Source organism: Helicobacter labacensis, assembly GCF_003660285.1.
GTDB classification, from domain to species: domain Bacteria; phylum Campylobacterota; class Campylobacteria; order Campylobacterales; family Helicobacteraceae; genus Helicobacter; species Helicobacter labacensis.
On sequence record NZ_QXQQ01000003.1, the window covers coordinates 1 to 115,343 of the forward strand.

The following is a 115,343-nucleotide window of genomic DNA, read 5'->3' on the forward strand; positions in this document are numbered from 1 at the left end:
GGCTGGGGGGTGTTGGGGGCTGGGGGGGTTTTGGTGGTGGTGGTATGATGATATAGAGGTGCTTGTCCGTGTGGTTGATCTTATAACTCCCCCCTGGATAGAGCACGACTATCTTAGCCAAGCCTGCTTTACTGCGTGCAATACTAATAGAAGTCTGGTTATCAAAATGGTAATGTTTGGGCGGGAGTTTGAAATGCGCCCTAATGTCTAGCACGCTCTCAAACTTGCCCACATGGGTTTGTTTGATATGGTGTTTGCCAAGGGGTTGATCAAAGCTCAAACGCACGCTACTTGTGCCAAAGGGCACAACCTGCGTGATACTCAAGGCATGCGCGTAAATCCCAATGAGCAGACAAATGACAAAGCGCACCCATTTAGCCCTTGATGAGTTCTTGCACCAGCTCGTGCACGCTTAAAATGCGCTCGATTCTATACCCATTAGCCCCGGTGAAATAAAGCCCCTCTTCTTTATTGCCTAGATAACTGCGCCCCAGCCCATCGGCGATACAATAACCCACTTTCTTGGCTTCTTCGCCACGGTTGCAGGGCGCGACACAATTACTCACACAGGCGATCTTAGGGGCATTGCCCTCTTTAATGCGTTTGAGCACCCCCGTATTGATCGCGCGCGCGGGGTAACCCACCGGGGATTTGATGAGCAAGATGTCCTCTTTTTGCAAAGAGGGTAAAATCTGCGCATACACCTTAGCATCGCATTCTTTGGTGCCTAGAAAGCGTGTTGCCATCTGCACCCCACTAGCCCCCAAAGAGAGCATGGTGTCTATGTCCTTGCGATCCCAAATCCCCCCAGCTGCAATAATGGGAATATTGCCCCATTCTTTGGAGGCTTCTACAATGCCCGGGACCAAGTTTTCTAGCTGGAACTCTTCTTTAAAGCAATCCTCATATTTAAAGCCCTGATGCCCCCCGCTCAAAGGTCCTTCTACGATGATCGCATCGGGCACGCGTTTATAGCGCGCGCTCCAGCGTTTGCAGATGATGTGTAAGGCTTTAATAGAGGAGATAATGGGCACCAGTGCCACATTGGGGAAATCTTTAGTGAATTCGGGCATGTTGGTGGGCAAGCCCGCTCCAGTGATGATCACATTCGCCCCTGCCTCACAGGCATCGCGCACCACCCGCCCGTATTCATTGATCGCATGCAAGATATTCGCGCCCAAAGGGTTAGAACCACAGATTTTACGGGCGTTTTTAAAGATTTCATTGAGGGCTTGTTTGGAGTAGAAATTCAAGGCTTCAAAGGGCTTTTTAGCGACCATCTTTTCTACAAAGCGCATATTCTTATAATAGCCCGTGCCTACCGCTGAGATCACGCCCAAAATGCCCTCTTTAGCGGCACTGCCGGCTAATTCATCCCAACTGATCCCCACCCCCATACCCCCTTGAAAAATAGGATATTTGAGGGTGTGTTTGCCAATTTTTAGGGGTTTGAGTGTGGAAACCATGCGCTATCCTTTTAGTGGATATGGACCAAGGCAAATTTTCTCTTCCCCACCTGCAGGACATAGGAGCCTTGGCTAAATTGGTAGCGATCATCTTTTAGCACCTCGTGATTGAGGCGCACCCCACCCCCTAAAATGTCCCTGCGCGCTTGTGAGCTAGAGGAACAGAGCTGACTCTCTTTGAGCACATTGCCAATCCACGCCCCATTTTCAAAATGCCACTCGGGCATCTGGCTTGGGGCTTGTTTTTGGCTAAAGATTTTGTCAAACTCAACCTTAGCGCTTTGGGCTTGTTGCTCAGAGTGCCAACGCGTGGTGATCTCTAGGGCTAATTCCTCCTTGATTGCTTTAGGGTGCGCTTTGCCCTCCTGCACGCTCTGCTGTAATTGGGCGATCTGCTCGGGGGTTTTGGTGCTCAAAAGCTCGTAATAACGCCACATCAAATCATCACTAATGCTCAAAAGCTTGGCATACATGCTAGTGGGCTCCTCAGTAATTGCGATGTAATTGCCCAAGCTCTTGCTCATCTTGTGCACGCCATCCAAACCCTCTAGCAAGGGCATGGTGAGCACGCTTTGTTCTTTGTTTAATCCGTAGGCGCGTTGTAAAAAGCGTCCCACTAAGAGATTAAACTTTTGATCATTGCCCCCCAATTCTAGATCGCACTCTAAAACAACCGAATCATAACCCTGCAACAGGGGGTAGAGAAACTCCACAATGCTAATGGGTTGGTTAGCGCGGTGGCGTTTTTCAAAATCATCGCGCTCTAGCATGCGCGCTACAGAGAATTTAGCACTCAGGGCTAACATCCCCGCACTCCCCAAAGCATTTAGCCATGTGGAATTAAAACACACCTCTGTCAAGGTGGGGTCTAGCACTTTAAACACTTGTTTAGCATAAGTCTTGGCGTTCTCTTGCACTGCCTCCTCGCTCAAGGGCTTTCTAGTTTCACTCTTGCCACTGGGATCGCCAATGCGTGCGGTGAAATCCCCGATGAGAAATTTAACAAGCCCGCCATGTTTTTGCAAGGTAGCAAGCTTTTCTAAGAGCACGGCATGCCCTAGGTGCAAATCTGGGGCTGTGGGGTCAAAACCTGCCTTGATGATAAAGCGTTTCCCGGTGTGATAAAAGCGTTCTACTAGGCTTTGCAATAAGTCTAAACCAATGCACTCCCCCATGCCCTTAGTGATCTGAGCCATCGCGTGTTGAATTTGTGCTTGCATGCTTGTCCTTTAGGCTTGGTAAGCGTCTTTAGCGCTTAAGAAACTCACCAATCTCTCTTGGTATCTCTGGGAGAGAATTTCTTTAAGCACGCTGGCTTCCCTAGCGTTGTATTCAATAGAAACTTCACAATGCGAAGAGAAATTATCCCCATGCGCTAAATAATTCACGCCCATGATCGTGCAGTCGTTTTTAGCCAAAAAGTCTAACAGACGCACTAACGCGCTTTTTTTATCCTCAAGATAAAAAATCCCCTTATAGATTTCTCTCTTGCGCTTACTCCACTGCACAAAGACCATGGGCAAACCCAAATCGATCTCTGCGCCCACTTCCTTGCATAGTTTATGGTGCACGACGATCTTGTGATCTTTATAGGTGGGCATGATCGCCACAATTTCATCGCCGTATTTAGGGTGGCAACAATCATCAAACAACACTTGTTTGACATGCACATAGGGGTTGGTGTAGATGATGAAATGCTCCAAATAACTCTTTTTCAAGCCGATGTGGGGATTGATGAGGTTGAGCATTTTATTAGTCAGGCGGAATTGCAAGAGATTCTTCATCAAAAACCCAAACTCATTGTATTGCACCTTTTTCTTTTGGTGTTTGGGGGTTTCTTTAACCTTCTCTTGGATTTCTTCAACTAATTTTTTTAAATTCCCGATGTTCTTGCTAGCTTCACTCAAAGAGGTCTCCACCCCATATTGCGCGAGTTTTTTCTCAAACAAGGGGTAATCTTTGGGTCCGATCTCTTGGGTGAAAATAGGACCTTCAAAAATGCAAGAAAGGATATTGATCATGCTCTTTGCGTCGATCTCTTTGATCTGGTTCTTGCGCTGTAATTTGAGGTGGTTTTTGGCGCGCGAAGTCTTGAGCTGGTCGATCCAAATGTAGCGTGGGATAGAGTGCTCGCCCTTGATAATTTTCACCACATCGCCACTTCTGAGTTCCTGATTGAGAGTAGCCTTTTGGTTATTCACAAAGGCTTTAGCAGCGCGATCGCCTAGATCGCTATGGATCATGTAGGCAAAGTCCAACACGATCGCCCCAGCGGGCAAAGTGTAGGTATCCCCATCGGGAGAAAAGACGGTGATGTCTTCGCGGTAGAGATCGTTTTGCACTAAGGCGTAAAATTCTTTGGGGTTGGACTTAGAATCATGACCTTGGTATTTAAAATTGTGCAACCATTTAAGCGCGTCCGGTTCTGCGCCTCCGGCCTTGTATTTCCAATGCGCTGAGTTGCCATATTCTGCGCCCATGTGCATCTCAAAGGTGCGCACCTGGATTTCATAAATGGAGGATTGATCAAAAATAGTCGTGTGGATAGTTTGGTAGCCATTCTCCTTAGGCAAGGCGACATAGTCTTTAAAGCGCGAAATAATGGGCTTGAAACGCAAATGCACGATGCCCAAAATTCTATAACAATCCAGCGGGTTTTTCACCAGCACCCGCACCGCCATCAAGTCTAATATCTCATCCTTGCTCACCGCGCCCTTGCGTTGCATTTTGAGATAAATAGAATAGGGGCGCTTGATGCGCGTGCTGATGGTAAAATCCCCTTCAGCAAACCCGGCTTTAAAAAATAACTTCTCTAATTTGGTCGCAAAACCATTGAGCTTGAGAGAGAGAGATTGTTGGTTTTCATTGAGGTAGGCTCGAATTTCTTGGTATTCTTGGGGGTAAATGTAATAAAAACTCTTGTCTTCTAATTCGTTCTTAATGGATGCCATCCCTAGACGGCTGGCAATGGGCGCATACACGGCTAAAGTTTCTTTGGAGATGCGGATTTGCTTCTCTCTAGGCAGGGCTTCTAGGGTTAAAATATTGTGTAGGCGATCGCTAATTTTCACCACCAAAGCACGCGGATCGTCAATCGCGCTCACTAAAATTTTTCTAAAAGTCAGGGCTGAGGCTAAAAGCCTAGAATCTTGGGCATCTTTAGGGAACTCCTCTTTTCTAATTTCGGTGATCTTGGTGAGCGCGTCTACCAAATGCGCCACATCGCCCCCAAATTCGCGTTCTACATACTCCACACTACAGGGGGTGTCTTCAACCACATCATGCAACAAAGCTGCGCACACCATCGCTTCATCGCCATCGCAAAAGCCTACAATAGCGGCGACACAAATGGGGTGGGTGATATAGGGACCACCACCCTTGCGTGTCTGACCTTCATGAAAGTGGTAAGCGACATCTAAGGCATGCGTGATCTTAGGGGTGATGCGGGTAACATTTTCTAAAATGCGCGTGGCCTCGCGCGGGCTACAAACTTCCTTGATCGCGCCTAGAATCTCCAGCAAATCCCCATAGACTTTTTTCTTAGTATCTTGGTTCAATGCATTCAAGACTGATCTTCCCTTGCGCAACCTCTAGGATCGCGATGTCGGTAAGCTTGTGGTGCTTGGTATCCAGCCCCACCAAAGGTTTAGCCCCAGCTCCCAGCTGTTTGACACGCGTAAAGATCAAATTGGAGAGCACATAGCGATCATTATCCACTTTGGCTAGGGCTTGGGCGACAATTTCCTCTGTTCTCAACGCCATATCCTTTAGAGTTTTCCTCTATTTTACCACAGAAAACACGCCTTGATTGTGTTTCACCACCTGTAATAGATTGTCTTTTTTAAACATGTTGCACACCACAATAGGGAGTTTGTTATCTTTGGCTAGGGAAATAGCCGTGTCATCCATCACTTCAATATTGCCAATGAGCGCGTCATTATAACTTATCGTATCGATTTTTTGCGCGTCTTCAAACTTGTTAGGGTCTTTATCGTAAATCCCATCGACTTTGGTCGCTTTGACAATCACATCCGCTCCAATTTCAATAGCGCGCAGAGTGGCGGCTGTGTCGGTGGTGAAAAAGGGGTTGCCCGTGCCCGCTCCAAAGACCACCACGCGCCCTTTTTCTAAATGGCGGATCGCCTTTCTGTAGATATAGGTTTCGCAAATTTCCTTGATCTCAATGGCACTTTGCACGCGCACTTCTAAGCCTAAATGCTCTAGTGCCTCTTGCATGGCGACTGCGTTGATCACTGTGGCTAACATGCCCATGTAATCTCCGCTGGTGCGCCGAATAACCCCCCCTTTAGCCGCGCTCACCCCGCGGATAATATTACCACCACCAATAACGATTCCCACTTCTATGCCGTGTTCGGCGAGCATTTTGATCTCTTTGGCGATGTAGCTCAACACCTGAATATCAATCCCAAAATGATTTTCCCCTGCCAACGCTTCCCCAGAAAATTTCACCAAGACACGCTTATTCTTATGCCCTTTATTCTGCATGCACTCCCTTACATCATAAAGCGCGCATTGTATAGTAAAAAGGCTTAAAGCGCCCCTGAAAGATACTCTTGTTTCTATACGCTACAAGGAGGCATAATTAAGGGAGTTACTTAGGGCGTTGTTGGGTTTATGAGATTAGAGTTACACAAACTTTACAAAAGGAAAGACATGCAAACTACTATCGGGCAATACCTCTTAGACAAGCTGAAAGACTATGGGGTGCAACACCTCTTTGGAGTCCCCGGAGATTATAATTTGTCCTTTTTGGATTTGGTTGAAGACGATCCGCACTTACAATGGGTGGGTAATTGTAATGAGCTCAATGCGGCTTATGCTGCTGATGGGTATGCGCGTTTAAAGCCTATGGGGGCATTGCTGACAACCTTTGGGGTGGGGGAACTCAGCGCGATCAACGGGGTAGCGGGCTCTTACGCCGAGAGCGTGCCTGTGGTGAAAATTGTGGGCATGCCCTCTAGGAGCATAGCTTATAAGCGCAAATTCGTGCACCACACCTTAGGCGATGGGGAGTTTTTGAAATTTTACAACATGTATAGAGAGGTGAGTGTCGCCCAAACCATCCTAGACAAACAAAACGCTCCCACAGAGATCGACCGGGTGCTAAGGGCATGCTTTTTGCATAAGAAGCCCGTTTACATCGGCATTCCTGCCGATGTCGTGCATAGCCCTATTGAAATCATTCTGTGCTCACCCATGCCCCCCAAAAGCGATCGCAAAATTTTGGGGGCTTTCATAGACGCTGTGCAAGGTGTGCTTAAGAAATCCAAGTCCCAAGCCGTGTTAGCCGATTATGAAGTCAATCGTTACCGCCTTAACCAAGAACTCAAAACCTTTATTGAAACCAGCCAATTACCCTTAGCCTCGCTGTCTATGGGCAAAGGGGTTTTTGATGAAACCCACCCCAATTTTGTAGGGGTGTATAGCGGGATTTTAAGCGACTCCAAAGTCAGCGCGTTGATCAAGCAGGCAGATTGCGTTTTGATGATCGGAGTCAAACTCACCGATTCACTGACCGCTGGCTTTAATTATGTCCGTAAACAAGGTCACCAGATGATAGAGATTCATCCTCTTTATAGCCAAATTGGGGAGAGAATTTACAATGACATATTGATGCAAGATGTGCTAAAAGCCCTAGCGGATTTAAAATTTACACGCCATGTTCTCAAAGACTCCATGCCTAAAACTCCCCGCCTTAGTGGCAAACTCACCCAAGACAAGTTTTTCAAGGTGATCCAAGCGTATTTACGCCCCGATGATGTGTTGATCGCCGAGCAGGGGACTTCTTTTTTTGGCGCGCTCTCCATGCCCTTACCTAGCGGGGTGAGTTTTATAGGTCAGCCCCTTTGGGGTTCCATTGGCTACACTCTAGGGGCTTTGCTGGGTAGCGCATTAGCTAATAGGAATCGGCGCAATATCCTTTTAATTGGCGATGGCTCTTTACAATTAGTTGCCCAAGAGCTCTCTACTATGCTAAGAGAGAATATTACGCCCATCATCATAGTGATTAATAATGATGGTTACACGGTGGAGCGTTGTATCCATGGTCCCCAGCGCCACTATAACGACATCAACATGTGGCATTACTCCAAATTGCCTAGCGTCTTTGATGTGAAGTTGTCTAGGGAGTGCTTGAGTTTTCAGGTTTCTAGCGTGCCTGAATTACAAAAAGCGCTCAATAGCGCTAGAGAAGAGCCCACTAAGCTGGCTTTGATCGAAGTCTTCATGGATAAACATGACGCGCCAGCTTTGCTCAAGAAACTAGGCGCGCTCTTTAGCGCACAAAACAATGCCTAGAGCAATTCTAAAACGATTTCTCTGAGCACGCGCGCGATATACTGGATTTGTGTCTCATTGATACAATAGGGGGGCATGCAATAGATGGTGTTGCCTAAAGGACGCAAGAGCACGCCCTTTTGCATGGCTTTAGCAAAGATAGCCAAACTCGCCCGCGTGCTGCCCCTATAGCCCTCCAACTCAAAGGCAAAGACCATGCCTAGCGCGCGCAAGTTAGCTACCCCCTTTAACCCCCCCAAAGACTCCTGCAAACACGCCTGCATGTGCGCGCTCAAAATGCGGTTGTGTTCTAAAACATTCTCTTGTTCTAACACATCTAAGGTAGCGTTAGCGCAGGCGCAGGCTAGAGCGTTGCCCGTGTAACTATGCGAATGCAGGAAGTTTTTATTTTGCGCGTAGGGGGCATAAAATTGCTTGTAAATGCGATTAGAAGTGAGCACCACGCTTAGGGGTAAATACCCCCCACTAATGCCCTTAGAAAGGCACAAAAAATCCGGCTTAACCCCACATTGTTGGTAAGCAAAGAGGGTCCCCGTGCGCCCAAAACCCACAGCAATTTCATCAAAGATCACATGCACCCCGCGCTCTTGGCACATCTGGCTAGCTTGGCGCACATATTCCGGGCTATAAAAGTGCATCCCTCCGGCGCATTGGATGAGGGGTTCTAAGATAAACGCGCTTAGAGTCTTGTGGTGCGTGTCTAATTGTGCCTCTAGCGCGCGCAAAGCTAGAAAGATGTGCGCATCGCTTTTGGGCACAGGAGTGCTTAGGTGCTCCAAAAATAAGGGTTTATAGGTGTCTTTATAAAGCCCTACATTGCTAATGGAAAGCGCGCCCAAGGTTTCGCCATGGTAACTATTGCTCAAGGAGAGAAACTTAGGTTTGTGCGCGCCCTGTAGCAAATGGCTATGGTAGCTCATTTTCAAGGCAACCTCTATGCATGACGAACCATTGTCCGCGTAAAAACATTTTTCAAAGGTGCTCAGTTGGCAAAGCCGTTCTGAAAGGCGGATAATTTGGGGGTGGGTAAAGCCAGCCAGCAAGACATGCTCTAGGGTGTCTGCTTGGGCTTTGAGTTGTTGGGTGATGTAGGGGTGGTTGTGCCCTAAAAGATTCACCCACCAACTGCTAATCGCATCGATATAGGCGTTGTTTTCAAAGTCATAGAGATAGATTCCTTGGGCGCGCGCAATGGGCACTAGGGGGAGCTGTTCGTGATCGTGCATTTGGCTACAGGGATGCCAAATGTAGCGCATATCCAAATCGTGGTAGCGGGCGTTCATCTAAAAATCTTTGTAGATCGTCATTTTGGCTAAAAACCAAAATCTTAAAGCAGATTTTAGTCAGCTTTGACTAAAATAGCCCTTTAGCAAATTATACGCGGGGCTTTCGTGATCACCTGGATGCAAAGCATAAGAAATACCTAGTTGTTACTATCTGGATCAGCACCATCGCCTTTGTGGCAGCGGGCATGATCGGCTGGGGGCAATACAGCTTTTCATCAGGGGGGGGGAGCGTGGCTAAGGTAGGGCAAGTGCTCATCACCCAAGAAGAGCTAGATATGGAGCATAAACGCTTGCTAGATGTCTACAGCCAAAGTATCCCTAGTTTTAAAGATTTAGACACCAAGCAAATCCAAGCGATGGGCTTAGAAAAGAGCGCGTTGCGCATGCTAGTTAACCAAGCCTTGTTAAAAAATCTTGCCCTAGATGTGGGCTTGGGCGTGAGCGATGCAGAGATCATTGCTGAGATTCAAAAAAGCAAGATGTTCCAAAAGGACGGGCATTTTGATGAAGCCCTGTATAAAAAACTCTTGCAAGAAAACCATTACCGCCCTAGTGCCTTTGAAGACAATGTCAAAAACGCCCTGCTTCTGCAAAAAATCTCCGCTCTTTTCCCCAAAGCCACCACGCCCCTAGAACAAAGTGCCTTTGCCTACCCCTTGCGCCTGCAGGATCGCGCTTTCATCAAAATCTTGCATGCCAAGGACGCGCCCATCAAGCTAGATGAGGACGCGCTCAAAACCTATTACCAAGCGCATAAGAGTGCTTATAAATTGCCCCCCAGCTACACTTTAGTGGCATTGCAAATAGAACCTAGCAAAACTCCCCCGGACAACAACGCCTTGCAAAAGCATTACCAAACCCATAGGAGTGCCTACATGGACGCAGATGGCAAGCTAGAAGATTTTAAGCATGCCAAACCCAAGGTGATTCATGATCTTTTACAAGCCCAAGCTAAAGAACGCGCTCTAGAGCAGTATTTGGCTCTTAAAAAAGGCAAGCTCACCCCAGCAGAACAGACCTTTAGCGCTTTGCCCTATAGCCAAGAGATTAACGCCCACATAGAAAAAATGCGCCCCGGGGAGGTGCTTAAGCCTTTAGAATACCAAGAGGGGTTTGTTGTGCTCAAATTAGTGAAAAAATCCAGTAACGCGCTCAAAGACTTCAAACAGGCGCGCCAAGCCGTGTTAGAGGAACTCACCAAAGAGAAACAACGCGCCTGGTTGCAACAAGAAGCGCGCAAAGAACTTAAAAATTTCAAGGGCGATGACATTGGCGCGATTTCGCCCGAATTTCAAGGCAGTATTCAAGAGTTAGACCCCAAGCAGGCTAAAGAACTCATCAATTACATTTTCAAACGCCCCGATGCCAAGGGTTTTCTTGTCCTAGAGGATAAAGCCGTGCTCTACCAAATTTACCAACAGGACTTCCAGCATGCCCTGCAAAATCAACCCTATTTAGAGGAAATGGCTAGTGATCTCAAAGCGCAGGACTTCGATCGCGCGTTGGTGGAGTTGCTAAGGAGCAAGTATCCGGTGGTGATCTATGCCAAGCGCTTGCAGGAGTAGGTCGTGAATCCCATCATTCTTGGTGTAGACATTGGGTCGAGCAAGATTTGCGCCATCATCGCCGAGCTCAAAGAGAGCGTGCCCCAAATCATTGGATCGAGCACGCAAAAATCTGAGGGGGTGCGCAAGGGGAGCATTAGCAATATCTCCCAAGCGGGCGAGATTGTCAAAAAAGCTATTGAGGATGCCAAGCGCATGGCTGGTTTGGACTTCATAGAAAAAGCGATCGTTTCTATCTCGGGGGCGTATACGCAAAGCGTGAATAGCTCAGGGATCATCAATGTGCCCAATAATGAGATCACGCTCAAAGAGATCAACCGCGCCTTAGACACCGCTTTGCACAACGCCTCTATCCCAGCCGGGCATGAGGTGATCCACATTCTGCCCTACCAATTCAAGCTGGACAACCAAGATAATATTGAAGATCCGATGGGGATGAGTGGATCGCGCCTAGAAGTCTTTACCCATATTGTTACTGTGCAACACAGCAGTTTAGAAAACTTGCGCCGTGTGATCCAAATTGCTGGAGTCAAGATTGAAAACATCGTTTTAGGAGCTTATGCGGCTTCTATTGCAGTCTTAAGCGAAGATGAGCGGGCTTTGGGGGTGGCTTGTATTGACATTGGAGGGAGCACTTGCAATATCATGGTTTATGAGGGCAATTCCATGCGCTTTAATGGCTATGTGCCCGTAGGATCAGAGCACATTAGAGATGACTTGGCTATTGGCTTGCACACCCCTTTGGGGGCGGCTGAATATGTCAAGCGCGAATATGGTAACTTGCTGGCTGAAGAGAGCGATCAAGAGATTGAAGTGCCCGCTGTGGGGGCAGAGAACAAAAAGAATCGCTTCCCTTTAAAATTCGTGCACGAGATCATCAATACCCGCGTGTTAGAGGTGTTTAACTTGCTCAATAACGCGCTCATTAGTAGCAAGCTTAAGGATAGCTTGGGGCGAGGGGTGGTTCTCACTGGAGGAATGACCCACATGCAGGGCATAGCCCATGTGGCCGGGGCGATCTTTGGGAACATGCCCGTAAGGATCGCTAAACCTATGGAAATTAGCGGGTTGTTTGAAGAGCTCAAAGACCCCACCTACGCGGTGGCGATCGGCTTGATTCTCTATGGGGCCGGGGGGCATACCAATTATGAAAAGGATTCCGAAAAGACGATCCGCTATAAGGAGAGTCGGCATAACGCCCAGCCTAATTTCTCTTACGCCCCAGAGCGCAATTACATCGAAACGGATTTAACCAATCTCAAGCACAGCAGTGAACCCCTTAAAGAGGGCGCAAAAGAGCGGAAAAAAGATATAATATACCCCTATAACACACCTAAGGAAGCGGGCTTTTTAGAACGAATCAAAGAGTGGGGATCGAAGTTATTTTAAAGGATCATGGGTGGCGATATTGAACGAGACGGGCGTAGAAGTAGAAGAAATCTATGAAACCAATGGGGCCAGGATTGTGGTGATCGGGGTGGGGGGTGGAGGATCTAATATGATCGCCCATTTGATTGCCACGGGCACTTATAAGGACATCACGCTCGTTGTGGCTAACACGGACGGGCAGGCTCTCAAGTCTTCTAATGCCAAGAATAAAATCCGCTTGGGAGAAAAGATCACGGGGGGTAGGGGGGCTGGCATGAAGCCAGAAATTGGCAAGCAAGCCGCTCAAGAATGCGTAGAAGTGATTAAGGAGATGGTTGCAGGGGCGGACATCGTCTTCATTTCGGCTGGCTTGGGCGGGGGGACGGGCACGGGAGCAGCCCCTGTGATCGCCCAAATCGCTAAGGACGCGGGGGCATTGACCATTTCTGTGGTTACAAAACCCTTTGATTTTGAGGGGCGTAAGCGCGCCAAGATCGCCGAAGAGGGCTTGCAAGAGCTCAAAGCTGTGAGCGATTCGATCGTAGTGATCCCCAATGAAAAGCTGATCGGTTATGTTGGCAAAGACATGGGTATGAAGGATAGTTTTAAGGAAGTGGATAATGTGCTAGCTAAGGCGGTAAATGGCATTTCTGGAATAATCATCAATTATGGCGAGAACGATATTAATGTGGATTTTGCAGATTTGAAAACTGTGATGCAACACCGCGGGTTGGCTTTAATGGGGATTGGAGAAGCCACGGGAGTCAACGCAGCCACAGTGGCACTAGAAAACGCCATCGCTTCGCCCTTGTTTGACAATGTCTCTATCAATGGCGCAATGGGAGTGCTCATCAATTTTGAATGCCATCCTGATTACCCCCTTTTAGAGATCACCACCTCAGTGAGCATGGTCGAATCCATGGCCGATGAAGACGCGGATATTATCTTTGGCAAATGCACCTCCACTAACGCCCCCAGCGATCATGTCAGGGTTACCATCGTGGCGACCGGTTTTGAAAAACCCGCTCCCCCCAAAGAAGAGGGCAATCTAGAACCCTCCTTTAGCCTCTCTAAAAGCGCGCTGGAGAATATTAAATTAGTGAGCAGTGGGGAAACTTATCAAGGTATTGATTTAGATAAACCTGCTTTCTTACGCAACCAAAAGGACTAGCCCAACCCCTCTAGCATGCGGGTTTTGTAACGCGCGTAGCGGTGTTGCAAAATAGCCTCTCGAGCCCCGCGCACCAATTCTAGGTAGAAATGCAGATTATGCCAACTCGCCAAGCGGAAATAGCTCAACTCTCTAGCCCTAAAGAGGTGGTGTAAATACGCTTTAGAATAGTGCGCGCAGGTGTGGCAGGCGCAACTAGCGTCCAAGGGCGTATCGCTGTCCTTATAGCGTGCGTTTTTGATACTAATCTTGCCCTGCATGGTAAAAAGTGTGCCATTTCTAGCGTTGCGTGTGGGCATGACGCAATCAAACATATCCACGCCCAAATCGATGGCTTCTAGTAAATCTTGGGGTGTGCCCACTCCCATTAAGTAGCGGGGTTTATGGGTGGGCAAAAGAGGAATGGTGTGTGCGATGGTGTCATACATGGCTTGCGTGCTCTCGCCCACAGCCAGCCCGCCAATGGCAAGCCCGTCAAAATCTAGCGCGCTTAATTCCTGTGCGCTTTGGGCGCGTAGGGCTAGATGTGTACCTCCCTGCACAATCGCAAAGATGTAATTAGTGGGGTGGGCGTGTTGGCGGTGGTGCTCTAGGCTGGTTTGCGCCCAAGCTGTGGTTTTTTGCACCGCTTGTAATAAGCGATCGTAAGAAGCGGGCAAACCCACCAGATCGTCTAGCACCATGCAAATATCGCTATTGAGCGCGTATTGGATGTCCAAGACTTTAGCGGGGGTGAAAAGGTGCGCGCTCCCATCAATATGGGATTTAAACACGATCCCCTCAGGGTGCTCTTTGGTGTTGTGGCGCAAAGAGAACGCTTGGAATCCTCCGCTATCGCTCAAGAAATTCCCCTCAAACCCACTAAAGCCATGCAAGCCTCCCAACTTGGCGATGCGCTCAGAGGTGGGGCGCAAATAGAGGTGGTAGGTGTTGGCTAAAATAATGGGGGCTTGCAAAGCGTGTAAATCCTGCGTATCTAGGCTTTTGACACTGCCTTGTGTGCCTACGGGCATAAAAATGGGGGTTTGCACGCGCCCATGGGCTAAATGGAGGGTGAGCGCGCGCGCGCGCCCATCTTGTGCGTCCAAGCAAAGATGTAGCATGTGCCTTAACTTTTTTTGCTATATAATAGCCAAAAACACTAGGAAGTGCTTGAAACGAGTCGCGTTGATTTTAGAGGGTGCTGTGGCTAAAAAATTTTTAGAAACACTAGCCAGCAAGTATTTTAGCAACAATTTCTATTTGGTTATCACAAAGGACGCTTCTTTTCTGCCTAGCACTCTGCCTAGCACCTTTGAGGCGCATGTTTTTGATCCCACCTCTGCTTACAGACTCCACGCCGTTTTGGACGCGAAGATCAGCGATGTATTTGTCATGTTGGACAACCCTCAAGAGCAACACGCCATCTATGAGATCATCAGGCAGCGCAATAAAGATGTGCGCCTATTGGTGAACTTGCCCCGCGCGGACATGTGGGGGGGAATCAAAGACGACAGGTTAGTCATCATAGATAATACCCAGATTCTGGCTAATAAATGCATCGCCAAGATTCCCAATGTGCCAAGTGTCCCCCAAGGCTTTGGGCTAGAACAAGGGGAGGTGATGGAGATTGGCGTGCCCTATGGGAGTGTCTTTGCTTACCGCCACATCGGGGCGTTGCGCCAAAAAGATTATAAAATCGTGGGGATTTACCGCAAAAACAAATTCTTTTTAAGCCACCCTTCTACGATCATTCTGCCTAGAGATCAGCTCCTAGTGGCGGGCAACCCAGAGGTGCTTAACAATGTCTATTTACAAGTCAAAAGCAATGTGGGGCAATTCCCCGCCCCCTTTGGGCGCGATATTTATCTCTACATAGACATGCGCTTACAAAGCCCCCAAGCCCTAAATCGCGATCTCAAACAAGCCCTATTTCTACATGAAAATCTCAAGAGCTTGGCGTTGTATGTGTGTGTGCTCAACCCTAAAGTCGGGATGATCGAATCGATTCGTGCCATAGAAAAGCCAGACATCCATGTGGTGTTAGATTTCAGTGGCGCGCCCTTCATGGAAAAACTCTACACAGATAGCCAAAAGAAAATCGGTCTAGTGGTGGTGGGTCCAGAACTCTTCATGCACCAAGAGAATAGGAAAGCGCTTTTTGGGATCACTACACCCATTTTTAAAACCAATACCAAAGGTTTAGAAGGCATTAAAAAAGGCATGGTGGTGCTCAATGAGAGCATGCAACAAAGCGAGGACATCTCTTCGGTGATGTTTGATATTTGCGCGCAAATGGGTTTAGACATGCTATTATACGACTTTGATCCGGACAAGCGTTACAAGGTGGAAGTCATTGACAATTACAAACACCTCTCTCACATTTACAGCCGTAAAATCAAGATCATCCGCACATCTATGAAAAACCCTATCTTATTTTTGAGAAAATTAGAGGCATCGATTATGCAATTCCTACCTTTTGAATCTTGTATCACCCAGAGTCAGTTATTTTGGATGCTCTCTACTAAGGTAGAAAAGATCGCCTTTTTAAGCAATACCCATCCCCAGATTTTTATCCCGGTGGTAGAATGATGCATTTGTCTATCCAAACCCAACAGGGAGTGTATCGCGTGAGTGTGGGCGCACTGCCTCCCCTGAGCATACCCGGTAAGGTGTTAGTGGTAAGCGATAGTGAGGTAGCAAAATTACACTTGGAGGGGTTTTTGAAAAATTTACAGGCTGAGGCAGTGCTAACACACCTAGTGCCTATAGGGGAGGCTTTTAAAAATTGGCAGAGCCTAGAGGGGATTTTAGAGAGCGCTTTTAGCGCGCATTTAAGCCGCTCAGATTGCATGATCGCCCTAGGGGGCGGAGTGGTGAGCGATATGGTGGGTTTTGCCAGCGCGATCTACAAACGGGGCATAGATTTTTACAATGTCCCCACTACACTGTTAGCCCAAGTGGACGCGAGCGTGGGAGGCAAAACGGGGATCAATAACGCGCATGGCAAAAACCTCATCGGGGCGTTTCACCCTCCAAAAGCGGTCTACATCGATCCAAATTTTTTAAAGACTTTGCCACAGCGCGAGTTTAGGGCGGGCGTAGCAGAGATGCTCAAAAAGGCGATCTGTTTGGACGCGCCTTATTTTGAGTGGCTACACACCCACCCCATAGAGGCGCACTTAGAAGAAGCGATCTTTAAAAGTGTGCAAATCAAGGCTAGGGTGGTGCAAGCTGATGAGAAAGAAACAGGTTTGCGTATGGGGCTCAACTACGGGCACACCTTTGCCCATGCCATTGAAAAAGAGGGGGATTATGTGGAGTTATTGCATGGAGAGGCGGTAGCAGTGGGCATGCAGATGGCAAACGCGCTAGCCCTCGAGCTAGGCTTGCTAGATTCAAAAAGCCATGCGCGCATCCAAGCCTTGTTGCGCGCCTATAATTTGGATTTGTCTTATACAATCAAGGACATGGAGAGTTTCTATGCCACCATGCAACAAGACAAGAAAAACCGCCACGGGGTGCGCTTTGTGTTGCCCAAGGGAATCGGGGCGTTTGCCATGCTAGATAATTTGGATAAAGCATTAGTATGCGGGGTGCTTAAGGCATGGGCTTAAGAGTTTTGATCGCGCTATGCGCGCTATGTGTGGGTTTGGGCGCGCAGGATAAAGCCAGTCTGCAAGCCCAGTTGGATCGCCTAGATAAACAGCTAGAACCCAATGCATGGGTGCAAAAGTTTAAAAATTTTGAGCGTTATGGCAAGCTCTCTTCGCAAATCCAAAGTATCCAGCACCAGCTCAAGGCTTTGCACGACAAGGGCGAACACGGCTTAGACATGAGCGCGTTAGAACACAGCCTGCAAACCCTCCAGCACCAACAAAAGCTCCTAGAAGCCTATAAAAGCCACCCTTTTAAAGAATTGGTAGAAAAACCCCCTATTGCGAATGTCCCCTCCATCACCAACCCCTTTGCTATCATCGGGGGTCTCTCTTTTATGAAGGGTTTGCAAGCGCATTACCAAAGTATGCAAGCCAATTTAGAGAGTTTAAAACACACCTTGCGCCTGATCCAAGAAAAGCTCACCCTCTTAGAACAGCTCAACGCCCAAGCTCCAGACCCCAAACTCGCCCCACAAATCTACCACGAACAAGTTAAAATCATAGAGTTCCAAAGCGCGCAAAATCTCTTGAGCGCAAGTATGGAGAGTTACGCTAAGGACATGGACGCGGTGCGCCTAAGTATCAAATCCCAAATTAAAGACCAGCTGTTTAAATTACTTTGGGTGGTGCTAACCGCGTTAAGCAGTGTGCTATTGGCGTGGTCGCTCAAACGCTTGAGCCATAAGTACTTGGTGGGCGATGAGAGAGCTTACACCATTAATAAAGCCATTAATTTTATCAACGCCAATGTGATCGTGCTCATCTTCCTATTTGCCTATTTAGAAAATGTGTCTTATCTCATCACCTTTTTGGGCTTTGCTAGTGCCGGGTTTGCTATTGCCATGCGCGATGTGTTCATGAGCGCGCTAGGGTGGTTGGCTATTGTGTTAAAGGGAAGCGTGCATGTGGGCGATCGCGTCAAAATCTCCAAAGATGGCAACACCTATGTGGGCGATGTGCTAGACATTTCCATGCTCAATATCACCATTTTAGAGGATGTAACCCTCACCACCTACACCAAGAATAACGGGCGTGCCGGGCGCATCATCTTCGTGCCCAATAACTACATCTTCACGGGTTTGTTTTCCAACTACACCCACTTAGGTCTAAACACGGTGTGGGATAGCCTAGACTTCTTATTGCCATTTGGTTCAGATTACGCGCGCGCTATAGAAATTGCCCTAGAGATCGCCACCGCGCACGCTAGAGTGCATAGCGAGGCAACTCGCCTGCAATTAGCCAAGATGCGCACCAAATACGCTCTACGCACCTTAGATTCTAGCCCTAAAGTGGCTTTGATGCCCGAAAAAGAGGGCTTGCGTCTGTATGTTTCTTACTTAGTGAGCGCGTATGACACTCTAGGATTGCGCTCCCAAATCGCTCTAGAGATCACCCAAGCCTTCGAACGCGCTGAGAGTATTCTTATCAACCCTAAGCCGGCTTCATGAAAAAATGGTGGGCATGTCTGTTATTAGGGGGGGTGCTATTGGGGTCCCAAGATTCTAGTATGCCCGGTCAAGATGGGCGCGCGCAATTACTTGCTGAGTTAACCAACCTAGAAAAACACCTAGACAATGGCAATAATATTTGGTTAAAGAAATTCAACAATGTGGAGAGTTACGATCAAATCTACACCGAAATCCAAAGTATCCAAACCCAACTCAAAGCCCTCAAACACAAAAAAAAGCAATAATGCCCTGCAAATTAGCACACTAAATCACACCTTGCAAGCCCTCAAGCACCAAGAAGAACTCTTGGAGCAATACAAACTCAACCCCTTTAAAGAATTGGTAGAGAAGCCCCAAATTGGCAATATCCCCACCATTAGTAACCCCGTGGCGATCATTGGTGGGATTTCCTTTGTGAAAAACATCAAGGGACAATACGCCACCATGAAGCGCAACCAAAAGCTGTTGATGGAAGCTCTAGGTTTTTTGGAACAGGAAGTGAGTCTTCTCACCCGCTTACAGGCTTTGCAAGATGATAGCAACACGGCTAAGAAACTCTACCAAGAACAAATCAAAAAGATCGAATTGCAAGGGGCGCAAAAACTCCTAAAAACTAGCATGGACTTGTATGCCAAAGACATCGAAGAGGTGGACGCTAATGTCCAAACCCAGATCAAAGCCCAGCTCTTCAAGCTCTTGTATGTGGTGTTGATCGCCTTAGTGAGCATCATCTTAGCATGGATTTTGAAAGTCATTAGCCATAAGTATGTGCAAAGCAATGAGCGCGCCTACACTATTAACAAGGCGATCAACTTCATCAATGCTAATGTGATTTTGCTGATTTTTCTATTTGCCTATTTGGAAAATGTGTCCTATTTAGTGACCGTGCTAGGCTTTGCTAGCGCGGGGCTAGCCATCGCGATGCGCGATTTGTTTATGAGCTTACTAGGTTGGTTGACGATCATGGTGGGGGGGAATGTGCATGTGGGCGATCGCGTCAAGGTTTCTAAAGAGGGCAATACCTATGTGGGCGATGTGTTAGACATCTCCATGCTCTATATCACTATCTTTGAGGATGTAACGCCCCTAGCCTACAAAGAGAACCATTGCCGTGCGGGGCGCATTGTCTTTGTGCCTAATAACTACATCTTCACGAGTCTCTTTGCCAATTACAGCCATTTTGGCATGAAGAGTGTTTGGGATGGGGTGGTGTTCCACCTCACCTTTGACTCCAATTACAAAAAAGCCATGGAGATCGCTTTTAACACCGCCAACACCCATGCCAAGCAGTATACCGAGATGACCTATAAACAGCTCAGTAAAATGCGCACCAAGTATTCTCTGCGCAACACCAGTGTGAGCCCTAGGGTGTTCATGGCGTTAGAAAAGGACGGGATTCAAATTAGCGTGTGGTACCAAACCAACTCTTATGCTACACTCGCGCTCAAGTCTAAGATTTCTAGCGATATTATAGAAGCGCTCTTACAAGAACCCGACATTTTTGTGGCTTATAACACGACCAAGCTTGTGCGCGATGTGGGCGATGGGTTTGGGAATAAAGATTACGATCTTAGGAAGAAACATGAAACAGAAAATATACTTTAAAACCTTTGGTTGCCGCACTAATCTCTTTGACACCCAGGTGATGTTAGCGCACTTGAGAGATTTTGAACACACCCAAGCAGAGGATCAAGCCGATATTGTGGTGCTTAACTCTTGCACGGTAACCAATGATGCCGATTACAGCGCGCGCGCCTACGCCAAAAAGATGAGTGCCTTGGGTAAGAAAGTCTATTTTACCGGGTGTGGGGCAGGCACGCAGGGTTTAAAACTCTTTGAAGAGGGACACGCCTTTGGGGTTTTTGGGCACGATGCCAAAGAGCAGATTAATACCCTATTGCACGCCAAAGAAGGGTTTTTTCACGCCGATAACCTAGCACATGTGGATTCTAGCATCGTGCCTCTCTTTGTGGGCAAAACCCGCGCGTTTGTCAAAATCCAAGAAGGCTGTGATTTCAAATGTAGTTATTGCGTGATCCCCCTAGTGCGGGGTAAATCCCGCTCTTTACCCGAGAGTCAGATTTTAGAGCAATGCCAAGTGTTAGCCCAAAGCGGGGTCTTAGAGATCGTGCTCACAGGGACCAATGTGGGGAGTTATGGCAAGGAAACCCGTAGCAATATCGCGCGCCTGATCAAACAGATCGCGCGCATCGAGGGGATCAAACGCGTGCGCATTGGCAGTCTTGAACCTAGCCAAATTGATGAAGAGTTTTTAGAACTGCTCGATCACCCCATTTTAGAGCGCCATTTACACATCGCCTTGCAACACAGTCATGACACCATGTTAAAGCGCATGCGGCGGCGTAACCGGGTAGCTAGCGATGCCAAGCTTTTAGAAAAGATCGCGCTTAAAGGCTTTGCCCTGGGGACAGATTTTATTGTGGGACATCCTTATGAAAGTGAAACCCTTTGGCAAGAGGCGTTACAAAATTTTAAAACTTTGCCTCTAACCCACCTACACCCCTTTATTTACAGCGCGCGCGCGGGCACACTCTCAGCCACCATGCCAGAGCGCGTGCGGGGCGATGTGGCTAAGGCGCGCTTGAGACTACTTAGCGCATGGGTGCAAGAAAATAACCATGCGTTTCGCGCGCGCGCCCAACACACCCCTTTAGAAGTGTTGGTAGAAAGCTATAAAGAGGGGCTCTACCATGGGCGTGATCAGTATTTCAACCCCATAGCCATTAGCGCGCCGCGTGATTTGCGCGCCCAGTGGGTGCGCTTAGAAAATTACCAAGTGCAAAAAGAAAGAACCTATGCGGCGCTTTAATAAAAAAGTCCTATTTGGGGGCTTGGGGGTGTTATTGGGGGCGATTGTGGTGGTGTTTTTGTTCTTCAGGGATCAAGTCAAGTTGGTGAGTATCAAGGATTTTAACGCTCTCTTGCACTCCGATAAAATCCAAAGCATCCAGATGGATGAAAATTACATCTACTTAAAAGTGGACTTCAAGACTTACAAGACCGCACGGGTGGGCTGGAAAGATTCTTTGCAATTCCCTAGCAATATCCCCATTGAGATTCTCAAGGAGGAAAACACGACTCAACAACTCTTGGACATGGTGATCATCTTCTTTTTTCTCATCGTGTTGGCTTTGCTCTTGCGCTTTGCTTGGAGCAAGAAGAATCTCCCCCTGCCTAGTGCTTATGACAACGCGCTCAAACTCCAAAGCACGGGCTTGCCCTCCCTGCACGCCACCTTGCCTAGCGTGCGCTTTGAAGATGTGGCTGGCACTAAGGAAGTCAAAGAAGAACTGTATGAAATTGTGGATTATCTCAAAAACCCCAAGAAATACCAAGCTTTGAAGATCAAACTGCCTAAGGGTGTGCTCTTAGTGGGACCTCCGGGAGTGGGCAAAACCATGATCGCCAAGGCTTTGGCGTGCGAGGCTAAAGTGCCTTTTTTTTACCACAGTGGGAGCGCGTTTGTGCAAATTTATGTGGGTGTGGGGGCTAAGAGGGTGCGCGAACTCTTTGCTAAGGCAAAGGCGTTTAGCCCCTCGATTGTTTTCATTGATGAAATTGATGCGGTGGGCAAAGCGCGCGGACACCAACGCAACGATGAGAGAGAAGCCACGCTTAACCAACTCTTAACCGAAATGGATGGCTTTGAGGAGAGCTCACAGGTGATTGTGATTGGGGCGACTAATAAAATCGATGTGATCGATGAGGCACTGCTACGCAGTGGGCGTTTTGATCGGCGCATTTTCATCTCTCTGCCAGACTTGCAAGAGCGCGTGCAGATTCTAGATTCGTACCTCAAAGACAAGCAACATGATTTGGATTGTAAAGAGGTGGCTAAAATCTGTGTGGGCTTTAGCGGGGCGATGTTAGCGTCTTTAGTCAATGAGAGCGCGCTCAATGCTCTAAGGCGCAACGCGCAGGTGATCACCATGAGAGACATTTTAGAAGTTAAGGACAAGATCGCCTTTGGCAAGAAAAAGCATGTCGCTCTGAGTGAACAAGAGAAGAATCTCTACGCCCTCTACCAAAGCGCAAAGGCGATTAGCGCGTATTGGCTGGAAGTAGAGTTTGACAAAGTCTTATTGGTGGGGGATTTTCTGGTGGCTAGCGATCAAAAGGTGCGCAGCCAGAGCGAGATGAATAATAGCATTAAGGTGTATTTAAGCGGGATGATCATCTTGGAACTCTTTTTTCAAGAACACTACACCTTGGCTAAAGAGGATCTCAAACACGCCTTTGAAATCGCCAAGCGCATGTGTGAGGAGTATGGCATGGGGCATAAATTCATCGGGGATCGTGCGGACATGGAAGCCTTGCTGGGCGCGCTGTATAAAGAACAAAAGGAATTTTTAAGCAATTCTAAAATGCAGGTGCAGGCGATGGCTAAGGTGCTCTTAGAAAAAGAGAGACTCTCTAAAACCCAGTTGCAAGAAATCTTGCGCTCCTTTGTGTGATGGTGGGGCGTTATTTTAGTGGTTTTGGTTTTCAAGATGAGGCTTGGCTATTTGCGTGGCTATTAGAACAAGGCACTCTGTATGATGTAGCAGGTTTTAGCTATGGGGCTATTTGCGCGCTAGAATTTGCCTACAATCAAGTCAGGCAGGGCAAGCGCGTGCAACGCCTAATGTTGATCGCTCCTTGCATGCTCGCGCACAAAAGCCAAGCCTTTAAGAACTTACAACTCAAAGCCTACCAACAAAATCCGCGCACCTACATGCAAGCTTTCTTTGAGAAAATCGGCTGGAATGCGTTACTCCAACAAGATCCCAGTCTAGCGCGTTACACACATTTAGGTAGCCTGCAAGATTTGCAAACCTTGCTCAATTACCACTATGCTCCTAAAAAGCTAGAGTTTTTACGCGCTAAGGGGGTGCACTTAAAAGTCTTTATCGGGCTAGAAGATGCGATCATGGATGCCCAACGCGTGCGCGTCTTTTTTAAAGATCACGCCTGCGTGTGGAGCTTTAAGGAGGCTAACCATTTGCTCCGCAAATGTCAACAGAAGGGCTAGAATCACAGAGAACCGACTCCATTTTGTAATTTTGGCATGCCACACCCAGATTAGGTTTTAAATCATGGCTCTGTAACTAGGGGCAAAAACTCGTTGAAATGCTTCCAGCCTTGCGCTTCAAACATGCCCGTGTCGTCGTCTGTTAAATTGATGGTGTTATCACCAATGGCGCTATTCCCGGGCTCTTCAAGATCAGGATCGCCCTCACCACAATTTTTGATAATATCAAGCTTTTCAGCAAGATTATGCGCTTTGCTAGCTTCGTTGAAACAAGCATTGGCAGCCCAAGTGGTTTCATCTCCATCACAAGATGTATCGCCACAATCATCCGTGGGCAATTGGCTGAGTGATCCCACTAAAATGACATGCACCGCATCCCCTTGTTGGACCTTTGCTAGAATCCTAGAGGTGAGATTGATGGGGGCTTCATCAATATCTGCAAGCGAATCGACATAGCTAGGCGAAGCCTGCACAATCACATAAAAATCTCTTTTGGCATTTCTAGGCACTAGATCGATTCTATGGGCTTTTTGGAAAAAAGCTTTTAGGGGTTTGGCATAGGTTTTCACATAATTATAGGCGGATGCCTCCTCTGCAAAATCGCTCAAAAGCACTTGATCGTTTTTATGCAACCTGCGCACCCGTCCGGGTTTAAACCACAACTTGGCTTGTGGGCTAAAAAGCCACACGCTTTGCTCACGGCTTTGTTTGTCTTGCAAGAGCGCGATTTGAAAGGGGGCATGGGTTAAAGTAGCCTTTTTTACAATCTTGTAGGCACTCAAATCCTGCGCTTTTGTGGGGGGTTTATCCCCTATAGGGGTGTCTAAACTCTTTAAAAAATCGCGCGCGCTGATGAGCCCTATTTTAGGATTGTAAATATAGGGAGTGGGGTTGTTGTTGTCCAAATATGCCCCTGTATCATTGTGTTTGTCTGCAATGCCAAAGAGAAAGGTATCCCAAGTTCTGCCCGTGTTGCCCACTTTTTTTAGCTGGCTATCGGGCACATCACAAGCACCTTTAAGAGAAGTGGCGTGGAATTGTTCTTTGAGGCGGTGGTAAGTTTTAGACCGACTTAGGGTAAAGACATGCACGCGGTAGCGTTTTAAAATGGTGGGGAATTTGTCAAGGATTTCTTTTGTGCGTTGGTAGAGATTTGTGTAATCAGGATCAGAGGTCTCAAAATCTAAGACAAGGTAGAGATCGGGAGCTTTGGGGTTTGTGGAGGGGAAGTGATCTAAGCAGGGTTTAGGCAACACCTCAAAAAAAGAGCCAAAGAGAAGAGGGGCTTTTTTAGCGCTCAACGCTTGGGCGCGCGCGTTGATTTCATTAAAGAGGGTGGCATGATCTCCAAAGGCTTGCTTAACTTCTATGGCTTGGGTGGTGTTTTTATCTATGAGCCACACACTGGGACCATCAAAGGTAGCACTCTGCCATTGCGTGCCTTGCAAGGGTTTTAAAGAAAGCAGGTTTTCTTTAAAGTCAATAAAGCTAGTTACATCAAAGTCTGTCGTGTTGGTCAGGAGGTTATACATCTTTAAGGGCATAGCTTGGTCGTGTGCGGCTATGTCATTGCCTAGGTCAGCACCACGGTAGTTATCTGGTCTTTTATTAGTCAGTCTAAGCGTCTGTTTATCTATCCACCACGCGCTCCATTTGCCCTCGTAATCCACAATCAGTGCTTTATAACCCGGACTATAAGAGTAACCATCGTTATATAGACTTGTTTCCACAGACTTAACCACCTTGCCTAGGACGTGATTTTGCTCTAGGATAGCTTGCCCATCGATCTCTTGTATCTTCTTAGCCACAAGGCATGCCACACACAAGCTCCATAAGATAAAAAGACACTTCAGAGTGCTTGAAAACTTGGGTAATTTTTTAATATCTCTGCACATGTTCTAATCCTTTATTGCTTTAAAGATTCATCATAAGTGTCTAGCAATCACAGACCTTAGCTCACTCTTTGTCGGGGTCTGGCAACAGCTCGTTCAAATGATTCCACGCTTGGGCTTCCAACATGCCATTGCTATCATCTATTAAATTGGTGGTGTTATCCGTAATGGCACTCTTCCCGGGATCTTTACCTGTGAAATAAGAGTAGCCATAGTAGCCACCCTCGTCATGAATGCCACAATCTTTTTTTATCATCTTGAGTTTTTCAGAAATGTCCTGCGCTTTGCTGATTGCATTAAAACAAGCCTCAGCAACCCTAGTGTTGTCATCATCATTACAAAAATATCTGCCACAATCATAAACGGGCAATCGGTTCAATGATCCCACTAAAATGATATGCACCGCATTCCCTTGTTGGAACTTTTCTAGGATTTTAGAAACTAGGTTGATGGGGGTGTTATTACTCTTTGCAAGGTCATCAGTAAAATCGGGCGAAGCCTGCACAATCACATAAAAACCTCTCTTAGCATTTTTAGGCACAAGATCGATTCTATGGGCTTTTTGGAAAAAGGTTTTTAGGGGTTTGGCATAGGTTTTCATATAGTTATAACCCGATGCCTCCTCTTTAAAATCATTCAAAAGCGCTTGATCGCTTTTATGCAACCCACGCACACGCCCGGGTTTAAACCACAGCTTGGCTTGTGGGCTGTAAAACCACACGCTTTTATAAAGGCTTTGTTTGTCTTGAAATAATGCGATTTGAAAAGGTGCATGGGTCAAAGTGGTCTGTTTTAAAATCTTATAGGCATTTAGACCCTGCGCTTTGCGGGGAGTTTATCCCCTATGGGGGTATCTAAACTCTTTAAAAAATCGCGCGCGCTGATAAGTCCTATTTTGGGGTTATAAATAAGAGGGGTGGGGTTGTTGTTGTGTAAATATGCCCCCGTTTTATTGGGGTTTCTTGCAAGTGCGTGGCGGCTGTTGTCTATAACGCCAAAGAGAAAGGTCTGCCAATCTCTGCTTGTATCGCCCACTTCTTCAGCACCTTTAGGCACTTCTTCTAGGGGGCCATGTGGTATCTTACAAGCACCTTTAGTAGAGGTGGCATGGAATCTTTCTTTGAAGTATTGGTAAGTTGCAGATAACTCCCCCACATTGTTTATAAGGAAAACATGCACGCGGTAGCGTTGTAAGATGGTAGGAAATTTTTTAAGGATTTCTTGCGTGCGTTGGTAGAGATTTTTGTAGTTATGCCCAAAACTCAAAATGAAATAGAGATCGGAGGCTTGGGGGTTAGTGGAGGGGAAGTGATCCAAACAAGATTTAGGCAATACCTCAAAAAACGAGCCAAAGAGGAGGGAAGCGTTTTTAGCGCGCAATTCTTGGGCACGCGTATTGATTTCATTAAAGAGAGTGGCATGATCTCCAAAGGCTTGTTGCACTTCTATAGCTTGGGTGGTAGTTGTGTCCATCAGCCACACACTAGGACCATCAAAGACAACACTCCTCCAAGGCGTGCCTTGTAAGGGCTTTGAAGAAAGCAAAGTTTCTTTAAAAATAGGCATGTCTTCCCGGAGATTGTTTGTCCCACTGATGAGGAGTTGATACATCTTTAAGGGCATGGCTTGGTTGTGTGCCCATATTGCATCGTATATTGGGCCAATATCATAACTGAACGAACAATAGGGGTAACAAGAAGGTGGTTGGTTAGCTAGCTCAAGGTCTCTTTTATCCACCCACCATGCCGCCCATTTGCCCTTGTAATCCACAACAAGCACCTTGAAATCATAGGCATCAACAGACTTAACCACCTTGCCTAGGATGTGATTTTGTTGCAAGATGGCTTGCCCATTAATCTTTGCTGTCTCCTCAGCCACAAGGTATGCCAAACACAGGGCATATAAGATTGCGAAAAAACTCATTAGTCTTAAACACGCTTTGCCATAAAAAGCAATTTCTACAGCAACCTCTTTGAGCACAGAAATCGCCCACACCAGACAAGACAAGCCCATCAACAACCCCTTGAGAAGAAGTGTTTCACTCTAGCGTTTTTGGTTTAATGGGCAAATAAACACCCATTAAATCCCATGCTAAATGCCCCTTTATCCCACAGAAGAGTTGATGCATGCAAGTAGCCCCAGAAAAACTAGAACAAGCGATTAAAAAGTTTAAGCGGGTGTGCCATTTGGCTAAAGGCATGCTAGAAGAGGGCGCAACTAATAGACAGGCATTACGCCAGTTCGAAGAAAGCCCTAAGGACTCTATGGGAAACCATTGCTAAAAGCTTTTGGAGTAGGAGGTTTTTCTTTTAAACCAAATCCATCGCACAAGGTGGGATTTTTCGCACAATGGCATAAAAATGCTAGACAAACAATGAGTTTAGGGTGATCTTGCTATAATGCGCTTTATTATGCTCAAAGAAGGACGCACATGCAATTTGATTACGATTTGATTGTCGTAGGGTTTGGCAAAGCGGGCAAAACTTTGGCTACTAGCGCGTCTAAGTTAGGTAAAAAGGTCGCGCTTGTGGAACAATCCAAGGAGATGTATGGGGGGACTTGTGTCAATATAGGTTGCATTCCCTCTAAATTCCTTGCCCATCTGGCTACCCACAAAAAGGGATCTACAGGTTATAAGGACAGCATTGAGGAAAAGAATAAATTAGTGGCTTTTTTGCGCCAACAAAATCACCAAACCTTAATTAAGGCGGGTGTGCAAGTGGTAGAGGGGAGAGCGAGTTTCAAAGACCCCCACACCTTGATGATCTACCACAAAGATAGCTGTAAAGAAATGAGCGCGCACAAGATCGCCATTAATACCGGATCCATCCCCGCGCTCCCTGCTGTGCCCCTTAATTCACATAGGGTTTATGACAGCACAACTTTAATGCAACTCAATATGTTGCCCGCGCATCTAGTGGTTGTCGGTGGAGGATATATTGGACTGGAGTTTGCTAGCATGTTTAATCTCTTTGGGCGCGCGGGGACTAAGAGTCTGACTAAGGTGAGTGTCTTGGTGCGTGGACCTAGTTTTTTGCCCAAAGAAGATAGCCTATTCCAACAAAGTATTTTAGAATCGCTCAGCCAAGCGGGCATAGAGATCATTTGCAACGCGCAACTACAGAGCATTTCAGGCCACCAGCTCTATTACAAAAACACCCAGACCCAACAAGAGCATTGCTTAGAAGCGGACGCGTTTTTGCTAGCCACCGGGCGCGTGCCTAACACCGCGGGCTTGCAGCTAGAAAAAGCGGGCTTGCGCTTGGGGAAATACCAAGAAATCCTTACAAACGAGTTTCTCATTGCCAATGCTGATCACGAGGGCAATGTCTACGCGCTAGGCGATGTCAAGGGAGGAGAAATGTTCACCACCTATGTGAGTTTGGATGACTTTAGAATCGCTTTTGGGCATCTCTATGGCGATCAATCCCGCACCACTAAAAACCGCGGAGTTTTACCCGAAGTGCTTTACATAGAAACCCCCTATAGCCATGTGGGCATGCGCGCTAAAGACATGGAGGGTTCGGATAAAAAAGTGCTACTGAAAACTCTGCCTAGCACCTCCATTGCAGGCACAAGGATCGTAGAGGATAGCATAGGGCATTGGCAAGTGCTAGTGGAGGACAACGCCCAACAAAATATTTTAGGGGCTAGCTTGCACTGCACACTTTCTTACGAACTTATCAATCTATTTACCCTAGCCATCAACCAAAATATCGGCTTTAACACCCTTAAAAATATGATTTACACCCACCCTTCCATTATAGAGGGGCTCAATTTGCTTTAAGACCCCCATCTTAAGCTTTTATCAAACGGTTAGGTATTTTGCGCTAAAATGGAGCTCTAGCTTAGGGCTAGAGAATAAACACAAAAAGGATTTTGCCTCATGAAAGCAAAAGTGGTTGACTTACTCAAACAACTCCAAGCTGATAGTCTTGTTTTGTTTGTGAAATTGCATAATTTCCATTGGAATGTTAAGGGACCGGATTTTTACCCCGTGCACAAATTCACCCAAGAGGTTTACGAACAGTTTGCCGAACTCTTTGACGACTTAGCCGAGCGGGTTACCCAGCTGGGGCATGTGCCCGTGGTAACTCTAGGTGAAGCCCTTAAAGTTGCCCATGTCAAAGAGGAGAGTAGGCATAGTTTCAGCTCTAAAGAAGTGTTTGAGGCGGTGCTGAAGGATTATGAACACCTAGAAAAGCATTTCGCGCAACTCTCAGATTTAGCCGGACAGACTGATGACAAGGTTACCGTCGCTTACGCGGATGAACAGCTGGGGCATTTGCAAAAAGCTATCTGGATGCTGAAGGCTTCTTTAGCCTAAATGGAGGAAATCTTTGAAGGCGACCCCATTGAGAAGTGGGGGGATGTGATCTTGCATGCCAGCCAAAAGCCCGTGAGGGCTGAATTAGAGCGACTCTTGGAGTTGCAGGCTTTAAGCGCATTGCTTTTAGAAGAGGCGGGCTTAGAAGAGAAATTAGAGACCCAGCTTAAACAATATAGGCTAGATCACAGCTTAGAAGAGCGCGTGCGCGCTAAAAAAATTGATATTGTGATAACCTCAATGGCTAATATTTTGGGGCATGAGTAGGCTTTTTGCTATTTTGATTGTTTTAGCTCAAATAGCTATGGCAAAGAGCCTAGATAAATTGCTCGATCTCAAAAAAGATCAAGTGTATAGGGGGGAGTTGCAACTAGGCACATTTAAAAAACCCCTCTCCTTGCGTTGGACGCTTTTTAAAGATGGCGGTTTGGTGGTGCATCTCAAATGCAATAACTTTCCCTACCAGTTTATTCTCTATCTAGATTTTCAGCGCGACACTTTCAGACTCGATCTCTTTAAAGAAGTTGCCCAATCCCACACTAGCGAGGGCACTGACCCCACTCCGCCCTATTTTGCCCTGAGCTTTAAGAAGTTCGACTCCGCCCAACAGGTTGCCACTCTACGCGTGCGCGCCTCTGAAAAACTCAAATGGATCGAACAGCCCTAATGTTAGAACAAGTAGCTCAGAGAATCCAAACCTTTTTAGCCCAAGTGCAAAGCGCGCCCATAGAGCACATGGCTGGTGCGCTAGGGCAGGGCAAGATGTTGCGTAGCAAATTGATCTTAGCCATCTGCCCTAAACACCCCCAGCTTTTAGACTTTTGTGCCATCATTGAGATGATTCAAAGCGCGTCCCTCCTGCATGACGATGTGATCGACAACGCCCAAACTAGGCGCGCGCACGACTCCATTAACCACACCTTTGGCAACCAAAACGCCATCATGTTAGGCGATGTCTTTTACGCTAAAGCCTTTGTGGAGCTCACCAAATTAGATATTAATATTGCCCAGTTAGTCGCCCATAGCGTGGTGGAGCTCTCTAGGGGGGAGATTAAAGATGTGCTCGCCTCTAGCGCGTTCCACACCGACACCGCGCGCTATATAGATATTATCCAAGATAAAAGCGCGTCCTTAATGGTAGCAAGTTGTGCGGGCGCAGCCATGTTGGCTGGGCTCAACCCACAGGCTTACCGCATTTTTGGGCTAAATTTTGGGATCGCCTTTCAGATCATGGACGATCTATTAGACATCACCCAACCCAAAGAAGTCTTAGGCAAGCCCGCCTTTAGCGATTTTAAAGAGGGCAAGAGCACTCTGCCCTATATTTTGTTGCACCAACACCTAGACTCCAAAGACCAAGCCCATCTACAAGCCTGCTTTAAAAACACCGATGAAAAAGCCCTCACATGGTGTGCCCAGCAATTTAAAGATCACAATATCGCTCCCCAAGTTTTAGAACACATTTATCATTACGCACACTTAGCCCTGCAAGCCATCAAGGGGCATAGCGCGCTAGAAAAGCTAGCCTCTAGCTTGATTGAAAGAGAGTTTTAGTGCAGGCGGCTTATCTCACCTTAGGTTTTAGCCACAAACTCTTAAGTTTAGACACGCGCGAAAAACTGGCATTTCAACAAGAGGCGTTGTTAGAGTTTTTAGCTCATTTCAAAAGAGAACACCCCGGCGTTGAGGAAATCATGGCGCTTTGCACCTGCAACCGCGTAGAGTTTTACCTCTATGCGCGCACCCCCGATCAGATCGCCTCTTGCCTGCTTAAAGCCCTCGCACACGCCAAACAAGTGGATATAAAAACCCTGCAAGGGAGTTTAGAAACCCACACCAAAGAGCAGGCTATCCACCATGTTTTTTGCGTGGTGAGCAGTTTAGATAGTTTGGTGGTGGGCGAAACCCAGATCACCGGGCAGTTTAAAGACGCTTTTAAACTCTGTTTGCAAGCGCGCTTGTGCGCCAAACACTTAAGCCGTCTAGCCCATTTTGCGCTCAAATGTGCGGCTAGCGTGCGTAATGCCACGGCGATCTCCTCTCAAGCGATCTCTATTGCCTCTGTGGCGGTCAAACAGGCGTTAGAGATTTTAAATACAGAAAAAGTAGACAAACGCGCGGTGGTGGTGGGTGTGGGCGAGATGGGACGCTTGGTGTGCAAACACCTCCTAGCTAAGGGTTTTGAAGTGCTGCTTTACAACCGCAGTATAGAGCGCGCTAAGGACTTTGCTAAGAATCTAGGCGATCCCAATTTGCAGATACAACCCTTCAGCGCGTTAGAGCAGGGGATCAACACCCATGCTTTCTTATTTTGTGCTACGGGTGCGCCCTCTAGTGTGATCACGGCTAAGATGACACGCCCTTGTGATTTTAGGCGTTGGTGGTTTGATTTAGCTGTGCCTAGAAATATTGAAAACCCCACACAGCCCCATATTTGGCTTTATAGCGTGGATGACTTGCAGGGAGTGGTGGCGCATAATTTAGAACAACGCCAAAAAGACACCCGCCATGCCTATCAAATCGTGGGGCAATTTAGCGTGCAATTTGCCCAGTGGCTACAGAGTTTAGAAGTGGATCCACTCATCAAGGATTTAAGAGGCTTAGCTAAAGAGGCAGCCCTCAAAGAGTTACACCGCGCGATCAAAAAGGGCTATTTGCCCCAAGAATACGAGCAGAGTGTGGCGCGTATTTTACACAATGCTTTTAACACCTTCTTGCACCACCCTAGTGCCACCCTTAAAAAAAACGCCCACAAGCCTGAGGGGGATATGTTAGGCGAATGCCTTAAAAGCCTGTTTAATTTAGGTAAAGAGAGTTTGTTTATTAACCGCTACAAATGCGAATTTAGTGAGGAAGGATTCTAATGCGTTTTTCTGCTCTCTTTGCCCCCACCACAAAAGAAATTCCCAAAGATGCGCTCCTTAAAAGCCACCGCTACATGCTACAGGGGGGCTACCTCCAACAAATGGGGAGTGGGCTTTACCACTTTTTGCCCTTAGGGCATAAGGTGTTGAGCAAGATTAGGGCACTGATCAAAGAAGTGATGGACTCTTATGGCGCGCAGGAGTGCACGCTAGGTTTTGTCGTGCCCGCGTCTTTGTGGCAGGAGAGTGGGCGTTTTGAGCAATACGGTAAGGAGCTTTTGAGCTTTTTAGATCGCAAGAATAACTCCTATGTGCTCTCTCCCACGCATGAAGAGGCGATCACCCAAATTATCAAAGCCCATGTCAAGAGCTATAAGCAACTCCCTTTAAATCTCTACCAAACCCACACCAAATTTCGCGATGAAATCCGCCCCCGTTTTGGCTTGATGCGCGCGCGCGAATTTGTGATGAAAGATGCCTATAGTTTCCATGCCAGCACAGAATGCCTAGATAGAGAGTTTGAGCGCATGCATGCAGCCTATAGCGAAATTTTCACAAAACTAGGTCTGGATTTTCGCGCGGTGGAGGCAGATAGCGGGGCGATTGGGGGGAGCAAGAGTAAGGAATTTGTGGTCTTGGCTGAATGCGGGGAGGATAGCGTGATTGTGTGCCAAAATTGCGCTTATGCGGCTAATATAGAGATTGCCAAGCGCGCTAAACGCCCTGAACCCGACAATGTCCCCAAAGCCCATTTTGCTAAATTTCACACCCCCAACACCCCCACCATTGAAAAACTCAGCGCGTTTTTCAAAGTGCCCCCTACTTTTTGATGAAAGCGGTGATCAAAAAAGCGCGTTTGAGTCAGGGGGCGCGCCCGGTGGTATTTTTCTTAAGAGGGGACGATCAATTAGAGGAGACCAAAGCCCTGAATGCCTTTAATAAAAGCACCCAGCAAAATGCCCTAGAATTAGAGGAGATGAGTACAAAAGAGATCGCGCAATTGGGGTTGCCTGTGGGCTATATCGGGGCTTATGGGCTCAAACACTTAGCGCCTGATATAGAAGTGATTTTTGATATAGATTTGCAAGAGGCAGATTGTCTGATCTGTGGGGCTAATGAAGTGGATCAACATTTCGTGGGTGTGGATTTGTCCAGCTTTGCCAATCTCAATTACCAAGACATCGCCCAAACCCGCCCAGAGGATGCTTGCCCAGAATGTCAGGGAGCTTTGAGCGCGCAACGCAGTATTGAGGTGGGGCATATTTTCAAGCTAGGCAATAAGTATTCTAAGAGTATGGAGGCAACTTACCTAGACAAAGAGGGGCAAACGCAATATTTTGAAATGGGTTGTTATGGCATTGGGGTGACTCGCTTGATGAGCGCGATTTTAGAGCAAAATAGCGATGAGAAGGGCTGTGTGTGGAGCAAGGCGAGTGCGCCCTTTGAGGTGGTGGTGGTGGTGGCTAATTCTAAAGATAGCGCGCTAGAGGCTTTGGGCGCGCAGATTTATGAGGAGCTCAAGGGGGCAGGCATTGATGTCTTGCTAGACGATCGCCCCGATCGCTTTGGGGCTAAGATGGCAGATTTTGAGCTCATTGGTTGCTCGCATGCGCTCATCATCGGCAAGCAAGCCCTAGAGGGACAAGTTGAGCTCATCACAAGGCAGGGTTTGAGCAAACGCATAATCGCGCGCGAGGCGATTGTATCTACCCTCTTAGAGGCACGGAGCTAATGCCCTTTTTGCTTGTCTTGGGGGTGTTTTACCTCGTAGTTGAGGTGGTTTTAATCATCAATGTCGTGCAGGATTTTGGCTTATTTGCCTTTATTTTGGAGGTGGTGTTGAGCGCGTTTGCGGGTGGGGTGGCACTATTCAAGGGGTCTTTAAAAGCCCTAGATTTTAGCACACGCGATCCTTTAAAACTCATGGAGGGGGTGTTTTTGCGCACCATTGGGGGGTTGCTCTTGATTTTACCCGGGGTGCTCTGTGATGTCTTTGGACTCTTGGCTTTGCTCATCGCATGGCTTAGAAAACCCCCCCAAAGAGACGATGGGATCATTGATGTAGAGGTGTTAGACAAGGATAAAGATGGGCGCTAGAAGAGTCATTGGGAGTCGGGGGAGCGCGCTGGCACTCTGGCAGGCTAGGCATGTGCAAGGGCTCTTAAAGCCCTTGGGCTTGGAGAGTGAAATTAGGGTGGTGAAGACTAAGGGGGATAAGATTTTAGATGTGCCTCTAGCCAAGATCGGGGGTAAGGGGCTTTTCACCAAAGAATTAGAAATCCTGCTGCTTGAAGGAGAGATCGATTTAGCCGTGCATTCGCTCAAAGATGTGCCCGTAGATTTGCCAAAGGGGCTAGTGCTGGCGTGTGTGAGCGCGCGCGCTAATCCCCAAGACTGCTTTTTAAGCTACAAATACCCTAACTTGCAAGCCCTACCCCCCCATGCGCGCGTGGGCACGACCTCGCTTAGGCGCGCAATGCAGCTTAAAATCCAACGCGCAGATTTGGACCCCTTGAGTTTGCGCGGGAATGTGCAAAGGCGTTTAGAACGCTTGCAAGAGGGGGATTTTGAGGCGGTGATCTTGGCGTGCGCAGGGGTGGAGAGGCTAGGCATCGAGCTACCTTACCAAGTGCGCTTGGGCTTAGAGGAGATGATCCCTAGCATGGGGCAGGGCGCGCTAGGCATTGAAATGCGCGCTGATCACCCCATTTTAGATCAAATCTTTAGTTTGAATGACCCTGACAGCGCGCTGTGCTGTGGGATAGAGCGCGATTTTGTGCGCGCTTTGGGTGGGGGGTGTCAAGTGCCCTTAGGCGTGCATGCACGCTTGCTAGGTGAGCAAATAGAAATCCGCGCTATTGTGGGGCTTTTAGATGGCAAAAGCTTTATTAAAGAGCGCGTGTTGGGCGTGCGCGATCGCGCTGAAGTGCTAGTGCAAGACTTAGTTAAAACTTTCAAACAACAAGGCGCGTCAGAGATTTTAGCCCAAACCATGCTACAAGATACCAGTGCCACCAAAGTGGATCGAAAGCGCAATACGGAGTAACCCAAATATCCAAAATACCACCAAATTTCCTTAAACTGGCATAGCCACCTCCCCTAAGTTGGTGTGTGGGGGATACAAGATCGAGCCCTAAAGGGGGGGTGTTGGTGATGCCAAGTCAGACATCCTGCTCGGGCATTCTTATAAATTGGAGTCCTGCTAAAGCCTAAATGAGCCCTTTATTCCTAACTTTAGCCAAGAAGTGCAAGAGGCTTTAGAACCCGTGTTAAAGGGTGAGACCATCCAACTCACTAAGGGGAGTTTGGCAAAACTAGCCCAAAGGGAGAGAGGGGCGTTATTGCCCCACATTAGACCCGCTCTAGAACAAAGTGATTTAATCTTGCACGATAAAGAAGGGGCATTGATTTTTGTTAAGGATGTGGGCAAAACTTATTTTTTAACAAGTGTAGCGCGCGCCAATAATGGGGAATGGACAATCCGCACAAATTCGTTTAAAACCCTCAATCGGCTTAATAATATCGTTAATAACGAGGGGCAAGTGTTGTATTTGAGTGAGAAAGCCCCAAATATACTCGCTGAAACTTTTAAGGCTAAAGCGTTTTTTAGCCAACTCGCAGACAGCTCTAGCACAACCCCGCTTAACATCCCATCTAACCCCGCCTTTGAGGAAAACTTTGCCGAGTTTGAGGGCAAAGGTGCAGAGGCGGTTAAAAAGCTTTAAAAGAGAAACACGGGCAAGTAGCAGGGGCGTTTTATAGGGAGGGGTTGGGCTATATTGATTTGGTGTGGGGAAATGTGAAGGGCAAGAAGTCTAAGGCTGAAGGGTGGGGTTTGTCTAAAATCTTAGAAAAGCATATCGATGACTTTAAGGGGTTTGAGGGGGTTACACCTACTGAAAAGCTAGGTAATGGGATTGGGGAGATTATCAAAAATGGGGAGTTAGTCAAAAGAGTGGGGAGAGCCAAGACTTATAACATTGAGCATAACGGCTTTATTGTGGGCGCGAATAAGGGTGAGATGATACGATTAAACCTATTCAGGGAGATAAAAATGACTATCTTAAGAGGTGATCAAACAAGAAGTGCAGAGTATCACCACCCACCGCGCCATTTTGTCTTTCCAAAGAGCGCGTTGTTTGGATGGGGAGGAGCGTCCCTTAAGCGCGTTTTTGATCGCGCTGTATTCTAAGGTGATGGGGGAGGGGGGATTTGGATTTTATCCCAACCGCACCATTGATGGGGAGACATGCGCATTACCTTTTTGTTGCCACTAGCCTTTGGCGTTCGTCCCCGGTCCCACCATGTGTTAATGGCATCAAGTTAAAGATTGCCAAAACTTGTTATAGTGGAGCAAAGTAAATGTAACCGGTTGTGTGGGCGATTCAAGTTAAGGCGTGCAGATAATGAGGAGTGCGTGTGAAGATAGAGTTGGAAAACATCGGGACTCTCCATGAGGCAGATTTAGAGGTGGGGGGTTTGACCTTGATTTGTGGGGAAAACAACACCGGGAAAACCTATGCAGCTTATAGTCTTTATGGGTATTTGGATTTTATGCGTTCTATGGCCGATGGCTTTCCAGAGAGGACTATCAACAAAAGAAGAGAAGGGGCCTTGGAAAGAAGAAGGGCCTTGGAAATGGCAGGTGATTTTCAGAAATACACTTACTCATACCCAGAAATCCAGGCAGAGCTTGAAATTCGCTTTTCCAAAAAAACTGACTTTTATTCTAAAAATATGCTCAGCCGCGTGATGGCAGGTAGGAATAAGGATTTTGAGCATGCTGGATTGAAAGTGGATTGGAGTGTCTCTTTGGAGGAAGTCAAAGGAGCAGTTAAAACATACATGGAAGATCTAGATATAGATCAGCATGAGGAGGATGAAAAGGTACAATACTCAAGATACTCGCGATACTCACGAAAGGTGAAGCGTGCTCTTCATGAAGGTGGTTTGGACATAACCATTCCGTGGCATTTAGATGGCATAGAGTATCTGCAGTTTGTTTTAGATGCCCTCTTTGCTATTACTATGCCAAAACCCTTTATTCTTAGTGTAGAGAGAACGGGGGCCTCTATTTTTCAAGGAGAGTTGGATTTCATTAAAATGGCCAAATTGGATGCGTTTGAGCGGATGCTCCAAAAACAGAATGAGCTTGATATTCTCGATGTGTTTGATATCCGCAGAAGTGCGGACCAGAGAAAACAAATTTATCCCCGACCCGTCAGAGATAACATCAACTTCATTAGAAATATCAAGCGGATCAGTAAAAAGGATAGCATCTTTGCACAAGACAAGGAAAACTATAAAGCTATCTTAGACCTGTTGGGTAAACTTGTGGGGGGTAAGTACAGGGCAACAGATTCGGGTTTGCTTTTCCAACCCAAAGGCTCTAAATCCACTTATCCCATTGAGATTGCTTCCAGTTCTGTGCGTTCTTTGCTCATGTTGAATTACTATATTTTGCATGTGGCACAAAAAAATGACATCCTCATGATAGATGAGCCAGAACTCAACCTCCACCCCAATAACCAAATTCTCATGGGGCGTTTGCTTGCCTTATTGGTGAATGCAGGAATCAAAGTGTTTATCACCACGCACAGCGATTATATTGTGCGTGAATTGAGCAATTGCATCATGCTCAAAAACCTCAATACAACACAAATAGAGGGTCTCAAAAAGCAGGGCTATACCCTAGAATATGGCTTAGATGCAAATCGTGTTAGGGCCTATGTTACCAAGACTATCAAGAAAAAGAACACTCTAACCTCTGCAAAAATCACCCAAGAGCAGGGTATTTTTATGCAAACTTTTGATGAACCCATTGAAACACAAAATGAAAACCAAAATATGATTTCTGACCATGTTATCCAAAATATGAGCAACCGCCATGACAGCCAAGGGAGTTTAAAGACATGGGAGAAGTTATCCATGAGGAGTTAAAGATTACACAGAGAGGACATCGTTTTGTGATCCGCGAAACAGAAGAAGAAAGTAGAATTAAGCAGATACATCTTTGTTTTGATGCCAATGATTTTGTGTTTATATTGAGACAATTAGATGATGAAGAGAAAGAGTGTATTGATGGTAATGATAAACTCAAAAAACACATCAGTAAAAAACGCATCATTAAAAGACATACCATTAATTTTTTTACAGATAAAAATTGCGCGACAGATTGTCGTTGTGATGGCATTATCTTTAAATTTAACAAGGGTTTTCTCCCACAGATTAAAAGTAGGCAGTGCGTTAGCACTGCATTTCGATCTCAATCTATGGATTTGCATTTTTTGCAATTTTTTCGTTTAAACAAACTGACTCCCTTTGAAGCTGATCTAGATTCCCGAGTGCATGCGCGCGCGCAGGTTTTTAACCCTTTTAAAAAGCGTAGCTTTTTAATCTTTTAGATCCCCCGCGAAGCCCGTGTAATGCGTGATTCGTGGAGAGTAATAGGGGGTAATACGCACTATCATAGTATGTATTAAGTTAAAAACATGGACAAGTGGAGAATAGATCGCAGATACAGAACAACAAAAACGAGCCTTAATGCGACGGTTGCATGGTGTACAATCTTTGATCAGCACCGGAACCGATGCCATACTCGGATTATTCCGTATAGCCTTGCATTATCCATGCGCGGATTGCCCGCCAAAGCCTTTAATTCTTGTGTGGTAAAGCGTATAAATGGTGTCTTGCTTGTCCTTTAAGCTATTGCACAGACTAAAAAATAAATTGTTTTCAAGCTCGCTCAATGTGCCTAAATTACTTTGTAAATTGTCTTCGATTAGCAATGCTTAAATCTTTTACTAAAACTGGGATTTTTATGGTGGCATTATCAATGGGGATCAAAGCTCGTACATGGTTTTGTGGTTTCTTTAGTGATAGAAGCTAAGTCTTTTTGGAGCTCTTGTTCTATGGTTTCTTTATCAACTTCTGTGGGGGTTTCTTGTGAAGGTTGATGTTTGGCAACTAAATTGGCGAAGTTCTGTGAGGTAGGTACTAAATCCAGCGGTTTATCTTTTGGGTCTGTCCACGGGTCTGTCCACTCTGTCCAGCTAGTTAAAGTAATTTCTATGCTATGGGTGCAGTCTTTTATATTGTCTTTTAGTTGCTGCTTAATGCTGTGACTGGTTGTTTTACTTGTAAAATCCTCTAAGTCGGCTATGAGCTCTGTAAAAATGCTTCAATTCTTGGATAGCATTTTTTGTAAAGAAGGAAAACTAAGAAAAACTTTTTAAAAACCGCGCGCGTGCATGCGCGCCCGTGAGTCGGGGTTCTCTTAAACAAAAAATGTTTGGGGCTTGGATTAGATTTGGAATGCAGTGCTGACGCACTGCTTACATTTTGTTGTCTGTGGGGGGAAACCCCCCATACCCCCCTAGGGCTTTTGAAGTGGAAGAGACTGAGTTAGATTGAATTTAAAGGGTCGTAGGACGCTTTGGGGGTATAGATAGCTTTTGGGTTGGGTTGAGGATATATCGTTGATTGTAGAGCGTTTTAGAGGGGTCTATGAGGGTGTTTTGAAGTGGAGGGAAGAGAAGATGTGCTTTGGGATGTGGAGTGGAGTTAGATTCGGGGAGGTTTGATGGCACAATCTCTCATTCGCTAATTCTCATTTTAAAAAAATTTTGGAAGTAAAGAGTAAGCAAAGTAAGGACAAGGCATAGGGCAAAGCACATAGGAGACACTCTGCAACACCCCCATCGAGTTGTGCGGTGGTGATCTGGTCGCTGGACTTGAGCTGGTCAGGTCTGGTGGTTTCTGGTGGTTGAGCGGTTTAGGGTGGGCTTTGGAAGTGGGGTTTTGAAGGATTGGACAATGTGGGGGTAGATAACACACTGGAAGGTTAAGCGGTTAGGAGAGATTGAGGAGAAGAAGAGTTTCTGGACTATATACTCTAAAACGCTCAGAATCGTATTCTGAGCGCATTCGGGTGTGGGGGGGTTGTCTAGATGGTTTTCGTCTAAATCGCGTTGTATGACCCCTTTATGGGGCTGAAAACATTATATTTGATTTTTGGTGGATTGTGGGGTGTTTGGTTTGTTAGATTTTATGGGCTTTCTCTTGGTTTTGGAGTTAGGTTGGGGATAGTTTGGGGGGAGAGGAAAGCAGAAAAGGTACTCCTTAAGATGCAACCTAACACTTGAAATTGACATCCCCACCATAGCTAAAGCTAGGGCTTTACAGCGCGAGTAAGTAATAAAGAGCGACTTTTAGGGTATACTTAAGGCTAGAAGCGAGAGAAGAGGTGGTTGTGTGTCAGTAGGTCATCAGAGAAAGGATAGACACAATGTGGGGGATTATCGGGCATATAGTGAGAAACAGTTGTTTGAGATTCTGAGCATCACCCAGACACAGCTTTTGGAAGTGCGAGCGGAGCGCAGGCAAATTACAAAAAGCTCAAAGACCTTCACAGAAAGAAAAGCCAGATTAAATCTGTGCTTGTTGCAAGAAGAGATCACATGCCTAACCAAGCAACACGGCTGGCCTTGATGAGTGCCGACGATCCTAATGAAACATACATGGAACCAGCTCATTTGCTGCATTTGCAGAGAGAGCCGAAAGAGAAGCTTGATTTTTTCGTGCTCGAGATTGTTGCCAAGAAGTCTTTCTAGAAAGACTATACAAGACATTTCAAAAGTAAGAACATCACAAGGGATGTACTTAATGTTGTTGTTTCGAAACCTCAACAACGACTTCCACTTGAGGCCAAATACAAAGACCACGCCTTAAGGGGGCAATGGAAAGATTTTAGAGAGTGCCATGTCAAGCCAGATTTGTTGCTGATCTATCAGGTACAAGGCGATATACTCGTTCTATTAAGACTGGGTACGCATAGTGAGCTGTTTGGATAGATTGCTGAAGCAAACGGCTTACTTGAGTACAATACTGTGTTAGAAGATGCGATGAAGCATTGGGATTTTTGCGATCTGGGCATTACTTTGTTAAGCATTTGTGATACTTCTGCCATGCATTAATAGCCTCAGAGCTCTTCGCATTGTAGGCTTAGGTGTAACTAGAATGTGGTAAGAATTACAAAGAACTAAGTGAAACAGAGGATGTTTGAAAGGTAGGATTAGTGGTGCGTGATCCCAAGATTTATCCGTGGTAAGTTCGGTTAAAAAGGTTTGCATATTATCCATTTTAAAATAAAGCCACCCTTTGCGGTTGATAAACCTTAGTTCCTCATGCGATTGGCGCATCTGTTCTCCTTGTGTTTTTTGCTTAAAAGCCTAGTGTAGCAACTTTGGCGCATTGTGGCATCATTTGGCACGCCCTCCTTGGGGATTCGCACCGCCTTTAGAGCAAGGTTTTTTCAAATGGAGGTGTGCTATGTGCTAGATGGGGCTCTAGCCAAGGGGCAAAGTTACGCGCAATTTCTCAAGCTAACCCCATGCACCCACCGGTCCAAACGCATGACGGGCGTAGAGTAGTGTTGACTAGATTAAAGCGCGCCTGTGCGTTGGGTCGGCTTAGCGTCCATATTAGTAGGGGCGCACCTGCCTTAGCACATGGGCACTCCGCCCAGCGCACCAGTTGCGCTAAAAACGCGCGCGTTAATTCCACGCTTTAAATACTTTAAGCAGTGGGTACGCGCCCCCGCTAGACTGGGGATGTGGTTGCGAATTGCAAATGTGGAGTGAGAGACAATTAGAAAGAAAAGGCTTGAGAGTCAGCCCAAAAGAGAAAATAGAAAACTTAAGTCCTTCGCCATTAAATGGCGGTTATAGTAGCGATGTCTACCGCGTTCTAGCCCAATTCTTTAACACCAAGTTACAAAGATATGCCCAAAACCCCCAAGCCACTAGCCTGCTTAAAAATCTCTTAAAAGATATTAGCGCAAAAAGGCGCGCTTTAAGGCCTTGATCAGACTAGCTGAAAACCCTAATGCGGTGGTGCGTTTTGCTACCTTGAGTCCCTAAGTGGCTTTAGAAGTGGGAGCGACTTCCCCAATAGTGCGCCTTAGTGGCGCGCAAATATGGACAAGCACAAGAGAAAAATTCGAGTGCAATTTAGGCAACAAGCACATTCTCTACACAGATCCTAAATTTGGCTTACCCTACCCGCAAGGAGGTAGCTAGGCGCGCCAAAACCTAGCAGCAAATGCGCATTGCCGACCCCTAAGGCACATATGTCTATCCTCATCAAGTAGGGTTTTCATACTATCTAAAACCCCCCTTAAACGCACTTTAAAGTGCGAAATTAAAGAGAGTTTGCGCATTGAGTTAACTTTAGGCGCGCCAATTGCACTAAAAGCGCGGGTGGTTTAAGTCCACGCTTGAAATGTTTTAAGCAGTGGGCGCGCGCCCTAATTTTGAAGGTTTTGTTAGCCAACATGGCAAAGCCCCTATTAAGGCGTTTAAAAGTAAGCTACACTGGAATGATAAAGGGGAGATTCATATAGTCCCAGTCCAAATTAGGGGGTAGTAATGGAACACTTGCCTAATATGGATCAATATCAAGACCCCCTGAAGATCATCTTTGTAAACGGCGATGTGTGGGAGGGGGTTAAAACAGATTACATTTGTTACGCCCCGCCTGATTTACTAGAGTACAAACAGGATGAAGAAGATGAGCTTATGGTAACCTACAAAGGAGTGGCTTACACTCTACGCGCTAGTGAAATTAAAGAAATTATAGGCGCGCACCCCGCGCGCCCCATGTTAAAAGAGTGAAAAGCGTGGATCTAAAACACGCGTTTAAGTCCGATTAGTGCGCTGGACGCGTAGCGTCCAAATAGTCTTAAGTGGAACACGCTTGACCAACACAATTTAAGTCCCATTAAGACCCAACGCGCTAAAATCCACTTTAACAAGAATGGCTTCCACATGGTGCCATGCGCTCACAAGGAATAAGATGATCGAACTTAAGGACTGGGTAGAACACCAAGGCAAATACATTGAAGTTACCCTAGTGGATGGGCGCGTTTTTGCCGGGGTATTTGTTTTTTGTGAGTTTGAAAACCCCTTAAACGATATAGAAGAAGACGCGCTAGCTTTAAGAACCAACATCCCGGGCATCTATTCTTTAAAGGCGCGCGAGCTTGCCAATATAGAGGTTTTAAAAAAGCCTAGCTTGAACGATCCTAACTTTGTATTATCGTCGTGGATTTGAAGCCCCGCGCACCCATGCTAAAGCGGTAAGAGGCGTGGACTTTTAGGGTGCGTTTTAAGCGCATTCTGTGCACTGGACGCGTAGCGTCCACCTAACCGGTAGTAGCGCGTAAGATTTGAATTAGCACCCTGGATTTGAAGGCGGGGGGAGAAAGGGAGTGGAAACAGCACGCGCTAGCGTCCGCTTTAAACTTAAGGCGCGCATTTTTCTAGCGTCCGCTAAAGCGCATTTTTGCTTTTTTTGCGCGCTACACTTGTTAAAATTTTCAAGGAGTGTGCAAATCCACCACGCGGGCGCGTTAGACTTAGGGCATGCATGGCAATCCTTAAACGCTACTGTAAAATAAAAAGGGGGATGGTGTCAAAGGGGGGACTTGAACCCCCGACCTCCGGCTTATGAGACCAGCGCTCTAGACCAGCTGAGCTACCTTGACAAAAACGCCTATTATAAAGGCATTTTGCTTAAAAATACTTGATTAAAGCGTTACATCAAGAGCTTGGTAAGCCTGATCGTAGGCGTTTTTATAGCGATCTACGAAGTTTTGATCCAAACCTAGGGCTTTTTTAAACTGACTCTCTTGAATGGCTTGCAAGCCATCAAATTTACGCTCGATCTCCTTAGCGTCTTGTTGAATCTGCCCCCCGTAAAAACTTGTCAAGCTGTAGAGCGACTGGGCGGCTAGGCGTTTTTCATTTTCATTCATTCCCGCTGTAGCGCGCAAAAACGCGCTGTATTCGTTATCGCTCATCAATTCCAAAACCAAAAAGCCATAGGTCTCGCGCTTCAAGCCATTGGGCTCGCGTTCCACTTTAGAGACTTCAGCGACCACTTCGGGCTGTTTCTCTCCCTTTGCAGGCATGGGAGCTTCCCCGCGTTCCAAGTGGGAGGCATTTAGCAAGGCATAAAGATTAGGTTGGTTGCGTATATCTTTAACTTCCATGAAATCCATCCTAAATCAAAGATACACACCCTGAAGCAAAAATTAGTCCAACTTGATTAAAGTCCTCGCAATGATTATAATTAAGGTATGGATAAACAACCGCCCTTTTTCCCTCTTGATGCGCCCACGCGCTTTTTTGCCTCCAGCCATGCTCCCATAGAGTTTTACTTTAAAAAATGCAGTCGGGATTTTAGCGTGCTCGAAGAGCCCCTTTATCCCTTTAGCGGGTGTGGGGATCACGCTGTGCTTAAGGTGCGCAAGAAAGATCAGAGCACTTGGGAGATGTTAAGCTTATTTTCACAGATAAGCGGGTGCAAAATACCAGACTTTGGCTATGCTGGGCTCAAAGACAAGCAAGCTATAAGCACGCAATATATTTCCATGCCCAAAACCCGCGCTACCATCTTAGAGAAACACACCTCCATTCTGCTAGAACATGGCATTAAGATTTTAGAGATCAACGCCCATAGCCATAAAATCCGCCTAGGGCATCTCAAGGGCAACCACTTTAGTATGCGCTTAAAAAAGCTCAAACCCTTGGACGCGCGCAAAATTGAGCAGGTGTTAGGTTTTTTAAAGGCTTATGGTTTTCCTAATTACTTTGGAGCACAACGCTTTGGCAAGAGAGGGGATAATTTCAAACAATCTGCCCCGCGCTCTAAAAAACTGAATGCCTTTTTTCTCTCCAGTTATCAAAGCCATCTTTTCAACCATTGGTTGAGCGCGCGCATGCGCTTAAACACCCTACTAGCCCACTTCTCCCCCCAAGAATTACATGCGGAGTTTCCCCTAGAGTTAGACACGCTCAAAGCCCTAAAAGCTCAAGAACACTATTTTAAACTCCTAGAGGGGGATATTCTATGCCATTATCCCTTTGGCAAATACTTCTGTCATGACGATCCTCTCAATGCCACACGCCTAATCACTCAAGAAATCGCCCCTACCGGTTGCTCACCGGGCAAAAGATCATGCATGCTCAAAACATAGCTTGGTCTTTGGAGTGTCCTTATGCCCACCCTCTTAAAGCAGTAGGAGATCGCCGTTATGCTCTGGTGTTTCCTAGTGATGTGCGTTTTACCTACCTCCCCCAAGAAGCCCAAGGCAAGTTAGAGTTTTTTCTGCCTAAAGGGGCGTATGCTACGATCTTTTTAGAGGAGATCGCTGGGCGGATTTTATTTACACCAAGCAAAGAGATTCATGCAAGATTTATGGCTTAAACTGTGCGCGCGCATAGGCGAAGACCCGCATAGAGAGGGGCTTAAAAACACCCCTGAGCGTGTTAAAGTCCTTTGGGATCACTTGATGCAGGGTTATAGCTGTGATCCCGAGCAAATCTTACAAAGTGCCTTTAGTATTGAGCGTTGCGATGGGATCATTGTGCTTAAGGATATTGAGTTTTATAGCATGTGTGAGCACCATTTGCTACCCTTTTTTGGGCATGTGAGTGTGGGGTATATCCCTAAAGATAAGGTCGTAGGGTTGGATGCGATCGCTAAATTAGTAGAGGCTTACTCAAGGCGTTTGCAAATTCAAGAACGCTTGAGCGAGGAGATTGCTAGCACCTTTGAGCGGATTTTACAGCCTAAGGGCGTGGGGGTGTTTTGTGTGGCTAAACATTTGTGCATGGCGATGCGCGGGGTGCAAAAACAAGAGGCGTTAGTGAAAACCAGCGCGCTTAAAGGGCTCTTTAAAAGCGATGCGCGCACGCGTGCGGAGTTTATGCAGTTACTCCAATCCTAACTTCTAGCCTGTTTGGAGAGGCAGAGCACCAGCCCTAATGCTAAAGAATTGGCGATAATGGAGCTACCCCCATAGCTCAAAAAGGGCACGGCGATTCCCTTAATGGGGATGATCCCACTCACCCCAAAGGCGTTAATGATGAAAGAAAAGCCCATCAGCAACGCCACACCCAAACAAAAGAGCATGTGTTTGGGGTTATCAAGGCGGTTGGTGATCTTAAACATCCCATGCAAGAGGGCTAACATCAGCCCCACACACACAAAGATCGCCACAAACCCCAGCTCTTCAGCTAATCCGGCTAAGATCATGTCTGTATGCACTTCGCTTAAAAAACCCAGTTTGACCACTCCCTCACCCAAACCCTGCCCGAATATCCCCCCGTGCTTGATGGCGTTGGTGGCGTGGTAGATTTGGTAAGGTTCGGGCAAATTGTCAATGCGCAGACTATTGGCAAGCTTGGAGGGCAATAAGGAGAGGATCGAGCTTTGCAAATTAGACCACCAAAGTTTCATGCGCAAAATGCGGTGCGCGCTGGTGAAAATCGCCACAAGTCCGATAAAAAGCGCGAGAGTGAAAAAGATTTTAAAGAGTTTAAAGCTTCCCCCTGAGAAAATCAACAAAAAGCCCAAGACAATGGCTAGTAAGATCACCTGCCCTAAATCGTTTTGCAACACCCCAATAAAAAAGGCAGCCAGCAAGAATAAGACGAAATAAGGGATGAGGATCATCAACTCGTCTTTGACACTGGCTTTTTCTTGGTTAAAAAAGGTGCGCGACAAACTCCAAGAGAGGAAGAACACAAAACCCACTTTAAAAAACTCCGTAGGGGCGAGTGAGAAAAAGGGGAGGCGAATCCAGCGTTTTGCCCCTCCCGCACTAGAGGACATGCTCTCAGGCAAGAAATTCATCAACACGATGAGTAAAAACGAACCAAAAAAGAGCACAAAACCCAGCTTGACAAACCATTTATCTGGATTGAGCCAAGAAATCCCCCACATCAGCACTATCCCCACTCCCACAGCCACCGCTTGGCGGATAAAAAAGTGGAATTCTTGGTAGCGGTATAAAAGGGTGGTGTAGGTGGAAAGAGAGTAGCTCATCACTACGCTTAAGCCCATCAGTAGGCTCGCATAGAGAAATAAACGCCGGTAAGCCATCAAAGACCTTTGGAAAATATGTTTGGAAACTATGCTATAATTATACAAAATTTTGCAGGCTTGGCTTTTGGGGTTGTGGAATACTCCTTGCTTTTAAGTCTCTAAGAAAGGGTTTTTATGGATTTGTCTAAAGCCTATCCTTTAGTGTATAAGGCGATGGATTATCGCGCCTTGCGGCAGGATTTGATCGCAAGCAATATCGCCAATGTGGACACGCCTTTTTACCGCCCTAAGGATTTGGATTTTGAAACCATGCTAGCCCATAAAAAGGCAGAGGTGTTTGATCACCAAAAAGACAAGCGTTTAAAGCTTGCAGAGACCAATCCACGGCATTTAGAGCCTAAGGACTATGAGGACAACAAGGCGACCATTTTTTTTAGGGATGGGCACTTGGCTAAGAATGATGGCAATAGCGTGGATATTGATATTGAGACCTCAGAGATGGGAAAAAATTCTACCATGTATTTGGCTCTTACTACCGCGCTTAAGAAACACAGAAGCATCGTCAATTACGCCATTGACGCAGCCAAGAATATTTAGAGGAAAGGACAACCATGTTTTTATCTAGTTTTGACATCAGCGGTTATGGATTATCCGCCCAGAGAGTGCGCGCTAATCTCATTTCTTCTAATATTGCTAACGCCAACACCACGCGCACCGACGAGGGCGGACCTTACCGCCGTCAAGAAGCGATCTTTAAATCCTTTGACTTCAACAAGGTGTTAAACGAAAAACTTGCAGAAAATAATAATCTAATGGAGTATGAAGACCCCTTAGATGAGAGCGATGACATTGAAAAACCTAACCCACCCATCATGGGGGTGTATATTGAAAAGATCGTGCGCGATGACAAAGCACCTCTTTTAAAATACGATCCCACCCACCCGGACGCGGACGCTAATGGCTATGTGTCCTACCCTAATGTCAATCCCGTGGTGGAGATGGCAGATTTGATTGAAGCTACGCGCGCTTATCAAGCCAATGTCGCGGCGTTTCAAAGCACTAAGAACATGGCAACTAATGCCATTGGCATGCTACAAGCTTAATTTAAAGAAAGGAGATTCTCTTTTGCGCTTAAAGATTCGCTAGAAGAGACGATATAGGTGGACAAGATGCAAGGAGTCAACATGAAAACTTTATACACTGATATAGGGTTGAATAAAGCTAGCACTCCTTTAGATTCAAAGGCGCATGAGAATCTAATGGAGAAGGGGGAGTTCTCTGCGATGCTCAAGCACTCTATTGATGAACTCAACAACACCCAAAAGGAGTCCGATAAGGCACTCGCAGACATGGCAACCGGGCAAGTTAAAGACCTGCACCAAGCCGCGATTGCTATTGGCAAAGCCGAAACTAGCATGAAGCTTATGCTAGAGGTGCGCAACAAGGCGATTAGTGCCTACAAAGAGTTGCTAAGGACACAGATTTAACCTCTTGCTTGTGCTAGGAAGCTTTTATGAGCACTGAGCCAAGCCCTGCTACCCCCCCCCTCCCTAACCCTGAATTAGACCCTAGACGCACTGAGAGGCTTTTACTCATCTTCTTAGTCGTGGGGGGCTGTTTGCTCCTCTTTGTGGTGGTGATGTTTTTTAAGGCGATCTTACCTCGCAAAATGCCCGCTTTTGTGGTAACAAAAACTAATATCGCCACGCGGGGTAGCATTTATAGCCAAGATGGTTTTAGCCTAGCTAGCAGTCAAAAACTCTTTAAGGTGAGTTTTAACCCTCTCTCCATTGATCCAGACAAGCGCGACTTTTTTATTGACTTGCTCTCCATTTACACCAATATCCCCCGCTCCCTCATCGCTGAAAAATGCACCCAAAATAGCTATGTTACCCTCTCTTATAATATCAACGCCAACACGGCAGCAAGCTTACGCCAGCTCAACGCCAAGCTATTAGCCTATAATGTCTTTGTGGAGTATGAAGACAATAGTAAAAAAATCGTGCCTAAGATCGGGCTCAATATTGAAGTGAGCGGGATTGCTAGAAACTACCCTTATAAAGATAATTTTGAGCCCTTAGTGGGCTATGTCAAAAAGATCGACACCTCTAAGATCACAATGGTGCAGGGGGTCAAGGGCTTAGAAAAGTTTGACAATAAAATGCTTGTTGCCAAACATGACGGGCAGGACACGGGCAAGCGCGACATCGGCTTTAATCTCATTGAGGATAAGAGTTTTGAGAGTATCGCGCGCGTGGATGGCTTTGATCTCACTTTGAGTATCCCCTTAAAGATTCAACGCGATCTAGAGCACCTCTTAGACAGGGCAAAGACTCATTATAAATCCCAGCAGATCATTGCAGGCGTGTTTTCTCCAAATAATGGCGAAATCCTTGCCCTAGCGACCACTAATAGATTTAACCCCAATAATATCCAAAAGAGCGATTACTCAGCATTGAATGTAGATGCGATCGAACTCTCCTTTGAGCCCGGGAGCACCATTAAGCCCATTGTTTATAGCCTGCTGGTAGATAAAAAACGCATTGACACCACTAAGCCCATTGATTTAAGCCATGGTGTTTACAAGCTGGGCAAATACACCATTAGAGACGATCTCATCCCCCCCAAAAACCCCACAATCGAAGATGTTTTAGTGCGCTCCAGCAATGTGGGCATGATCAAACTCTCTAAACGGCTGAGTGGACCAGAAATGTATCAGGGTTTGAAAAGTTTTGGGGTGAGTGAGCCTACTGGGATTGACTTGCCCTATGAAAAAACGGGGCTACTCCCCAGTGTGCGCCTGCTCAGTGGTGAAGTGTATAAGGGCAGTGTTTCTTATGGCTATGGCTTGCGCACCACCTTTATGCAACTCTTGCGCGCTTACGGGGTGTTTGCTAATGGGGGATTTTTAGTAACTCCCCACTTGGTGCAACGCTTTAGTGCCTCCAATGGCGATGTTTATATCCCCAATTTCCCCCCTAAAAAACAAGTCATCAGCAAGGAGAGCGCGCGCAAAATGCAAGAACTCTTGATTAAAGTCGTAACCCATGGCACGGGCAAGAGCGCGCAGGTGGGTGGGCTTATCATCGGGGGCAAGACAGGCACAGCACGCATTGCCAACAAGGGCAAATACACTGATGTTTATAATAGCTCATTTTTTGGCTTTGCTAGGGACAAGCAAAACACTTATGGGATTGGTGTCGTGGTTTTTGGCTCTTTGGGGAGTGAAGAGTATTATGGCAGCCAAACAGCCGCGCCCATTTTTAAGCAGATTGTGCAATTGCTCATTAAAAACCAGTATCTCACGCCCACCCTCATATCTCCCCCCAAAACCCCCGCGCACAGACATTAAGAAAAATGCGAATAAGCCATGTTAGACTAAGAATACACCCAAAAGGATAAAAATGATTACACAAGATCAGGTCTTAAACGCGCTCAAAAGCGTTATTTACCCCAATTTTGAGCGCGATATTGTCAGCTTTGGCTTTGTCAAAAATATCACCTTGCATGAGAGTCGTTTAGGGCTACTCTTAGAAATCCCCTCTAGCTCCCCAGAGGTCAAAGCCACTTTAGAAAGGGAAGTGCGCGCCAAAATGCAAGAGATTGGCATCAGCGCGCTACAACTAGACATCAAAACTCCCCCTAAAAAAGAACCCCAACAAGCCACCAGCAACAAAAACCTAGCCCCCAATATTAAGCATGTGGTGATGGTTAGCTCGGGTAAGGGCGGGGTGGGCAAGAGCACCACCAGTGTTAATTTAGCCATTAGCCTAGCCCAAGCTGGGCAAAAAGTCGGCTTGCTGGATGCGGATGTCTATGGTCCTAATATTCCTAGAATGTTAGGCTTGGTGGGCGTGGACCCCATGAGCGATCCTAGTGGCAAAAAACTTATCCCGCTAGAAGCCTACAATGTCAAAACCATGAGTATGGGGCTACTCTATGAAGAAGGGCAGAGTTTAATTTGGCGCGGACCCATGCTTATGCGCGCCATTGAGCAAATGCTCACCGATATTTTATGGGGACAGCTAGATATTCTCATTGTGGATATGCCCCCGGGCACGGGCGATGCCCAGCTCACTCTAGCCCAAGCCGTGCCCATTAGTGCAGGCATTAGTGTAACCACCCCCCAATTAGTAAGCCTAGATGATGCCACGCGCTCTTTAGACATGTTTGCCAAATTGCATGTTCCCATTGCGGGCGTGATTGAGAACATGAGCGGGTTTGTCTGCCCGCATTGCGCGCACACTAGCGATATTTTTGGCAAGGATAACTTGAGCGCGCTCCTAGAGGCTTACCAAACCCAAGCACTCGCACGCATCCCCTTAGAAATGCAGGTTAGAGAGGGAGGGGATAAGGGCACACCCATTAGTGTGCTCAATCCTAAATCCCCGGTCAGTCTTGCCTACCAACAAGCTAGCGAAAAACTCCTAGAATTTTTAGCCAAAGTAGCGCGCGAAGAGTTGGCAACCAACAAAGAAATTCAACCTACGATCCGCTAGTGTTTAACGCTTTCAAACGCGCTGTTCACCTCTATGATCCGGGTTACTTTAGCCTGATCTACGCGCTCAAGGCGACCTTTACCACTTTTTTATGCGCCGTCTTGGGGGCGTTTTTCTTTAGTCCCTTTATCACCATTTGGGCAGGGTTTCAGGCGATTTTCATTTACTTTTTAAGTGTGCTCATTAGCGACAAGGATCATGAGATCCACTATCTATTGAGCTTTGTGGCAATAAGTTGTGCGATCATCATGCTGGTGTATCCGGTGGCGCATTTTGGGGTGTGGCTGTGCGTACCCCTATATTGCATCACTTTTTTTGTGGGGCTCTCTATGGCTTATAGCATGGACTTACACAAGGTGTGCAATACCGCTCTTTCCAATGGACTCATCACTTGCTTATACCTAGACGCGCACGCGCCTATTAATCTAACCCAGAGTTTAGGCATGGTGAGTTTATTGGCTATACTCAGTATCCTCCTGCAGTATTTTGTCTTTGTCTCCAAATACAGCGCTTTCACCAAAAAGCGTTTTAGTATTCTGCTCTCTAATATGGAATTGATGTTGCAATACGCCAACCACCCGCACGACTACGCCATGATTAAGACCCAAGTGCTCCAGCAAATCCAAAACACCAAGAGGATTTTAAACTCCAAATCCAGTAAGATCAAAGACCCCCATACCATCCAAAATCTCCAACGGAGTCTCTTTCAGCTCCACGCCTTAGAGGAAATCTACCACTCCATCCACTCTATCTATGGCTATTTCAACACCCAAACCCTAGAATTAGTGCGCCAAGAGCTCTTATTGAATTTCCAAATTTTAGCAGGGGTATTTAGCCAAAAGAATATCCCCTTACACATGGACGCTTTGCAACATCTTAACCCCCATGTGGATAAACTCGTGCGCCACTCCATTGAGATCATTTACAACAAAATGGAGGTGTTTTTAATCGGGGGAGAAATGCCCTTAAGACCCCCCACCAGCACACCCCCCTCCTTTAAGAGTGTCTTAGAAGCCCTGCACTTCAAACACCCCATCTTCCAATACGCCTTTAAATACGCGACCGCCATGGGGATTTCCGTCTTTATTGCGCGTTATTTTGGCTTTAACCATGGCATGTGGATTGCGATGGCGACCCTGCTTGTTTCGCGCTCGTCTCTAGGGAGCACTAAGGAAACCCAATTAGAATTTGTCAAGGGATCGGCTGTCGGGTTATTGCCCGGTTTGTTGGTGGTGTGGCTTTTTGCAGACACTTGGGTGTTTTATGTTTGTTTGGGGTTGGGGGTGTTCTTGTTTATTTATCTCAAGGTGTATTCCTACACCACTTGGGCGAGCGCCTTGATGTTCGCCTTTTTGCTATGTTTTTCACTCTTTACGCACAATTTTATGGATATTGTGGTCTCAAGAGTAACAGACATCGCGCTAGGAATCGCCATTGTCTATAGCGTGTTTTTATTCTTGTGGCCCAAATACGATAAGGACGCGTTTATCCAGCACATGCAAGGTGCACTCAACACCTTAAAAAACCTACTCAGCCTCACTCTTAAGCCCCATAACCCCCGCGCCCTAGACATCCAAAGCCATTTTTTAAACCAATACAACGAGTTTAAGCTCTGTTTGAAACACGCCCGTAGCGAGACTTCTGACACCAAGAGTATCCAATCTCTCTTCCGCGCGCTCAAATGTTTAGATGTGTTAGACACCTTGAGTTACCGCCTCTATGAGTATTGCTACAACACCCCCCTTTGTCAAGAAGTCCAAGTCTTGGTGCACAACAACACCCGCTTGATTCTTAGCCGCTACACACAAATACTCAACTATCTGCACAACAAGCCCCATTATTTCAAACCCCAACAAGCCGGACGCCTACTCCACATCAGCCATGATCTAGATACCCTCTTTGATACCCTCTTTGATACCCAAAACGCGCTCTTTAAAGAAATTACAGCCGTGTTTAAATACTAGGCTTTGCAACTTCCCAGCGCGCCAAGCCACAAAGCCGCCCCCTCACTTGTTAGAATAAAGCAATTAGGCGCGCTGTAAATCTCTCTGTCCTTAAATAGCTGTTGTTCTTGGCTGGAAAACCCGCCCTCAGGTCCGATGAGTATGCCTCCCTCTAGACTGGCTAATCCATCGCTCCCATGAAAATCTAGCACTTTGGCGCGTGGATAGGCTTGTAATACCGCTTGGGTGTTGGCAAAATGTTCTAAGATCATCAAGTCGCCACGCCCACTTTGTTGGTTAGAGGCGATCAAAATCTTTTGTAAGCGTTGCATTTGGCGCGCCCCAAAGACTTCTCTTTGGCTGTATTGCGCGTAAAAAAAGCTAATCTTACCCACCCCCATTTGATTCAAATAGGGCAGGACTCTTTCGATCTCCCTATGCGCGATCAAAGCCCAAATCAAATGGGTTTGTTGTGCGGGGCGTTTGGGAGAAAAACGACTCTCTAGCAGGCGTAAACACGCGTGTTTTTTGTGCACGCTCACCTGGGCATAGAGATAGAGCATGTCATCAACAAGGTTTCTAAAAGCCAAGACTTCTTGAACCTGCGTGCGCCTACTGGCATACAAATGCCTATGAAGCGCGCCTTCTATAACAAGCTCTACTTGGCCGGCACTAGGGTGGTAACTAAATTGCATGCCTCTACTTTAACACTTTTTTGGCAGGTTTTATGATAACATTATGGATAAAACAATGGATGATTTTTGAACCCTACACCTTCTCAAGAAGCGGTGGTCTTATTGAATATGGGCGGACCCAACCACTTACAAGAAGTGGAAGTTTTCTTGCATAACATGTTCAATGACCCCTGTATCCTCTCTATTAAAAACGCCCGTTTGCGCCAATTGGTGGCTAAATGCATTGTCAAAAGCCGTGCTTCTAAATCGCGCGCCATCTACGCGCGCATTGGGGGTAAATCCCCCATCGCCTCTTTGAGCGCGCAACTTGCCCAAAAGTTATGCGCTCTCGATCCTAGCCGCTATTACACCTACGCGATGCGCTACACCCCCCCCTACGCCCTAGGGGTGCTCGAACAACTCCAACAACGCGCGATCAAGCATATTACCCTCTTTTCCATGTATGCCCAATACTCCACAACCACCACTCTCTCCTCGCTCACAGACGCGCACAACGCCCTTAAGAGTCTCAATTACACCCCGCTTTTAAACATCATCGATCGCTTTTACACCAACGCGCTTTACAACCAAGCCATTGTGCAAAGCATTATAGCGACTTTAAAGGGGCGCGATCCCCAAGAGTTTGTGTTGATCTTTAGCGTGCATGGTCTACCTGAGCGCGTGATCCTACAGGGCGATCCCTACCAAGCTGAGTGTATCCACCATGTGAGTTTACTCAAGCAAGCCCTAACGCGCGCGTGTGTTTTTTTTAAGCATGTAGAGCTGGCTTACCAATCCAAAGTAGGTCCTATGAAATGGCTAGAACCTAGCACAGAGGCGATGATAGAACACCACCGTAAGAGCAAATTGGTGATTTACCCCCTCTCTTTTAGCATTGATAATTCTGAAACCCTGTATGAATTGCAAATCCAATACCGCTTGGATGCCAAGCGTTTGGGGGTTTTAGAATATTTAGTCTGCCCTTGTTTGAACGATCACCTCGATTTTGCCAAAGCCATTTTAGAAGTTTTAGATAATCAACGCACCAAGCCAAGCTAGATTTACTCTATAAGACTACAATGAGAGCCCTATCTCATTTGAAAGGATTGATATGCATAGGTTCTTTTTGTGCTTACTCACTTTGCTAGCCCTAGCCCATGCCAATGATGATGCCATCAACGAAGAGATGATTAGCTCAGGGAGCACTAGCCCCAAACAAGCCCTAGAGGAAGCCAATAACCTAGACAAGCTAAGTTATGCCGGACTAGAAGATGTCTTTTTAGACACCAACACCATCGCCCCGCATGGCAAGTACATGTTGCTTGTCTTTGGCAAAAATGGCTGTTCTTATTGCGAATTGCTCAAGCAGGACATCAAGCAACATGACGCGCTCAAAAATTTCATCAAAGCCCATTACAGCGCCTACTACATCAATATCAGCTACTCCAAAATGCACAATTTCCAAGTGGGTGGTCCGCACAAAAACAGAGAGTTTAAGCTCCCCACCGCCGAATTGGCTTCTATTTACGATGTCAATTCCACACCCACGATTGTCTTTGCCAACCCAGATGGCAAAACCATTTACGAGCTCCCCGGTTACATGCCCTATAAACAATTCCTAGCCGTCCTAGAGTTTGTAGGCAAGGGCTTGCACAAGGGGATTAAGGACAATAAAGAGTTTATCAGCAAGTTGCGCGCCTATATCTTGAAGCGCACTAGGGAGCTCAATGCGGCTTAAAACACTCCTTTACTTTTTCTTGGGTTCGTTTTGGGTGGCAATCCCGGTGATGATCACCTATGCCACCGCTTGCGCGCTAGCGACCTTTGTGGAAAATGATTATGGCACACCTGCTGCCCAAGCGGTGGTTTACCACACTTGGTGGTTTAACGCTCTGCACGCGTATTTGTTGATTCTCATCATCGGATCGCTCATTAGCTCTAGGGCGTTCCAGCGCAAGCGTTGGATAAGCATCTTTTTTCATCTCTCTTTGGTGGTGATCATCGTGGGAGCGGGGATCACGCGCTTTTTTGGCTTTGAAGCCACCATGCATATTAGAGAGGACGCTACCAGCAACGCGATCACCACTAGCGACACCTATTTGAATATCCAAGCTAGTAAGCCAGATACCCCTCCCCTGCATTTCGCGCTCAAAAGCGCGCTTTCACCCTTTTCTAGACACTTGCCCAAACAAAGACTCAGTGTCTTTGACCAACCTCTCCTCTTAGAGCCCTTGAGTGTGCGCAAGCAAAACCCAGATAAAAAGGACAACCACGCCCTTTTGCAACTCAAGGTTAGTTATCAGGGGCAAAGCCATATCTACGCTATTGTAGGCGGACCCGGGATTGAAAGCCAAGATGTGAGCGCGGATTTTCAAGGGGTGCGTATCGCGATCAATTGGGGAGTTACCACAAAGAAACTCCCCTTTGCCCTCAAACTCAAACGCTTTGAATTGGAACGCTACCCGGGGTCTATGAGCCCCTCTTCTTACGCCTCTGAGGTGGAGATTTTAGATAATCAAGGCAAGCTCATCAAGCCTTATCGTATCTTTATGAACCATGTCTTAGATTATGGAGGGTATCGCTTTTTCCAAAGTTCTTACGATCGCGATGAAAAAGGCACGATCCTCTCTGTCAACAAAGATCCGGGCAAACCCATCACTTACCTAGGCTATGCGGGCTTGATCTTAGGAGCGATCGCTTTGCTCTTTGGGCGTAGCGGGCGTTTCCAGAGGCTATCTCTCTTTTTAAAATCCCAAAACATTGCCGGGTTATTCTTGTTGGGCATGCTGGCTTTGGGAGGGACACATTTGCGCGCCGAAGCAGGCAAAATTGACATGCATGGGGGCAAGCCTGAAGCCACCCCTTTAAATGACATGGGTAAGGCTGCCCTAGAAAAAGAAAAGATCGCCACCTTACATGCGGGCATCATCCAGCGCATGAAAAATCTCAAAGCGCACTCTAAGGGCAAGTTAGGCAAATTCCAACGCCTGCAAGTGCAGGGTTTTGATGGACGCATTAAGCCTTTGGACACCTTGAGCATGGATTTGATCCACAAGATCACCCACCACGATGGCTTCAAGGGCATGGACAATATCCAAGTGATGTTAGGCATGATGCTCTACCCAGATGACTACAAGAGTATCAAGATGATCTACACCTCCACGCACAAATTGCGCCGCATCTTAGGCGTGCCCCCTAACCAAGCGCGCGTGGCTTTTGTAGACATTTTTGGTCCGCATGGTTACAAACTCCAAAACTATGTGGAGGAGATCAACCAAAAAGCCCCCAAGGATCGCGATGAATTTGACAAGGACATCTTGCGCGTAGACGAACGAGTCAACTGGGTTTACACCATTTTTAGTGGGGCGATTTTGAAAATTTTCCCAGAGAAAAACTCTAACTCTTGGCTCTCCCCAGCTGATGCGATCAAGAGTAGCGATGCGCCTTTGGCTAAAGAAGCTAGGGAATTTTTACGCGCTCTCTTTGTGGGCTTTGATGCGGGAGTGGACTCTAACCAATGGGACAAGGTGAATCAAACCTTGGACGCACTGGGTGCCTACCAGCGTGCCCATAGCTCTCTAGTCTTAAGCCCAGCCAAGATCAACGCGGAGATCTTTTTAAACCATAGCAATTTCTTTAACATGCTCACTCTGCCCTATATTTTGCTAGGTTTGCTCTTATTAGGGGTGGTGTTGGTAGCCACCTTCAAAAACAAACCCCCTAAGGCGTGGGTGCATTGGGGGTTTTATGGCGCGCTCTTGTTACTAGCCCTAGCGCACACGGCTGGGCTCTTATTGCGCTGGTATGTGAGCGAGCACTCCCCTTGGAGCAACGCCTATGAATCCATGCTCTACATCGCATGGGCGGCTATTGTCGCCGGACTCATCTTGCGCTCTAACTTAGCCCTTTGCGCTTCTAGCTTTTTGGGGGGAATCGCCCTCTTTGTGGCGCACTTGGGCTTTATGGACCCCCAAATTGGCAATCTTGTGCCCGTGCTCAAATCCTATTGGCTCAATATCCATGTGTCCATCATCACAGCCAGTTATGGCTTTTTGGGCTTGTGCTTTATTTTGGGAATCTTAACCCTCCTGCTCTTTGTGTTAAGAAGCCCCAAACGCCCCAATATTGACACCACGATCTGCTCCTTGAGCGCGATCAACGAAATGGGCATGATCTTAGGGCTTTTATTGTTGAGTGTGGGGAATTTCTTAGGGGGCGTGTGGGCTAATGAATCTTGGGGGCGTTATTGGGGCTGGGACGCTAAAGAAACTTGGGCATTGATCTCCATTGCGGTTTACGCTGTGATCTTGCACCTGCGCTTTTTGCGTTTTGAGTTCATGCCCTTTGTCTTTGCTAGCGCGAGTGTGGTGGGCTTTTACTCCATTTTGATGACCTATTTTGGAGTCAACTACTACCTCTCAGGCATGCACAGCTATGCCGCAGGCGATCCTGTGCCCATCCCTAGTTTTCTCTACTTCTTTGTGGCGGGCACTTTGCTTCTCATTGTAGCGGCTAGCTGGAAACGCCAACTTGTGATGCCCAAATTCTAGTGTTATTAATTTTAAGTGGCTACAATAGTGCGTTTCAATTTTACTCTAAGGACAAGCGATGGCAACCAGAAAAGAACATGATTTTATTGGCGAAATGGAGATTGATGATAGTCTCTACTATGGGATTCAAACCATGCGTGCGGTGGAAAATTTCAATATCACCCATGATCGCCTGTTCAATTACCCCATTTTTATCCGCTCTTTTGCACAGGTGAAAAAGGCTGCTGCTCTAGCCAATGCCGAGCTAGGGCTCATTGACATCAAGATCAGCGATGCGATCTGCCATGCCTGCGATAAAATCATTGATGGGGAATACCAAGATCAATTTGTGGTGGATATGATTCAAGGCGGGGCGGGCACCAGCACGAATATGAATATGAACGAGGTGATCGCCAATGTGGCTTTAGAATATCTGGGGCACAAAAAGGGCGAATACCAATATTGCCACCCCAATGACCATGTGAATCGCTCCCAATCCACCAATGACGCTTATCCCAGCGCGCTTAAAATTGCCATTTACGAACGCCTGGATCACATGACCCAAGTGCTGAAAGTGCTAAAAGACGCGTTTGCTAGAAAAGCTAAAGAGTTTTCCCATGTGCTCAAAATGGGGCGCACCCAGCTCCAAGACGCTGTGCCCATGACTTTAGGGCAGGAGTTTGAAACCTTTGTGTCCATGGTGGAAAAGGATATCCAACACATTTTAGACGCGCGTAGCTGGACGCGTGTGATTAACTTAGGGGGCACGGCTATTGGCACGGGCATTAATTCTCACCCCGATTACAAACGCATTGTAGAAAAGAAAATCCAAGAAGTTACCGGTAGACCTTTCACCATCGCCCATGATCTCATTGAAGCTAGCCAAAGCACAGGTTCTTATGTGCAAGTGAGTGGGGCACTCAAGCGCGTGGCGATCAAGCTCTCTAAAATCTGCAACGACTTGCGCCTATTGAGTTCAGGACCGCGCGCGGGGCTCAATGAGATCAATTTACCTAAAATGCAACCGGGGAGCTCTATTATGCCCGGCAAGGTCAACCCCGTGATCCCCGAAGTGGTGAATCAAGTGTGCTTTTCTGTAATTGGGAATGACTTAGCCGTGGCAATGGCTGCTGAAGGAGGGCAGTTGCAACTCAATGTCTTTGAGCCTGTGATCGCCTACAAGCTCTTCCACTCTTTCTTAATGCTCAACCGCGCTATGCGCACTTTGGTAGAAAAATGTATCAATGGAATCACTGCCAATGAAAAGATTTGCCATGACTATGTCTTCAATAGTATTGGCATTGTAACCGCACTCAACCCGCATATTGGGTATGAAAAATCTGCCTCCATCGCTAAAGAGGCACTAGACACGGGCAAGTCCGTCCAGCAGATTGTGCTAGAGCGCCAACTTCTCACCAAAGAACAACTAGCTGAGATCTTCCAGCCTGAAAACATGGTGAGCCCCCATGTTTTCAAAAAGCACAAAGACTAGCTTTGAGGTGGGCGTTCCTTCTGTTTTTGCTAAGTAGCATTTTGGGCGCGCACACGCCCGCACGCCCGCGCTTACTCTCCCCCATCCCCCCAGCCCCACAGATTGTCATGCCCTTAGAGCCCTGCAATGATGATTGTTTGAGAAAACTCTATGCGAGAGGGCAGATCTTTTCGTTTATGGCGCGCTATGTCTCTAGTCAGGACGCGCAATTAAAAGATGACTATGTCATTATTAACGATCTGCTCAACCCCACCCTAGCTGTAGCCACTAAGCCAGACAAGGCACAACCCACACAGGGGGCTGTGCAAAAAGTCGCGCTCCTAGTGCCTAAAGATGTGGTGGGGAAGTATAGCAACACCGCTATTAACGCTATTTTAGCCTATCTCGCGCTCCAAGAACAAAATTTCATCTTTAAAGTCTTTGATAGCAAGAAAGAAGACCCACAGAGTTTAAAGCAGGCTTATGAGGAGATTGTCCAGGAGCATTTCCCCTTTGTGATCGCCTTACTCACCCAAAATGGGGTGTTGAACTTGATTAGCCAAACCCCCTTAAGTCTGCCCACCATCGTGCCCAGCGCGCACAAAGATCAACTAGAAAAGCGCGCAGATTTGCCCTCCGCTTTGATCTTTGGGGGGATTGATTTTAGCCAACAGGTGAGCATGCTTGTGGATTTAAGCCAGCATAGACCCCTAGTGCTTTACAATGATGATAGCTTTAGGGGCGCGATGCTGGGCAAGAGTATCCAAGACTTGGGCGCGCCCATTCTCTACCAAGACACCATCACTTTTAAAAAAGCTAGCACCTTTTCGCATGAACTCAGAACGCAGATTCCCTATTTTAAAGAGGGTGTTGTGGTGCTCAACACCCCCATTGTCAAAACCGGGTTGTTGCTCTCCCAAATAGGGCTGCTCTCCAAAGCCAAACGCCCTAAAATGCTCCTTTCTTCGCAAATCAATTTCAATTTAGCCTTATTCATGCTAACCCAAGAACGCGATCGCCAACATTTCTACCTCACCAGCGCGATTGGCAAGATCAACCCCTATTTAGAACAATATGCCTCCATTTTGGGTGTGAATTTGGCTTACGACTGGGTGGGTTACACCAGTGTCAACGCCCTAGAGCACATGCTAGCTGACACCTACCACATTGCCCAACGCTACTTTAGCGAACCCCTGCAAAACAAGCAGATCGTCTACACCAACACCATTTACACCCCCAAAGGCTTAGGTTTTGTGCCTCTCTTATTGCCTACGCGCACGCCAAGCTCCCCCCTCTTGCTTGAAGAATCAAGCGATGAATAAAGGACACTAGTGCAAGTGCATTTAAAACACGCCACCCCATTGAGTTGTTGCTACGAAGCGATTCGCACCTGTTACCAGAGTTTTGCTTACAGCGATGGGGGCGGGCGTAAGGATCTAGAACTCATCGATCGCGTGGCAAATAAATACCGCCATAACTCCACCTTAGAGCATTTGTTCTATAATTTTGAAATACTTGGAATCAGCCGGGCGTGTTTGCAAGAACTTGCGCGCCACAGAATGGCGAGCTTTTCAGTCAAATCTAGCCGTTACACTTTGAGCGAACTCAAAACCCAAGAGAGTTTCTTACCCTTGAGCGCGCAAAACCTTGAGCGCGCCCAAAAGTTTTTGGTGTTTACGGGAATAGAGGCAGTGGATCACGCCAGTGTGCAAGCTTTAGAAAATTTGCGCCTACTCATTAGCAACCATGTCAAAAACGACTACGCCAAATTTGCCATGCCTGAGAGTTATAAGACCAGCTTGGCTTTCAGTTTGAACGCGCGCAGCTTGCAAAATTTTCTCTCTTTGCGCACGGACAGCAAAGCCCTTTGGGAGATTCGCCAACTCGCCTTTGCGATCTATGAGGCGTTACCCCAAGATCACCAATACCTCTTTAGCGCGTGCTTAAAGGAAGCGCGCTGAAACTCCAACTTGTAGACACCTTTAGCCTATTGTTTAAATTCTACTACCACTTACAGGATTTGCGCACCTCCACGGGCACAAATACCGCATGGCTGAGCGCTTTTGTGCGCGTGGTCCAACAGGTTTATAAGCTCAAAGGGGATCACTTGGTCTTTGCCTTAGAGGGTAAAGAAAATAAGCGCAAGACATTGAGCCCCACTTACAAAGCCAATCGAGTCGCTCCCCCCGGACTAGAAGAACAACTACCCATTATCTTGGAGTGGATGGAGCGCATGGGCTTAGATGTCTTTAGCGTGCCCGGGTATGAGAGCGATGATGTGATCGCAAGTTTGTGCGCTGTGTTTGAAGAAGCGCAGGTGCGTATTTTGAGCGCGGATAAGGATTTTTACCAATTAGTCAGCCCGCGCATTTTGCTATGCGATCCAGGAAGCAACACTCTAAGGGGCATAGAAGAGTGCTTGGAGAAATACGGCATTTACCCCCACCAATTCGTAGAATACCAAGCTTTGGTGGGGGATAGTAGCGATGGGTATAAGGGTGTGGAGGGTGTGGGGGCGGTGTGGGGAGCTAAACTCATTAGAGCCTTTGGCACTTTAGAAAATCTCTATGACACCCTAGAAACCCATGGGATCACACAGCTTAAACTCCCCTCCAAATTGCAACGCGCGCTTCTCAAAGACAAGCCACAAGCCTTTTTAAGCCGCCAGCTTGCTACCCTGAACACCACGCTGTTTAGACACCCTCCCACCTTGCAACCCTTCCCCCAAGAAAACCCCTTATTGCGTATTGCAGATGCCTTGCAGCACTACGAAATGTTTGGGCTACTCAAACAGATCACCCCTACCCCCATCCCCAAAAGCCCCCCCAAATCCCAAGATTTACACCTAGAAACCTCTAGCGTGTACGCGATCTATTTAGAACCCCAAAACGCCACTTTGGGTATCCTAGACATAGAGAGTGGGGCGTTTGGGCTTTTAGATTGCTACAATCCCCAAATAGATAAACAGGCTTTATGGCGATGCCAACTCATCGGGTACCAAATTAAAGAAGTTTTAGCCTTTTTAGCCCCCCCTTGTTTGCCCCGCTTTGAAGATGTCGCGCTATTGGCGTGGCTGTGTGATTCTGAGATCAAACCCCAAATTAGCGCGCTGGGCAAATTATTGGGGCTAGAGGCTTTTGAGAGCAAGCCTAACGCCCCTTTAGATGCCTTGATGTTAGAACGCAACACGCGCCTAATCGCCACCGCTTATAGGCATTACCAACGCGTTTTGAGCCCAGCCCTTTGGCAACTGGCTCACACTCTAGAATACCCTCTGCTAGAAATCTTGCTAGACATGCAGACACATGGGGTTTGCGTGGATTTGGATTATTTTGGGAGTCTACACATAGAGTTTCAAGACACTCTAAAGGCGTTGCAAGATCAAATCCACGCTCTAGCCCGCACCCCTCTTAATGTCAATTCCACCAAACAATGGGCGCATTTTCTCTACCAAGACTTGGGGCTACAAGCCAAGGGTGTAAAGAAGATCAAAACCGGGTTTTCCACCGATGAAGCCAGTTTAAAAGCCCTGCAAGACGCGTATGCGGGCATGACAATCCACAATGTCAATATTAACGCGCTCTTAGAGGCGCTCTTGCAATACCGCGAGATTTTCAAGCTCCAATCCACCTACATACAACCCCTGCTCTCTTGCAACACCCAAAGCAAGATTCACACTATCTTTTACCAAAACACCACCGCTAGCTCCCGTTTGAGCTCCGCGCATCCTAATTTGCAAAATATCCCCATACGCACCCCCTTAGGTAAGAAAATCGCCCACGGTTTTATCCCCAGCGCGCGCGATTTAGTGTTACTAGGGGTTGATTATTCCCAAATTGAGCTTAGACTCTTAGCCCATTTTAGCGGGGATACCCAATTAATCCAAGCCTTTTTGCAAGGACAAGACATCCACCTTAACACCGCTTTGGCTCTATTTAATGATCCGGATAAACGCGCCGCGGCTAAGAGCATCAACTTTGCTTTGATCTATGGCATGGGGGCTAGACGCTTGGGCGAAACCCTTAAGATCAGCCAACAAGAAGCCAGAGATTACATCGATCGCTACTTCAACGCCTTCCCCACAATCAAAGATTTTTTACAACATCTCAAAGCACGCCTTTTGCAAACCGGAGAGATCACCACGCTATTAGGGCATAAACGCTATTTTGACTTTGCGCAAGCCACCCCCAAGCTCCAAGCCGAATACCTGCGCGAAGGCGTGAATACCCTCTTTCAAGGGAGCGCTAGCGATCTAGTGAAATTAGCCATGCTCAAAATCCACGCCCACATCGCTCCATACCCTAGAGTAAAAATGCTAGTGCAGGTGCATGATGAAATCATCTTAGAAGCCCCCTGCGATCAAGCAGGCGATCTCGCCCTAGAGATCAAGGCACTCATGGAAAACATTTACCCTCTTAAAGTGCCCCTAGAGTGCCACACGGCTATCGCGCCTAACTGGGGGGATTTAAAGGGGTTGTAGCGGGGGTTTTCTGTGCTAGAATACCCCTTTAGATTTTTAGCGCACACAAGGAGAGTTATGAGTATCTATGTCAAGAACCGCATTAGGGGCAAGATTTCTTTGCACGAAAGAGGGCAGGGGAAGTATAGAGTGCATTTTGAAGCGCACCAAGTGGTGGTGCAAGCTAAGTGTTCTGAGAGCGAAGTGGAAAATTGCAATGTGGATGATGATGTTACGATTATCCTCAAAGTGATAGAGGTGTTGATCCCCAACTTCAGCCAACGCCTGAAATTGGATCCGATGGCTTTTAATGGGGTGATCATAAGCATGAAAGCCGATCGCAAAGAGCCCAACATGCAACGCATCGAAGTGTCCCTGAATGATTGTAGTGTGGATTTTGTGCTCGATCAAGGCTCTATTGAACTCTACCACTTAGACAATGACAAAGAGTTAGTGCTCTTTTGCAAACCCGAGCACATCACGCTTTACTAACTACCACCAAGGTCCATACATCATGGGCATGCCCATCGCCATGGGATACATGCCATAGGGATACATCCCCATCCCCATAGGACCCATACCCATGGGGTACATGCCATAGGGGGACATCATGGGATACATCATCGGATTCATAGGGTAGTAGGGCATATACCCCCCTCCAGAAGGAGGTAGAGCCGAGATAGCAAACTTACCCCCATGCGCCATTTTTACCCCGGCTAGGGAGATGGTGTGGAAAGCCCCGTAGCGTTTGGGTTTGCTCTCATCAGGGATATCCCCGTCCTTATTGCCGACACATTCATTTTTGATCTCCCCGCACTCATTGAGGGTGTCCACATCGGGGAGATTGGGGTTGACATCGCTAGGATCGCCCACCCAGCACCCCCCCAACAGCGCGATCACCCCAAAGGGCAGTAATGACTTATGCGTGCGCGTCATGGTTTAGATTTACCCTTAGGATTAGCCCCTTTTACCCCCACATCCACGACATCCATAAAATCAGAGCGAAACTCTAGGGCTTTATTGGTAAAAACAGGCTTGAAATTATTCTTGACCAAGGGCTGGGCGTTAGCTTGGGGAGCGTGGCATTGGGTGCAATTAAAACGCGCATCGCTCACACTCTTGTTTTTAGTGGGGCGGTTGTTGCGGAAGTCAAAGAGGTGAGAGGGGGGCACAGGAGTTGCGCCCACGCTACTAGCCACATCTGGCATGTGGCAACCCAAGCATTGGTTATTCTCCTTAGTGATGGGCAAAAGCCCCGTAGTGTCATGGGGGATCATGGGTGGGGCGTTCTCATAGGCACGCTCAAAGCGTTGGCTCTCCCCCGGGGGTTTTTTGTGGAAATCATAGGAGCGCAACTTCAAATCCTTTTCGTCTTCTAGAGGGGTGTTGCGTAGCCCAATCTGTGTATCGCTTATGAGAGGTTGCTTTGTTTGCGCCTGCTCATCTCCTTGCTTGTGGTGGCTAGCCGCCCAAAGCCCCCCCACCACGAACACCCCCACAAAAATTCCAAAACGCATTTCACGCCACATGCACATCCTTTGTTTGGTTTGTAGAATTATAGCAAGTTTAACGCATTTATCAGACTACAAGTCCTATTTTCCTCTCTGCCTAACCCTTCAAATAGCTTTTATTTGGTAGGCTAACACAAAGGAGCTTGCATGTTTGGTCCCTTCAAAAACGCCCCCCACAAACCCCCCTTGCAGGCAGATAAGATCGATCCCACTTATCGGCGTTTGCGCTATCAGGTGTTTTTAGGGATTTTCTTTGGCTATGCCGCCTATTACTTCACGCGCTCTAATTTTGATTTGGCTCAAAAGGGGCTCATTGAAGCAGGTCTATACACCAAAACCCAGCTAGGCATCATTGGCACGGGCATGGGTCTAGCTTACGGGCTCTCCAAGTTTTTCATGGCTGGCATTTCGGATCGCTCCAACCCTAAGGTCTTTTTACCCACCGGGTTATTGTTATCGGGCTTGTGCATGACACTTATGGGGTTAGCCCCTTGGGCGACTTCTAGTGTGGCGATCATGTTTGTCCTTATCTTTCTAAATAGCTGGTTTCAGGGTATGGGTTGGCCTGCCTGTGGGCGCACGATGGTACATTGGTTCTCTAGCCTTGAGCGCGGGTCTGTGGTGTCTGTGTGGAATTGTGCGCACAATGTGGGCGGGATGGTGCCGGGTATGATGGTCCTCTTAGCTGGTGCGCTTTACTTTAGCCAACATGGGGTGCAGGCAAGCGCGAAGGACATCTGGCATCAGGCGTTGTATTACCCGGGTATTTTAGCCATGCTCATGGCTGTGCCGGTGTTTTTGGTGATGAAAGACACGCCCCAATCTTGCGGGCTACCCCCCATAGAAAAATGGCGCAACGACTACCCTCCCAACTACAATGAAAAAACTTACGAACACAATCTCAGCACCAAAGAGATTTTTATCACCTATGTGCTCAAAAACAAACTCTTATGGGCGATCGCGCTGGCGAATGTCTTTGTGTATTTAATCCGCTATGGGGTGTTGAAGTGGTCGCGGTGTATCTGGGCGAAGTCAAACACTTCAATATCAAGGGCACGGCGTGGGCTTATACTCTCTATGAATTAGCCGCCATTCCGGGTACTCTGCTTTGTGGCTTTGTGTCTGACAAAATTTTTAAGGGCAAAAGGGGGCTAACCGGCTTGATCTTTATGATCTTAACCACTCTAGCCGTGCTAGCTCTCTGGCTCAACCCGGCTACGCCCAAAGACCAACTTGCCCATTATCCCCATTGGTATAACAACCCCCACCAACTCTTAGATTTTATTTTGATGACCACCATTGGTTTTCTCATCTATGGTCCTGTGATGCTCATTGGTTTGCATGCCCTAGAGCTAGCTCCCAAAAAAGCAGCCGGCACAGCGGCCGGCTTTACCGGCTTATTTGGGTATTTGGGGGGCACTGTGTCTGCTTCAGCCTTGATAGGCTTTGTAGCCGATCGCTTTGGTTGGGATGGGGGTTTTTATGTGATGGTGGGCGGGGGCGTGTGCGCTATTGTTTTAATGCTGGTGGTGATGTTAGCAGAGAATAAGCACAAAGCCAGTTTAAACGATCATTATGGAAAGTGAAGGGAATGACCCTAAAAGAAGTTGGAAGAAATACTATTCTTCATTGTCCTTGAGACTTAATAACCCCCCCACCACAGTCCCCACACCTGCCCCCACCAAAGTGCCCACTAGAGGGATCATAGAACCCAAAAAGCCCCCAATGGCAAAACCAGCTAAGGGCTTGGGGACCTTGGGGGGTTTGGGATTATCCATATCATTAGCCCAACTTGGTGTAAAAATCACTTTTTAGGGTGTCTTACGGCTAGAGTGTTTGCTTTGACATTAAAGGGCTCGTTTGTGGGTGGGTTGTGGCTAGGGCATACGGACAATCCACCATTTCTCCCCATACCCCTCAATTTTAACATGCGCCCCTCTATCCGCATCGCTCGAACATCCATATTGGCAACAGGGCAAGGTGATTGTTGCGCGTTCCTCTTTAGATTTCTTGGGGTAGCGTTTTTCTTTGTAGTAGGCAAGCCAAGAGGAATAGCCAAAATCGCTCGCCTTAGAATCCCCACTCCCCTTGACATGTTTGGCGATCTCCTCATCAATGGTGATGGTTTCTGGGGTTGTAGGGCTTGGTGCTTTAGTGCCCCCCACCAATCCCGACACAAAGTCAAAAATGCCCATGTTGGTCTCCTTGTTTAAATAGCCCACCTATTGTTGATACTAAGGTTGGCAACGCCCTATCCATCCCTAAACACTAACATTAAGTATTTTTCCACACGCGCCAGTTATCCGTGCCTAAGTATTGCTTGCAATACTCATTTGGCTCTTCCCAACGCGGTTCGCATTTTTTGCCAGTCAAGCATTCCACAACAAACATGTGGCAGTTATTAGTCGTTTCGTTGTATTTACCCCTCTCTTTTTCGCCTTGATCTTCTTTGCTAATCGCATACTTGGCAGCTTGAGGAGAACCTACCGGCTCTGTGCCTTTGCAAGCGACATAAATACTCATTGAAGACAAAGATTTGAAGTCCTCTTTTGGACATCTCTCAACCTTGCTATGACGCGTCCAGTGGATAATGTCGCCATCGCCTACATAAATTCCTGTGTGTTCAGCACCATAAATATAGCACCTCACCACGCTACCTATTGCGGGCGCATCCACTTGCTCGCCCATATGGGCACGGACACTTGAAGCAACATCGCCCGCAATCTTTGCTGGTATTAGTGCCGCTCCAACCACCTTATGCATTGATTTTAAAAAATTCATACCACACCTCCTACATTTTATCTCCGCTCACAGCCCCAACAACAGCTCCCCCGGCAACACTCGCTGCCGCTGTTGCCCCCAGTGCTTCACCTGCAAGAATTGCGCCAATACCTATCCCTGTAAGAGGTGCCATAGCAGCTAAAGCCGCAACTCCAAGAACCGCCCCAGCGATCGCCTGTCCAGTACCCATCGCCATCATTTTCTCCTTTGCGCTTGTTAAAAACCTTAACTTTTCTTTGATCCAGCCACCGCTCCAGCCACCGCGCCCGCTGCAAGTGCTGCACCTGTAAGAGGTGCCATAGCGGCTAAAGCCCCTACTCCAACAACTGCACCAGTTAAAACTTTAATCATCTCTCCCTCCTAATCTAACAACTTTACCGCTTCTTGGTAAAGCATAAAATTTTTCACCACCCAGTCTTTGAATTGATCCACTTTGTGGGTGGATACGCCCATTTCTTTGGCATAAGAGTAAATCGTGTCCCTCTCATTGTCATGCCAACGGCTATCCGCGAGTGCTACAGAGACTAACTCTAAAAGCGCGGCATGTTTAGCGTGGTTGGTGGTGAAAAGTTTGCCCAGATCACTGAGGGGCACTTCTTTTTCACTAATGCCGTATTCACATTGCTTTTTGATCACATCTAGCGCGCCTAGTTGCAATTCATGCAACACGCCATCGGCTTCAATGACTTTTCTAGCCAAATACAAAAACACTTGTTGTTGTTCAACACTCAAATCTTGGATAAACATGTCTGCTCCTCGCATTTTAAAATAGAGTGCCATTTTAGCGAGAGAGAGAGAGAGAGAGAGTCAAGAGGTTTTGGGGGTGGGGGAGTAAAAGCCCCCTTAAAGAGGGCAAAAAAGTGGGGATTAGTCTTGTTCTTCGAGTTTGAGGCAGACTCTCTTGTCCTTATAAAGCCCAGTGCCCACAGGAATCATGCGCCCCAAGACCACATTTTCTTTTAAGTCCTCTAAGAAGTCCTTTTTCATAGCAATACTTGCCTCTGTGAGCACCTTCGTGGTTTCTTGGAAAGAAGCCGCCGAGATAATGCTATCGCTCCCAATAGCCGCACGCGTGATTCCCAGTAAAACGGGTTCGGCGATGGCCGGCTCTCCTTTAAGGGCTAAAATGCGTTGGTTTTCCTCTTTAAAGTGTTTCTTACTCACCAAATCCCCCTCGATGAACTTGGTGTCCCCGCTGTCCAAAATGCGCACTTGGCGCAACATTTGCGAAACAATGATTTCAATGTGCTTATCAGCGATACTCACCCCCTGACGGCGGTAAACCTGTTGCACTTCGCTCACAATGTATTTGTGCAACTCCTTTTCTCCGCTAATACGCAAGATGTCATGGCTGCTCACAACGCCCTCTGTAATAGCCTCTCCTGCATGCACAAATTCATTAGGGTGCACCAAAATCTGTTTGCCCTTGTCAACAAAATACTCCACATTGCGCCCATCTGAGCCAACAATAGTAACTCTCTCTTTATTACGCACCGCCTTGCCAAAACTCACCACCCCATCGATCTCTGAGAGAATCGCGGTGTCCTTAGGTTTAGATTTGCGCGCCTCAAAGATGTCGGACACCCGGGGTAGACCGCCCGTAATGTCTTTAGATTTGGCGGTGGCTTTGGGGATTTTAGCCAAGACATCGGCGATTTCCACTTGTGCCCCTTCTGTAACCACGATGGAAGTTTTGGGCTCTAGAGAGTAGAACACGCCCTCTTGCCCCTGGGTTTCTATGAATAGGCGGGGTTTTAGATCGCTGGGGACATGTTCGTTAATAGTTGTAGAGATCGCCCCAGTGGTTTCATCTTCCTTAGTGGTGATACTCACCCCTACGATCAAATCCACAAAGCGCACAATCCCTTTGACATCGGCGATCACAGGAGTGCTATAGGGATCCCAAGAGGCGATGAGATTCTTCGCCTCTTGGTTGGCTTCCACCAATAGACTCTCTTTTTCCACCGCGCTATTATCCTCCACCCTCACAAGAGAACCGCGCGCGATGTAATGGCGAATCGCCTCTTGATCGTTCTCATCAGCCACCACCGCGAATAACCCCTTTTCTTCTACGATCATGCCCGCCTTGATGTCTAAAGCGCGCTCCAAATGATCGCCCACTAAGTTGTAGTAGCGCACCACACCCTTTTCTTTGGCATAAATATCTTGGGTGATAGGATCGTTGTCATGAATGGCGATCTCGCTGGCATAGGGAATGCGGTTAGGCACATTCCAACCATCTTTGATAATATCAGCGATACTCCCCCCCTGGTGCACGGCATGCCCGCTTTCATAGGGCAAGTAAATTTTCCCCTCAATCTTGCCACTCACCCCAGCCAATTCATTAGCCTTAGCCACATCACTTTTGCGCAAGACAAAACGCGCCTCTTGATCCCCACTCACCACGCTTATAATCACTTCTTCATGGCTGTGATCGATCTTTAACACCCCATCAAAGGGGGCTTTGATCTTGGGCTCTACCACAAAAATAGCCGCATTGCGGCGGTTGGCGATAATGTCCTTGCCCTCTTTATTGCGGTAGGTTTTGATGTTAAAGAAGCGCACAAAGCCTTCCTTATTGGCTACAATCTCGCGTTCTTCTTGGCTGCGCGATGCAGTCCCACCCACATGGAAGGTGCGCAAAGTAAGTTGTGTTCCGGGCTCCCCGATGGATTGGGCTGCAACAACCCCCACAGCCTCACCCGGTTTAACCATCTTGCCCTCACCTAAATTCAAACCATAACACTTAGCACACACCCCCTTATGCGCCTTGCAGGTTACAGGTGTGCGAATCGTGACCGATTTGATCCCCGCTTCAATGATCTTTCTGGCTTTTTCTTCATCGATGAGAGTGTCGGTGTTGAGTAGGATTTCATTGGTGAGCGGATCGATGATATCCTCTACCAAAATGCGCCCAAAAATGCGCTCTTCTAGGGGTTCAATGAGTTCACTCCCCACAGTAATGTCTGTGATCTCAATGCCCTCATGCGTGCCACAATCCTCTTGCACCACCTTGACATTTTGGGCGACATCGATGAGTTTGCGCGTCAAATATCCAGCGGTGGCGGTTTTGAGCGCGGTATCGGCTAGCCCCTTGCGCGCCCCATGTGTGGAGTTAAAATACTCCAACACATTGAGCCCCTCTTTGAAGTTAGAAATAATGGGGGTTTCAATGATCGTGCCATCTGGCTTAGTCATCAACCCGCGCATGCTACCTAGTTGCCTAATTTGGGTGGAGGAACCGCGCGCGCCGCTATCTGCCATCATGTAAATAGAGTTGAAACCCTGTTTGTCTGCAGCGATGGTGTCCATCATCTCTTTGCCCGTCAACTCATTGACTTCCCCCCAAATGTCAATGATCTTGTTGGTTCTCTCTTGGCTACTCAAACTACCCGCTTCAAATTGGGCTTGGATAGATTTGACCTTTTCTTTAGCCTCTTCTACTAGGCGGTGCTTGTGCGCGGGCGTGATAATGTCGTCCATAGAAATAGAAATGCCCGCCTTAGTGGCATATCTAAAGCCTAGCATCTTCAAGTTGTCCAAAAAGCGTGCGGTTTGTCCGATTCCGCTCTCTTTATGCACGAAATCCACTAGCGCCCCGATGTCCTTCTTTTTCATCACCTTGTTCCACAAATGGGGGGGCACAAAGTCGGGCAAAATGGATTTGAGCACTAAACGCCCTGCTGTCGTCTTTAAGATGTGCTGACCTTGCAAGACACGCACCTCAGCATGGATGTCTAATTCCTTAGCGTCGATAGCGGTGAGCACTTCATGCACGCTAGAAAAGGGCTTATGCTCGCCCAACACCCCGCTTTTTTCCAAAGAGAGATAATAAAGCCCTAGCACCATGTCTTGGCTAGGCACGGCTACGGCTTTCCCGCTTGCAGGCAAGAGAATATTCATGGAACTGAGCATTAAAACCTTGCACTCAGTGATAGCCTCTTGGCTTAAGGGGACATGCACTGCCATTTGATCCCCATCAAAATCCGCGTTAAAGGCAGAGCACACCAGTGGGTGCAACTGGATCGCCTTGCCATCAATGAGCTTGGGGTGGAAAGCTTGGATGGATTGTTTGTGCAAGGTGGGGGCGCGGTTGAGCAAGACCGGGTAATTATGCACAATCTCCTCTAAACATTCCCACACTTCATTAGTTTTTTGCTCAATCATGCGCTTGGCTTGTTTGAGGGTGGTCGCAAAGCCCTTTTCTTCTAATTTAGAGAGCAGATGCGGCTTGAAGAGTTCTAGCGCCATCGTTTTTGGCAAGCCACATTGATCCATCTGCAAATTGGGTCCTACCACGATCACACTGCGCCCTGAGAAATCCACGCGCTTACCTAGCAAGTTTTGTCTAAAGCGTCCCTGTTTACCCTTGATGATCTCAGAAAGAGATTTTAGGGGGCGTTTGTTCGCGCCCTTCACGGCATTGGCGTTGCGCCCGTTGTCAAACAACGCATCCACGCTTTCTTGTAGCATGCGTTTTTCATTGCGCACGATGATTTCTGGCGCGCCTAATTCCATGAGTCTTTTCAAGCGTTGGTTGCGGTTAATCACCCGGCGGTAGAGTTCATTGACATCGCTCACGGCAAACTTGCCCCCATCTAAAGCCACAAGGGGGCGCAAATCCGGGGGTAGGACGGGCAAGGCGGTAAGCACCATCCACTCAGGGCGGTTACCTGAATTTAAAAAGCTTTCTACGACTTTAAGCCGTTTGATGAGTTTCTTTTTCTTGGCATCAGAGTTAGTTGCCTTGATCTCATCTTTGAGACTTTTGAGCAAAGTGGTTAAATCCAGCTCCTCTAAGAGTTGTTTGATCACCTCTCCGCCCATGTGCGCCACAAAGCCCCTATTTTCGTAGTGGCGTGCGATGTTTTGGAATTGCTCCTCGTTTAAAATGTCGTATTTGCACACCGGTTTGGTGTTCTCTAAATCGTAAAAGGCTTCCCCGGGCTCTTGCACCACATAGGCTTCGTAATAAAGCACCCTCTCTAAGTCTTTCATTTTAATGCCCAAAAGCGTGCCAATACGACTAGGCAAAGAATTAACATACCAAATATGCGCCACAGGGGTAGCTAGCTCAATATGCCCCATGCGAAAAGATCGCACCTTAGAGCTGGTGATGGCTACACCGCATTTCTCACAGCTCCCAATAGTCTTATAACGAGGTTTTTTATACTTCCCACACAGACATTCATAATCCTTAGTAGGACCAAAGATCTTCATGCAAAAGAGTCCATCGCGCTCAGGTTTGAGGGTGCGATAATTGATTGTTTCTGGCTTTTTAACCTCCCCATAGCTCCACTCACGAATTTTATCCGGGCTAGCCAAGGTGAGTTGGAAAGAGCTAAAATCTTTGGGGCGTTCGTCCTCTTTGATCGCAATGGGCTTGGGCGCGCCAAACTCATCCACATCATCCCCAAAGATATTTACATCCAGTCCCAAAGATTGCAATTCCTTAGTGAGGACATAAAAAGTCTCCGGGATTTCAGATTCGCCCACATGTTCGCCTCTTGCTACCGCTTTATAGGCGTTCTCGCGCCCCTTAATGTCATCGGATTTCACCGTGAGCATTTCTTTGAGCGTGTGGGCTGCTCCATAAGATTCCAACGCCCACACCTCCATTTCCCCAAAGCGTTGCCCCCCAAAGAGGGCTTTCCCCCCTACGGGTTGTTGGGTTACCAAAGAATAAGGTCCCGTGCTTCTAGCATGCACTTTTTCATCTACAAGGTGGTGGAGTTTGAGCATGTACATATAGCCCACATTTACCCGCTCTTTCATCTTCTCACCCGTGCGCCCATCGAAAAGTTCAACCTTGCCATCTGGGTCGATTTGGGCTAACTCAAAGAGGCGTTTGAATTGCTCCTCACTAATGCCCTCAAAGACGGGGATAGCAAACTTCACCCCCGCACTCCAATCGCGCGCGTAAGCCAGCAAGGTTTCATCTGGGCAATTTTCTAACATTTTAGCTAGGCTATCGTTATGGACATTGACCACATGGGCGATCTCTAGCATTTTGGCGCGCAATTTGGCAAGCATGTCTTGGGTGTGTTCTTTTAAAAGCGCATCAATTTGTGCGCCTAGTTGTTTGCCCACAAGCCCCAAATGCACCTCTAAGATCTGCCCAATATTCATCCGGCTTGGCACACCTAGAGGGTTGAGCACAATGTCCACCGGTTCACCATCAGCCGTATAGGGCATGTCGGCTATGGGCACGATATTAGAAACAATGCCCTTATTGCCATGCCGTCCTGCCATTTTGTCGCCCACTTTGAGTTTGCGCTTGGTGGCGATGTAAACTTTTACTTGCTTGATCACGCCATTGGGCAAAATATCGTCTTTTTCTAAGATAGAGAGTTTCTCCTCATGCTCTTCGCCTAGGATTTTCTTTTGTTCCAAAAAATTGACTTTAATGTGCTCGAATTGATCTTGGACGCTTTTTTGGTATTTCTTGGCTAAGGAAGCCAGCCCAAAGCGGTTGATCTCCATCACCACTTCTTTAGGGATTTTACCCCCTTTGGGATAGGTGGTGTCATTGAGGGTTGCGCTCTCCTCTAGGGGCTCTTTGGAAAAAAGGGTGCTGATTTGCAAGAGTTCTTCGCGGTTTAACATTGTCAGGCGATCAAAATGCTCAATATCCAACCCCGCCTTTTCCTCTTCATAGGCGCTAATGGCGCGCGCGTCCTTTTCATAGCCCTTTTTAGTCAGAATATGCACCCCAATGACAATCCCCTCTAAAGAGGGGGGGCAATAGAGCGATTTATTGACCACATGCCCCGCCTTGTCTCCAAAAATAGCGCGCAATAAACGCTCTTCTGGGGTGCTTTTCATCTCACCCTTGGGCGAAACCTTGCCCACTAAGATCATCCCAGCACTGACATAAGTCCCGATCTTGACAATCCCCCCGCTATCCAAATGGGCGATCTCCTCTTCTTTAACATCAGGGATATCCGGGGTAAATTCCTCAATCCCATGTTTGAGTTCCCTAGCTTCGATCTCCTTTTCATAGACATGCACAGAAGTAAAAATATCCTCCTTAGTGATCTTCTCGCTCACCACGATCGCATCTTCAAAGTTATACCCATTCCAAGGCATGAACGCCACACGGATATTTTTCCCCAAAGCCAATTCTCCCCTGTCCATGCTAGGACCATCGGCGATAATCTGCCCGGCTTGCACACGATCCCCCACTTTGACAATAGGGTTTTGGTTAAAGCAGGTGTTTTGGTTGGTGCGCAAATTCTTTTGCAGTAAGTAGGCATCGATGTAGGTTTGTTCCCCCTCGCCCAAGATGTAGATATTCTTAGAATCCACCTTTTCTACGATCCCGCTGCGTGTTGCTTTAATGCTCCCCCATGAATCGCGCGCCACAATGCTCTCAATACCCGTCCCCACAATGGGAGCTTCAGATTTGAGCAAGGGGACGGCTTGGCGTTGCATGTTAGTCCCCATCAAGGCGCGGTTGGCATCGTCATGTTCTAAAAAGGGGATCAAAGAGGCTGCCACCCCCACGAGCATGCGCGAGCTCAAATCCATCAGCGTTACTTTGTGTTTTTCGCGCATGACAATTTCTCCGCCTACGCGTGTTTCTAGAAAGTCATCTACAATATAGCCTTGCGAATCCAGACGCGTGCTTGCTGGGGCGATCACCTGCCCCTCTTCTTGGATCGCCGTCAGGTAGATCACCTCTTGACTCACCTTGCCATCCACCACCTTTTTATAGGGGGCTTCGATAAAACCAAGTTCGTTCACCCGTGTAAAGGTGGATAAAGTGTTAATGAGCCCGATGTTTTGCCCCTCAGGGGTTTCAATAGGACAGATACGCCCATAGTGGGTGGGGTGGACATCGCGCGCTTCAAAACCCACGCGATCCTTAACTAACCCGCCCTCCCCTAAAGCCGACAAACGGCGTTTGTGGGTTACTTCTGAGAGGGGGTTGGTTTGATCCATAAACTGGGAGAGTTGCCCGCTCATGAAAAACTCTAAAATCGTGCTGGTGATCATTTTAGAGTTGACAAGATCGTGGGGCATAAGAGAATCTAGCGCGCTATTCATGGTGGTGAGTTTGTCCTTGATGGTCTTTTGCATTTTCATCAAGCCCTCATGCAATTCGTTAGCCAAAAGCTCGCCCACCGCCCTAATGCGCCGATTGCCTAAGTGATCGCGATCATCAATCTGCCCCTCTGCATTCTTGATTTTAATCAAGTATTTCATGGTGGCGATGATGTCCTCATGGGTGAGCACGGTTACATAGTCGGGCACTTTGACATGCAATTTGTGATTCATCTTCATGCGCCCCACCATAGTGAGATCGTAGCGCTCAGGATCAAAGAAGAGTTGTTGCACATAAGCCTTAGCCACATCGGGGGTTACAGGATCGCCCGGGCGCATGACTTTGTAAATACGCACTGCAGCCAACGCGCTCTCATCCTCAATTTTTTCGCTTTGTTTGAGCAGGCGCAACGCGTCCGCATCGCCTAAAAAAGAGTGAATCAACGCCGCGTCATGCCCGCTGGCTAGATCATTGGCGATCACAAACTCGCTCACGCCAGCTTCTTGGATTTTTTCTAATTTGGGGGCTTCTAGCAAGCTGAGACTATCTAGCAACACCTCCCCTTGGGCATCTAAAATGGGTTCAGCCAAATAGCGGTTGCGTAAAATATCGCTGGGGTATTCCACCCATTCGATGCCACTCTCTTTAAGGTCTTTGATTTTTTTGCTCCCCATTTTTTTATTGGCTGACACCAATAAATTTCCCTGCGCGTCTTTGATGTCAAATTCGATTCGCTCATTGAGATTGATGCTTTCTAAAGGGATGAGATACTTGCCCTCATGACAACGCACCTTTAATAGGGGATAGAAAATACGGATAATGTCCTGTTTGCTATAACCCAGAGCGCGGAAGAGAATAGTAGCAGAAACCTTACGGCGTTTGTTGATGCGCACATGCAAGATGTCCTTAGCATCGTATTCAAAATAAAGCCATGAGCCCCGATCGGGGATGATTTGCCCGGTGTAGATGAGTTTGTTCGCGCTGGTGGTGGATTTCTCCTCTTTAAAGATCACCCCGGGACTTCTGTGGAGTTGGTTCACCACCACGCGTTCCACCCCATTGATGATAAAGGAAGTGCGATCCGTCATCAAGGGGATTTCACGGATAAAAATACTCTGCTCTTTGATGTCCTTAGTTCCTAGTTTCTCTCCGCTTTTGGGGTCTTTCTCCCATAGAATTAAACGGATTTTAATCTTCAAGGGCACAGAATAGGTGATGCCCCGCTCCATCGCCTCGCGCACCGTGTATTTACTCTTGCCATATTCGCAATCCACATATTCTAAACTAATGCGGTTTTGGGTATCATGGATGGGGAAAACAGATTTAAACACCCGCTCGATCCCGCTTTCTTTGCCTTCTTTGGGGTAGAGAAACGCCTCGTAGCTGTCTTTTTGCAAAAGCAATAAATTGGGAACTTCCAAATCCTGAGTCATTTTGGTGAAATCCGCACGCAAGCGGTGATTCAAGCTTGAATGTTGCATGTTAAACCTTTGTGGGATGTGTAAAGTTGGCATTGTAGATAAATAGCCACGCGCATTTACCTAAAATGCCTGCTTTAGCAAATACGCATGGAAATCCCCTTAAAATAGCTTTCCCCCTCCAAAGACGGTTTACTTAATTTCAGCCTTCGCCCCGACTTCTTCAAGTTTCTTTTTGAGGGTTTCGGCTTCCTCTTTATTCACGCCCTCTTTGAGCACATGGGGAGTTTTCTCTGTGGCTTCTTTAGCCTCTTTAAGCCCTAAGCCGGTGATCTCACGCACCACTTTAATGACTTTAATTTTTTCAGCCCCAGTTTCAGCCAGCACCACGCTAAACTCGGTTTTCTCTTCTACCACTTCAGCCACAGCCCCGCCCCCAGCTCCAGCCACCACAGTAGGAGCTGCACTCACGCCAAATTTTTCCTCAAAGGCTTTCACCAACTCAGAGAGTTCTAAAACGCTCAAGCCCCCGATATACTCTAATAGCTCCTCTTTGCTAATTGCCATGTTGATCCTTTATGCTTCTTCTTTTGATTTTCTCAGGTTGTCTAGGCCGGTAACAAAATACCTTGCTGGCGCGCTCCAAACAGAGAGCAACATCCCAATGAGCTCTTGTTTGCTAGGCAATTTAGAGATCGCCTCAATGTGCGCACCATCTACAGCCTGCTTTTCATATAGCCCAAGCTTCACACTAAAGTGCTCCTTGTGCTCCTTAGCAAAGCCCATCACTACTTTTGAAAGCGCGATTTGATCGCCACCCCAAACGAATAAATTCGTTTCCTTGAGCTCTAGGGCGGGTAGTTGCGCCTCTTTGAGTGCGAGGCTGGCTAGGGTGTTTTTAATCACCTGCACTTTAATACCCTGCGCGCGCGCGCTGTTGCGCAATTTTTCTAGATTTTTCACGCTCAAGCCCTTATAGTCGCACACCGCTAAGGCTTCCATATCGCTAAAGGCATTTTTCAGTATAGCGACTAACTCTTGTTTTTGTTCTCTATGCATGTTTCCTCCTTTCCGACTTCAACTTCCACAAGGACACTCTAAGAGTGATTTAAGCGACCGCCCTTGTTTCTTCAGTCTAAGATCAACTATTTTACATCCATCAATTCTTGGGCATTTAAGCGCACACCCGGGGACATGCTCAAAGACACCACGCTATTGCGGATATACTTCCCCTTAGCCGTGCTTGGTTTGAGTTTGTTGATCGCACGCACCAACTCTAGCATGTTCTCCTTGATTTGTGCCGCCTCAAAACTCACCTTACCCACAGGGGCATGTAAATTGCCCTTTTTATCCACGCGAAAATTCACCTGCCCGCTTTTGGCATTGCTCACAGCCTTTTTAATGTCCATCGTAACGGTGCCCGTTTTAGGATTAGGCATCAAGCCCTTAGGTCCTAAAATGCGCCCCACCTTCCCCACAACAGCCATCATATCCGGAGTGGCAATCACCATGTCAAAATTAGTATTCCCATTTTTGATTTCCTCGGCTAAATCCTCACCCCCGACTACATCAGCCCCTGCTTCTCTAGCTTCATCTAGTTTAATGTCTTTGGCAAAAACCGCCACGCGCACTTTTTTGCCCGTGCCATGGGGCAAGACCACCGCTCCGCGCACCATTTGATCGGCATGCCTTGGATCCACACCCAAGCGCAAAGCCACCTCTACAGTTTCATCAAATTTAGCTGAGGCTAGGGACTTCACCACGCCCACACCCTCTTCAAGGCTATAGACCTTGTCTTTTTCAAACTTGTTTGCTAATTTTTCCAAACGCTTTGCTAGCTTTGCCATCTCTATCCTTCTACTTCAATGCCCATGCTTTTTGCGCTACCCATCACAATGCGCTTTGCCGCCTCTAAATCCGTGGTGTTGAGATCTTCTAGCTTGTTTTTAGCGATCTCCTCCACTTGGGACAAAGTGAGCTTACCCACTTTATTTTTCAAAGGGTTGTCCGCCCCTTTAGCCACCCCGCTGGCTTTTTTGATGAGATCGGTCATGGGGGGTTTTTTGGTGATAAAAGTGAAACTCTTGTCTTGATACACCGTGATGATCACAGGGATATTAAAACTCCCCATGTCTTTAGTTTTCTCATTAAACGCCTTGCAAAATTCCATGATATTCACCCCCCTTTGCCCCAAAGCTGGTCCTACGGGCGGAGAGGGGTTGGCTTTTCCTGCTGGGATTTGCAATTTAATCTCACCGACAACTTTTTTTGCCATACATGCTCCTTAGATGATTTTTTCCACTTGAGAGTAGAGAATCTCAATGAGGGTATTGCGCCCAAAGATCGAGACATTGAGTTTCAATTTGCGGTGTTGCACATCGTATTCTTCCACTGTCGCGGTAAAATTGGCAAAAGGTCCCTCAATGATGCGCACCACCTCGCCCCTCTCATAATAAATTTTGGGCTTGGGCGCGGCGCGGTGAGTCATTTTCTCTAAAATATTGCCAATGTCTGCATCGCTTAGAGGCGTGGGCTTTTTGCTCTCTCCAATGAAACGGCTCACTCTGGGCAAAGATTGGATTTTATGCCATAACACCGTGTCTAAATCCACCTTGATAAACACATACCCGGGGTAAAGGGAGCGCTCAGTAACTTTATTTTTACTCTTTTTAGAGAGCTCGATCACATCCTCTGTGGGCACAATCACTTCTTGCACCCGATCCCCAATATTGTTTTCACGCACCATGTTTTCAATGGCTTTCTTAACTGCCTGCTCACTGCCTGAATAGGTTTGAATCGCATACCATTCCATCAAAACCCCCTATAGAATGCTAGCGACAAAGGACGACAAAACAAAATCTATCAAAGCCAAAAATAAGGTGATGATGCTCACCACAACCACCACAGACACAAGGGCATTGCGAATCTGCTCCTTGAGTGGGAAGATCACCTTTGATAGCTCCTCTTTTGTCAATCTATACTGGGATAACCACTTTTTCATTCCACCAACTTTCTCTTGCCACCATGGCAGGTCAGGAGGGACTCGAACCCCCAACAATCGGTTTTGGAGACCGGTGCTCTACCATTGGAGCTACTGACCTCTATCCCCCTCAAACGCCCCTAACTTTTGAGTTTGACCTCTTTATGTGTGGTGCGTTTATTTTCCCTAGGGCAAAACTTTTTGAGCTCCAGTTTCTCCGTATTTGTCTTGGCATTCTTGGTTGTGCTGTAATTGATTTCCGCACAATCTGCGCATTTCAAACCAACCTTGACTTTCATGCCCATCCCTACTCAAGGATTTTAGTAACCACACCCGCGCCCACGGTCTTACCCCCCTCACGGATGGCAAATTTTGTGCCCACTTCTAGCGCGATCGAGCTGATAAGCTCCACCACGATCTTAGTGTTATCCCCGGGCATGATCATCTCAGTGCCTTCAGGCAAGCTAATAGACCCCGTTACATCGGTAGTGCGCACATAGAATTGGGGGCGATAGCCATTAAAGAAAGGCGTGTGTCGCCCACCTTCCTCTTTGGAGAGAACATACACTTCGCCCTCAAATTTCTTATGGGGAGTGATGGATCCGGGTTTGCAAAGCACCATGCCTCTAAAGACTTCCTCTTTTTTAGTGCCTCTTAAAAGCACGCCCACATTATCCCCCGCTTCGCCTTTATCCAGCTCTTTTCTAAACATTTCCACGCCGGTAACCGTGGTTTTTTGGGTGTCTCTAATTCCCACAATTTCTACTTCATCCCCAATTTTGACTACACCGCGCTCAATCCTGCCGGTTACTACGGTGCCCCGCCCTGCAATAGAGAAGACATCCTCTACGGGCATCAAAAAGGCTTTTTCCGTGTCGCGCTCAGGGGTGGGCACATGGTTGTCTACATGGTTCATTAAATCCAAGACTTTTTGACCCCATTCGCCGATATTACCAGATTTGGCTTCTTCTAAGGCTTTGAGCGCGGAGCCGGCAATAATGGGAGTGTCATCCCCGGGGAAGTCATAAGCGCTCAAGAGTTCGCGCACTTCCATTTCTACGAGGTCTAAGAGTTCTTGATCGTCTACCATGTCCTGTTTGTTTAAAAACACCACAATATGGGGCACACCCACTTGGCGCGCGAGCAGAATGTGTTCGCGGGTTTGGGGCATAGGACCATCAGCTGCTGAGACAACCAAAATCGCGCCATCCATTTGTGCCGCACCGGTGATCATGTTTTTGACATAGTCGGCGTGTCCGGGGCAATCAACATGGGCATAGTGGCGGTTTTCTGTGGAGTATTCAATGTGAGAGGTGGCAATGGTGATGCCTCTTTCTTTTTCTTCGGGGGCGTTGTCAATATTGTCGTAGTCTTTGAGTTCGGCTAAACCTTTTAGGGATAGCACGGCAGAAATCGCTGCGCTCAAAGTAGTTTTACCATGGTCAACATGCCCGATGGTGCCCACATTGACATGGGGTTTGTTTCTTTCAAACTTTGCTTTTGCCATTTGCGCTCCTGTATATAAATTTTAAAGCCTATAGGGATAGCTACTGGAGCCCATAAGCGGAATTGAACCGCCGACCTCTTCCTTACCAAGGAAGTGCTCTGACCCCTGAGCTATATGGGCAACTGGAGCGGGAAACGGGACTCGAACCCGCGACCCTCAGCTTGGAAGGCTGATGCTCTAGCCAACTGAGCTATTCCCGCGCTGGTGGTGAGACGTGGATTCGAACCACGGAAGGCGAAAGCCAGCAGATTTACAGTCTGCCCTCGTTGGCCACTTGAGTATCTCACCGGAGCTGGCTAAGGGACTTGAACCCCCAACCTGCTGCTTACAAGGCAGCTGCTCTACCAATTGAGCTAAGCCAGCACTAACACAAATTTTGATTATAATACTTTTTTTACCTATTTGTCAAGTAGCCATCTTTTCTAGCATATTGAAAACAAAACGCGCGCTGGTCTTTGCGCTTTGTTCTAAAAAGCGATCAAAATCCTGCGGGGCTTCTCCATTAGCGTTATCGCTCACACTGCGCAACACACAAAAGGGCACACCAAAATTAGCGCACACAAAGCCCACGCTTGCTCCCTCCATCTCCACCACATCCGCCCCAAAATCGCGCACTAATTCTAGCTTACGCTCTTTGGAGCTGACAAATTGATCGCAGGTGGCGACCACCCCACTTTTGAGTTCTATACCTAAATCTTGGGCTACGCTTTGGGCTAGGGCGTTTAATTGGGGATCACTTTGCACAAATACCGCGCTCTCAGGGATAAAGCCCAAAGGATGCCCAAAGGCGCATAAATTCACATCGGCTTGGCAGAGCTTGGTGCCTAACAAAAGGTCGTTAATTTGTAGGTGTGGTGCAAGCCCGCCAGCCACCCCACTAAAGATCAAAGCCTGCACCCCATAGCGCAATAACATCGTGCTAGCGGTGGTGGCGGCATGCACCTTGCCAATCTTGCTATAGGCTAACACGATACGCATATCCTTAAAGGGGATCAAATAAAACACATTGCCCCCTATATTTTCCTGCGTATGCGCCCCAAAGAGGGCTAAAAAGGGGGCGATCTCCTCAGCCATCGCGCCCATCACACCGATGATTTTTTCCATACTAATCCTTTGCCAGGCGCGTATTCTAACATGGTTTTTTTAAACTCTGAGTGTTGTTTTCATTTTGTGCTACAATGGCGCGATCAATGCAAAAGGGATAGGATGCAAGGCGTGTTAACAAGAGTGCAAGAGGCGATTGATGCCATCAAACAGGGGCATTTGATTATTCTAATGGACGATGAAGATCGCGAAAATGAGGGAGATTTAGTGATGGCGGGCGAATTTAGCAACCCCGATAAAATCAATTTCATGGCTAAACACGCGCGCGGATTGATCTGTGTATCGCTCACTAAGGAGCTTGCCCATCGCTTTGATTTGCAACCTATGGTGTCTCACAATGACTCTAAACATGAAACAGCCTTTACGGTCTCCATAGACGCGCGCCAAGCTAAAACCGGCATTTCTGCCTATGAGCGTTCTTTGACGATTGAACTGTTATGTCGTGAGAATACCAGCGCGCAAGACTTCGTGCGCCCGGGGCATATTTTCCCTTTAGTGGCTAAAGATGAAGGGGTGTTGGTGCGCACAGGGCATACGGAGGCGAGCGTGGATTTATGTAAATTAGCCGGATTAAAACCAGTGAGCGTAATTTGTGAGATCATGAAAGAAGATGGGTCTATGGCGCAACGCGGGGATAAGTTTTTGCTAGATTTTGCCCAAGAGCATCAACTTAAAATTTTGTATGTGTCCGATTTAGTCAGCTATCGTCTCCAAACTGAAAATCTCGTGCACCTTGTCTACAAAGCACCGGCGTGCTTTATGGATTACCATTGCACTTACATTAAGCTTGTGGATCATCTCCAACGCGAACACCATGTTTACCAATTTGGCAACCCGGTTGTGCCTTTAGTGCGCTTCCATGTGGTGCAAAATGACTACGCCCTTTTGAGTCAGCCTGAGCAATATAACTTCTTTTTAAAAGCCCTAAAAACACTGCACGCTCAAGGGGGTTACCTCGTCTTCATTGATCCACAAGCCAAGACGGACACGATGAAAAGCTTTGGTGTGGGAGCGTTGATTTTAAAGAGTTTGGGTATTAGAGATTTTAAGCTCATCACTACGCAGGATAATCCCGAATATACGGCTTTGAGGGGCTTTGGTTTGAATCTGCTAGAGACTTTGCAACCTTAGCATTTGCAAGCCTTATAGTTCTTGTGCTTTAGCTCCTTTAGGGCTTGACAAGAACTACTTACACCCATAGCACAAGCCTTTTTGTAGTATTGGCGCGCTTTTTCTTTGTCGGGCTTGACACCTTTGCCATGTGCATACATGATCGCCAAATTATTGTAAGCTGCAGGCTCCCCCATGTCTGCTGCCTTTAAATACGCTTCTGTGCTCCCCATATCCATTGCTTTTTGAAAATATTTTAAAGCCTTGTCATAGCCGTTTTGATCGTAAGCTTGGAGGTATAGATATTGAGATCAAAGCCTTAGACCCGCAAAGTTGCATCATGGATTATTTGAGCAGCGATAGCAATGCGCTAAATGCTAGGCGTTTTCATAAAATCGTCTTATTAGATGAAGCGCGCGCTAAAGCCCTTTTGCCCAGTAGTGAGGTGTTATACCTAGCCGCTCCCCAAAAAGAGAGATTAGCGCGCGTGATAGAAAGCTGGGTTAAAGAGTTTGAGGGGGGGGAGTGGTTAGAGAAGAACTTCTTAAGCTCCAAGACACCTTAGTTACGCCCTTTGTGTCCCAAAGATTGGACGCGATTGAGAATCATTGGCTAAAAATGCCTAGAATTATGCTAGTATTGGCGGTCGGTATTATCTCTTCAGGTCTATCGTAACACTGCTACCAAGAAAAGGTTACACCATGAGCTTTAAAACCAAGATTTCTCTCACCTTTGCGGCGTTATTATTGGTGAGTTTTGCTACCATTGCGGGCATTCTGAGTTATAGACTCTACTCCAGAATGACCTTCTCAGCGCAACAAGATTTACAAGAAGCCGTAGAGATGCTCTCTTACTCTTTGAAAGGCTGGGACGATGCGATCAAAACCGCCCTTCTCAAAACCGCCACACAACTAGAAAAAATGGATTTACACGACACCAAAACCATCCATAGCGTGTTGAATTATGTGCAATATGGCATGGATTCTACAGACATCCATATCGGGTTTGAAGATGGGAGTATCATCAAACTAGTGGGCAAAATCCCCACGGGTTACGATCCACGCGTGCGGGATTGGTATAAGGAGGCTAAGGCTAGTAGAAAGTTAGTGGTGAGCCACCCCTATGTGGATCTCTTCACCAACCGCCTTGTGGTCTCTTATAGCATTGCGCTCTACCAAAATGGGGTGTTTAAGGGGGTGCTTGGCTCAGACATCCCTTTGACCTATGTAGAAGATGCAGCTAGAGAACATTCTATGGATCAAAAACGCATTTATTTTTTAGACCAGCAAAGTTTTATTCTAGGCTCTGGACCTCTAGAACAGGGCAAGCGTTTCTTGGATGTGTTTCCCGAGAAAAAAGGCATTTTCCAACAAATGCTAGCCAATAAGAGTGGCGTGATTGAAAGCGCGGTAGATGGGGTGCAGAAGTATTATGTTTATACCACCGTGCCCGGCTTTACTTGGAAAATCTTAGCCGTGTGTGATAAGGACTTCGCGCTCAAGGATTTGTATATCATCCAACACACGATTTTGCTTGTTTCTATTGTGGCTTTGGTGCTTTGTTTGGCATTGTTCTTTGTGATCGTGCATATTCTCTTCAAACCCCTCATCACCTTGACAAAACTCATCCAAGCGCTTTTGTCTAAAGAGGGCGATTTGACCGAAAGGGTTGTGGTCAAAGGTAAGGATGAAATCGCCACCATCTCTAAGAGTATCAACGCCTTTTTAGAAAAAACCCACAGCGTCATCTCCACGATCAAAAACAATAGCGCGCAAAACACCCAGATCGCGCGCACTTTGCAAGATAGCTCCACGGCGGTTTCTAACAACGCCAAAGAGGAGCAAGAACGCATCCAAGTGGTGGTGCGCGATGGAGAAAGCGTGGTAAGCCATATTTTAAGCGGGGCTGACAACGCAGCCAACAATAGCGACAATCTAGTGAATACCAGCCACACCTTAGGGGAAGTGCGTAGCCAAATTGAAGACTTTAGCAAGAATTTGAGCAATAACGCCCACTTGGGCGTGGAATACTCCAATAGATTAGAGCGCGCCTCCCATGACACCCAAGAGATCAAAAAAGTGCTCACCATCATCGCCGACATCGCCGATCAAACTAATTTATTGGCTTTAAACGCTGCCATTGAAGCCGCACGGGCGGGCGAACACGGACGGGGTTTTGCGGTGGTCGCCGATGAGGTGCGCAAATTAGCCGAGAAGACTCAATCTAGCCTCAATGAGATCGACTCCACCATCACAGGCGTGGTACAAAGCGTAGATAACATCAGTAAAGATTTGCATAGCAACGCCCAAGAGATCGTCAAGGTTTCCCAAGCTGCCCACAATTTGCAAGAAGTGGTGGATGGCAATGTGCAGGGGATTCAAGGCATCATCAACACCACCATCCAAGACGCGCAAGCCTTTAAACAGGTCGCCCAACTCACTAAAGACATCATGAGCGAAATCCAAAAGATCGGGGCGTTGAGCACTTCTAATCAAGAGAGCGTGCAAGCAGTCGCACAGGCAAGCATCTCTTTGAGTAAGACCGCCGATGTCTTTGACTATGAGCTCAATAAGTTTAAAGTCTAGCGGGTTTTGTTATAATGCGCGTTTGTGAAGGAGCTAGCTTGAAACAGAAGTATTTGTGGGGGGCGTTGTCTTTATGTGTGTTGTTGGGCGCGTGCAGTGTATATCAAGGCGCCGATGTCCCCACCGAGGTCAAAGAAAAAGCGGAGATTAAAAGGCTCAAGGCAGAGCAAAAACGCCATAAACACGATAAAAAAGCCCAAACAAGCCAAGAGGAGCAAAAACCCCAAGAGCCTCAAAAGCCCAAGATCGATCCCATCAAGCAAGAGTTAGCACCCTTACAAGCCACGCTCGCGCAACTTAGCACTCTTGTAGAAGCCAACGCTAAGAAAATGCAGGATTTAGACAAACAGCTATCCCAACGCACCCCTCCGCCCAAACCTGATGAGAGTCCTGATGTGCTCTGGGAATCTGTCAACCCCATCCCCTCTGAAACTCCCAAGATCAAATCCAAGCACTTTTTGATGGGCTATGGGTTGAATAACACCACCACCAGTGGGGAAGAGGCTAGAGAGAGCGCGTATTTTAACGCAAGGCGCATGGTCGCTTTCTTCATCTACCAAAAGTTCAGTTGGGCTTTGGACAGGAAACACCTCAAATCGGATAATTTGAAGAGTGTTTTACTTCTTTGCATTGACAAGGCGATCGACACCCCAGAGATTTTCAAAGAGAAGACCTTTTTTACCCTCTCCTCCTATGATAGAGTGGTCGCTCTTTTTGTGGTGGACACTAAGGTGCTAGATCGCATTAAAGAGCTCGTGCAATTACAATACACCTTCAGCTCCGCACAAAGACGCGTCATCGACAAATTGATCCACAGCATGCAAAGTGAGGATAGCTTGCACTGAGTTATCTGGGGGGGTCTGTGCTAGGTGATTTTTTTGACTTTGTCTCAAACCCCCCGCTTGTTAGTCTATGCAATATCCCCTATCAAAGCACTGCGCTTGCAATTTTTGCGTAAAGCCCGGCTCTAAGCTATCTAAAGAGAGGAGATGACGCTTTTTAGGATCGTCCCTGCTTTGGCGGTAAAAAATTAAAGTGCGCACCACCTGCCTATCTCCATTACTCCCCACTCTAAAGAATTGTTGGCTGAATTGGTGCAGGTAGAAAGTGCCTTCCACCAGCTTAAAAGTTACATAGAGCTTGGTGTAGATATTGTCTGCAGAAGTGTCGTATCGCCCCATCTCAAAGGTCAGGTAGGGGAATTTGTAGGCTAGGTCCACCTGCCCTTGTTGGATACAAAGGGTGCGGCTGAGTAATTTGCCATTGTGGCGAGTCAGCACACAGACAGAGCTAGGATTCTTGGGGTCATCTAAGTAGGTGGTGCGTTTGCTAAAGCTGTAGTGATCGTTATCCGCGCTAAAAGAGAGCAAATCCTCTCTTTTAGTTTTATACTTGGGGGCACAGGGGCTAAAATCGCTAGAGTTAGGCGTATTGGAGCATGGACTAGAGGCGCTAGTGGGGTTGCTTGGCTGGTTTTGCAATTTCTTTAAGAGTTGGTCGTTGACATCGCCCATCGCGTAAGTCGTGTTCTCTTGTTCATAGAAAGTCTTGGGGGCTGCGCTAGGAAAAAGGGTGCTATCTAAAGCCTGTTTAGCGTAACGGGTGAGATAAAAAGTGCCCCTAATGTCCTTAAAAGCCAAAAGGGTTTGGGCGTGGGTGTTAGCCGTGGGGGTGTGTTGCGGGGTTTGGATCAATTTGATGAGTAGAGAATCCTGCGTGTTTTCCATGCTCAATTTTTCATAACCTTGCAAACAAAAACCCTTGTAGAGTGTCTCTTTAAAGAGAATCCCCGTGCACACCACAGAGGGGCGGGTGTGATCTTTGGTGGCATTGATGACATAGAGTAGCATGTAATTTTGCTTGCCCACCACAAAGCTGTTCCCCGTAGCTTTAGAATAAAGAGTGTAGCTCCCCTCTTGGGAGTGCTTAAGCCCACGCACAAAATCCTCAGACCACGACTTGACTTGATCGAGGGCTTGGAAATAGTCTAGGGCATGTGCGGGGAGGGTAGAGCAAAGTAAAGTGATGAGAATTTTTTTCCACATATTAAACCTTGAATTGATCGATTTCTGTGCCCAGCGCGCTGTAGAGACCGTCTAGGGAAGTTTGGTTAGTGCGCATGTTTTCAATGTCCTTTTGCTCTGCGTGCGCAAGGGTGCTAAGTTCTTTGACTTCTTGGCTGATGTCATGGCTATCCTGCACGACCTCTTGTAAACTCTGCGTGTCTTGGCGCGCGCGCGCGATCACCTCTTCAATCCCTCGCACACTTTGTTGCATCACATGTTGCACACTGGTGGCTAGATCTGAAGTTTGGCTGAGTTCCTTAGCGTTTTGCCCCAAATGGTGGTTAATGTCTTGCACTCCTTGCACCATTTCATTGATGGTTGTATCGATGCTCACCAAACTGCTTTGGGTTTTTTCGGCTAATTTTCTAACCTCATCAGCGACCACCGCAAAGCCGCGCCCATGTTCGCCCGCGCGTGCGGCTTCAATGGCGGCGTTGAGCGCGAGTAAATTCGTCTGCGCGGCAATGTCGTCAATGATGGTTAAGACTTCCTTAATGCTCTCTGTGCCCTTGGCGGTTTGTTCTAGCCTGTGGGCAAATTCCACACTCTGGCTGGCGTTGTGTTCTAGGCGCGTGTTGAGTTCTCTCATTTGATCGTGCGCGCTGCCCAAATACGCGCCGGTTTGGTTGAGTTTTTGGTTATTGTCCTCCACATTGCTCACATGTTCTAAGATCGTGTCTATATTGTGCTGGCTACGCTCAACCGCCTTTTCTACCACTACAATCGCACGGTTGGCACTGGTGTGGACATTGGTTGTGCTCTCCATAAGAGCGCTCGAAACCCCCGTGCGCTGATCGCTAATCTCTTTGAAGTGGCGCACCACGCTTTGCATTTGCTCTATGAAAGCGTTGATATTGCGCGTGATCGCCACGATCTCATTGCGTTTAGTCTGTTCTTTGCAGGGCAGGCGTTTGGTTAAGTCGCGATTCCCCGTTGTGAGATCCACACTCAAGCGTTTCAAGCGATCTAAGGGGCGCATGAGGTAGTAAATCCAAGAGATCATCACACTCAAGGTGATGAAAAGCGCCATCAGCGAGATCACAAGCATCAAGGCGCGCAAGCGCACAATGCTTTTAAACGCCACTTGGGTGGGGATACGCGCGACCACTTTCCAATTATAACCCGGCACCGTGGTGTAGACTAATAAAAATTTGTGGTGCTCTTTATCGCTACGGATCATCCCTTCTTGGGTGTTTAAAATTTTGGGCGCGATCTCTTTTAAAAACGAACTCTCATCGGCTAGATCGATCCCGGCTTTGAGTTTATTAGAGCCTAGCACCAGCCCGCTACTATCGATCAAGTCCAACCCTCCGCCATTGCCAAATTTGATGCGCTCCACATGCATTTCAAAGAAGTCTAAATCGATGTCGGTGCTAATCACACCCAAAAACTTCCCCTTGATTATTAGGGGCGTGGAGTAGCTAATAATGAGCTTGCTGGTGTAAGCGTCTTTGTAAATTTCAGAAACGACGGTCTTTTGTTGCGCGCGCACATTCTTATACCAATCGCGCACTCTAGGATCATAACCCTTTGGGGTAGCCATTAAGCTAGAATACATCGCGCCATCTTCTGTCCCCACATAGGTGTTCAGCGCGTCTAAAGTGGTTGCGACATACTTGAGAGTTCGATCCAAAGCTTTGGTGTCTAATTTAGGGCTTTCCCAATGCGCGCGAATCTCTTGCGCGCCCGCATCAAAGAGTCTACGGGTGTTTTGATTCCATGCGACAATCCAATTAGCATTAGCTTTGACAATTTCAAGCAAGTGTTCCTGAGTGTTCTCCACCACGATTTTGTTAGTAAAGCGTTCTACAAACATGCCAAAGGTCATGAAACTCAACACCAACACCACAACTAACATCAGTGCAATTTTCTCTTTAAAGCTCATCCATTGCGCCTTGTGTTAGAATCGAGGACTTAGGGCGCATTCTAACTTTAAAACCCTTAAACTCTTTCATCTTTTGGGTATAATAGGGACATCTCGATAGATTTGGGATTTGTCTTGTTGAACTTGAAGCGTTTTTTTCAAGCCGCTGTAATGGGATGTCTACCCTTGCTAGGAGCCGAGATTGTGATGGACCCTTTTGGGTATTTGGGGATGATCTATAACCAAGGCTTTGAGCACCGCCCGCATAGTTATGTGGGCTTTGATGCGCGCGTGGGGACGAATTTTTCTTTTAACAATGGCTGGGCTTTTGGGATTGGGGCGATTGGGGCGTGGAATGTCTATAGCCGTAACAAGCGTTTCCAACCCATTGTGAGCGTGGGGAATGTCTTGGGGAGTGTGGAGAGCAATATGCGCCCTTATTTGAGTATGGGGGATATTTCGGACGCGTATGTCAAATTTGACACCCAACGGCTCAAATTTGCCATGGGGCGTTTCAACACGAATTTTGTAGACTTTGATTGGATTCAGGGCAATATTCAGGGTGGGAGCTTGTTTATCCACCGCAACGATTTCAAATACTGGGGCATTTTCATGGATTCCATGCTCTATAATGGCTACCAAGGCAATGACTTACAAGGTCCAAGGATCGCCACAAGCATCAACGCGCTAGCCTCCTACGATCCGGTGTCTAAGAAAAAGTATGTAGGGGGCGAAGTCGTGGCTTTTGGCATGGATTATAACAACGACAAGGGCGTGCAAATTTCCCCCTTCTTGCTAGCAGACACCAAACTCCCTGGACCAGCCTTGGGTTCTTTGTTCCAATTAGGTTTCAAGGTGCAATACCAGCGCGATTTACCTAAAAATTTCAAGTCTTACACCATTGTGCATGGCATCTACCAATACGGTGCCACCGGAGGGATCAAGCAGGAAGCCCAAGGGGGGTTGTTTTGGATAGATCAAACCTTTGTGTATAAAATCTTTAATTTCGGTTTGGGCTTTTATGGTGTGCCTGCCTCCGGGCAGAGGGGCTTTTTTTGGTCTTTTGATGATAAGAGTAAATTCTATGGAAGGGGGATCAACTCCGTGGGCGTGCCCGCGATCTATTTTGCTAATGACACTTATACGGGCTATCTCTTTGGGGGCATGAAAACCAGCAAAGTTAGGGTGGATTTGATGTTAGCCTATGGGATTTACCAAGAGTATTCGCTCATGACAAATTACAAGGTGTGGCAGTATAAAAAGATGATCCTAGATGCGGGCATTGGTTATGTCTATTCTTACTCCTCTAAAGTGGTGAGCAATATTGGCAACTCCTCGCTGGTGCTCTTTACGAAGTTTTCTTACTAATGATCACGCTCAATAATCTCAGCAAATCCTATGGTAAACACCTAGCCCTCAACCAGGTGAGTGTAGAACTCCCTGCGGGCAAGGTGATCGGGCTTTTAGGACCCAATGGGGCGGGTAAGAGCACTTTGCTCAAAATCCTAGCGGGGGTGTGTGTGCGCTATGAGGGGCAGGTGTTGATCGCCAAGCAAAGCGTGGGGATGGAGAGTAAGCGCCATGTGGCTTACCTCCCTGAATACAGCTACATCCCCCCCCATGCCAGCGCGCAAGAGATGTTAGTTTTTTTTAGCGACTTCTTTGAAGACTTTGATTCCCAATGCGCTTTAGCCCTTTTGAATCGCTTTGAAATCCCCCTTAAAAAGCCCTTCAAAGTGCTTTCTAAAGGCACACAGGAGAAATTCCAACTCTTATTTATCTTGGCGCGCAAAGCCCAACTATTCCTCTTTGATGAGCCCTTGAGTGGGGTAGACCCCATCGCGCGCACGCAGATTTTAACCCTTATCTTGGAGCAATGCGCGCAGGCTAGTGTTTTACTCTCCACGCATTTAGTGCACGATGTCCAAGCGCATTTAGACATCGCCTTGTTTTTAAAGCAGGGGTGTTTGGTGGCTTGCCACTCCATCAAGGATCGAGAGATTGATCTAGAATCCCTTTATAAAGAGTGCATGCAATGAAGCGCGTTTTCAAGCACGATTTTTTAGAGAGTTACCCTAGCATTGTGGGTACACAAGCGTTTCTGTGCGCTTGCATGGTGTTGGTGAGCGCGGATTGGCTGGCTTTAGAACTCTTGGGCGGGGTGCTGGTGTTTTTGGGGAGCTGTATTTTAGTCCTGTGTTTGGCTTTGGCGTTTTTGCGATCCATCGTTGAAAAACTCTTTGGCAAAGAGGCGTATCTGACTTGGAGTTTGCCCTTGAGCGTGGATCAAATCTTACTCCCCAAATTAGCTATCAATCTCTTTTGGATTGTCTTAGGCTTACTTTTTTTGCTCTTAGCCCTTGCCCTCTCCTTTGCGCTCAACAATGGTCCAAATTTCTTGAGCGCCTTTTTGAGCGCGATTAGCCAAAACTGCGTGCGCTTTGGTAAACATGCCTTGATTTTATTGCTGTTCTTTGCCCTACTGTATTTGAAGATTTTATTAGTGCTATCTTGTTTGCACGCCTTTAAACTCAAGTTCTTACCCAAGCTCACGGGCTTAGTCCTCTTTGTGCTTTTGAGCGTGATCCTAGACATCCCCACGCGCTGGCTTTACCAATTCTACCAACAAAGTCTAGATTATGGGTATTTGGAGTTTTACCTAAGCCTCCCCTTTTTGGAAACACGCGCGATGGTGTGGTTTTGGCTTTTAGAGAGTAGCAAGGTGATCGCGCTTTACTTGGGGAGTCGTTGGTTGCTGGTTAAGCGCTTGAGTTTAGAATAGTTGAAAGGATGACAATGCGATGGATGATGCTTTTAGGTTTGATCTTAGTGGGCGCGCATGCCCAAAGTGGTTATTGTAGCGATGAATGTATGGGGGATAAGAGCGAACGCCTGCCTCCCATGGAATTCCACATGAGTTTACCCCATTCTGTGGAGCACTACCGCGCCCACCCCCAAGAGCGCGCCAGAATGCTAAGGCGTTGTCAAGAGGCGTTCCACTCCACACTCAAGATCAATGTGATGACCAAGACTTTTAAGCGCGATTGCGCCAACGCCCAGCAAGCTAGCTTGCTAGACCCCGCCCCTTAGGGCTATTTTTGCTCGGGTTGCCAGATCGTCTTCTCTGAGGGCTTGTAATCTTTCTCGTCCTCTAGGATCTGCGCCTTAGTTTCCGCGCACGCATTGAAAAACAGCACCACCACTCCAGCCCATAACAACCAACGCATACCAAATCCTTTAATGTAATAATTTCTATTGTAGCCAAAATTCCTAATGGCGCGCCACTTGGCTATTGCTTTTTAGCATGTCGGCTAGCAAGAACGCCAATTCAAGGGCTTGGGTGGCGTTGAGTCTAGGATCGCACTGGGTGTGGTAATTGGACTCTAGAGCGTCTTCTGTGATGGCTTGCGAACCCCCGATACACTCGGTTACATTGCACCCGGTCATCTCCAAATGAATCCCCCCCACACAGCTGCCTAGCGCGTGTTGGATAGCAAAAAATTCCTTGACTTCCTGCAAGATGTGCGCGAACGAACGCGTTTTAACCCCCCTCTTGGTCTTGATCGTGTTGCCATGCATAGGATCGCACACCCACACGACTTCTTGGCGCGCTTCTAAGATACCCTTTAAAAGGGGCGGGAATTTGGCGCGCAACTGTGCGCCCATGCGCACGATGAAACTCAAGCGCCCGGGCTGGTTGTAGGGGTTGAGTGTTTTACAAAGCCCTAAGAGTTGTTCTAAGGTGCTATTAGGACCAATCTTAACCCCAATGGGATTATCCACCCCTCTTAAAAACTCTACATGGGCTTGATCCAAGCCCCTAGTGCGCTCCCCAATCCAGAGCATGTGCGCCGAACAGCCATACCATTTGGAAGTGAGGCTATCTTGGCGGGTTAGGGCTTCCTCGTAGTGGAGCAAGAGGGCTTCATGGCTGGTGTAAAAGTCGGTTTCTTTGAGAGTGGGTAGGTTAGCCACCCCGCAAGCCTGCATGAAATCTAGGGCTTGCGTGATTTGCATGGCTAGGGCTTCGTATTGCCGCCCAAAATCGTTATTCTTCACGAAGTCCAAATTCCAGCGCTGAATCTCAGCCAAATCCGCCAACCCCCCCTTAGCAAAAGCGCGCAATAAATTCAAGGTAGCCGCGCTTTGGTGGTAACCTTGCAATAGCCTTTGTGGATCGGCTTGGCGCGCGCATGCGTCCATGCTATTGACCATGTCGCCACGATAAATAGGCACTTCCACCCCCTCAATGCGCTCACTCTCTTGACTTCTGGGCTTGGCAAACTGCCCGGCGATCCTGCCCACCTTAATGACCGGACAACGCCCTCCAAAGGCTAAAACCACACTCATTTGCAAGATCACCTTGAACAAATCCCTGATCCCATCTGCGCTAAAGGCTTCAAAGCTCTCTGCACAATCCCCCCCCTGTAATAAAAATGCCCTGCCCCTGCTAGCCTCTTTGAGCGCCTCTTTTAGAGTGCGGATTTCCTTAGCAAAGACTAGGGGCGGGTAACTTCTTAGGGTTTTTTCCACCGCTTCTAACGCCTCTAAATCGGGGTAGGCGGGTTGTTGTAAAATGGGAAAATTACGCCATGATCGCGCATGCCATGTCTGCATATCTACCTCAACTGTTGCAACGCTTGTTTGATAATCTCTTGGGTGTCAAGCCCTGCGGGCAAAGCCGCACAGACCTTATGCACCAAAGCGCTCTTAAAACCCAAACTTTCTAAAGCCAATGTGGCCTCTGTGCTGTGGGGGCTTGGGGTCGTGTTTAAATACCCCTCCACATCTAGCATGATCTTGCCAGCGAGCTTGCCCCCCACCCCGGGCACCCTTTGTAAACCCTTGAGATCATGGGCTTTCAACAGGGCACTAAATTCCTGCGCGCTGTATAAAGAGAGCACACTCAAGGCGATCCTAGCCCCCACCCCATTGATCTTAAGCAGGCGTTCAAATAGCGCGCGCTCCTCAGGGGCTAAAAACCCATAGAGATGGTGCGCGTCCTCTTTGAATACGGGGGTTGTAAACAAGCGCGTTTCTTGATCTACTTGCAATAGCGCGCTGGCGCGCAAACTCACATGCACCCCATAAACCACCCCGCTTACATTCACAGTGATAAACGCGGGCTCTATACTCTCTATGCGCCCCACAAGCCCTACAATCACGCGCCATCCTCAAAGCTTACCTGCCTTTTGGCACGCACCAAAGAGATCCCATCTAATTTAAAATCCACCATTTCGCCGCTTTCTGTTTGCAGGCTCTGGTTGGAGCGTCCGGTGTAGAAGCGATTGCATGTGATCGTGTTAAACGCCGTCCACGCGCCCTTGGCAAACAAGCGTGTATCGCGCATGTTCGACTCCAAAGACACCAAGCGATCCACAAACCCTCGATTGAGTTCTTGGAGTTTGAGCACATAGAGGCGTAAAATCTTGATGCGGCGCAGGCAGTCCATGAAGTCATAATAAGTGCGCTGGACAGATTCTTCCTCCATCAAGAGTTTTCTAGTAGCCGCATCCGCGCTCTTGATTCGATCAATAGTAGCCTGCTTTTGTTGCAAAAAGAAGTTGAGTTTTTGGTATTGGGTCATCACCTTCTGGGCTTTTTCCTTGTAGATTTCCATTTCAGCTTTGGTTTCTTCTAAAATGCGCTTGCTTTGTGGATCGGCAAAGGCGGAAAAACAAAAGGTGTTTTCGCTCCCATCGATGTGATCCACCGTGCATTTGCCCGAAAAATAAAAGGTGTTATTAGACTTGAGTTGTTGCATGCTAATCTCTCTAGCAAAGACTTGCGCCCCACTGCCCGCGTCTATCTCGCAGGTTTGCGCGATGATCGTGCCCCTATCGGCGTATTTGCAAATGACTTTATTGCCCTGACAAGTGCCCTTGTTATTATTGACAAAAATTTCATCGGCTTCCACACTGCTATCGTTGTGCAACTGCCCCTCCACGATCACCTTCTTAGCCACCAAATTGACATTTTTACCCACATTGCCCTTGACATGGATCTCCCTAGCCTCAATGCGCAAATTGCTCTCAATGGCGTTGTCGATCTCGTTTTTCGCCCCGATGTAGAGCACCATGCCATTTTGCACCCCGCCTAAAAACATGGGTGTGTTAGTGCTCTTCATCTCTGTAAAACTATCCTTAGTGTAACTCTTGAGCGTGTTGCCCACCAATACCACATACTGAGCGATCTTAGAGAAATACACCATCTTTTTAGAGTTCTCTTTGAGCTCAAAGGCATCGCTACTGCACTCAAAGACGGGCAAGATGGGTTTTTCTTCCTTGACTTTGATGAATTGCCCCAAGAGATTAGGTCCGCTAGCCCCCGCGATGGGCTTGACATATTCCAAGACAGCATCCCCCACACCCGCGCCAAAGATGGAGTTAGCCGGGGCTTTTTGGGCGTTTTTTTCCTCCCACACTTGTTTTAAGATGAGGTTGACATAGCCCTGCTTGTTAGGACGATACAGAGCACGCTTGAGTAAGATCTTCTCAGGCTGTAGATTCATTTTAATGCAACGCTCGATCTCCTTGTGCAGGCCGGCATGCTGGGCTTCCATTTGGCGCAATAAAATCTTTTGGTGCGCCATAGCAGTTTCTATGCGCGCACAGATCTCCTTGAACAAACCCTCATCTTCTACGATCACAAAGGGGCTTTCAAAGATCACATAGAGTTCATCGCACTCCTTAGAGAGCTCCACCTCAAAGAAATAGGTAAACAAGCGTTTTCTAATGCAAATGTCATAGCGTTGGATCACCTCGACCTGCTTGTCGTTGAAAAACACATCATCATCAATGCGCTTAACCTCCCTCTCCTCCAAGAGTTTGAACACATCTTTAGGATTGGTGCGCACCAAAGTGTGCACCTTCAGTAGATCAAACCATAGGTCTTCCATATCGATCCCGTGCGCTTGCGCCACCTTCTCCAACTCCAATTGGATGTCAGCGCAATCTAACACTACCTTAGAATAAAACTCACTCGCCAAAGCGGACTCCTTTGTGTCGTCTGCGCGTATTTTAATACATACTGGCTAAAAAAACACCACACTGATTAATCTTTTTAGACTAGAATCCTCTTTTAAGCAGGGGTTTCTCGTGTTAAAAAAATTCTTTTTTACCAATAGCTCAGGGATTTTGTGCTCTAGGATCGCAGGATTTGTGCGCGATTTATTGAGCGCGTCCATTTTGGGGAGTGGGGTTTATAGCGATATTTTTTTTGTGGCGTTCAAATTCCCCAATCTCTTCAGGCGTATTTTTGCCGAAGGGGCATTTAGCCAAAGCTTTATGCCCGCCTTTATCCACAGCCGCCACAAGGCTAGCTTTAGCTTGAGTGTGCTAGGGATTTTCAGCGCGTTGCTCATCGCGCTGTCTTTGCTGGTGCGTTATAACGCGCCCTTTTTTACCAAGTTATTAGCCTATGGCTTTGATAGCCGCGTGATCGCGCTCGCCCAAGACATCGTGGCTTTGAATTTTTGGTATCTCCTCTTGGTCTTTTTAAGCACTTTTTTTAGCGCGCTATTGCAATACAAAAATAACTTCTTTGTGAGCGCCTACAACACGATCTTGCTCAATGCGGGCATGATCGCTGGATTGCTCCTAGGCAAGGACAAGACTTCCTTAGAAGTGGTGTATTACTTGAGCTATGGGGTGTTGTGCGGGGGGGTAGCCCAAGTGTGCGCGCATTTTTACCCCCTTTATGTGTTGGGGTTTTTTAAACTCTTTTATTTGGGCTTTAAACATGGATTCAAGCGTGCCAAAATGCCCGGTAAACACAGCCTAAACAGTGAGCTTAAAAGTTTTTTCAAACAATTTTTCCCCAGTGTGCTAGGCAATTCAGCCAGCCAGCTCTCTGCTTTCTTGGACACGCTATTGGCTTCTTTTTTGGGTGCGGGGAGCATTTCTTATCTTTACTACGCTAACCGTATTTTCCAACTCCCCCTAGCCCTCTTTGCTATCGCCATCTCCAGCGCGCTTTTCCCCACCATCGCCAAAGCGATCAAAAACCACCAAAGCGCACAGGCTTTAGCGCACATGCAACAGGCTTTGCACTTTTTGACCTGCATGTTACTAGCTTGCAGTGTGGGGGGGTGGGTGCTGAGTGAATACATTGTAGCCCTGTTGTTTGAACGCGGGCAATTTAGCCCTCAAGACACCCTGCAGAGCGCGGCTGTCTTTAGAATGTATCTGCTAGGTCTCTTGCCCTTTGGACTCTCTAAAATCTTTGCGCTTTGGCTCTATGCTAGCTCCAAGCAACTCCAAGCGGCTAAGATCACTTTGTATTCCCTACTCTTTGGGTTTGCCAGCGCGCTCTTAGGGATGCGCTACTTGCAGGCTAGCGGACTAGCCCTAGCCAGCAGTCTTAGCGGGGGGTTGCTATGCCTTTTGAACATTAGAGCTTTTGGATTTAAGCGCTTTTTGGGCATGGTTTCTTGGCAATGGGGGGGGTGGCTGGCGGGTTTACTTGCCTTAGAAACTCTTTTGCTATACGCCTTTTTGTGGTGTCTACAAGCCAAGCAAACACTGTATTATCTTTAGTTAAGGGCACAAATCAATAACATAAGTTCTATGAGTTTTTTGTGTGGTTGTTCTTGCCACAAAAACCAAAATTTTTGCTAAAATAAGCACCGCCTTTAGTAGGCAGAGTTCCTGCCCAATTGACGCTTGCGGGCATGCGCAACGCTTGACACAACAAAACCAAAGGGCAAAACCTTGTGTTTTGGTAAGAGCAGGCATGGATGAACTTAAAGAATACAGCAGAAATCCTAGCTTTGTAGGATTTTGCAAAGTTTTATAGGATTTATAGGTCTGTAGGAACGGCACACATGCAACCCATTTACATTTACGATAGCCGCCAAAGGCAAAAGGTGCGCTTTACACCCATTCAAGAGGGGCAGGTTAAAATTTATATCTGTGGTCCCACCGTTTATGACTACTCCCATTTAGGGCATGCTAGAAGCGCGATCGCCTTTGATCTGCTCAAGCGCACCTTAGAATTAAGCGGTTATGGGGTGCAGGTGGTGAAAAACTTCACCGACATTGATGACAAGATCATCGCTAAAGCCAAGCAAGAGCAACTAGACACCGCCACTCTGAGCGCGCGCTTCATAGCAAGCTATCTAGCTGACATGCAGGCTTTGGGTGTGCAACGCGCCCACCTAGAGCCCAAAGCCAGCGCGCATTTGCAAGCCATAGCCCTCATGATCCAAGCCCTTTTAGACAAAGGGCATGCCTATAAAACCAGCAATGGGGACATCTACTTAGACACCAGTAGCGATTCGAGTTATGGGACTTTGAGCGCGCACAGTCTAGATCAAGAGAGCGTGAGTCGCCTAGATGACAACCCTAGTAAACGCCATGAAAAGGACTTCGCGCTGTGGAAAGCCTATAAGGGCGCGCAGGATTTGGGTTATGAAAGTGTCTTAGGTAAGGGGCGACCCGGCTGGCATATTGAATGTTCAGCGATGATCTTTGCCAATTTGGCTTACCGCGATCAAGCCTACCAAATTGACATCCATGGGGGGGGATCAGACCTCTTTTTCCCCCACCATGAAAACGAAGCCTCCCAAACCCGTTGCGCTTTTAACCAAGAACTCGCCAAGTATTGGGTGCACAATGGTTTTGTGAATATCTCCGGGCAAAAGATGAGCAAGAGTTTAGGCAATAGTTTTTACATCAAGGATGCGCTAAAAGTCTATGATGGCGAAATTCTGCGTAATTACCTCTTGGGGGTGCATTACCGCGCGATTTTGCATTTCAATGAGCAAGACTTATGCATGGCTAAAAAACGCCTAGACAAACTCTACCGCCTCAAAAAGCGTGCCTTACAACTAGCCTCCCCTCTAGATTTGCCCCCCCCAAGCAACCCCTTCACCCACGCCTTATTGGAGGGTATGCGCGATGATTTGAACATCTCTAAAACTCTCAGCGTGTTAGAAGAGTATTTGCACCTTGCCAACGACCAACTCAACCACCCCCACAAGCCAACCAACCAACAAAACGCCAAACAGGTGTTGCAGGATTTGGCTTTTGTGGACAGCCTGTTGGGTTTGGGGAGTAAGGACCCCGCTGTGTATTTCCAACTAGGTGTAGATGACGCGCTCAAAGCCCACATCAGCAAACAAATCGCTCTGCGCGCCCAAGCCAAACAGGCTAGAGATTTCGCTCTAGCCGATCGCATTAGAGAGGAACTAGCCAAACAGGGCATCACCTTGATGGATACCCCCACTTCCACCACTTGGGAAAAATTGTTCTAGTTTTTGTGGGCAAGCCTTTATCAAAGTAAGTTAGAATCGCTGAAAAACACAGAGGTGAACCATGTTAAGCATCGCCCATAGTCCAGATGCCGATGATGTGTTCATGTTCTATGCGATCGCCTTTGGGTGGGTTGGTTTAAACAGACCTTTCACCCACCACGCCCTAGACATTGAAACCCTCAACACCCAAGCCCTGCAGGGCGTGCACGACATCAGCGCGATCTCCTTTGGGCTTTATCCCCTCATTAACGATCAATACGCGCTTTTGGAGTGCGCAAGTAGCTTTGGGGAGGGGTATGGTCCTAAGCTGGTGCGCAAAAAAACCACCAAACTAAAGAGAAATTTCAAGGTGGCTTTGAGCGGGCGTTATACCACTAACGCCCTGCTCTTTAGACTCCACTACCCCCACGCGCGCGTGATCTATAAAAATTTCTTAGAGATCGAAGAGGCGGTATTGAGCGGGGAGGTAGATGCGGGAGTGCTCATCCATGAGAGTATTTTAGATTTTCACCCCGATCTAGTGGTGGAAAAAGAGATTTGGGAGGTGTGGTGTGAGCTCTCTAAATCAGAATTGCCTCTGCCTTTGGGCGGAATGGTGTTGCGCCGATCCATCCCCCTAGTGCAGGCTATCGAGCTAGAGAAGAAGTTAACCCAAGCCATTAACTTAGCCTTAGCCCACTCTAAACTACTCTCTTCTATGCTTTTAGAACGCGGCTTAGTGCGCGTGGGCGCACAACACCTTGCTACTTATCTTGATCTCTACGCCAATGCCAGCGCGTGCCAACTGAGCTCTAAACAACTCCAAGCCCTAGACATCTTGTTTAACTTGGGCTTTAGGCATGGTTTTTATCCCACCCCCCTTAACACCCAAGCCCATTTGATCCCCAAGCGCTACCACGCCCTAAGGTTTTCTTAAACACTATGCGTATCCACACCGCACGCCTGAGTTCTAAGCACCCTACTTACCTAGATTTGCACTTTGATCACTATGTGCCCGCTCGCCCTAAGGGTGTCGCCCTCCTCATTGCCACAGGCATGGCAGAACACCGCAAACACTATATATGGCTAGCCACTGAGTTGTGCGCGCTGGGTTATGATGTCTTTGTGTTCGATCACAGAGGGCACGGGCAGAGCGTGTTAGAACACAGTGTTGAAATCGCTTGGGGAGAGATGGGCGAAAATGGCTTTGAGCACGCCGTGCTGGACTTGGCTAAGTTTGTCGCTCTAGTGCGCGGAGTTTGCAAGGGGTATAAGCTGGTGTTATTAGGGCATAGCATGGGCTCACTACTAGCGCGTCGTTTAATCCAACATGCTCACACTCCCCTAGACGCGCTCATTCTCACAGGCACACCCACTCCCTTTAGGGGTTTGGGTTTGTGTGTGGGGGTTTTAAAACTCTTGCGCGCGATGGGTTGCCCTTTCAAGTGGAATCTAAACACCTTTTTTAGCCTGCACCCTAGAGTGCGCGCGATGGGGGCTAGGGGGGCGTGGCTGTGTCAGGATGCTAAGGTGCTTAAATTTTATAGCCTAGATAAGGCTAGCCGTTTTGCCTTCAGCACTAATAGTTTTGCCTGTTTGTTAGAGGGGGCGCACTTGGTCTTTAGCGCGCATGCTTATGGGGGTAAAAACCTGCCTATTTTGCTCATGAGTGGTTTAGAGGATGTGTGCGGGGGCTTTGGGGTGGGGGTGATCAAATCCTACCACACCTTGCGCGCGCAGGGCTTTAAACAAGTGTCCTTAGAGTTATTAGCCCAAGCTAGGCATAAAATCTTTGATGAACCCAATAAAGATCGCGCCTTGCGCCTTATGCTAGAATGGCTAGAACACCAAGGTCTTTAACGCTTGTTTTTCATCTGCTCGATATGCGCCACTTGGGCAAAGACGATCGCCACCGCTTCAAAGAGCATTTTAGGGATCACCTCGTCTACATCCACTTCTTTGTAGAGCTCGCGTGCGAGTTTAGGGTTTTCAATGATCTCAATGTCATGTTCTCTAGCAATCGCCTTAATGCGAATCGCTAAGTGTTCGATCCCCTTAGCCACCACCACCGGAGCGACATCCTTTTCTTCAAAGCGGAGCGCGACCGCGTAGTGGGTGGGGTTTGTAACGACCACATTCGCGCTAGGGATGGCTGCCATCATCTTACTCATGGAGTTTTTGAGCATAAGCTGTTTGATTTTGGCTTTGATCTCGGGGTTACCTTCTTGTTGTTTGTATTCGTCCTTGACTTCCTGCTTAGTCATTTTAAGCGAATTGATATACTGACGGCGTTTGAGCAGAAAGTCTAATAAAGAGGCTACTAGAAATAAGAATAATAAACTGGCAATGAGAAGTAACGCCTTGTGTTCAAACCACAATGCTTGATCCCTGATGTCAATGCGCGCGATCTTGGCTAACTCCCCGATGAACACACTCACGATCACAAAACCTAGCATGAAGGCAAAGCACACCTTAGCGCTGATGAGCAGACCATCTAAGAGTCTTTTTACAGAGAAGAGATTTTTAAGCCCATTGATAGGATTGATCTTAGAAAATTTGGGCACAATCGCCTTAGGGCTAAAGAGCAAGCCAAATTGCACCACATTAGCCAAAAACGCCACCACAAACACCAAAAATAAAAAGGGCAAGAGCACCCAAGCGATATCTTTGAGCAATTGCAAAGAAAGCAAGTGGAGATTGTGGGGAGTGAAATCTAGGGCGATCCAACGCAAACTCTGCCTAAAAATGCTCTCAAAATGATCTAACCACATGCTAAAAAAAGCCATCACCCCCCCAAAACCTGCCACCAACCCCAAAAACCCCACCACCTCTAAACTTTTAGCGACATTGCCCTCTTCGCGCGCTTTCTCGATCTTCTTGGCGGAGGGGAGTTCGGTCTTTTCTTCTTCAGCCATTTAAAATTTTCAACGCGCGTTGGTATTCTCTATAGGTGTTGCAATTGCTAAACTCTACACCCTCTGGCACCTCTACAGCTAAACCTCCCTCCAAAAGAGAAGCAACCGAACCATTACTCTCCAAAGTGTCCTCTAGCGCATCTGCCATGCCCATCTGCCAACACCCTAGCAAGTAAAAACGCTCCGAGCTTTTGGCATACACCACCCCCGCCTCGTGGGCGTGGTTACAGAGTTTTAAAATACTCTGGACTGACACTAGGGGCATATCCACCGGGATCACAAAGATCGTTTGTTGGAGGGCATACAAAGAGCGCACAATGCCTAGCAAGGGGCTAAAATCGGATCGGCAGTCCAAAATATAGGACGCATACACTTGCAAGTTATAGGACTCTTTGCAACTAATATAGACCCGCTCAAAAAGCGCGCTCATTTTGGCGTGTTGGTAGGCTAAAAGGCTAGGATAATTGCCAAAGGGCAATAACGCTTTATCGCATTGTTGTCCCCCCACGCGCATGCGCGCACTCTTGCCCCCAGTTAGGATCACACAGGGGATTTTTAGTTTTGTCATTAAGCCATCACTCCCATTTTCTGGGCGCGTTTGGCAAATTCGCTAAAACGCGCGTCTAGATCTTTCTTGCGCGCAATAGAGAGATTGATAAATTCTCTTTCTTGTTCGATGCCTATAAAGGATCGCCCTAGTAAATTAGCCGCAATGCCCGTTGTGCCCGAGCCACTAAAGGGGTCGCCCACCAAGCTATCCTTATGACTAGCCATTGAGATCAAACGCAGGAGTAGCCCTAAGGGCTTTTGGGTGGGGTGTTTGCCTAAATGCTTTTCCCAAGGGGCAATGGCAGGGAGAGTCCACACATCGCGCATTTGTTTGCCTTGATTCAACTCCTTCATGCGTTGGTAGTTGAAAATATGGGCGTGTTTAGGACTTTTGCGCGCCCATAGAATTTGCTCGCTAGCGTGTAGTAGTGTGCGGCATGAGAAATTAGGCGGGGGGTTGCTCTTATGCCAAGTGATGGTGTTCAAGAGTTTAAAACCTAGAGTTTGCAGGGCTAACCCTAGAGAGAATAGATTATGCTGGGTGGCACTGATACAGATCGCGCCTGTGGGTTTGAGCGCGCGCTGGGCTAGAGTGATCCACTCCATATTAAAGGCATGGATTTCATCAATTCCTCCCGCGCGATCCCATGCGCCCTTATTCACACTCACAATTTTGCCACTCTCAATGCTCAAGCCATCATTAGAGAGAAAATAAGGTGGATCAGCAAAAATGAGATCAAAGCACCCCTCCATGCGTGCCAAAACCTCCCTGCAATCATGGTGATAAAGCGTGAATTTAGAATCCTCACTCACAAAAATAGGCTTAGGCATGGCATAACTCATCTATCAAGTTGTCCAATTGACTTAAATTACAAATGCGCACACTTTGATAGGCTTCTTCTAGTTTATTTCTGGCACTAAACCACCCCTGCCCATCGGTGATCCAAATAAACATTACAAAAGGGAGGGTGTTTTTCATTTCCCTAGCCTAGCATGCTAGATTAAAAGTTTGGCTGATTCGCTCTGATTCAGCCCAAATTTGCTATGTTAAGAAAAACTACACAAAGAGGCTAGCGATGCTAATTGATGGTTTTGGGCGACAAATCACTTACCTAAGAGTTTCGCTCACCAAGCAGTGCAATTTTAGATGCGCCTATTGTATGCCCACCACCCCCCTAGACTTTAGTGAAGAAGTCATCCCCCTAGATCGCATGTTAGAGTTTCTCAAAGTTGCTATTGATGAGGGGATTGAAAAAATCCGCTTGACCGGGGGCGAACCCTTGTTGCGCAAGGATTTAGTGCCCTTCATTGCAAGTTTACATGCCTATAACCCCAAAGTCTTATTAGTGCTCACCACTAACGCGTTTTTACTAGAAAAACACGCCCACGCGCTCAAAGAGGCGGGTTTAAGTCGGGTGAATATCTCTTTAGATTCGCTTAAACCTGAGCGCGTGGTGCAAATCTCCAAAAAGGACGCGTTGCCCTCTGTATTAAGGGGCATTGAAGCGGCACTGCAAGCAGGTTTAAAACTCAAATTCAACATGGTCGCTCTCAAGGGGATCAATGCCGATGAGATTTTAGACCTCCTAGAATTTGCCCAAGCAAAGGGCGCGCAGATTCGTTACATTGAGTTTATGGAGAATACCCATGCGAGCGCGCGCTTGCAAGGCTTGAGTGGGGCGCAGATTTTAGAGATAATTTGCCAGCGTTATAAGATCGTAGGCGCGCCCCAAAAAGAGCTAGGACCGGCACAAATCTACACCCTAGAGAATGGCTACCAATTTGGGATCATCGCTCCCCATAAAGAGGATTTTTGCAAGAGTTGTAATCGCGTGCGCGTGAGCGCAGATGGGACTTTGTTCCCTTGCTTGTATTACCAAGATAGCGTGGATGCTAAAGAGGCAATTTTGAGCACGGAGCGCGCGCGCATGTTAGAGGCACTCAGGCAGGCGGTGGCTAATAAGCCAGAAAAGAATCTTTGGAGTGGGGCTTACCAAATTTCTGAGCGCGCATTTTATCAAACTGGAGGCTAAATGGATTTACTCACACAGGCTTTAGATTCACAGGATTTAGACGCAGAAAGTCTAGCCAAGCTTTATGATTACGATCTCTATGCGTTGGGCGAGGCAGCCCACACTATCCGCACGCACTACCATCAAGATCAAGTCTTTTTCAACACCAACCGCCACCTCAACCCTAGCAATATTTGCGCAGATAGCTGTAAGTTTTGCGCCTTTTCAGCCAGCCGTAAAAACCCCAACCCCTACCAAATGGAGCACACAGAAATTTTAGAGCAGATTGAGAGTGCTTATAAGGCGGGGGTTAAAGAGGTGCATGTAGTGAGCGCGCACAATCCTAATTACACTTATAGTTGGTATTTAGAGCTCTTTAGACTCATTAAGACAAGCATGCCTGATTTGCATTTAAAGGCGATGACGGCTGCGGAGGTGCATTTTTTAAGCACCAAGTTTAATAGAGCCTACCAAGAAGTGTTAGAGGACATGTTAGAGGCGGGGGTGGATAGCATGCCCGGGGGTGGAGCAGAGATCTTTGCAGAGGGGGTTAGAAAGCGCATTTGTGGGGGGAAGGTGAGTTCCACGCGTTGGCTAGAAATTCATCAGTATTGGCATTCGTTGGGTAAAATGAGCAACGCCACGATGTTATTTGGGCATATTGAAAGCAAGCAGGATCGCTTAGATCACATGTTGCGCCTCAAGGCCACTCAAAACCCTAACGCTTTAGAGAAAAAGGGAGGATTTAACGCTTTTATCCCCTTGCTTTACCAAAGAGATAATAATTTTCTCAAAGTCCCTCGTAGCCCTAGCGCGGTGGAGATTTTAAAAACCATCGCTATTGCGCGTATTGTTTTGCAAACATCCCCCATATTAAGGCTTATTGGGCGACTTTGGGGCTAAATTTAGCTTTAGTCGCTCAAGAATTTGGCGCAGACGATTTGGACGGCACGATTGGGGTAGAAAAAATCCAATCCGCTGGGGGCGCACAAAGCGCGCAGGGGGTCGCCAAAGAGGACTTGATCGCCCAGATCAAAGACGCGCAATTCCAACCAGTAGAGCGCGATAGTCTATATAATACCCTCAAAGTGTGGTGATCTGTTAAATTTTTGTTTACTTAGGCTGTTTTTTTATGGCACTTAAGGCTCAAATGCGCTATAATCCAAGCCGTGTTAGTCAAGCAAAATCAGGGGTGTTCCATTAAAAAGTTTCTTACAATGATCTTGGTGTGCGCGGGGCAGTTGTTTGTGCCTGTGGACGCTGAGGAAGCTAGAATCACCAGCATAGAGTATAAGGATCTCTCTTACATGTCTGACATGCTCGCTAGCGAGATTGTCAAACTCAAGAAAAACGATCCCCTAGACTTAGAACAAATCGATCAAGCCATCTTAGCTCTTTACAACCAGGGCTACTTTGAAGATGTTTATGCCACCTTTAAAAACGGTGATTTAGTCTTCCACTTCAAAGAAAAGCCCCGCATTGCCGGCGTGGAGATCAAGGGCTATGGCACAGAGAAAGAGAAAGAAAATCTCTACACCCAAATGGGGATCAAAAAGGGAGATACCTACGATGAGAACAAGTTAGACAACGCCAAGTATATTTTAAAAGCCGCGCTAGAACAGCAGGGCTTTTATGGGAGTGTGGTTGAGACGCAAACAGAGAGCTTAGCCAATGGGGGGGCTTACCGCATTGTCTTCCATGTCAACCGGGGTAACCACATTTACATCACCAAGTCTAATTATGAGGGGCGCGAGCAGCTTAAGCCTAGGGTTGTGGAGAGCTTGAGCGCGAACAAGCAGCGCGATTTTATGGGCTGGATGTGGGGGTTGAACTCCGGGAAATTGCACCTCAACGAGCTAGAATACGACTCCATGCGTATCCAAGATGTCTATTTACGCCATGGTTTCTTGGATGTGAATGTGTCTGCACCTTTTTTGAACACCAATTTTGCTACCCACAAAGCTAAGCTTTACTATAAGGTCAAAGAGGGGATTCAATACCGCGTTTCTGGCATCGAGATTCAAATTAGTAAACCGGTGATTTCCATCCCCAAACTCCTCAAGGGGCTTAAAATCAAAAAGGGCATGGTGTTTAATATTGAAAACATGCGCGCAGATGCCCAAACACTCAAGCGCGAGGTCGCCGACAAGGGTTATGCCTTTGCGGTGGTTAAACCTGACTTGGATAAAGACGAACAACATGGCAAGGTCAAGGTGATTTACCGCATTGAGACCGGGGATATGGTTTATATCAATGACATCATTATCTCAGGCAACCAGCGCACCAGCGATAGGGTGATTCGCCGTGAGGTGTGGCTCAACCCCAAAGAGCGTTATAGCCTGACAAAAGTCGCCAACTCCGAAAACGCCTTGCGCCGTTTGGGCTTTTTCTCTAAGGTCAAGATTGAGGAAAGACGGGTCAATAGCCAATTGATGGACTTGTTAGTCAATGTTGAAGAGGGACGCACGGGGCAGTTGCAATTTGGCTTGGGTTATGGGAGCTATGGGGGGCTCATGCTCAATGGGAGCGTGAGTGAGAAAAACCTCTTTGGGACAGGGCAGAGCATGAGCTTGTATGCTAATGTCTCTACAGGGGGCGGGAATCGCAACTACGGCATTAGAGGGAGCGGGCGCATGTTCTCTGGAAACTTGACGCTTCGAAACCCTAGAATTTTTGACAGCCGTTATAGCTCCTCGATTAGTCTCTTTGCTGAATACATCATCAATTACAACTATATCCAGCAGGGTGGGGGTTTTAGTGCCTCTGTAGGGCGCATGATCACCAACACCTTTAGCATGAACTTGGGCTATAACTACAGCATCAACAAGATCATCGGCTTTTCTAGCCCCCTTTATGAAATGTTTTATAGCAGCAAGGACACCATTATCCGCTACCCCAATGGGCAACCAGCCCTTGGACCCAATGGGCAGCCCTTGCGTGGCTTATGGGATCGCGATTACCACACCCCCACCACCAGCTCTTTCACCTTGAGCACCAATTTTGACAACACGGACGACTATTACTTCCCCAAAAATGGCTTCACTTTTGCCAATTACACCACAATGGCTGGCTTGCCCTCCTCAAATACGCTCAATTCGTGGAATGGTTTGGGCGGGAATGTGCGTAACGCCAAGATTTATGGCAAATTTGCCGCCTACCACCACCTGCAAAAATACATTTTGATCGACTTGATCGCGCGTTTCAAAACCCAAGGGGGCTATATCTTCCGCTACAACACAGAGGATTATCTCCCTCTTAACTCCGTGTTCTACTTAGGGGGCGTTACCACGGTGAGGGGCTTTAGAAACCGCTCGATCACGCCCAGAAATGCAGAGGGCATGTGGGTTGGGGGCGATGGGATCTACACCGGCTCTGTGGAGCTTAGTTATGGCTTACTCAAAGCGGCTAAAATGCGTGTGGCATGGTTTTTTGACTGGGGCTTTTTGACCTTTAAAACCGCTAGCAAAATGGGAGGCTTTTGGCACAACGCTTTGACCACTAGCGATGTGAGTTTTAAAGATTATGGCGTGATCGGGGCGGGCTATGAACATGGCACTTGGCGCGCCTCCACCGGGATTCAAATCGAGTGGATTTCGCCCATGGGTCCCTTGGTGCTCATCTTCCCCATCGCCTTTTTCAACGACTGGAGTAGCAAGAAGGGCTTGTATTTCAACACAGACATGGGCGATCTCACCCAACGCTTTGAGTTTTCTATGGGCACGCGTTTTTAAAGGAGAGGCATGCAACGCTTAGACAGGGCTACGATCTTGGAGTGGATGTTACACAAACCCCTAAAGGAGCTAGGAGCTTTAGCTTTGGCTAAAAAACAAGCCCTGCACCCGGATAACACCACGACCTTTATTGTGGATCGCAATATCAATTACACCAATATTTGCTTTGTGGATTGCAAGTTTTGCGCTTTCAAGCGCACCCTCAAAGACAAGGACGCTTATATTTTGGACTTTGAGAGCATCGATGCCAAGATCGAGGAGCTCTTAGCCATTGGAGGCACACAGATTTTATTCCAAGGCGGGGTGCATCCCCAACTCAAAATTGATTACTATGAAAGCTTAGTTTCTCACATCGCTAAAAAATTCCCCACTATCACCATTCATGGTTTTTCAGCCGTAGAGATTGACTATATCGCCAAAATCTCACGGCTCTCTTTAGTGGAGGTTTTAGAACGCCTCAAAGCCGCCGGTCTTAGCTCCATCCCGGGGGCGGGTGCGGAGATTTTAAGCGACCGGGTGCGCAAGGTGATCGCGCCCAAGAAACTTAGCGCAGATGCTTGGATCGAAGTGCATAGGCAGGCGCACAAATGCGGGATCAAGAGCACGGCAACCATGATGTTTGGGAGTGTAGACACCCCTGAAGATGTGGTCGAGCACTTGCAGAGGGTGCGCGACTTGCAAGATGAAACCGGAGGGTTTCGCGCCTTTATTTTGTGGAGTTTTCAGCCCAATTTCACCCCTTTGCAACAAGAAAGACCGGAGATTAAAAAAGCAAGTAGCAATCGTTATTTACGCTTGTTAGCCTGTAGCCGTCTATTTTTGGATAATATTAAAAATATCCAAAGTTCATGGGTTACACAAGGAGCGATGATCGGGCAGTTGGCTTTGCTCTTTGGAGCCAATGATCTAGGGAGTGTGATGATGGAGGAGAATGTCGTCAAGGCAGCGGGCACGAGTTTTTGCATGAGCCAAGAGGAGATGATCGCCTTAGTGGGCGATTTGGGTGGGCGCGCTGCCAAGCGCAATACTGCCTATGAAATTTTAGAAAGGTATTGATGGGCGCGAAAGTCAAAGGCGTGCGTTACGCACTGTTGCTAGCCATTGTGGTGTTAGCTTTAATCATGATAGGAGCATGGATGGAACAAACAAAACAAACTCAGGAACAAAGTGCGCACAGAGTCATCAAGCGCGATCAAACTGGAGAGGGCATTAAGTATTTTAGCATCAAGGGGATTAAAATCCCGGTGATCTATGAGGAAAACCACTTACTGCCCATGGGGACGATTCGCTTGATGTTTATTGGGGGGGGGAATTTGAGCGATAAGGACAAATACGGTTTATCTAAACTCAGCGCAGAGATGTTAAACGAGGGCACGAAAGAGTTGGGGAGTGTCAAGTTTGCCGAACAATTAGAACAGCTGGCGATCACTCTAGACACCGATATTAGATTGGAGTCTTTGCACATCGATCTAGGTTTTCTCAAAGAATACCAACAAAAGGCGATCGGGTATCTGCACGATCTACTCCTCTCGCCCAACCTTACTCCCAGTGCCCTAGAGAAGGTGCAAAAGAATATGGTCGCCAACGCGCTCACCAAGATGAGCAATTTTGACTACATCGCCCAGCTTGAGCTCAACAAACTCCTCTTTGCTAACACTCCCCTAGCCCACCCGGCTGTGGGCACACCCAAGAGTATCCAAAGCATTTCACTAGAGGATGTCAAAAAACGCCTTGAGGACGCGCTAGACATTGAGCGACTCATCATTGTGATGGGGGGGGATTTGGACACGAACAAAACCCTAGAACAACTCAAGCCCCTGCTAGAGGCTTTGCCCTCCAATAAGCCCTTTTTCACCCCCCACTTTGGCACCGCCCAAAAAGCCCAAGAAAAGATCATCTACAAGGACACCCAACAAGCCTATATTTACTTTGGATCGCCCTTTTACATGAAAGATTTAGAAAAAGAATTGCCCTTAGCCAAAGTGATGGGCTTTGTGTTGGGTTCTAGTGGCTTTGGCTCGCGTTTGATGGACACTATCCGCGTTAAAGAGGGCTTGGCTTATAGTGCTTACATGCGCGTGCAACTCTCACGCATTATTAATTGCACAACCGGGTATTTGCAAACCAAGCTAGAAAACCAAGATAAGAGTATCGCACTGGTTAAAAAGGTGGTGAAAGAGTTCATAGACAAGGGTATGACCCAAGAGGAGTTGGAGGGGGCTAAGAAATTCTTGCTAGGTTCTGAACCCTTAGCCAATGAAACTCTAGGCAAACGCCTGAACACCAAATTCCACAATTTCTACTTAGGTTTGCCTCTCAACTACGATAAGATCATGTTAGAGCGCATTAAAAACTTAAAGCTAGAGGAGATCAACGCCTATATCAAATCCCACCCAGAGGTGGCGGATTTGAGTTTTAGCATTTTGACGATGGATCCCAAAATCCAAGCCCAAAAAGCAGCCCGTAAGGAGAAAATGGCTCCCGTAGAGCCTAAGTAGCGAGCACTCATTACGATGGGGACTTTTCTTCTTTGCTTGCTGGGGCTTTTGATCTTAGGGGGGCTTGTGGGCGTGTTTCCGGTGCTTTTTGATCTGCTAATCGAATCGGGAGTCTTTTTGATCGTTGCGCTTGCAATCGGGCTTGCGCTTGTGATTGTTGTGGTAGTGCTGCTCTTTTTTGCCCATGCGGTGGTTATTTTATTGGGGTTAGCTCTAGTGATCGCGCTGGTAGCCATTATCTTAAGAATATTTGGCATTAAGTTTAAAGGATTTTGATGTTTGAAACCATAATCGGACTAGAAGTGCATACCCAACTCAACACCCAGACCAAGATTTTTTGTTCTTGCTCCACCAGCTTTAAAGACGCTCCCAATAGCCACACCTGCCCGGTGTGTTTAGGCTTGCCCGGGGCTCTGCCCGTGCTCAATGAAGCGGCTTTAAAAAAGGCGATCGCCTTTGGGATGGCGATTGATGCCACCATTAATCAAGACTCCATCTTTGCGCGCAAGAATTACTTTTACCCCGACTTACCCAAAGCTTACCAAATCTCCCAGTTTGAAATCCCCATTGTGAGCGCGGGGTATTTGGATATTGACACAGAGAGCGGGCTAAAACGCATTGGCATTGAGCGCGCCCACCTAGAAGAGGACGCAGGGAAGAATATCCATGAAGGAGAGTTTTCTAAGGTGGATTTGAATCGCGCAGGCACACCTTTACTAGAGATTGTCAGCCGCCCGGATTTGCGCAGTGCCCAAGAGGCGATTAGTTATCTTAAAAAATTACATGCCTTGGTGCGCTTTTTGGGCATTTCTGATGCCAATATGCAAGAGGGCAATTTTCGCTGTGATGCTAATGTCTCCATCCGCCCCAAAGGGGAGAGCAAACTCTACACACGCGTAGAAATTAAAAATCTCAATAGCTTTAGATTCATCCAAAAAGCCATTGAATATGAGGTTGAACGCCAAAGCGAAGCCTTTGAGCGGGGCACTTATGCTAGCGAAGTGGTGCAAGAAACTAGGCTTTTTGACACCACTAAGGGGATCACCCAATCCATGCGCGATAAGGAGGGCTCAGCAGATTATCGCTACTTTCCCGATCCCGATCTTAGACGCGTGCATATCCCCAAAGCTTTTTTAGAGCAGGTGATCCCCGAATTGCCCGATGCCAAAAAAGCGCGCTACATAGAGCTAGGAGTCAAACCTGAAGACGCGTCTATGTTGGTGAGCGATGTTGCCATTGCAGAGTATTTTGAAGAGATGATGGGCATGGGAGCAAGTGTAAAGGCGAGCGTGTCTTGGCTATGTGTAGAATTATTAGGGCGTTTGGAGGGCGCAGAGTTAGAATCTTGCAAAGTGGGCGCGCAAACTCTAGGCACTTTAGTGCAACGCATCGATAGCAAAAAAATCTCAGGCAAGGCAGGCAAAGAGATTTTAGACGCGCTTTTAAGCCAAAGCGCAAGCCAGCCTAGTGATGTAGATACCCTCATTGAAAAACTGGGCTTAGCCCAAGTGCAGGACACACAAGAGTTATCGCGCGCCATTGAAGCCATTTTGGCGCAACACCCTGATAAAGTCGCCCAATATAAGGGG

The 115,343-nt window shown here is 47.3% G+C and carries 105 protein-coding genes, 6 tRNA genes and 9 pseudogenes (1 of these 120 running past the window's edge); 71 read left to right on the plus strand and 49 right to left on the minus strand.

Features of this window, described 5'->3' with window-relative positions; translation table 11 throughout:
- The 6 genes and pseudogenes from EAO33_RS01590 to pyrH all read right to left on the minus strand — a co-directional run.
- Positions 1-370 (minus strand): annotated as a pseudogene (locus EAO33_RS01590) (N-acetylmuramoyl-L-alanine amidase family protein); the annotation flags it as partial.
- A gap of 4 nt (positions 371-374) precedes the next feature.
- A complete protein-coding gene (locus tag EAO33_RS01595) occupies positions 375-1,466 on the minus strand; it encodes a nitronate monooxygenase (RefSeq protein WP_120944353.1) in 1,092 nt (363 codons plus the stop codon).
- Between the two features lie 11 nt (positions 1,467-1,477).
- Complete coding sequence (gene tyrS / locus EAO33_RS01600) at positions 1,478-2,686, minus strand: tyrosine--tRNA ligase (protein ID WP_120944355.1); 1,209 nt, start codon at positions 2,684-2,686, stop codon at positions 1,478-1,480.
- A 9-nt stretch (positions 2,687-2,695) separates the two neighbouring features.
- The gene (locus EAO33_RS01605) at positions 2,696-5,032 is read right to left on the minus strand and encodes a RelA/SpoT family protein (protein ID WP_120944357.1); all 2,337 of its coding nucleotides are present in this window, start codon (positions 5,030-5,032) and stop codon (positions 2,696-2,698) included.
- The gene (locus tag EAO33_RS01610) at positions 5,007-5,228 is read right to left on the minus strand and encodes a DNA-directed RNA polymerase subunit omega (RefSeq protein WP_162982168.1); all 222 of its coding nucleotides are present in this window, start codon (positions 5,226-5,228) and stop codon (positions 5,007-5,009) included. Before EAO33_RS01610 ends, EAO33_RS01605 begins: the two co-directional genes overlap by 26 nt.
- Before the next feature lie 18 nt (positions 5,229-5,246).
- On the minus strand, positions 5,247-5,972 hold the full coding sequence (gene pyrH, locus EAO33_RS01615; RefSeq protein ID WP_120944361.1) for a UMP kinase: 726 nt from the start codon (positions 5,970-5,972) through the stop codon (positions 5,247-5,249).
- 168 nt (positions 5,973-6,140) lie between these two features.
- Between pyrH and EAO33_RS01620 the strand changes: the two genes are divergently transcribed.
- Positions 6,141-7,784: an alpha-keto acid decarboxylase family protein gene (locus tag EAO33_RS01620; RefSeq protein ID WP_120944363.1), complete on the plus strand. Its 1,644-nt coding sequence runs from the start codon at positions 6,141-6,143 to the stop codon at positions 7,782-7,784.
- Here the strand turns inward: EAO33_RS01620 and EAO33_RS01625 are convergent.
- Positions 7,781-9,067, minus strand: a complete 1,287-nt coding sequence (locus EAO33_RS01625) for an adenosylmethionine--8-amino-7-oxononanoate transaminase (protein ID WP_120944365.1) — start codon at positions 9,065-9,067, stop codon at positions 7,781-7,783. The two genes, EAO33_RS01620 and EAO33_RS01625, sit on opposite strands and share 4 nt — an antisense overlap.
- 176 nt (positions 9,068-9,243) lie before the next feature.
- On the opposite strand from EAO33_RS01625, the gene EAO33_RS01630 reads away from it, so the two are divergent.
- Genes EAO33_RS01630 through ftsZ form a run of 3 tightly spaced genes read left to right on the plus strand, consistent with a single transcriptional unit; the run spans position 9,244 to position 13,174 of the window.
- Positions 9,244-10,635, plus strand: a complete 1,392-nt coding sequence (locus tag EAO33_RS01630) for a peptidylprolyl isomerase (protein ID WP_235852982.1) — start codon at positions 9,244-9,246, stop codon at positions 10,633-10,635.
- 3 nt (positions 10,636-10,638) lie between these two features.
- Entirely contained in the window at positions 10,639-12,024 is a 1,386-nt protein-coding gene (ftsA, locus tag EAO33_RS01635; RefSeq protein ID WP_120944367.1) for a cell division protein FtsA, read from the plus strand.
- Between the two features lie 16 nt (positions 12,025-12,040).
- A complete protein-coding gene (ftsZ, locus tag EAO33_RS01640) occupies positions 12,041-13,174 on the plus strand; it encodes a cell division protein FtsZ (protein ID WP_120944535.1) in 1,134 nt (377 codons plus the stop codon).
- Here the strand turns inward: ftsZ and tgt are convergent.
- Positions 13,171-14,277 (minus strand): tRNA guanosine(34) transglycosylase Tgt, encoded by a 1,107-nt coding sequence (gene tgt / locus EAO33_RS01645; RefSeq protein WP_120944369.1) that lies wholly within the window; start codon positions 14,275-14,277, stop codon positions 13,171-13,173. The two genes, ftsZ and tgt, sit on opposite strands and share 4 nt — an antisense overlap.
- 49 nt (positions 14,278-14,326) lie before the next feature.
- Here tgt and EAO33_RS01650 point away from each other — a divergent pair, with 49 nt between their 5' ends.
- From EAO33_RS01650 to bioV, 8 genes and pseudogenes are all read left to right on the plus strand, one after another.
- On the plus strand, positions 14,327-15,745 hold the full coding sequence (locus EAO33_RS01650) for a COG3400 family protein (protein WP_205589478.1): 1,419 nt from the start codon (positions 14,327-14,329) through the stop codon (positions 15,743-15,745).
- Positions 15,742-16,770 carry a 3-dehydroquinate synthase gene (aroB, locus tag EAO33_RS01655; RefSeq protein WP_120944373.1) on the plus strand — a complete coding sequence of 343 codons (1,029 nt, stop codon included), beginning with the start codon at positions 15,742-15,744 and terminating at the stop codon, positions 16,768-16,770. The genes EAO33_RS01650 and aroB overlap by 4 nt, the downstream gene beginning before the upstream one ends.
- Entirely contained in the window at positions 16,761-18,260 is a 1,500-nt protein-coding gene (locus tag EAO33_RS01660) for a mechanosensitive ion channel family protein (protein ID WP_120944375.1), read from the plus strand. Before aroB ends, EAO33_RS01660 begins: the two co-directional genes overlap by 10 nt.
- Positions 18,257-18,505: a hypothetical protein gene (locus EAO33_RS09335; protein ID WP_235852984.1), complete on the plus strand. Its 249-nt coding sequence runs from the start codon at positions 18,257-18,259 to the stop codon at positions 18,503-18,505. Before EAO33_RS01660 ends, EAO33_RS09335 begins: the two co-directional genes overlap by 4 nt.
- Positions 18,506-18,746: 241 nt before the next feature.
- Positions 18,747-19,865, plus strand: a pseudogene (locus tag EAO33_RS01665) (mechanosensitive ion channel family protein); the annotation flags it as partial.
- A complete protein-coding gene (mtaB, locus tag EAO33_RS01670) occupies positions 19,843-21,090 on the plus strand; it encodes a tRNA (N(6)-L-threonylcarbamoyladenosine(37)-C(2))-methylthiotransferase MtaB (RefSeq protein ID WP_120944377.1) in 1,248 nt (415 codons plus the stop codon). The pseudogene EAO33_RS01665 and the gene mtaB, both read left to right, overlap by 23 nt.
- Complete coding sequence (locus EAO33_RS01675; protein ID WP_120944379.1) at positions 21,077-22,735, plus strand: AAA family ATPase; 1,659 nt, start codon at positions 21,077-21,079, stop codon at positions 22,733-22,735. The genes mtaB and EAO33_RS01675 overlap by 14 nt, the downstream gene beginning before the upstream one ends.
- Entirely contained in the window at positions 22,735-23,292 is a 558-nt protein-coding gene (bioV, locus tag EAO33_RS01680) for a pimelyl-ACP methyl ester esterase BioV (protein ID WP_120944381.1), read from the plus strand. Before EAO33_RS01675 ends, bioV begins: the two co-directional genes overlap by 1 nt.
- A gap of 62 nt (positions 23,293-23,354) precedes the next feature.
- Here the strand turns inward: bioV and EAO33_RS01685 are convergent, their stop codons facing one another.
- The 3 genes from EAO33_RS01685 to EAO33_RS09345 all read right to left on the minus strand — a co-directional run bounded on the left by EAO33_RS01685 (position 23,355) and on the right by EAO33_RS09345 (position 27,197).
- Entirely contained in the window at positions 23,355-25,187 is a 1,833-nt protein-coding gene (locus tag EAO33_RS01685) for a hypothetical protein (RefSeq protein ID WP_120944383.1), read from the minus strand.
- Positions 25,188-25,248: 61 nt separating this feature from the next.
- Positions 25,249-25,965, minus strand: a complete 717-nt coding sequence (locus EAO33_RS09340) for a hypothetical protein (RefSeq protein WP_235852986.1) — start codon at positions 25,963-25,965, stop codon at positions 25,249-25,251.
- Positions 25,966-25,994: 29 nt separating this feature from the next.
- Complete coding sequence (locus EAO33_RS09345; RefSeq protein WP_235852987.1) at positions 25,995-27,197, minus strand: hypothetical protein; 1,203 nt, start codon at positions 27,195-27,197, stop codon at positions 25,995-25,997.
- 113 nt (positions 27,198-27,310) lie between these two features.
- Here EAO33_RS09345 and EAO33_RS08985 point away from each other — a divergent pair, with 113 nt between their 5' ends.
- The 15 genes and pseudogenes from EAO33_RS08985 (at position 27,311) to EAO33_RS01755 (ending at position 38,779) form a co-directional block, all read left to right on the plus strand.
- Positions 27,311-27,466 carry a hypothetical protein gene (locus EAO33_RS08985; RefSeq protein WP_162982169.1) on the plus strand — a complete coding sequence of 52 codons (156 nt, stop codon included), beginning with the start codon at positions 27,311-27,313 and terminating at the stop codon, positions 27,464-27,466.
- A gap of 149 nt (positions 27,467-27,615) precedes the next feature.
- Entirely contained in the window at positions 27,616-28,971 is a 1,356-nt protein-coding gene (locus EAO33_RS01695; RefSeq protein WP_120944385.1) for an FAD-dependent oxidoreductase, read from the plus strand.
- Between the two features lie 99 nt (positions 28,972-29,070).
- Entirely contained in the window at positions 29,071-29,511 is a 441-nt protein-coding gene (locus tag EAO33_RS01700) for a Dps family protein (protein WP_120944387.1), read from the plus strand.
- The gene (locus tag EAO33_RS01705) at positions 29,512-29,778 is read left to right on the plus strand and encodes a DUF2018 family protein (RefSeq protein WP_120944389.1); all 267 of its coding nucleotides are present in this window, start codon (positions 29,512-29,514) and stop codon (positions 29,776-29,778) included. It abuts the gene before it with no gap.
- 37 nt (positions 29,779-29,815) lie between these two features.
- Positions 29,816-30,178, plus strand: a complete 363-nt coding sequence (locus tag EAO33_RS01710; RefSeq protein ID WP_235852988.1) for a hypothetical protein — start codon at positions 29,816-29,818, stop codon at positions 30,176-30,178.
- The gene (locus EAO33_RS01715) at positions 30,178-31,065 is read left to right on the plus strand and encodes a polyprenyl synthetase family protein (RefSeq protein ID WP_120944393.1); all 888 of its coding nucleotides are present in this window, start codon (positions 30,178-30,180) and stop codon (positions 31,063-31,065) included. The genes EAO33_RS01710 and EAO33_RS01715 overlap by 1 nt, the downstream gene beginning before the upstream one ends.
- Positions 31,065-32,375 carry a glutamyl-tRNA reductase gene (hemA, locus tag EAO33_RS01720; RefSeq protein WP_120944395.1) on the plus strand — a complete coding sequence of 437 codons (1,311 nt, stop codon included), beginning with the start codon at positions 31,065-31,067 and terminating at the stop codon, positions 32,373-32,375. The genes EAO33_RS01715 and hemA overlap by 1 nt, the downstream gene beginning before the upstream one ends.
- Positions 32,375-34,107 (plus strand): annotated as a pseudogene (locus EAO33_RS01725) (proline--tRNA ligase). The gene hemA and the pseudogene EAO33_RS01725 overlap by 1 nt, the downstream one beginning before the upstream one ends.
- Positions 34,107-34,472, plus strand: a complete 366-nt coding sequence (locus EAO33_RS01730; protein WP_120944397.1) for an FxsA family protein — start codon at positions 34,107-34,109, stop codon at positions 34,470-34,472. The pseudogene EAO33_RS01725 and the gene EAO33_RS01730 overlap by 1 nt, the downstream one beginning before the upstream one ends.
- On the plus strand, positions 34,462-35,421 hold the full coding sequence (gene hemC / locus EAO33_RS01735) for a hydroxymethylbilane synthase (RefSeq protein ID WP_120944399.1): 960 nt from the start codon (positions 34,462-34,464) through the stop codon (positions 35,419-35,421). The genes EAO33_RS01730 and hemC overlap by 11 nt, the downstream gene beginning before the upstream one ends.
- Before the next feature lie 199 nt (positions 35,422-35,620).
- Positions 35,621-36,100, plus strand: coding sequence for a PBECR2 nuclease fold domain-containing protein (locus EAO33_RS01740; protein ID WP_120944402.1), 480 nt, complete (start codon positions 35,621-35,623; stop codon positions 36,098-36,100).
- 38 nt (positions 36,101-36,138) lie between these two features.
- A pseudogene (locus EAO33_RS09880) lies at positions 36,139-36,381 on the plus strand (putative barnase/colicin E5 family endoribonuclease); the annotation flags it as partial.
- A gap of 64 nt (positions 36,382-36,445) precedes the next feature.
- Positions 36,446-36,652 carry a hypothetical protein gene (locus EAO33_RS09350; protein WP_235852989.1) on the plus strand — a complete coding sequence of 69 codons (207 nt, stop codon included), beginning with the start codon at positions 36,446-36,448 and terminating at the stop codon, positions 36,650-36,652.
- 142 nt (positions 36,653-36,794) lie between these two features.
- Entirely contained in the window at positions 36,795-38,315 is a 1,521-nt protein-coding gene (locus EAO33_RS01750) for an AAA family ATPase (RefSeq protein WP_162982171.1), read from the plus strand.
- A complete protein-coding gene (locus tag EAO33_RS01755; protein ID WP_120944406.1) occupies positions 38,288-38,779 on the plus strand; it encodes a hypothetical protein in 492 nt (163 codons plus the stop codon). Before EAO33_RS01750 ends, EAO33_RS01755 begins: the two co-directional genes overlap by 28 nt.
- A 219-nt stretch (positions 38,780-38,998) precedes the next feature.
- Here the strand turns inward: EAO33_RS01755 and EAO33_RS08995 are convergent, their stop codons facing one another.
- The gene (locus EAO33_RS08995; protein ID WP_162982172.1) at positions 38,999-39,163 is read right to left on the minus strand and encodes a hypothetical protein; all 165 of its coding nucleotides are present in this window, start codon (positions 39,161-39,163) and stop codon (positions 38,999-39,001) included.
- Positions 39,164-40,834: 1,671 nt separating this feature from the next.
- Here EAO33_RS08995 and EAO33_RS09000 point away from each other — a divergent pair.
- The 7 genes and pseudogenes from EAO33_RS09000 (at position 40,835) to EAO33_RS01790 (ending at position 43,487) form a co-directional block, all read left to right on the plus strand.
- Positions 40,835-40,987, plus strand: a complete 153-nt coding sequence (locus EAO33_RS09000) for a hypothetical protein (RefSeq protein ID WP_162982173.1) — start codon at positions 40,835-40,837, stop codon at positions 40,985-40,987.
- A gap of 12 nt (positions 40,988-40,999) precedes the next feature.
- Positions 41,000-41,227 (plus strand): annotated as a pseudogene (locus EAO33_RS09005) (type II toxin-antitoxin system YafQ family toxin); the annotation flags it as partial.
- A 402-nt stretch (positions 41,228-41,629) separates the two neighbouring features.
- Entirely contained in the window at positions 41,630-41,806 is a 177-nt protein-coding gene (locus EAO33_RS09010) for a hypothetical protein (RefSeq protein ID WP_162982174.1), read from the plus strand.
- 232 nt (positions 41,807-42,038) lie between these two features.
- Positions 42,039-42,239, plus strand: a complete 201-nt coding sequence (locus EAO33_RS01775; protein ID WP_120944412.1) for a hypothetical protein — start codon at positions 42,039-42,041, stop codon at positions 42,237-42,239.
- 563 nt (positions 42,240-42,802) lie between these two features.
- Positions 42,803-43,048: a hypothetical protein gene (locus tag EAO33_RS01780; protein ID WP_120944414.1), complete on the plus strand. Its 246-nt coding sequence runs from the start codon at positions 42,803-42,805 to the stop codon at positions 43,046-43,048.
- Positions 43,049-43,141: 93 nt separating this feature from the next.
- Positions 43,142-43,228, plus strand: a pseudogene (locus EAO33_RS09885) (hypothetical protein); the annotation flags it as partial.
- A gap of 1 nt (position 43,229) precedes the next feature.
- On the plus strand, positions 43,230-43,487 hold the full coding sequence (locus EAO33_RS01790) for a hypothetical protein (protein ID WP_120944416.1): 258 nt from the start codon (positions 43,230-43,232) through the stop codon (positions 43,485-43,487).
- Positions 43,488-43,842: 355 nt separating this feature from the next.
- Here the strand turns inward: EAO33_RS01790 and EAO33_RS01800 are convergent.
- Together EAO33_RS01800 and EAO33_RS01805 are read right to left on the minus strand one after the other, a co-directional pair.
- Positions 43,843-43,920, minus strand: a tRNA-Met gene (locus tag EAO33_RS01800).
- A 42-nt stretch (positions 43,921-43,962) separates the two neighbouring features.
- Positions 43,963-44,427 carry a hypothetical protein gene (locus tag EAO33_RS01805; protein ID WP_120944420.1) on the minus strand — a complete coding sequence of 155 codons (465 nt, stop codon included), beginning with the start codon at positions 44,425-44,427 and terminating at the stop codon, positions 43,963-43,965.
- A gap of 87 nt (positions 44,428-44,514) precedes the next feature.
- Between EAO33_RS01805 and truD the strand changes: the two are divergent.
- Positions 44,515-45,644 (plus strand): annotated as a pseudogene (gene truD / locus EAO33_RS01810) (tRNA pseudouridine(13) synthase TruD).
- Positions 45,625-46,167 carry a GTP cyclohydrolase I FolE gene (folE, locus tag EAO33_RS01815; RefSeq protein ID WP_120944423.1) on the plus strand — a complete coding sequence of 181 codons (543 nt, stop codon included), beginning with the start codon at positions 45,625-45,627 and terminating at the stop codon, positions 46,165-46,167. Before truD ends, folE begins: the two are co-directional and overlap by 20 nt.
- On the opposite strand, the gene EAO33_RS01820 is transcribed toward folE, so the two are convergent.
- Positions 46,164-47,324, minus strand: a complete 1,161-nt coding sequence (locus EAO33_RS01820) for an FtsW/RodA/SpoVE family cell cycle protein (protein ID WP_120944425.1) — start codon at positions 47,322-47,324, stop codon at positions 46,164-46,166. The genes folE and EAO33_RS01820 overlap by 4 nt on opposite strands.
- A 117-nt stretch (positions 47,325-47,441) precedes the next feature.
- Between EAO33_RS01820 and flgB the strand changes: the two genes are divergently transcribed.
- The 6 genes and pseudogenes from flgB (at position 47,442) to EAO33_RS01850 (ending at position 53,730) form a co-directional block, all read left to right on the plus strand.
- Complete coding sequence (gene flgB, locus EAO33_RS01825) at positions 47,442-47,864, plus strand: flagellar basal body rod protein FlgB (RefSeq protein ID WP_120944427.1); 423 nt, start codon at positions 47,442-47,444, stop codon at positions 47,862-47,864.
- A gap of 14 nt (positions 47,865-47,878) precedes the next feature.
- Positions 47,879-48,370, plus strand: coding sequence for a flagellar basal body rod protein FlgC (flgC, locus tag EAO33_RS01830; RefSeq protein WP_104752943.1), 492 nt, complete (start codon positions 47,879-47,881; stop codon positions 48,368-48,370).
- An 81-nt stretch (positions 48,371-48,451) separates the two neighbouring features.
- A complete protein-coding gene (gene fliE / locus EAO33_RS01835) occupies positions 48,452-48,754 on the plus strand; it encodes a flagellar hook-basal body complex protein FliE (protein ID WP_013468841.1) in 303 nt (100 codons plus the stop codon).
- A gap of 26 nt (positions 48,755-48,780) precedes the next feature.
- Positions 48,781-50,619, plus strand: a complete 1,839-nt coding sequence (locus EAO33_RS01840; RefSeq protein ID WP_120944429.1) for a peptidoglycan D,D-transpeptidase FtsI family protein — start codon at positions 48,781-48,783, stop codon at positions 50,617-50,619.
- A 43-nt stretch (positions 50,620-50,662) separates the two neighbouring features.
- Positions 50,663-51,766: pseudogene (locus EAO33_RS01845) on the plus strand (Mrp/NBP35 family ATP-binding protein); the annotation flags it as partial.
- On the plus strand, positions 51,766-53,730 hold the full coding sequence (locus EAO33_RS01850) for an FUSC family protein (RefSeq protein ID WP_120944432.1): 1,965 nt from the start codon (positions 51,766-51,768) through the stop codon (positions 53,728-53,730). The pseudogene EAO33_RS01845 and the gene EAO33_RS01850, both read left to right, overlap by 1 nt.
- Here the strand turns inward: EAO33_RS01850 and EAO33_RS01855 are convergent.
- Positions 53,727-54,404: an RsmE family RNA methyltransferase gene (locus EAO33_RS01855; RefSeq protein WP_120944434.1), complete on the minus strand. Its 678-nt coding sequence runs from the start codon at positions 54,402-54,404 to the stop codon at positions 53,727-53,729. The genes EAO33_RS01850 and EAO33_RS01855 overlap by 4 nt on opposite strands.
- Positions 54,405-54,470: 66 nt before the next feature.
- On the opposite strand from EAO33_RS01855, the gene hemH reads away from it, so the two are divergent.
- The 8 genes from hemH to EAO33_RS01895 are packed head-to-tail and all read left to right on the plus strand — an operon-like array spanning position 54,471 to position 65,334.
- Positions 54,471-55,442, plus strand: a complete 972-nt coding sequence (hemH, locus tag EAO33_RS01860) for a ferrochelatase (RefSeq protein ID WP_120944436.1) — start codon at positions 54,471-54,473, stop codon at positions 55,440-55,442.
- 52 nt (positions 55,443-55,494) lie between these two features.
- Positions 55,495-56,121 (plus strand): SoxW family protein, encoded by a 627-nt coding sequence (locus EAO33_RS01865; protein WP_120944438.1) that lies wholly within the window; start codon positions 55,495-55,497, stop codon positions 56,119-56,121.
- Positions 56,111-58,933: a cytochrome c biogenesis protein CcsA gene (gene ccsA / locus EAO33_RS01870; RefSeq protein ID WP_120944440.1), complete on the plus strand. Its 2,823-nt coding sequence runs from the start codon at positions 56,111-56,113 to the stop codon at positions 58,931-58,933. The genes EAO33_RS01865 and ccsA overlap by 11 nt, the downstream gene beginning before the upstream one ends.
- A 58-nt stretch (positions 58,934-58,991) precedes the next feature.
- Positions 58,992-60,404, plus strand: coding sequence for an aspartate ammonia-lyase (gene aspA, locus EAO33_RS01875; RefSeq protein ID WP_120944442.1), 1,413 nt, complete (start codon positions 58,992-58,994; stop codon positions 60,402-60,404).
- A gap of 2 nt (positions 60,405-60,406) precedes the next feature.
- Entirely contained in the window at positions 60,407-61,705 is a 1,299-nt protein-coding gene (locus EAO33_RS01880) for a type 1 periplasmic-binding domain-containing protein (RefSeq protein WP_205589479.1), read from the plus strand.
- A 9-nt stretch (positions 61,706-61,714) separates the two neighbouring features.
- Positions 61,715-62,344, plus strand: a complete 630-nt coding sequence (thyX, locus tag EAO33_RS01885; protein WP_120944444.1) for an FAD-dependent thymidylate synthase — start codon at positions 61,715-61,717, stop codon at positions 62,342-62,344.
- Positions 62,323-64,863 (plus strand): DNA polymerase, encoded by a 2,541-nt coding sequence (locus tag EAO33_RS01890; protein ID WP_120944446.1) that lies wholly within the window; start codon positions 62,323-62,325, stop codon positions 64,861-64,863. Before thyX ends, EAO33_RS01890 begins: the two co-directional genes overlap by 22 nt.
- A 57-nt stretch (positions 64,864-64,920) precedes the next feature.
- The gene (locus EAO33_RS01895; protein ID WP_120944448.1) at positions 64,921-65,334 is read left to right on the plus strand and encodes a hypothetical protein; all 414 of its coding nucleotides are present in this window, start codon (positions 64,921-64,923) and stop codon (positions 65,332-65,334) included.
- Here the strand turns inward: EAO33_RS01895 and EAO33_RS01900 are convergent, their stop codons facing one another.
- The gene (locus EAO33_RS01900) at positions 65,335-65,778 is read right to left on the minus strand and encodes a U1 small nuclear ribonucleoprotein (RefSeq protein ID WP_120944450.1); all 444 of its coding nucleotides are present in this window, start codon (positions 65,776-65,778) and stop codon (positions 65,335-65,337) included.
- Positions 65,775-66,371 (minus strand): nitrate reductase cytochrome c-type subunit, encoded by a 597-nt coding sequence (locus EAO33_RS01905; protein WP_120944452.1) that lies wholly within the window; start codon positions 66,369-66,371, stop codon positions 65,775-65,777. Before EAO33_RS01905 ends, EAO33_RS01900 begins: the two co-directional genes overlap by 4 nt.
- Positions 66,372-66,500: 129 nt before the next feature.
- Here EAO33_RS01905 and EAO33_RS01910 point away from each other — a divergent pair, with 129 nt between their 5' ends.
- Both EAO33_RS01910 and EAO33_RS09355 read left to right on the plus strand, forming a co-directional pair.
- Positions 66,501-67,439: an MFS transporter gene (locus EAO33_RS01910; RefSeq protein WP_235852990.1), complete on the plus strand. Its 939-nt coding sequence runs from the start codon at positions 66,501-66,503 to the stop codon at positions 67,437-67,439.
- On the plus strand, positions 67,361-67,939 hold the full coding sequence (locus tag EAO33_RS09355) for an MFS transporter (protein ID WP_235852991.1): 579 nt from the start codon (positions 67,361-67,363) through the stop codon (positions 67,937-67,939). The genes EAO33_RS01910 and EAO33_RS09355 overlap by 79 nt, the downstream gene beginning before the upstream one ends.
- Before the next feature lie 33 nt (positions 67,940-67,972).
- Here EAO33_RS09355 and EAO33_RS09015 read toward each other — a convergent pair whose 3' ends face one another.
- The 20 genes from EAO33_RS09015 to EAO33_RS02005 all read right to left on the minus strand — a co-directional run bounded on the left by EAO33_RS09015 (position 67,973) and on the right by EAO33_RS02005 (position 84,190).
- Positions 67,973-68,131, minus strand: a complete 159-nt coding sequence (locus EAO33_RS09015; protein ID WP_162982167.1) for a glycine zipper domain-containing protein — start codon at positions 68,129-68,131, stop codon at positions 67,973-67,975.
- 99 nt (positions 68,132-68,230) lie between these two features.
- Complete coding sequence (locus tag EAO33_RS01915; protein ID WP_120944454.1) at positions 68,231-68,548, minus strand: hypothetical protein; 318 nt, start codon at positions 68,546-68,548, stop codon at positions 68,231-68,233.
- A gap of 79 nt (positions 68,549-68,627) precedes the next feature.
- A complete protein-coding gene (locus tag EAO33_RS01920; RefSeq protein ID WP_120944456.1) occupies positions 68,628-69,134 on the minus strand; it encodes a C40 family peptidase in 507 nt (168 codons plus the stop codon).
- Positions 69,135-69,144: 10 nt separating this feature from the next.
- Positions 69,145-69,330, minus strand: coding sequence for a hypothetical protein (locus tag EAO33_RS01925; RefSeq protein ID WP_120944458.1), 186 nt, complete (start codon positions 69,328-69,330; stop codon positions 69,145-69,147).
- A 164-nt stretch (positions 69,331-69,494) separates the two neighbouring features.
- Entirely contained in the window at positions 69,495-69,881 is a 387-nt protein-coding gene (locus tag EAO33_RS01930) for a molecular chaperone DnaJ (protein WP_120944460.1), read from the minus strand.
- A 120-nt stretch (positions 69,882-70,001) separates the two neighbouring features.
- Positions 70,002-78,662 carry a DNA-directed RNA polymerase subunit beta/beta' gene (locus EAO33_RS01935; RefSeq protein WP_120944462.1) on the minus strand — a complete coding sequence of 2,887 codons (8,661 nt, stop codon included), beginning with the start codon at positions 78,660-78,662 and terminating at the stop codon, positions 70,002-70,004.
- 129 nt (positions 78,663-78,791) lie between these two features.
- A complete protein-coding gene (gene rplL / locus EAO33_RS01940) occupies positions 78,792-79,166 on the minus strand; it encodes a 50S ribosomal protein L7/L12 (protein WP_120944464.1) in 375 nt (124 codons plus the stop codon).
- Positions 79,167-79,175: 9 nt separating this feature from the next.
- Positions 79,176-79,658, minus strand: a complete 483-nt coding sequence (gene rplJ / locus EAO33_RS01945; protein ID WP_120944466.1) for a 50S ribosomal protein L10 — start codon at positions 79,656-79,658, stop codon at positions 79,176-79,178.
- Between the two features lie 86 nt (positions 79,659-79,744).
- Positions 79,745-80,446, minus strand: a complete 702-nt coding sequence (gene rplA / locus EAO33_RS01950) for a 50S ribosomal protein L1 (RefSeq protein ID WP_120944468.1) — start codon at positions 80,444-80,446, stop codon at positions 79,745-79,747.
- 2 nt (positions 80,447-80,448) lie between these two features.
- Positions 80,449-80,874, minus strand: a complete 426-nt coding sequence (rplK, locus tag EAO33_RS01955; RefSeq protein ID WP_120944471.1) for a 50S ribosomal protein L11 — start codon at positions 80,872-80,874, stop codon at positions 80,449-80,451.
- Positions 80,875-80,883: 9 nt separating this feature from the next.
- Positions 80,884-81,411: a transcription termination/antitermination protein NusG gene (gene nusG, locus EAO33_RS01960; RefSeq protein WP_120944473.1), complete on the minus strand. Its 528-nt coding sequence runs from the start codon at positions 81,409-81,411 to the stop codon at positions 80,884-80,886.
- A 9-nt stretch (positions 81,412-81,420) separates the two neighbouring features.
- Entirely contained in the window at positions 81,421-81,600 is a 180-nt protein-coding gene (gene secE / locus EAO33_RS01965) for a preprotein translocase subunit SecE (RefSeq protein WP_120944475.1), read from the minus strand.
- A gap of 24 nt (positions 81,601-81,624) precedes the next feature.
- A tRNA-Trp gene (locus tag EAO33_RS01970) sits at positions 81,625-81,700 on the minus strand.
- Between the two features lie 19 nt (positions 81,701-81,719).
- On the minus strand, positions 81,720-81,878 hold the full coding sequence (gene rpmG / locus EAO33_RS01975) for a 50S ribosomal protein L33 (protein WP_120944477.1): 159 nt from the start codon (positions 81,876-81,878) through the stop codon (positions 81,720-81,722).
- A gap of 8 nt (positions 81,879-81,886) precedes the next feature.
- Positions 81,887-83,086: an elongation factor Tu gene (gene tuf / locus EAO33_RS01980; protein WP_120944479.1), complete on the minus strand. Its 1,200-nt coding sequence runs from the start codon at positions 83,084-83,086 to the stop codon at positions 81,887-81,889.
- Positions 83,087-83,130: 44 nt separating this feature from the next.
- Positions 83,131-83,206, minus strand: a tRNA-Thr gene (locus EAO33_RS01985).
- Between the two features lie 3 nt (positions 83,207-83,209).
- Positions 83,210-83,286: transfer RNA gene (locus EAO33_RS01990), tRNA-Gly, on the minus strand.
- A gap of 2 nt (positions 83,287-83,288) precedes the next feature.
- Positions 83,289-83,374: transfer RNA gene (locus EAO33_RS01995), tRNA-Tyr, on the minus strand.
- A gap of 2 nt (positions 83,375-83,376) precedes the next feature.
- A tRNA-Thr gene (locus EAO33_RS02000) sits at positions 83,377-83,449 on the minus strand.
- Positions 83,450-83,491: 42 nt separating this feature from the next.
- On the minus strand, positions 83,492-84,190 hold the full coding sequence (locus EAO33_RS02005) for a 5'-methylthioadenosine/adenosylhomocysteine nucleosidase (protein ID WP_120944481.1): 699 nt from the start codon (positions 84,188-84,190) through the stop codon (positions 83,492-83,494).
- A gap of 102 nt (positions 84,191-84,292) precedes the next feature.
- Here EAO33_RS02005 and EAO33_RS02010 point away from each other — a divergent pair, with 102 nt between their 5' ends.
- A complete protein-coding gene (locus tag EAO33_RS02010) occupies positions 84,293-85,321 on the plus strand; it encodes a bifunctional 3,4-dihydroxy-2-butanone 4-phosphate synthase/GTP cyclohydrolase II (RefSeq protein WP_120944483.1) in 1,029 nt (342 codons plus the stop codon).
- On the opposite strand, the gene EAO33_RS02015 is transcribed toward EAO33_RS02010, so the two are convergent.
- Positions 85,318-85,533, minus strand: coding sequence for an SEL1-like repeat protein (locus EAO33_RS02015; protein ID WP_235852992.1), 216 nt, complete (start codon positions 85,531-85,533; stop codon positions 85,318-85,320). The genes EAO33_RS02010 and EAO33_RS02015 overlap by 4 nt on opposite strands.
- Before the next feature lie 107 nt (positions 85,534-85,640).
- Between EAO33_RS02015 and EAO33_RS02020 the strand changes: the two genes are divergently transcribed.
- The 3 genes from EAO33_RS02020 to EAO33_RS09360 all read left to right on the plus strand — a co-directional run bounded on the left by EAO33_RS02020 (position 85,641) and on the right by EAO33_RS09360 (position 88,730).
- Positions 85,641-85,865, plus strand: a complete 225-nt coding sequence (locus EAO33_RS02020; RefSeq protein WP_162982175.1) for a hypothetical protein — start codon at positions 85,641-85,643, stop codon at positions 85,863-85,865.
- Positions 85,866-86,001: 136 nt separating this feature from the next.
- Positions 86,002-87,885, plus strand: coding sequence for a methyl-accepting chemotaxis protein (locus tag EAO33_RS02025; RefSeq protein ID WP_120944489.1), 1,884 nt, complete (start codon positions 86,002-86,004; stop codon positions 87,883-87,885).
- 38 nt (positions 87,886-87,923) lie between these two features.
- A complete protein-coding gene (locus tag EAO33_RS09360) occupies positions 87,924-88,730 on the plus strand; it encodes a hypothetical protein (RefSeq protein WP_235852993.1) in 807 nt (268 codons plus the stop codon).
- 60 nt (positions 88,731-88,790) lie between these two features.
- On the opposite strand, the gene EAO33_RS02035 is transcribed toward EAO33_RS09360, so the two are convergent.
- Together EAO33_RS02035 and EAO33_RS02040 are read right to left on the minus strand one after the other, a co-directional pair.
- Entirely contained in the window at positions 88,791-89,930 is a 1,140-nt protein-coding gene (locus EAO33_RS02035; protein WP_120944491.1) for a hypothetical protein, read from the minus strand.
- Position 89,931: 1 nt separating this feature from the next.
- Positions 89,932-91,836, minus strand: coding sequence for a methyl-accepting chemotaxis protein (locus EAO33_RS02040; protein WP_120944493.1), 1,905 nt, complete (start codon positions 91,834-91,836; stop codon positions 89,932-89,934).
- A gap of 150 nt (positions 91,837-91,986) precedes the next feature.
- On the opposite strand from EAO33_RS02040, the gene EAO33_RS02045 reads away from it, so the two are divergent.
- Genes EAO33_RS02045 through EAO33_RS02060 form a run of 4 tightly spaced genes read left to right on the plus strand, consistent with a single transcriptional unit; the run spans position 91,987 to position 94,905 of the window.
- On the plus strand, positions 91,987-93,183 hold the full coding sequence (locus tag EAO33_RS02045; RefSeq protein ID WP_235852994.1) for a hypothetical protein: 1,197 nt from the start codon (positions 91,987-91,989) through the stop codon (positions 93,181-93,183).
- On the plus strand, positions 93,183-93,854 hold the full coding sequence (locus tag EAO33_RS02050) for an ATP-binding cassette domain-containing protein (protein WP_120944495.1): 672 nt from the start codon (positions 93,183-93,185) through the stop codon (positions 93,852-93,854). Before EAO33_RS02045 ends, EAO33_RS02050 begins: the two co-directional genes overlap by 1 nt.
- Entirely contained in the window at positions 93,851-94,597 is a 747-nt protein-coding gene (locus EAO33_RS02055) for a hypothetical protein (RefSeq protein ID WP_120944497.1), read from the plus strand. The genes EAO33_RS02050 and EAO33_RS02055 overlap by 4 nt, the downstream gene beginning before the upstream one ends.
- 14 nt (positions 94,598-94,611) lie before the next feature.
- Positions 94,612-94,905, plus strand: a complete 294-nt coding sequence (locus EAO33_RS02060) for a hypothetical protein (protein WP_120944499.1) — start codon at positions 94,612-94,614, stop codon at positions 94,903-94,905.
- A 2-nt stretch (positions 94,906-94,907) separates the two neighbouring features.
- Here the strand turns inward: EAO33_RS02060 and EAO33_RS09700 are convergent, their stop codons facing one another.
- The 4 genes from EAO33_RS09700 to EAO33_RS02075 are packed head-to-tail and all read right to left on the minus strand — an operon-like array spanning position 94,908 to position 98,803.
- Positions 94,908-95,042: a hypothetical protein gene (locus EAO33_RS09700; RefSeq protein WP_268877446.1), complete on the minus strand. Its 135-nt coding sequence runs from the start codon at positions 95,040-95,042 to the stop codon at positions 94,908-94,910.
- Between the two features lie 43 nt (positions 95,043-95,085).
- A complete protein-coding gene (locus EAO33_RS02065) occupies positions 95,086-96,432 on the minus strand; it encodes a class II 3-deoxy-7-phosphoheptulonate synthase (protein ID WP_120944501.1) in 1,347 nt (448 codons plus the stop codon).
- 2 nt (positions 96,433-96,434) lie between these two features.
- A complete protein-coding gene (gene ruvA / locus EAO33_RS02070; protein ID WP_120944503.1) occupies positions 96,435-96,980 on the minus strand; it encodes a Holliday junction branch migration protein RuvA in 546 nt (181 codons plus the stop codon).
- A complete protein-coding gene (locus tag EAO33_RS02075; RefSeq protein WP_120944505.1) occupies positions 96,977-98,803 on the minus strand; it encodes a DUF342 domain-containing protein in 1,827 nt (608 codons plus the stop codon). The genes ruvA and EAO33_RS02075 overlap by 4 nt, the downstream gene beginning before the upstream one ends.
- A gap of 109 nt (positions 98,804-98,912) precedes the next feature.
- Between EAO33_RS02075 and murJ the strand changes: the two genes are divergently transcribed.
- The 4 genes from murJ (at position 98,913) to EAO33_RS02095 (ending at position 103,909) form a co-directional block, all read left to right on the plus strand.
- Positions 98,913-100,352: a murein biosynthesis integral membrane protein MurJ gene (gene murJ, locus EAO33_RS02080; RefSeq protein WP_120944507.1), complete on the plus strand. Its 1,440-nt coding sequence runs from the start codon at positions 98,913-98,915 to the stop codon at positions 100,350-100,352.
- 296 nt (positions 100,353-100,648) lie between these two features.
- Positions 100,649-102,070: a cysteine--tRNA ligase gene (gene cysS / locus EAO33_RS02085; protein WP_162982179.1), complete on the plus strand. Its 1,422-nt coding sequence runs from the start codon at positions 100,649-100,651 to the stop codon at positions 102,068-102,070.
- 61 nt (positions 102,071-102,131) lie between these two features.
- Positions 102,132-102,986, plus strand: coding sequence for a menaquinone biosynthesis family protein (locus EAO33_RS02090; protein ID WP_120944511.1), 855 nt, complete (start codon positions 102,132-102,134; stop codon positions 102,984-102,986).
- 5 nt (positions 102,987-102,991) lie between these two features.
- Positions 102,992-103,909 carry an alpha/beta fold hydrolase gene (locus EAO33_RS02095; RefSeq protein WP_120944513.1) on the plus strand — a complete coding sequence of 306 codons (918 nt, stop codon included), beginning with the start codon at positions 102,992-102,994 and terminating at the stop codon, positions 103,907-103,909.
- On the opposite strand, the gene flhB is transcribed toward EAO33_RS02095, so the two are convergent.
- From flhB to EAO33_RS02115, 4 genes are read right to left on the minus strand one after another with little or no spacing between them, the layout of a single operon-like run.
- A complete protein-coding gene (gene flhB / locus EAO33_RS02100; protein WP_120944515.1) occupies positions 103,906-104,964 on the minus strand; it encodes a flagellar biosynthesis protein FlhB in 1,059 nt (352 codons plus the stop codon). The genes EAO33_RS02095 and flhB overlap by 4 nt on opposite strands.
- Positions 104,957-105,532: an NTP transferase domain-containing protein gene (locus EAO33_RS02105; protein ID WP_120944517.1), complete on the minus strand. Its 576-nt coding sequence runs from the start codon at positions 105,530-105,532 to the stop codon at positions 104,957-104,959. Before EAO33_RS02105 ends, flhB begins: the two co-directional genes overlap by 8 nt.
- A complete protein-coding gene (locus EAO33_RS02110; protein WP_120944519.1) occupies positions 105,532-106,344 on the minus strand; it encodes a DNA-methyltransferase in 813 nt (270 codons plus the stop codon). Before EAO33_RS02110 ends, EAO33_RS02105 begins: the two co-directional genes overlap by 1 nt.
- Positions 106,337-106,492 carry a DpnII family type II restriction endonuclease gene (locus EAO33_RS02115; RefSeq protein WP_120944521.1) on the minus strand — a complete coding sequence of 52 codons (156 nt, stop codon included), beginning with the start codon at positions 106,490-106,492 and terminating at the stop codon, positions 106,337-106,339. Before EAO33_RS02115 ends, EAO33_RS02110 begins: the two co-directional genes overlap by 8 nt.
- A gap of 97 nt (positions 106,493-106,589) precedes the next feature.
- Between EAO33_RS02115 and moaA the strand changes: the two genes are divergently transcribed.
- The 7 genes and pseudogenes from moaA to gatB all read left to right on the plus strand — a co-directional run.
- The gene (gene moaA / locus EAO33_RS02120) at positions 106,590-107,546 is read left to right on the plus strand and encodes a GTP 3',8-cyclase MoaA (RefSeq protein ID WP_120944523.1); all 957 of its coding nucleotides are present in this window, start codon (positions 106,590-106,592) and stop codon (positions 107,544-107,546) included.
- A pseudogene (gene mqnE, locus EAO33_RS02125) lies at positions 107,547-108,622 on the plus strand (aminofutalosine synthase MqnE).
- 120 nt (positions 108,623-108,742) lie between these two features.
- Positions 108,743-111,256: an outer membrane protein assembly factor BamA gene (gene bamA / locus EAO33_RS02130; RefSeq protein ID WP_205589480.1), complete on the plus strand. Its 2,514-nt coding sequence runs from the start codon at positions 108,743-108,745 to the stop codon at positions 111,254-111,256.
- Positions 111,257-111,265: 9 nt separating this feature from the next.
- On the plus strand, positions 111,266-112,312 hold the full coding sequence (locus EAO33_RS02135) for a dehypoxanthine futalosine cyclase (RefSeq protein ID WP_120944525.1): 1,047 nt from the start codon (positions 111,266-111,268) through the stop codon (positions 112,310-112,312).
- Positions 112,312-113,754, plus strand: a complete 1,443-nt coding sequence (locus EAO33_RS02140) for a M16 family metallopeptidase (protein WP_407920452.1) — start codon at positions 112,312-112,314, stop codon at positions 113,752-113,754. Before EAO33_RS02135 ends, EAO33_RS02140 begins: the two co-directional genes overlap by 1 nt.
- Positions 113,755-113,769: 15 nt before the next feature.
- Positions 113,770-114,030, plus strand: coding sequence for a hypothetical protein (locus EAO33_RS02145; protein WP_162982176.1), 261 nt, complete (start codon positions 113,770-113,772; stop codon positions 114,028-114,030).
- On the plus strand, positions 114,024-115,343 hold the 5' portion of the coding sequence (gene gatB / locus EAO33_RS02150; protein ID WP_205589481.1) for an Asp-tRNA(Asn)/Glu-tRNA(Gln) amidotransferase subunit GatB. The gene runs 108 nt beyond the window's last position; 1,320 of the gene's 1,428 nt are visible here — the first part of the coding sequence; the start codon lies at positions 114,024-114,026; the stop codon falls past the right edge of the window. The genes EAO33_RS02145 and gatB overlap by 7 nt, the downstream gene beginning before the upstream one ends.

Excerpts from the sequence above, each read along its gene's own strand:
- EAO33_RS01595 (WP_120944353.1), bottom strand. The coding sequence starts at position 1,466 with ATGGTTTCCACACTCAAACCCCTAAAAATTGGCAAACACACCCTCAAA.
- tyrS (WP_120944355.1), bottom strand. The coding sequence starts at position 2,686 with ATGCAAGCACAAATTCAACACGCGATGGCTCAGATCACTAAGGGCATG.
- EAO33_RS01610 (WP_162982168.1), bottom strand. The coding sequence starts at position 5,228 with ATGGCGTTGAGAACAGAGGAAATTGTCGCCCAAGCCCTAGCCAAAGTG.
- pyrH (WP_120944361.1), bottom strand. The coding sequence starts at position 5,972 with ATGCAGAATAAAGGGCATAAGAATAAGCGTGTCTTGGTGAAATTTTCT.
- EAO33_RS01620 (WP_120944363.1), top strand. The coding sequence starts at position 6,141 with ATGCAAACTACTATCGGGCAATACCTCTTAGACAAGCTGAAAGACTAT.
- EAO33_RS01625 (WP_120944365.1), bottom strand. The coding sequence starts at position 9,067 with ATGAACGCCCGCTACCACGATTTGGATATGCGCTACATTTGGCATCCC.
- tgt (WP_120944369.1), bottom strand. The coding sequence starts at position 14,277 with ATGCTACATCTTTGCTTGGACGCACAAGATGGGCGCGCGCGCGCGCTC.
- aroB (WP_120944373.1), top strand. The coding sequence starts at position 15,742 with ATGATGCATTTGTCTATCCAAACCCAACAGGGAGTGTATCGCGTGAGT.
- EAO33_RS01660 (WP_120944375.1), top strand. The coding sequence starts at position 16,761 with ATGGGCTTAAGAGTTTTGATCGCGCTATGCGCGCTATGTGTGGGTTTG.
- EAO33_RS09335 (WP_235852984.1), top strand. The coding sequence starts at position 18,257 with ATGAAAAAATGGTGGGCATGTCTGTTATTAGGGGGGGTGCTATTGGGG.
- mtaB (WP_120944377.1), top strand. The coding sequence starts at position 19,843 with ATGAAACAGAAAATATACTTTAAAACCTTTGGTTGCCGCACTAATCTC.
- EAO33_RS01675 (WP_120944379.1), top strand. The coding sequence starts at position 21,077 with ATGCGGCGCTTTAATAAAAAAGTCCTATTTGGGGGCTTGGGGGTGTTA.
- bioV (WP_120944381.1), top strand. The coding sequence starts at position 22,735 with ATGGTGGGGCGTTATTTTAGTGGTTTTGGTTTTCAAGATGAGGCTTGG.
- EAO33_RS01685 (WP_120944383.1), bottom strand. The coding sequence starts at position 25,187 with ATGTGCAGAGATATTAAAAAATTACCCAAGTTTTCAAGCACTCTGAAG.
- EAO33_RS09345 (WP_235852987.1), bottom strand. The coding sequence starts at position 27,197 with ATGGGCTTGTCTTGTCTGGTGTGGGCGATTTCTGTGCTCAAAGAGGTT.
- EAO33_RS08985 (WP_162982169.1), top strand. The coding sequence starts at position 27,311 with ATGCAAGTAGCCCCAGAAAAACTAGAACAAGCGATTAAAAAGTTTAAG.
- EAO33_RS01695 (WP_120944385.1), top strand. The coding sequence starts at position 27,616 with ATGCAATTTGATTACGATTTGATTGTCGTAGGGTTTGGCAAAGCGGGC.
- EAO33_RS01700 (WP_120944387.1), top strand. The coding sequence starts at position 29,071 with ATGAAAGCAAAAGTGGTTGACTTACTCAAACAACTCCAAGCTGATAGT.
- EAO33_RS01705 (WP_120944389.1), top strand. The coding sequence starts at position 29,512 with ATGGAGGAAATCTTTGAAGGCGACCCCATTGAGAAGTGGGGGGATGTG.
- EAO33_RS01710 (WP_235852988.1), top strand. The coding sequence starts at position 29,816 with ATGGCAAAGAGCCTAGATAAATTGCTCGATCTCAAAAAAGATCAAGTG.
- EAO33_RS01715 (WP_120944393.1), top strand. The coding sequence starts at position 30,178 with ATGTTAGAACAAGTAGCTCAGAGAATCCAAACCTTTTTAGCCCAAGTG.
- EAO33_RS01730 (WP_120944397.1), top strand. The coding sequence starts at position 34,107 with ATGCCCTTTTTGCTTGTCTTGGGGGTGTTTTACCTCGTAGTTGAGGTG.
- hemC (WP_120944399.1), top strand. The coding sequence starts at position 34,462 with ATGGGCGCTAGAAGAGTCATTGGGAGTCGGGGGAGCGCGCTGGCACTC.
- EAO33_RS01755 (WP_120944406.1), top strand. The coding sequence starts at position 38,288 with ATGGGAGAAGTTATCCATGAGGAGTTAAAGATTACACAGAGAGGACAT.
- EAO33_RS09000 (WP_162982173.1), top strand. The coding sequence starts at position 40,835 with ATGCCTAACCAAGCAACACGGCTGGCCTTGATGAGTGCCGACGATCCT.
- EAO33_RS01780 (WP_120944414.1), top strand. The coding sequence starts at position 42,803 with ATGGAACACTTGCCTAATATGGATCAATATCAAGACCCCCTGAAGATC.
- EAO33_RS01790 (WP_120944416.1), top strand. The coding sequence starts at position 43,230 with ATGATCGAACTTAAGGACTGGGTAGAACACCAAGGCAAATACATTGAA.
- EAO33_RS01805 (WP_120944420.1), bottom strand. The coding sequence starts at position 44,427 with ATGGAAGTTAAAGATATACGCAACCAACCTAATCTTTATGCCTTGCTA.
- folE (WP_120944423.1), top strand. The coding sequence starts at position 45,625 with ATGCAAGATTTATGGCTTAAACTGTGCGCGCGCATAGGCGAAGACCCG.
- EAO33_RS01820 (WP_120944425.1), bottom strand. The coding sequence starts at position 47,324 with ATGGCTTACCGGCGTTTATTTCTCTATGCGAGCCTACTGATGGGCTTA.
- flgB (WP_120944427.1), top strand. The coding sequence starts at position 47,442 with ATGGATTTGTCTAAAGCCTATCCTTTAGTGTATAAGGCGATGGATTAT.
- flgC (WP_104752943.1), top strand. The coding sequence starts at position 47,879 with ATGTTTTTATCTAGTTTTGACATCAGCGGTTATGGATTATCCGCCCAG.
- fliE (WP_013468841.1), top strand. The coding sequence starts at position 48,452 with ATGAAAACTTTATACACTGATATAGGGTTGAATAAAGCTAGCACTCCT.
- EAO33_RS01840 (WP_120944429.1), top strand. The coding sequence starts at position 48,781 with ATGAGCACTGAGCCAAGCCCTGCTACCCCCCCCCTCCCTAACCCTGAA.
- EAO33_RS01855 (WP_120944434.1), bottom strand. The coding sequence starts at position 54,404 with ATGCAATTTAGTTACCACCCTAGTGCCGGCCAAGTAGAGCTTGTTATA.
- EAO33_RS01865 (WP_120944438.1), top strand. The coding sequence starts at position 55,495 with ATGCATAGGTTCTTTTTGTGCTTACTCACTTTGCTAGCCCTAGCCCAT.
- ccsA (WP_120944440.1), top strand. The coding sequence starts at position 56,111 with ATGCGGCTTAAAACACTCCTTTACTTTTTCTTGGGTTCGTTTTGGGTG.
- aspA (WP_120944442.1), top strand. The coding sequence starts at position 58,992 with ATGGCAACCAGAAAAGAACATGATTTTATTGGCGAAATGGAGATTGAT.
- EAO33_RS01895 (WP_120944448.1), top strand. The coding sequence starts at position 64,921 with ATGAGTATCTATGTCAAGAACCGCATTAGGGGCAAGATTTCTTTGCAC.
- EAO33_RS01900 (WP_120944450.1), bottom strand. The coding sequence starts at position 65,778 with ATGACGCGCACGCATAAGTCATTACTGCCCTTTGGGGTGATCGCGCTG.
- EAO33_RS01905 (WP_120944452.1), bottom strand. The coding sequence starts at position 66,371 with ATGTGGCGTGAAATGCGTTTTGGAATTTTTGTGGGGGTGTTCGTGGTG.
- EAO33_RS01910 (WP_235852990.1), top strand. The coding sequence starts at position 66,501 with ATGTTTGGTCCCTTCAAAAACGCCCCCCACAAACCCCCCTTGCAGGCA.
- EAO33_RS09015 (WP_162982167.1), bottom strand. The coding sequence starts at position 68,131 with ATGGATAATCCCAAACCCCCCAAGGTCCCCAAGCCCTTAGCTGGTTTT.
- EAO33_RS01915 (WP_120944454.1), bottom strand. The coding sequence starts at position 68,548 with ATGGGCATTTTTGACTTTGTGTCGGGATTGGTGGGGGGCACTAAAGCA.
- EAO33_RS01920 (WP_120944456.1), bottom strand. The coding sequence starts at position 69,134 with ATGAATTTTTTAAAATCAATGCATAAGGTGGTTGGAGCGGCACTAATA.
- EAO33_RS01925 (WP_120944458.1), bottom strand. The coding sequence starts at position 69,330 with ATGGCGATGGGTACTGGACAGGCGATCGCTGGGGCGGTTCTTGGAGTT.
- EAO33_RS01930 (WP_120944460.1), bottom strand. The coding sequence starts at position 69,881 with ATGTTTATCCAAGATTTGAGTGTTGAACAACAACAAGTGTTTTTGTAT.
- EAO33_RS01935 (WP_120944462.1), bottom strand. The coding sequence starts at position 78,662 with ATGCAACATTCAAGCTTGAATCACCGCTTGCGTGCGGATTTCACCAAA.
- rplL (WP_120944464.1), bottom strand. The coding sequence starts at position 79,166 with ATGGCAATTAGCAAAGAGGAGCTATTAGAGTATATCGGGGGCTTGAGC.
- rplJ (WP_120944466.1), bottom strand. The coding sequence starts at position 79,658 with ATGCATAGAGAACAAAAACAAGAGTTAGTCGCTATACTGAAAAATGCC.
- rplA (WP_120944468.1), bottom strand. The coding sequence starts at position 80,446 with ATGGCAAAGCTAGCAAAGCGTTTGGAAAAATTAGCAAACAAGTTTGAA.
- rplK (WP_120944471.1), bottom strand. The coding sequence starts at position 80,874 with ATGGCAAAAAAAGTTGTCGGTGAGATTAAATTGCAAATCCCAGCAGGA.
- nusG (WP_120944473.1), bottom strand. The coding sequence starts at position 81,411 with ATGGAATGGTATGCGATTCAAACCTATTCAGGCAGTGAGCAGGCAGTT.
- secE (WP_120944475.1), bottom strand. The coding sequence starts at position 81,600 with ATGAAAAAGTGGTTATCCCAGTATAGATTGACAAAAGAGGAGCTATCA.
- rpmG (WP_120944477.1), bottom strand. The coding sequence starts at position 81,878 with ATGAAAGTCAAGGTTGGTTTGAAATGCGCAGATTGTGCGGAAATCAAT.
- tuf (WP_120944479.1), bottom strand. The coding sequence starts at position 83,086 with ATGGCAAAAGCAAAGTTTGAAAGAAACAAACCCCATGTCAATGTGGGC.
- EAO33_RS02005 (WP_120944481.1), bottom strand. The coding sequence starts at position 84,190 with ATGGAAAAAATCATCGGTGTGATGGGCGCGATGGCTGAGGAGATCGCC.
- EAO33_RS02010 (WP_120944483.1), top strand. The coding sequence starts at position 84,293 with ATGCAAGGCGTGTTAACAAGAGTGCAAGAGGCGATTGATGCCATCAAA.
- EAO33_RS02015 (WP_235852992.1), bottom strand. The coding sequence starts at position 85,533 with ATGGGGAGCACAGAAGCGTATTTAAAGGCAGCAGACATGGGGGAGCCT.
- EAO33_RS02020 (WP_162982175.1), top strand. The coding sequence starts at position 85,641 with ATGGATTATTTGAGCAGCGATAGCAATGCGCTAAATGCTAGGCGTTTT.
- EAO33_RS02025 (WP_120944489.1), top strand. The coding sequence starts at position 86,002 with ATGAGCTTTAAAACCAAGATTTCTCTCACCTTTGCGGCGTTATTATTG.
- EAO33_RS02035 (WP_120944491.1), bottom strand. The coding sequence starts at position 89,930 with ATGTGGAAAAAAATTCTCATCACTTTACTTTGCTCTACCCTCCCCGCA.
- EAO33_RS02040 (WP_120944493.1), bottom strand. The coding sequence starts at position 91,836 with ATGAGCTTTAAAGAGAAAATTGCACTGATGTTAGTTGTGGTGTTGGTG.
- EAO33_RS02045 (WP_235852994.1), top strand. The coding sequence starts at position 91,987 with ATGGGATGTCTACCCTTGCTAGGAGCCGAGATTGTGATGGACCCTTTT.
- EAO33_RS02050 (WP_120944495.1), top strand. The coding sequence starts at position 93,183 with ATGATCACGCTCAATAATCTCAGCAAATCCTATGGTAAACACCTAGCC.
- EAO33_RS02055 (WP_120944497.1), top strand. The coding sequence starts at position 93,851 with ATGAAGCGCGTTTTCAAGCACGATTTTTTAGAGAGTTACCCTAGCATT.
- EAO33_RS02060 (WP_120944499.1), top strand. The coding sequence starts at position 94,612 with ATGCGATGGATGATGCTTTTAGGTTTGATCTTAGTGGGCGCGCATGCC.
- EAO33_RS09700 (WP_268877446.1), bottom strand. The coding sequence starts at position 95,042 with ATGCGTTGGTTGTTATGGGCTGGAGTGGTGGTGCTGTTTTTCAATGCG.
- EAO33_RS02065 (WP_120944501.1), bottom strand. The coding sequence starts at position 96,432 with ATGCAGACATGGCATGCGCGATCATGGCGTAATTTTCCCATTTTACAA.
- EAO33_RS02090 (WP_120944511.1), top strand. The coding sequence starts at position 102,132 with ATGTTAAGCATCGCCCATAGTCCAGATGCCGATGATGTGTTCATGTTC.
- EAO33_RS02095 (WP_120944513.1), top strand. The coding sequence starts at position 102,992 with ATGCGTATCCACACCGCACGCCTGAGTTCTAAGCACCCTACTTACCTA.
- flhB (WP_120944515.1), bottom strand. The coding sequence starts at position 104,964 with ATGGCTGAAGAAGAAAAGACCGAACTCCCCTCCGCCAAGAAGATCGAG.
- EAO33_RS02105 (WP_120944517.1), bottom strand. The coding sequence starts at position 105,532 with ATGACAAAACTAAAAATCCCCTGTGTGATCCTAACTGGGGGCAAGAGT.
- EAO33_RS02110 (WP_120944519.1), bottom strand. The coding sequence starts at position 106,344 with ATGCCTAAGCCTATTTTTGTGAGTGAGGATTCTAAATTCACGCTTTAT.
- EAO33_RS02115 (WP_120944521.1), bottom strand. The coding sequence starts at position 106,492 with ATGAAAAACACCCTCCCTTTTGTAATGTTTATTTGGATCACCGATGGG.
- moaA (WP_120944523.1), top strand. The coding sequence starts at position 106,590 with ATGCTAATTGATGGTTTTGGGCGACAAATCACTTACCTAAGAGTTTCG.
- bamA (WP_205589480.1), top strand. The coding sequence starts at position 108,743 with ATGATCTTGGTGTGCGCGGGGCAGTTGTTTGTGCCTGTGGACGCTGAG.
- EAO33_RS02135 (WP_120944525.1), top strand. The coding sequence starts at position 111,266 with ATGCAACGCTTAGACAGGGCTACGATCTTGGAGTGGATGTTACACAAA.
- EAO33_RS02140 (WP_407920452.1), top strand. The coding sequence starts at position 112,312 with ATGGGCGCGAAAGTCAAAGGCGTGCGTTACGCACTGTTGCTAGCCATT.
- EAO33_RS02145 (WP_162982176.1), top strand. The coding sequence starts at position 113,770 with ATGGGGACTTTTCTTCTTTGCTTGCTGGGGCTTTTGATCTTAGGGGGG.